This is a genomic window from Paraburkholderia sp. EG286A (genome assembly GCF_040965375.1).
Taxonomy (GTDB): domain Bacteria; phylum Pseudomonadota; class Gammaproteobacteria; order Burkholderiales; family Burkholderiaceae; genus Paraburkholderia.
On record NZ_JBFRCB010000003.1, the window covers coordinates 112539 to 227881 of the forward strand.

General features: G+C 65.9%; 97 protein-coding genes, 2 tRNA genes and 2 pseudogenes (2 of these 101 cut by a window edge). 45 read left to right on the plus strand and 56 right to left on the minus strand.

What is annotated here, in order from left to right; translation table 11 throughout:
- The 17 genes from AB4Y35_RS13260 to AB4Y35_RS13340 form a co-directional block, all read left to right on the plus strand.
- Window positions 1-767, plus strand: the 3' end of a protein-coding gene (locus AB4Y35_RS13260) for a sugar ABC transporter ATP-binding protein (protein ID WP_368704728.1). 946 nt of this gene lie to the left of the window's left edge; the window shows 767 of its 1713 coding nt (coding positions 947-1713); its start codon lies beyond the left edge, outside the window; it ends in the stop codon at window positions 765-767.
- On the plus strand, window positions 764-1846 hold the full coding sequence (locus tag AB4Y35_RS13265) for an ABC transporter permease (protein ID WP_324154185.1): 1083 nt from the start codon (window positions 764-766) through the stop codon (window positions 1844-1846). The genes AB4Y35_RS13260 and AB4Y35_RS13265 overlap by 4 nt, the downstream gene beginning before the upstream one ends.
- Window positions 1847-1984: 138 nt before the next feature.
- Entirely contained in the window at window positions 1985-3022 is a 1038-nt protein-coding gene (locus tag AB4Y35_RS13270; RefSeq protein ID WP_368704729.1) for a LacI family DNA-binding transcriptional regulator, read from the plus strand.
- Between the two features lie 44 nt (window positions 3023-3066).
- Complete coding sequence (rbsK, locus tag AB4Y35_RS13275) at window positions 3067-4008, plus strand: ribokinase (protein ID WP_368704730.1); 942 nt, start codon at window positions 3067-3069, stop codon at window positions 4006-4008.
- Window positions 4009-4209: 201 nt separating this feature from the next.
- The gene (locus AB4Y35_RS13280) at window positions 4210-5994 is read left to right on the plus strand and encodes a methyl-accepting chemotaxis protein (protein ID WP_368704731.1); all 1785 of its coding nucleotides are present in this window, start codon (window positions 4210-4212) and stop codon (window positions 5992-5994) included.
- Window positions 5995-6375: 381 nt separating this feature from the next.
- Window positions 6376-7137: a 2-keto-4-pentenoate hydratase gene (locus tag AB4Y35_RS13285; RefSeq protein WP_368686053.1), complete on the plus strand. Its 762-nt coding sequence runs from the start codon at window positions 6376-6378 to the stop codon at window positions 7135-7137.
- Window positions 7138-7910: 773 nt separating this feature from the next.
- Window positions 7911-9833 (plus strand): PrkA family serine protein kinase, encoded by a 1923-nt coding sequence (locus tag AB4Y35_RS13290; RefSeq protein ID WP_069265701.1) that lies wholly within the window; start codon window positions 7911-7913, stop codon window positions 9831-9833.
- 175 nt (window positions 9834-10008) lie between these two features.
- Window positions 10009-11277, plus strand: coding sequence for a YeaH/YhbH family protein (locus tag AB4Y35_RS13295; RefSeq protein ID WP_342921284.1), 1269 nt, complete (start codon window positions 10009-10011; stop codon window positions 11275-11277).
- Entirely contained in the window at window positions 11274-12998 is a 1725-nt protein-coding gene (locus tag AB4Y35_RS13300) for a SpoVR family protein (RefSeq protein ID WP_368704732.1), read from the plus strand. Before AB4Y35_RS13295 ends, AB4Y35_RS13300 begins: the two co-directional genes overlap by 4 nt.
- A 196-nt stretch (window positions 12999-13194) precedes the next feature.
- Window positions 13195-14871 carry a SulP family inorganic anion transporter gene (locus AB4Y35_RS13305; protein ID WP_368704733.1) on the plus strand — a complete coding sequence of 559 codons (1677 nt, stop codon included), beginning with the start codon at window positions 13195-13197 and terminating at the stop codon, window positions 14869-14871.
- 202 nt (window positions 14872-15073) lie between these two features.
- Window positions 15074-16477, plus strand: a complete 1404-nt coding sequence (locus AB4Y35_RS13310) for a GH1 family beta-glucosidase (RefSeq protein ID WP_368704734.1) — start codon at window positions 15074-15076, stop codon at window positions 16475-16477.
- A 244-nt stretch (window positions 16478-16721) separates the two neighbouring features.
- Window positions 16722-17960 (plus strand): ABC transporter substrate-binding protein, encoded by a 1239-nt coding sequence (locus tag AB4Y35_RS13315; protein WP_368704735.1) that lies wholly within the window; start codon window positions 16722-16724, stop codon window positions 17958-17960.
- Window positions 17961-17968: 8 nt separating this feature from the next.
- Window positions 17969-18913 (plus strand): carbohydrate ABC transporter permease, encoded by a 945-nt coding sequence (locus AB4Y35_RS13320; protein WP_368704736.1) that lies wholly within the window; start codon window positions 17969-17971, stop codon window positions 18911-18913.
- Window positions 18910-19839, plus strand: coding sequence for a carbohydrate ABC transporter permease (locus tag AB4Y35_RS13325; protein ID WP_368704737.1), 930 nt, complete (start codon window positions 18910-18912; stop codon window positions 19837-19839). Before AB4Y35_RS13320 ends, AB4Y35_RS13325 begins: the two co-directional genes overlap by 4 nt.
- A 9-nt stretch (window positions 19840-19848) precedes the next feature.
- A complete protein-coding gene (locus AB4Y35_RS13330; protein WP_368704738.1) occupies window positions 19849-20946 on the plus strand; it encodes an ABC transporter ATP-binding protein in 1098 nt (365 codons plus the stop codon).
- Between the two features lie 35 nt (window positions 20947-20981).
- Entirely contained in the window at window positions 20982-21989 is a 1008-nt protein-coding gene (locus AB4Y35_RS13335) for a substrate-binding domain-containing protein (protein WP_368686046.1), read from the plus strand.
- A 121-nt stretch (window positions 21990-22110) separates the two neighbouring features.
- Complete coding sequence (locus AB4Y35_RS13340) at window positions 22111-22881, plus strand: IclR family transcriptional regulator (protein ID WP_368686045.1); 771 nt, start codon at window positions 22111-22113, stop codon at window positions 22879-22881.
- 74 nt (window positions 22882-22955) lie between these two features.
- On the opposite strand, the gene AB4Y35_RS13345 is transcribed toward AB4Y35_RS13340, so the two are convergent.
- From AB4Y35_RS13345 to AB4Y35_RS13355, 3 genes are read right to left on the minus strand one after another with little or no spacing between them, the layout of a single operon-like run.
- On the minus strand, window positions 22956-23798 hold the full coding sequence (locus AB4Y35_RS13345; RefSeq protein WP_368704739.1) for a citryl-CoA lyase: 843 nt from the start codon (window positions 23796-23798) through the stop codon (window positions 22956-22958).
- Window positions 23799-23800: 2 nt separating this feature from the next.
- Window positions 23801-24997 (minus strand): CaiB/BaiF CoA transferase family protein, encoded by a 1197-nt coding sequence (locus AB4Y35_RS13350; protein WP_368704740.1) that lies wholly within the window; start codon window positions 24995-24997, stop codon window positions 23801-23803.
- A gap of 24 nt (window positions 24998-25021) precedes the next feature.
- The gene (locus AB4Y35_RS13355; protein ID WP_368704741.1) at window positions 25022-26461 is read right to left on the minus strand and encodes an MFS transporter; all 1440 of its coding nucleotides are present in this window, start codon (window positions 26459-26461) and stop codon (window positions 25022-25024) included.
- 214 nt (window positions 26462-26675) lie between these two features.
- Here AB4Y35_RS13355 and AB4Y35_RS13360 point away from each other — a divergent pair, with 214 nt between their 5' ends.
- Window positions 26676-27554, plus strand: a complete 879-nt coding sequence (locus AB4Y35_RS13360) for a DUF2092 domain-containing protein (protein WP_368704742.1) — start codon at window positions 26676-26678, stop codon at window positions 27552-27554.
- Window positions 27555-27719: 165 nt separating this feature from the next.
- Here AB4Y35_RS13360 and AB4Y35_RS13365 read toward each other — a convergent pair whose 3' ends face one another.
- The 7 genes from AB4Y35_RS13365 to AB4Y35_RS13395 form a co-directional block, all read right to left on the minus strand.
- Window positions 27720-28757, minus strand: a complete 1038-nt coding sequence (locus tag AB4Y35_RS13365; RefSeq protein ID WP_368704743.1) for a zinc-dependent alcohol dehydrogenase family protein — start codon at window positions 28755-28757, stop codon at window positions 27720-27722.
- Between the two features lie 252 nt (window positions 28758-29009).
- Window positions 29010-30101, minus strand: coding sequence for a porin (locus AB4Y35_RS13370; RefSeq protein WP_368705398.1), 1092 nt, complete (start codon window positions 30099-30101; stop codon window positions 29010-29012).
- Window positions 30102-30189: 88 nt separating this feature from the next.
- Entirely contained in the window at window positions 30190-30732 is a 543-nt protein-coding gene (locus AB4Y35_RS13375) for a hypothetical protein (RefSeq protein ID WP_368686039.1), read from the minus strand.
- A gap of 306 nt (window positions 30733-31038) precedes the next feature.
- Complete coding sequence (locus AB4Y35_RS13380) at window positions 31039-34092, minus strand: efflux RND transporter permease subunit (protein ID WP_368704744.1); 3054 nt, start codon at window positions 34090-34092, stop codon at window positions 31039-31041.
- Entirely contained in the window at window positions 34089-35228 is a 1140-nt protein-coding gene (locus AB4Y35_RS13385; RefSeq protein WP_368704745.1) for an efflux RND transporter periplasmic adaptor subunit, read from the minus strand. Before AB4Y35_RS13385 ends, AB4Y35_RS13380 begins: the two co-directional genes overlap by 4 nt.
- Window positions 35229-35233: 5 nt before the next feature.
- On the minus strand, window positions 35234-36706 hold the full coding sequence (locus AB4Y35_RS13390; RefSeq protein WP_368704746.1) for a TolC family protein: 1473 nt from the start codon (window positions 36704-36706) through the stop codon (window positions 35234-35236).
- 153 nt (window positions 36707-36859) lie between these two features.
- Complete coding sequence (locus AB4Y35_RS13395; RefSeq protein WP_368704747.1) at window positions 36860-37777, minus strand: class I SAM-dependent methyltransferase; 918 nt, start codon at window positions 37775-37777, stop codon at window positions 36860-36862.
- Window positions 37778-38180: 403 nt separating this feature from the next.
- Here AB4Y35_RS13395 and AB4Y35_RS13400 point away from each other — a divergent pair, with 403 nt between their 5' ends.
- Window positions 38181-38480 (plus strand): hypothetical protein, encoded by a 300-nt coding sequence (locus AB4Y35_RS13400; RefSeq protein WP_368704748.1) that lies wholly within the window; start codon window positions 38181-38183, stop codon window positions 38478-38480.
- Window positions 38481-38890: 410 nt separating this feature from the next.
- Window positions 38891-39523, plus strand: a complete 633-nt coding sequence (locus AB4Y35_RS13405; protein ID WP_368704749.1) for a class I SAM-dependent methyltransferase — start codon at window positions 38891-38893, stop codon at window positions 39521-39523.
- 27 nt (window positions 39524-39550) lie between these two features.
- Here AB4Y35_RS13405 and AB4Y35_RS13410 read toward each other — a convergent pair whose 3' ends face one another.
- Complete coding sequence (locus tag AB4Y35_RS13410) at window positions 39551-39775, minus strand: hypothetical protein (protein WP_069265725.1); 225 nt, start codon at window positions 39773-39775, stop codon at window positions 39551-39553.
- Window positions 39776-40106: 331 nt separating this feature from the next.
- Here AB4Y35_RS13410 and AB4Y35_RS13415 point away from each other — a divergent pair, with 331 nt between their 5' ends.
- The gene (locus tag AB4Y35_RS13415) at window positions 40107-41210 is read left to right on the plus strand and encodes an MBL fold metallo-hydrolase (protein WP_368704750.1); all 1104 of its coding nucleotides are present in this window, start codon (window positions 40107-40109) and stop codon (window positions 41208-41210) included.
- A 90-nt stretch (window positions 41211-41300) separates the two neighbouring features.
- Here AB4Y35_RS13415 and AB4Y35_RS13420 read toward each other — a convergent pair whose 3' ends face one another.
- The 4 genes from AB4Y35_RS13420 to AB4Y35_RS13435 form a co-directional block, all read right to left on the minus strand.
- Window positions 41301-42974: an electron transfer flavoprotein-ubiquinone oxidoreductase gene (locus AB4Y35_RS13420; RefSeq protein WP_368704751.1), complete on the minus strand. Its 1674-nt coding sequence runs from the start codon at window positions 42972-42974 to the stop codon at window positions 41301-41303.
- A 43-nt stretch (window positions 42975-43017) separates the two neighbouring features.
- Window positions 43018-44808 carry an acyl-CoA dehydrogenase gene (locus tag AB4Y35_RS13425; protein ID WP_368704752.1) on the minus strand — a complete coding sequence of 597 codons (1791 nt, stop codon included), beginning with the start codon at window positions 44806-44808 and terminating at the stop codon, window positions 43018-43020.
- A 262-nt stretch (window positions 44809-45070) separates the two neighbouring features.
- Window positions 45071-46075 (minus strand): AraC family transcriptional regulator, encoded by a 1005-nt coding sequence (locus AB4Y35_RS13430; protein ID WP_368686029.1) that lies wholly within the window; start codon window positions 46073-46075, stop codon window positions 45071-45073.
- A gap of 79 nt (window positions 46076-46154) precedes the next feature.
- Window positions 46155-48149, minus strand: coding sequence for an acetoacetate--CoA ligase (locus tag AB4Y35_RS13435; RefSeq protein WP_368704753.1), 1995 nt, complete (start codon window positions 48147-48149; stop codon window positions 46155-46157).
- A gap of 717 nt (window positions 48150-48866) precedes the next feature.
- On the opposite strand from AB4Y35_RS13435, the gene arcD reads away from it, so the two are divergent.
- From arcD to arcC, 4 genes are all read left to right on the plus strand, one after another.
- Window positions 48867-50234 (plus strand): arginine-ornithine antiporter, encoded by a 1368-nt coding sequence (arcD, locus tag AB4Y35_RS13440; protein WP_368686336.1) that lies wholly within the window; start codon window positions 48867-48869, stop codon window positions 50232-50234.
- 16 nt (window positions 50235-50250) lie between these two features.
- Window positions 50251-51507 carry an arginine deiminase gene (arcA, locus tag AB4Y35_RS13445; protein WP_342923959.1) on the plus strand — a complete coding sequence of 419 codons (1257 nt, stop codon included), beginning with the start codon at window positions 50251-50253 and terminating at the stop codon, window positions 51505-51507.
- A 50-nt stretch (window positions 51508-51557) separates the two neighbouring features.
- Window positions 51558-52568: an ornithine carbamoyltransferase gene (locus tag AB4Y35_RS13450; RefSeq protein WP_368704754.1), complete on the plus strand. Its 1011-nt coding sequence runs from the start codon at window positions 51558-51560 to the stop codon at window positions 52566-52568.
- Between the two features lie 106 nt (window positions 52569-52674).
- The gene (gene arcC, locus AB4Y35_RS13455; protein WP_368704755.1) at window positions 52675-53604 is read left to right on the plus strand and encodes a carbamate kinase; all 930 of its coding nucleotides are present in this window, start codon (window positions 52675-52677) and stop codon (window positions 53602-53604) included.
- A 114-nt stretch (window positions 53605-53718) separates the two neighbouring features.
- On the opposite strand, the gene AB4Y35_RS13460 is transcribed toward arcC, so the two are convergent.
- From AB4Y35_RS13460 to AB4Y35_RS13485, 6 genes are all read right to left on the minus strand, one after another.
- Complete coding sequence (locus tag AB4Y35_RS13460) at window positions 53719-53973, minus strand: RNA-binding protein (RefSeq protein WP_254313976.1); 255 nt, start codon at window positions 53971-53973, stop codon at window positions 53719-53721.
- Window positions 53974-54063: 90 nt separating this feature from the next.
- Window positions 54064-54885: a polyphosphate kinase 2 gene (ppk2, locus tag AB4Y35_RS13465; protein ID WP_368704756.1), complete on the minus strand. Its 822-nt coding sequence runs from the start codon at window positions 54883-54885 to the stop codon at window positions 54064-54066.
- Between the two features lie 137 nt (window positions 54886-55022).
- Window positions 55023-55478: a PRC-barrel domain-containing protein gene (locus AB4Y35_RS13470; protein WP_368704757.1), complete on the minus strand. Its 456-nt coding sequence runs from the start codon at window positions 55476-55478 to the stop codon at window positions 55023-55025.
- A 73-nt stretch (window positions 55479-55551) separates the two neighbouring features.
- Window positions 55552-56124, minus strand: a complete 573-nt coding sequence (locus tag AB4Y35_RS13475; protein WP_368686023.1) for a cupin — start codon at window positions 56122-56124, stop codon at window positions 55552-55554.
- A gap of 4 nt (window positions 56125-56128) precedes the next feature.
- Window positions 56129-56491 carry a hypothetical protein gene (locus AB4Y35_RS13480; RefSeq protein WP_368704758.1) on the minus strand — a complete coding sequence of 121 codons (363 nt, stop codon included), beginning with the start codon at window positions 56489-56491 and terminating at the stop codon, window positions 56129-56131.
- A gap of 442 nt (window positions 56492-56933) precedes the next feature.
- Window positions 56934-57566, minus strand: a complete 633-nt coding sequence (locus AB4Y35_RS13485; RefSeq protein WP_368705399.1) for a GNAT family N-acetyltransferase — start codon at window positions 57564-57566, stop codon at window positions 56934-56936.
- Window positions 57567-57762: 196 nt separating this feature from the next.
- On the opposite strand from AB4Y35_RS13485, the gene AB4Y35_RS13490 reads away from it, so the two are divergent.
- Window positions 57763-58206 (plus strand): thioesterase family protein, encoded by a 444-nt coding sequence (locus AB4Y35_RS13490; protein ID WP_368704759.1) that lies wholly within the window; start codon window positions 57763-57765, stop codon window positions 58204-58206.
- Window positions 58207-58218: 12 nt separating this feature from the next.
- Here AB4Y35_RS13490 and AB4Y35_RS13495 read toward each other — a convergent pair whose 3' ends face one another.
- From AB4Y35_RS13495 to AB4Y35_RS13505, 3 genes are all read right to left on the minus strand, one after another.
- Window positions 58219-58536, minus strand: a complete 318-nt coding sequence (locus tag AB4Y35_RS13495) for a YnfA family protein (RefSeq protein ID WP_368686019.1) — start codon at window positions 58534-58536, stop codon at window positions 58219-58221.
- Between the two features lie 107 nt (window positions 58537-58643).
- Window positions 58644-59447, minus strand: coding sequence for a phosphonoacetaldehyde hydrolase (phnX, locus tag AB4Y35_RS13500; protein WP_368686018.1), 804 nt, complete (start codon window positions 59445-59447; stop codon window positions 58644-58646).
- A gap of 54 nt (window positions 59448-59501) precedes the next feature.
- On the minus strand, window positions 59502-60662 hold the full coding sequence (locus tag AB4Y35_RS13505; protein ID WP_368704760.1) for a 2-aminoethylphosphonate--pyruvate transaminase: 1161 nt from the start codon (window positions 60660-60662) through the stop codon (window positions 59502-59504).
- A 138-nt stretch (window positions 60663-60800) separates the two neighbouring features.
- Between AB4Y35_RS13505 and AB4Y35_RS13510 the strand changes: the two genes are divergently transcribed.
- The gene (locus tag AB4Y35_RS13510; RefSeq protein ID WP_133186071.1) at window positions 60801-61658 is read left to right on the plus strand and encodes a LysR substrate-binding domain-containing protein; all 858 of its coding nucleotides are present in this window, start codon (window positions 60801-60803) and stop codon (window positions 61656-61658) included.
- A gap of 15 nt (window positions 61659-61673) precedes the next feature.
- Here AB4Y35_RS13510 and AB4Y35_RS13515 read toward each other — a convergent pair whose 3' ends face one another.
- Window positions 61674-61895 (minus strand): hypothetical protein, encoded by a 222-nt coding sequence (locus AB4Y35_RS13515; protein WP_069268061.1) that lies wholly within the window; start codon window positions 61893-61895, stop codon window positions 61674-61676.
- Window positions 61896-62156: 261 nt separating this feature from the next.
- On the opposite strand from AB4Y35_RS13515, the gene AB4Y35_RS13520 reads away from it, so the two are divergent.
- Window positions 62157-62828: a phosphoribosyltransferase gene (locus tag AB4Y35_RS13520; RefSeq protein WP_368704761.1), complete on the plus strand. Its 672-nt coding sequence runs from the start codon at window positions 62157-62159 to the stop codon at window positions 62826-62828.
- 46 nt (window positions 62829-62874) lie between these two features.
- Here AB4Y35_RS13520 and AB4Y35_RS13525 read toward each other — a convergent pair whose 3' ends face one another.
- Window positions 62875-63171: a YciI-like protein gene (locus tag AB4Y35_RS13525; protein WP_342923936.1), complete on the minus strand. Its 297-nt coding sequence runs from the start codon at window positions 63169-63171 to the stop codon at window positions 62875-62877.
- Between the two features lie 205 nt (window positions 63172-63376).
- Between AB4Y35_RS13525 and AB4Y35_RS13530 the strand changes: the two genes are divergently transcribed.
- From AB4Y35_RS13530 to AB4Y35_RS13545, 4 genes are all read left to right on the plus strand, one after another.
- On the plus strand, window positions 63377-63697 hold the full coding sequence (locus AB4Y35_RS13530) for a PsiF family protein (RefSeq protein WP_342923935.1): 321 nt from the start codon (window positions 63377-63379) through the stop codon (window positions 63695-63697).
- A 33-nt stretch (window positions 63698-63730) separates the two neighbouring features.
- A complete protein-coding gene (locus tag AB4Y35_RS13535; RefSeq protein ID WP_368704762.1) occupies window positions 63731-63994 on the plus strand; it encodes a hypothetical protein in 264 nt (87 codons plus the stop codon).
- A gap of 33 nt (window positions 63995-64027) precedes the next feature.
- Window positions 64028-64471, plus strand: coding sequence for a hypothetical protein (locus AB4Y35_RS13540; protein ID WP_368693439.1), 444 nt, complete (start codon window positions 64028-64030; stop codon window positions 64469-64471).
- Between the two features lie 128 nt (window positions 64472-64599).
- Window positions 64600-65187 (plus strand): YSC84-related protein, encoded by a 588-nt coding sequence (locus AB4Y35_RS13545; RefSeq protein ID WP_368704763.1) that lies wholly within the window; start codon window positions 64600-64602, stop codon window positions 65185-65187.
- Between the two features lie 23 nt (window positions 65188-65210).
- Here AB4Y35_RS13545 and AB4Y35_RS13550 read toward each other — a convergent pair whose 3' ends face one another.
- The 10 genes and pseudogenes from AB4Y35_RS13550 to mltG all read right to left on the minus strand — a co-directional run bounded on the left by AB4Y35_RS13550 (window position 65211) and on the right by mltG (window position 75564).
- Window positions 65211-66278: a glycosyltransferase family 4 protein gene (locus tag AB4Y35_RS13550; RefSeq protein WP_342923932.1), complete on the minus strand. Its 1068-nt coding sequence runs from the start codon at window positions 66276-66278 to the stop codon at window positions 65211-65213.
- A 189-nt stretch (window positions 66279-66467) separates the two neighbouring features.
- On the minus strand, window positions 66468-67634 hold the full coding sequence (locus tag AB4Y35_RS13555; RefSeq protein ID WP_368704764.1) for an AAA family ATPase: 1167 nt from the start codon (window positions 67632-67634) through the stop codon (window positions 66468-66470).
- A gap of 103 nt (window positions 67635-67737) precedes the next feature.
- The gene (gene otsA, locus AB4Y35_RS13560; RefSeq protein WP_368704765.1) at window positions 67738-69144 is read right to left on the minus strand and encodes an alpha,alpha-trehalose-phosphate synthase (UDP-forming); all 1407 of its coding nucleotides are present in this window, start codon (window positions 69142-69144) and stop codon (window positions 67738-67740) included.
- Between the two features lie 210 nt (window positions 69145-69354).
- Window positions 69355-70518: pseudogene (locus AB4Y35_RS13565) on the minus strand (mechanosensitive ion channel family protein); the annotation flags it as partial.
- A gap of 205 nt (window positions 70519-70723) precedes the next feature.
- Complete coding sequence (locus AB4Y35_RS13570) at window positions 70724-71086, minus strand: Rap1a/Tai family immunity protein (protein WP_028207010.1); 363 nt, start codon at window positions 71084-71086, stop codon at window positions 70724-70726.
- Window positions 71087-71171: 85 nt separating this feature from the next.
- Window positions 71172-71897 carry an ankyrin repeat domain-containing protein gene (locus tag AB4Y35_RS13575; protein WP_368686007.1) on the minus strand — a complete coding sequence of 242 codons (726 nt, stop codon included), beginning with the start codon at window positions 71895-71897 and terminating at the stop codon, window positions 71172-71174.
- A 67-nt stretch (window positions 71898-71964) separates the two neighbouring features.
- Complete coding sequence (locus AB4Y35_RS13580) at window positions 71965-72750, minus strand: TatD family hydrolase (protein ID WP_368686006.1); 786 nt, start codon at window positions 72748-72750, stop codon at window positions 71965-71967.
- A gap of 51 nt (window positions 72751-72801) precedes the next feature.
- Window positions 72802-73845 carry a DNA polymerase III subunit delta' gene (locus AB4Y35_RS13585; RefSeq protein WP_368704766.1) on the minus strand — a complete coding sequence of 348 codons (1044 nt, stop codon included), beginning with the start codon at window positions 73843-73845 and terminating at the stop codon, window positions 72802-72804.
- 87 nt (window positions 73846-73932) lie between these two features.
- Window positions 73933-74553, minus strand: coding sequence for a dTMP kinase (tmk, locus tag AB4Y35_RS13590; RefSeq protein ID WP_028207007.1), 621 nt, complete (start codon window positions 74551-74553; stop codon window positions 73933-73935).
- Window positions 74554-75564, minus strand: a complete 1011-nt coding sequence (gene mltG, locus AB4Y35_RS13595; RefSeq protein ID WP_368704767.1) for an endolytic transglycosylase MltG — start codon at window positions 75562-75564, stop codon at window positions 74554-74556. It abuts the gene before it with no gap.
- 77 nt (window positions 75565-75641) lie between these two features.
- Here mltG and AB4Y35_RS13600 point away from each other — a divergent pair, with 77 nt between their 5' ends.
- Window positions 75642-76661 carry a folate-binding protein YgfZ gene (locus AB4Y35_RS13600; protein WP_368704768.1) on the plus strand — a complete coding sequence of 340 codons (1020 nt, stop codon included), beginning with the start codon at window positions 75642-75644 and terminating at the stop codon, window positions 76659-76661.
- Window positions 76662-76752: 91 nt separating this feature from the next.
- Window positions 76753-77607 (plus strand): NRDE family protein, encoded by an 855-nt coding sequence (locus AB4Y35_RS13605; protein ID WP_368704769.1) that lies wholly within the window; start codon window positions 76753-76755, stop codon window positions 77605-77607.
- 7 nt (window positions 77608-77614) lie between these two features.
- On the opposite strand, the gene AB4Y35_RS13610 is transcribed toward AB4Y35_RS13605, so the two are convergent.
- From AB4Y35_RS13610 to AB4Y35_RS13650, 9 genes are all read right to left on the minus strand, one after another.
- Window positions 77615-78577, minus strand: a complete 963-nt coding sequence (locus AB4Y35_RS13610; RefSeq protein ID WP_368704770.1) for an alpha/beta hydrolase fold domain-containing protein — start codon at window positions 78575-78577, stop codon at window positions 77615-77617.
- Between the two features lie 23 nt (window positions 78578-78600).
- Window positions 78601-79482 carry an SDR family oxidoreductase gene (locus AB4Y35_RS13615; RefSeq protein ID WP_368704771.1) on the minus strand — a complete coding sequence of 294 codons (882 nt, stop codon included), beginning with the start codon at window positions 79480-79482 and terminating at the stop codon, window positions 78601-78603.
- Between the two features lie 87 nt (window positions 79483-79569).
- Window positions 79570-80568, minus strand: coding sequence for an NADP-dependent oxidoreductase (locus tag AB4Y35_RS13620; RefSeq protein ID WP_368704772.1), 999 nt, complete (start codon window positions 80566-80568; stop codon window positions 79570-79572).
- A gap of 110 nt (window positions 80569-80678) precedes the next feature.
- On the minus strand, window positions 80679-81125 hold the full coding sequence (locus AB4Y35_RS13625) for a PaaI family thioesterase (protein ID WP_028207000.1): 447 nt from the start codon (window positions 81123-81125) through the stop codon (window positions 80679-80681).
- 89 nt (window positions 81126-81214) lie between these two features.
- Window positions 81215-81517, minus strand: coding sequence for a Dabb family protein (locus AB4Y35_RS13630; RefSeq protein WP_133186141.1), 303 nt, complete (start codon window positions 81515-81517; stop codon window positions 81215-81217).
- 174 nt (window positions 81518-81691) lie between these two features.
- Complete coding sequence (locus tag AB4Y35_RS13635; protein ID WP_342945731.1) at window positions 81692-82870, minus strand: acetyl-CoA C-acyltransferase; 1179 nt, start codon at window positions 82868-82870, stop codon at window positions 81692-81694.
- Between the two features lie 53 nt (window positions 82871-82923).
- Window positions 82924-83559 carry a bifunctional nicotinamidase/pyrazinamidase gene (gene pncA / locus AB4Y35_RS13640; protein ID WP_368704773.1) on the minus strand — a complete coding sequence of 212 codons (636 nt, stop codon included), beginning with the start codon at window positions 83557-83559 and terminating at the stop codon, window positions 82924-82926.
- Window positions 83560-83605: 46 nt separating this feature from the next.
- On the minus strand, window positions 83606-85687 hold the full coding sequence (locus tag AB4Y35_RS13645; RefSeq protein WP_368704774.1) for a 3-hydroxyacyl-CoA dehydrogenase NAD-binding domain-containing protein: 2082 nt from the start codon (window positions 85685-85687) through the stop codon (window positions 83606-83608).
- Window positions 85688-85932: 245 nt separating this feature from the next.
- Window positions 85933-87621: a 3-(methylthio)propionyl-CoA ligase gene (locus AB4Y35_RS13650; protein ID WP_368704775.1), complete on the minus strand. Its 1689-nt coding sequence runs from the start codon at window positions 87619-87621 to the stop codon at window positions 85933-85935.
- 223 nt (window positions 87622-87844) lie between these two features.
- Between AB4Y35_RS13650 and AB4Y35_RS13655 the strand changes: the two genes are divergently transcribed.
- From AB4Y35_RS13655 to AB4Y35_RS13675, 5 genes are all read left to right on the plus strand, one after another.
- Complete coding sequence (locus AB4Y35_RS13655; RefSeq protein ID WP_368705400.1) at window positions 87845-89389, plus strand: YdiU family protein; 1545 nt, start codon at window positions 87845-87847, stop codon at window positions 89387-89389.
- Window positions 89390-89439: 50 nt separating this feature from the next.
- Window positions 89440-89859 carry a peptide-methionine (R)-S-oxide reductase MsrB gene (gene msrB, locus AB4Y35_RS13660; protein ID WP_042269481.1) on the plus strand — a complete coding sequence of 140 codons (420 nt, stop codon included), beginning with the start codon at window positions 89440-89442 and terminating at the stop codon, window positions 89857-89859.
- A 112-nt stretch (window positions 89860-89971) separates the two neighbouring features.
- A complete protein-coding gene (locus AB4Y35_RS13665) occupies window positions 89972-90505 on the plus strand; it encodes a septation protein A (RefSeq protein ID WP_042269484.1) in 534 nt (177 codons plus the stop codon).
- Complete coding sequence (locus tag AB4Y35_RS13670; protein ID WP_368685992.1) at window positions 90502-90810, plus strand: BolA family protein; 309 nt, start codon at window positions 90502-90504, stop codon at window positions 90808-90810. Before AB4Y35_RS13665 ends, AB4Y35_RS13670 begins: the two co-directional genes overlap by 4 nt.
- A gap of 59 nt (window positions 90811-90869) precedes the next feature.
- Complete coding sequence (locus tag AB4Y35_RS13675; RefSeq protein WP_028206990.1) at window positions 90870-91649, plus strand: peptidylprolyl isomerase; 780 nt, start codon at window positions 90870-90872, stop codon at window positions 91647-91649.
- Between the two features lie 81 nt (window positions 91650-91730).
- Here AB4Y35_RS13675 and AB4Y35_RS13680 read toward each other — a convergent pair whose 3' ends face one another.
- Window positions 91731-92846: a Fic family protein gene (locus AB4Y35_RS13680; RefSeq protein WP_368704776.1), complete on the minus strand. Its 1116-nt coding sequence runs from the start codon at window positions 92844-92846 to the stop codon at window positions 91731-91733.
- Window positions 92847-93060: 214 nt separating this feature from the next.
- On the minus strand, window positions 93061-97137 hold the full coding sequence (gene purL, locus AB4Y35_RS13685) for a phosphoribosylformylglycinamidine synthase (protein ID WP_368704777.1): 4077 nt from the start codon (window positions 97135-97137) through the stop codon (window positions 93061-93063).
- 342 nt (window positions 97138-97479) lie between these two features.
- Here purL and AB4Y35_RS13690 point away from each other — a divergent pair, with 342 nt between their 5' ends.
- The 3 genes from AB4Y35_RS13690 (at window position 97480) to pgi (ending at window position 102355) form a co-directional block, all read left to right on the plus strand.
- A complete protein-coding gene (locus AB4Y35_RS13690) occupies window positions 97480-98775 on the plus strand; it encodes an FAD-dependent oxidoreductase (RefSeq protein ID WP_368704778.1) in 1296 nt (431 codons plus the stop codon).
- Window positions 98776-98890: 115 nt separating this feature from the next.
- Window positions 98891-100483, plus strand: a complete 1593-nt coding sequence (locus AB4Y35_RS13695) for an NAD(P)H-hydrate dehydratase (RefSeq protein ID WP_368704779.1) — start codon at window positions 98891-98893, stop codon at window positions 100481-100483.
- A gap of 252 nt (window positions 100484-100735) precedes the next feature.
- Window positions 100736-102355: a glucose-6-phosphate isomerase gene (gene pgi, locus AB4Y35_RS13700; RefSeq protein WP_368704780.1), complete on the plus strand. Its 1620-nt coding sequence runs from the start codon at window positions 100736-100738 to the stop codon at window positions 102353-102355.
- A 54-nt stretch (window positions 102356-102409) separates the two neighbouring features.
- Here pgi and AB4Y35_RS13705 read toward each other — a convergent pair whose 3' ends face one another.
- Entirely contained in the window at window positions 102410-103156 is a 747-nt protein-coding gene (locus AB4Y35_RS13705; protein ID WP_368685986.1) for an ABC transporter ATP-binding protein, read from the minus strand.
- 21 nt (window positions 103157-103177) lie between these two features.
- On the opposite strand from AB4Y35_RS13705, the gene AB4Y35_RS13710 reads away from it, so the two are divergent.
- Together AB4Y35_RS13710 and AB4Y35_RS13715 are read left to right on the plus strand one after the other, a co-directional pair.
- A complete protein-coding gene (locus AB4Y35_RS13710; protein ID WP_368704781.1) occupies window positions 103178-103930 on the plus strand; it encodes an arylesterase in 753 nt (250 codons plus the stop codon).
- A gap of 206 nt (window positions 103931-104136) precedes the next feature.
- Window positions 104137-104484 carry a hypothetical protein gene (locus AB4Y35_RS13715; RefSeq protein ID WP_368685984.1) on the plus strand — a complete coding sequence of 116 codons (348 nt, stop codon included), beginning with the start codon at window positions 104137-104139 and terminating at the stop codon, window positions 104482-104484.
- A 93-nt stretch (window positions 104485-104577) separates the two neighbouring features.
- On the opposite strand, the gene AB4Y35_RS13720 is transcribed toward AB4Y35_RS13715, so the two are convergent.
- The 8 genes and pseudogenes from AB4Y35_RS13720 to tig form a co-directional block, all read right to left on the minus strand.
- Window positions 104578-106524, minus strand: coding sequence for a SurA N-terminal domain-containing protein (locus tag AB4Y35_RS13720; protein ID WP_368704782.1), 1947 nt, complete (start codon window positions 106522-106524; stop codon window positions 104578-104580).
- A 103-nt stretch (window positions 106525-106627) separates the two neighbouring features.
- Window positions 106628-106704, minus strand: a tRNA-Asp gene (locus AB4Y35_RS13725).
- Window positions 106705-106736: 32 nt separating this feature from the next.
- Window positions 106737-106812, minus strand: a tRNA-Val gene (locus tag AB4Y35_RS13730).
- A gap of 71 nt (window positions 106813-106883) precedes the next feature.
- Window positions 106884-107174 (minus strand): annotated as a pseudogene (locus AB4Y35_RS13735) (HU family DNA-binding protein); the annotation flags it as partial.
- A 316-nt stretch (window positions 107175-107490) separates the two neighbouring features.
- Window positions 107491-109917 (minus strand): endopeptidase La, encoded by a 2427-nt coding sequence (lon, locus tag AB4Y35_RS13740; RefSeq protein WP_368704783.1) that lies wholly within the window; start codon window positions 109915-109917, stop codon window positions 107491-107493.
- A gap of 191 nt (window positions 109918-110108) precedes the next feature.
- Window positions 110109-111380, minus strand: coding sequence for an ATP-dependent Clp protease ATP-binding subunit ClpX (clpX, locus tag AB4Y35_RS13745; protein ID WP_028216418.1), 1272 nt, complete (start codon window positions 111378-111380; stop codon window positions 110109-110111).
- A gap of 253 nt (window positions 111381-111633) precedes the next feature.
- On the minus strand, window positions 111634-112287 hold the full coding sequence (gene clpP, locus AB4Y35_RS13750; protein ID WP_042269587.1) for an ATP-dependent Clp endopeptidase proteolytic subunit ClpP: 654 nt from the start codon (window positions 112285-112287) through the stop codon (window positions 111634-111636).
- 159 nt (window positions 112288-112446) lie between these two features.
- Window positions 112447-113793 carry a trigger factor gene (gene tig, locus AB4Y35_RS13755; RefSeq protein WP_368704784.1) on the minus strand — a complete coding sequence of 449 codons (1347 nt, stop codon included), beginning with the start codon at window positions 113791-113793 and terminating at the stop codon, window positions 112447-112449.
- A 417-nt stretch (window positions 113794-114210) separates the two neighbouring features.
- Here tig and AB4Y35_RS13760 point away from each other — a divergent pair, with 417 nt between their 5' ends.
- Window positions 114211-115343 carry the 5' portion of a glycerate kinase gene (locus AB4Y35_RS13760; protein WP_368704785.1) on the plus strand. Its footprint extends 25 nt past the window's final position, so 1133 of the gene's 1158 nt are visible here — the first part of the coding sequence; its start codon is at window positions 114211-114213; the stop codon falls past the right edge of the window.

Below are 115343 nucleotides of genomic sequence, written 5' to 3' on the forward strand. Positions count from 1 at the left end.
GCAGGACGGAGCTGATGCGGCTCATCTACGGCGCCGACCGCATGGAGCGCGGCACGGTGGCGCTGGCGCCCACGCCGGGCGCGGCGCCGCAGCCGGTGCAGGTCGGCTCGCCCGCCGACGCGGTTCGGCTTGGCATCGCGCTCATCACCGAGGACCGCAAGGGCGAAGGGCTGCTGCTGCCACAGCCGCTCGCCGCGAACGTGACGCTCGGCAACGTGGGCGCGGTATCGCGCTACGGCGTGGTGGACGCGGCGCGCGAGACCACGCTGGCGCGCACGCAGATCGACGCGCTGCGAATCCGCGCGTCCGGACCCGCGCAGCCGGTGGGCGAGCTGTCGGGCGGCAACCAGCAGAAGGTGGTGATCGGCCGCTGGCTCGCGCGCGACATCACGCAGCCGATGCGTGTCGTGCTGTTCGACGAGCCCACGCGCGGCATCGACGTCGGCGCGAAGTTCGACATCTACGCGCTGATGGGCGCGCTCGCGCGCGAAGGCCGGGCGCTCGTGGTGGTGTCGAGCGACCTGCGCGAGCTGATGCTGATCTGCGACCGCATCGGCGTGATGTCGGCGGGCAAGATGACGGCCATCTACGGTCGCGACGAGTGGAGCCAGGACAAGCTGCTGGCCGCCGCGTTCGCGGGGCTGCGCGCCGAGGATGCGCTGGTCGCGAACGCGTGCGATCTGCCGGAGATGGGCGATGTGCCGCCACCCGTAGACACGCGCAAGCCGCAGGAACGAAACGACGACCGACGAGGGAGCGCCTCATGACGAACGACCCGTTGCGCGGGCAACCGTCGCCGCAGGGCGACGAAAGCGGTGGGCGTACCGGTTCGGCCAAAATCGCGCCGGCGGCTGCGTCGGCGCCGCATGCGATGCAGGCGAGCGGCAAACCCGTGGGGACGCGCTTTGGCTTTTCGAACTACCTGGGCCTCGCACTCGCGCTGATCGCGATGATCGTGTTGTTCTCGCTGCTGAGTTCGCACTTCCTCACGTACGATACGTTCAGCACGATCGCGAACCAGATTCCCGATCTCGTGGTGATGGCCGTGGGCATGACCTTCGTGCTGATCATCGCGGGTATCGATCTTTCGGTGGGCTCGGTACTCGCGCTCGGTGCTTCGGTGGTGAGCGTGGCGTCGCTCAAGTGGGGCTGGGGCGCGCTGCCGGCGGCGCTGCTCGGCCTCGTCGCCGCGGCGGCCACCGGCACGCTCACGGGCGCGGTGACGGTGGGCTGGCGCATCCCGTCGTTCATCGTCTCGCTCGGCGTGCTCGAAGCGGCGCGTGGGCTGGCGTACCAGATGACGAATTCGCGCACGGCGTATATCGGCGACGCGTTCGACTTTCTCTCGAACCCGATCGCATTCGGCATCTCACCGGCGTTCCTGATCGCGGTGGCAGTGATGGTGATCGCGCAGCTCACGCTGACGCGCACGGTGTTCGGACGGTATCTGATTGGTATCGGTACCAACGAGGAAGCGGTGCGCCTGGCGGGCGTCGATCCGCGGCCGTACAAGGTGATCGTGTTCGCGCTGATGGGCGCGTTTTCGGGGCTCGCGGCGCTGTTCCAGATTTCGCGCCTCGAAGCCGCCGATCCGAACGCCGGCGTGGGGCTGGAATTGCAGGTGATCGCGGCCGTGGTGATCGGTGGCACGAGCCTGATGGGCGGGCGCGGCTCGGTCATCAGCACGTTCTTCGGCGTGCTGATCATCTCGGTGCTGGCCGCGGGGCTCGCGCAGATCGGCGCGAACGAGCCCACCAAACGCATCATCACCGGCGCGGTGATCGTCGTGGCGGTCGTGCTCGACACGTACCGCAGCAGGCGAAGTCGTAGAGGCAGCAGGGCATAACAATTTTTCGAGGGCGCGGTCCGCAATGCAGCGCGGGCCGGCGGAAATGACCGGGGAAGCGACGCCAGACCAAACCAACAACGGGCGCGCAGAGAGCCGGCAGCAACAGGGCAGCAAAAAAGCAGGAGCAACATAAATATGGCGACGATCAAGGATGTGGCCGCCGTGGCGGGGGTATCTTTCACGACGGTGTCGCATGTGGTGAACAATTCGCGTCCGGTGTCGGCGGACGTGCGGGCCAAGGTCGAACGTGCGATCCGCGACCTGAACTACGTGCCGTCGGCGGTAGCGCGCTCGCTCAAGGCGCGTGCGACGGCGACCGTGGGTCTGCTCGTGCCGAACGGCACCAACCCGTATTTCGCGGAGCTTGCGCGCGGGGTCGAGGACGCCTGCGCGCGCAAGGGCTACTGCGTGTTCTTCTGCAACTCCGACGACGACCCGGCCAAGCAGCGCAGCTACCTGCGCGTGCTGCAGGAAAAGCGCATCGACGGCCTCATCGTCGCCTCGGCCGGCGACGACGCCGTGCTGGCCTCGACGCTTGCCGATACGCGCGAGCCGATCGTCGTCATCGACCGCAACATCGAGGGGCTCGACGCCGATCTCGTGCAGATCGACCACGAGCGCGGCGCCTGGCTCGCCACGCGGCATCTGCTCGAACTCGGGCACTCGCGCATTGGCTGCATCACCGGGCCGGTCACGACCGCGGTGAGCGCGATGCGCATGCACGGCTTCCTGCGCGCCATGTCCGAGCGGGGCGTGGAGATCGCGCCGGGGGCGATCGTCGAAAGCGACTTTTCCGGGGCGGGCGGTTATCGCGCCGCGGCGCAACTGTTCGACAGCGTGCGGCCGACCGCAATCTTCGCCGGCAACGACATGATGGGCATCGGCGCCTTGCGCGCGGCCGCCGAGCGCGGCTTGCGCGTGCCGGGCGACTGCTCGATCATCGGCTTCGACGATATCGAGCTGGGCAACTTCACCTGGCCCGCGCTCTCGACGGTCGGCCAGCCGGCGCGTGCGCTCGGCGACATGGCGGCGCTCACGCTGATCGAGCGCATCGCGAACGCGCGCGAGGAAGGCGCGAGGGCGCGGCGCCGCGTCATGCCGCCTACGCTGTTCGCGCGCGAATCGACGGGGCCCTGGATCGGTGCCGAGGAATACGCGCCGCTCGCGGCCTGAGGCAGGGTGGCCGTAGCGAAGGCGCAAGCCATCGAGGAGGCATCGTGACGACTGACGCAGCCAGGCCGACCGACGCACGCGCTCGCGTGGCCGTGGTCGGCAGTCTGAACATGGATCTCGTCGCGCGTGCGCCGCGCTTGCCGGCGCCCGGCGAGACGCTCGCGGGACATGCGTTTGCGCAGGTGGCCGGCGGCAAGGGCGGCAACCAGGCGGTGGCCGCGGCGCGCCTGGGCGCCCAGGTGGCGATGGTCGGCCGGGTCGGCGCCGACAGCAACGGCGAGGTATTGCGCGCGGGGCTCGTGGCAGAAGGTATCGACTGCGGCGCGCTCGAAACGTCGCCCGCGGCGCCGACGGGTGTGGCACTGATCATCGTCGACGATGCGAGCCAGAATGCCATCGTCATCGTGGCCGGCAGCAACGGCGAACTCACGCCCGAAACGATCGCGCGCCATGAAGCCGTGCTCGCGCAGGCCGACGTCGTGGTCTGCCAGCTCGAGACGCCCACCGACGCCGTAGCGGCCGCGCTCGCCGCTGCACGGCGCCTGGGCAAGATCACCATCCTCAATCCAGCACCCGCCACGGGGCCGCTGCCCGCGCCCTGGCTCCCGCTGATCGACTATCTCGTACCGAACGAACTGGAGGCCGCCGCGCTCACCGGCTTGCCCGCGAGTACGCCCGAGGAGGCGGCGCGCGCGGCGTCGGCGCTGCGCGAAGCGGGCGCACGCAACGTGCTGGTGACGCTCGGGTCGCAGGGCGTATGTGCGCTGCTCGACGGCGCCGCGGCCGTCCATCTGCCCGCGCCACGCGTCAATGCGGTGGACACGACGGCGGCCGGCGACACCTTCATCGGCGGACTGGCCGCGCGCCTGGCCGCCGGCGCGCCCGCGCTCGAAGCCATCGCCTTCGCATTGCGCGCGGCGTCGGTTTCCGTCACGCGCGCGGGTGCTCAACCTTCGATTCCCACCCTCGTCGAACTCGCGGGCTGAGCGTATCCGCACGTCTTGCCGCCATATAAACCATGGCCGGCCGCGGCGCGGCTTATTCGCGCCGCGCATGAATGTATTTCGCTAATACTTCATACCATATACACATTTCAAGACCATGAAAACCTGTGCCGTAAACGCCTGTTAGAGCGACAACTCGACGTCGGGCGCTGGGCCCGACCACACACAAGCGTTGGGGGAGTCATGGGCAAGGGCATCAGTATCAAGGCGCGCATCGGCATCACAATGGGCTTTCTGGCGGCGTTGATCGTCGCGATCAGTGCGGTCGGGCTGCTGGGCCTCACGCGTTCGAACGACGCGTATCGCGAGACCTTCACCGACCAGATGCCGAGTTCGCACGCGGTCAACCTGGCCGAGATCTACGCGGCGCGCGAGCGTCTCGCGCTCGACCGGGCCGCCTTCGAACTGGGTACGTCCGACGCTGCCGCGACGATCGACCGTGCACATATGTTGCGTGGCGTGTCGGACGACTTCTGGAAAAAGTACATGGCCTTGCCGCATGGCGGCGAGGAGGCGCGACTTGCTCAGGACGTCGCGGCCCGGCGCGATACCCTGCACCAGATCGCGGACCAGTTCATGACGACCGTCCAGTCGGGCGACCAGGCGAAGGTCGTGGCGGGCGCCAAGGCGCTCAAGGAGGCCTACGACGGGCTCTCGAAGGCCGATGCCGTGCTCGACAAATTCCAGATGACGCAAGCGCAGCAGGGCTTCGACGACGCCCAGGCCGCGTTCTCGCAACTGCGCATCGCGTGCATCGCGGCGCTGCTCGTGGGCATCGGCGCGGCCGCCTATTCGTTCTTCTCGCTGCGCCGCGCCATTGCGGAGCCGCTCGGCGAAGCGCTCGGCGCTTTCCATGCGATCGCCGCCGGCGATCTGCGCCGCCCGGTGGTCGTGCGCCGCAACGACGAGATGGGCGAACTGCTGGGCGGCGTCGCGCAGATGCAGCGCAGCCTCACCGAAACGGTGCGCTCGGTGCGCTCGGGCACCGAATCGATCGCCACGGCCACGCGCGAGATCGCCGCGGGCAACCTCGACCTCTCGTCGCGCACCGAAGAACAGGCTTCGGCGCTCCAGCAGACCGCCTCGAGCATGGAACAGCTCACCGGCACCGTGAAGCAGAACGCCGACAACGCGCGCCAGGCCAGCGCGCTCGCCGCCAACGCCTCGGAAATCGCCAACAAGGGCAGCTCGGTCGTCAGTCAGGTGGTCGGCACGATGGGCGACATCAACGACAGCTCCGCGAAGATCGCCGACATCATCACGATCATCGAGGGCATCGCGTTCCAGACCAACATCCTCGCGCTCAATGCGGCCGTCGAAGCGGCGCGCGCGGGCGAGGAAGGGCGCGGCTTCGCCGTGGTGGCGGGCGAGGTGCGCAGCCTCGCGCAGCGCTCATCGGCGGCCGCCAAGGAGATCAAGGGGCTCATCGACACCTCGGTCGAGCGCGTGCAGGCGGGTTCGGCGCTGGTCGACGAGGCGGGCCGCACGATGACCGAGATCATCGCCGCGGTGCAGCGCGTGACCGACATCATGGGCGAGATCGCGGCGGCTTCGCAGGAGCAGTCGGGCGGCATCGACCAGGTCGCGCGCGCGGTCACGCAGATGGATGAGGTGACCCAGCAGAACGCGGCGCTCGTCGAGGAGGCCGCCGCTGCAGCGCAATCGCTCGAAGACCAGGCGGGGCGCCTGCGCGAGGCCGTCGCGGTGTTCAACCTGGATGACGCGGCGGGACGGGCGGCACCGGTGCCGCCCGTGCGGGCAGCTGCCAGGACGGCTGCCGTCCCGCGGGCTGTCACGCGCCCGGCAGCGGCCACCGGGGCTGCTGCGCCCGCGGCCAGGCGCGCGCCGCGCAGCACTCCGGCTCCCGCCTCCGCCCAGCCGGCCGCACGGCCCGCCGCGGCCCCGAGCGTGCCGGTGAGCGCGGTGGCGTCGGGCGCCGGTTCGAGCGGCGACTGGGAAACCTTCTGAGACTCCTCTGACCCGCCGCGCGGACCGTCCGCGCGCGAGTGCCAGCCGCTGCGCCGCAGCGGCTTTTTTTACGCCTTTGACCCCGTTGTGCGGCCCCGCCGTGCGCCATACGAGCGCCGTTACGGTACATTGTCAGCCGTGTCATCTGCGCGGCCCGGTCGGCGCGCTACACTGCGGCGCCCAGCGGTGCCCGCGAGCGGCATGGCGTCGTGCTGGACGGTTCAGCCCGCGCCGATGCCGGAGCGCGGCCCGTACGGGGTGGCGCCGCAAGGGGCAGGACCCGCGCCGCAGGGGCAAGGGAGGGCGCACCGCGCCAGGCAGGACGGATTGCGCCGGCATCGAGCGCCGGCGCCGCATGACAGCACAAACAAGGAACCCGACATGACGCATGACGATCTCACGCAACGCCTCGTGAATGCGCGCCGGCATCATCATCTGATCGAAACGCTGGAACCCGAACGCGTGCCGCCGGACGCGGCCACGGCTTACGCGATCCAGCAGGCGGTGCTCGCCGGGCTCGAAACGACCACGGGCGGCTGGAAGGTGGGCGCGCGCGCCCCGGGCGGCCCCGCCTCGGGTGCGCCGATCCCGGCGCCGCTCGTGCACGCCTCGCCGGCGCGCTTCGAGCGCCGCCAGTTCTTCCGCGTGCTCGTGGAGCTGGAGATCGCCTTTCGTTTTTCGGAACCGATCGTCCCGCGCGCCGAAGCCTATGCGCGCGACGAGGTGCTCGCGCGCGTCGGCCAGATCCTGCCGGCCATCGAGATCGTCGATAGCCGTTTCGCGCAATGGCCCAACGTCGCGCCGCTCGCCCAGCTCGCCGACGCACAGAACAATGGCGCACTCGTGACCGGTCATGCGCTGCCGTACCCGGCGCTTGCCCGCGTGCTCGATTTCGTCGCGCCGGAGCTCGAACTGACGTTCGACGGCGCCTCGCTCGTGCCGGAGGCGCCGGGCAACCCCGCTGGCGATCCGCGCGAACTGCTGGTCTGGTTCGTCAATCATTGCGCCGCAATGGGCATCACGATCGAACCCGAATGGACCATTACGACCGGCACCTATGTCGGTGCGCACCGCATCGATACACCGGGCCTCCTGCACGGCCACATCGACGGGCTAGGGGAAGTCGAAGTCGAGTTCGTCTAGGTCGCCCAGGGGCGCATCACGCATCATGTAACTGTCGCACCTGTCATATTTGCTCTCACGAACGGCCGCCGCGCGCATTGCGCGGCGGCTTTATTTTTTTGTGCGCGCTGTGTGGCTCATGGGTGTAAACCTGGCAACCTGTCACGGGTGTCATCTCCATCGCGCGTCGTTTGATCGGAGCGGGAAAACCACTACTGCCGACAGGGCCTGGCAGCGTTGGTCGGCATCCGCGCAGGAATGCGCGGCAGGTCACCGACGATGGCGAAATCGACGCGTAAAACGGGAAAAAAATCGCATTGACGCGTGCTCACAACATTGGCGTGGCAGTGCGCAATGCGAGCGCGCTCTGCGGGCTCGCGAACAAATCGTAACGAATGGGTGTGCACCGGCGCTGCACTGGTGCGTTGGATGAAGAGGCGCTGCGTATGCCGTAGCGCCGGACAGGCCGGATGACAAGGCGAAAAGCCGGTCGAACACCAGGTAAAAAGCGGCTTGCTGCGAATGCCCGGCCCGACGTAATTGGCCAACACGCAGGCACAGCATTTGGGAAGGAGCGTGACCCCGGTCTGAAATTTGCACCAGTGGGGAAGATCATTGTAAGTCGTTGTCTGGCACCCTCCAAGCGCTCAATAATGCTTAGCTTTAGAGGGCACATCAGGCGCGATTTAACGGTGCGAAAAATTTCAAAAGGGTTTAGGATGAATTTGAGCGATGTCGTTTCCGAATAGCGCGCCGCGCACGACATCGGTCGCAGATCTCGGCGAGGAGGTAGCATGGATATCTACAGCAGCTTCGCGACCCGCTTCGAAAAAACGCGAGAGGAGGAGTTCTCGCTCGAGGAGTATCTCGCGCTCTGCAAGGAAGATCCCAATGCGTACGCCACGGCTGGCGAACGCATGCTGACGGCAATCGGCGAACCCGAACAGATCGACACCCGCAACGATCCGCGTCTGTCGCGCATCTTTGCGAACAAGGTCATCAAGGTGTATCCCGCATTCCGCGAGTTCTATGGCATGGAAGACGTGATCGAGCAGGTCGTCGCGTATTTCCGCCATGCGGCGCAAGGACTCGAAGAGAAGAAGCAGATTCTCTATCTGCTCGGTCCGGTGGGCGGCGGCAAGTCTTCCATCGCCGAGCGTCTGAAGCAGCTCATGGAGCGCGTGCCGTTCTACTCGATCAAGGGCTCGCCCGTGAACGAGTCTCCGCTCGGGCTGTTCGACTACGACGAAGACGGTCCGATACTCGAAGAGCAATACGGCATCCCGCGCCGTTACCTGCGCAGCATCCTGAGCCCGTGGGCGGTGAAGCGCCTGCACGAGTACAACGGCGACATCCGCAAGTTCCGCGTGGTGCGCCGCTTCCCCTCCATCCTGCGCCAGATCGGCATCGCGAAGACCGAGCCTGGCGACGAGAACAATCAGGACATCTCGTCGCTCGTCGGCAAGGTGGACATCCGCAAGCTCGAGCAATACGCCCAGGACGACGCCGACGCATACAGCTACTCGGGCGGCCTGTGTCTCGCGAATCAGGGCCTGCTCGAATTCGTCGAAATGTTCAAGGCGCCGATCAAGGTGCTGCACCCGCTGCTCACGGCCACCCAGGAAGGCAACTTCAAGGGCACCGAAGGATTCGGGGCGATTCCGTTCAACGGCATCATCCTCGCGCACTCGAACGAGTCGGAGTGGAAGGCGTTCCGCAACAACCGCAACAACGAGGCACTGCTCGATCGTATCTTCGTGGTGAAGGTGCCGTACTGCCTGCGCTACTCGGAAGAGATGAAGATCTACGAGAAGCTGTTGCGCAATTCGTCGCTGGCCGAGGCCGTGTGCGCCCCGGGCACGCTGAAGATGATGGCGCAGATGTCGGTGCTCACGCGCCTGCAGGAGCCGGAGAACTCCAGCCTCTTCTCGAAGATGCAGGTGTACGACGGCGAAAACCTCAAGGACACCGATCCAAAAGCGAAGTCGTACCAGGAGTATCGCGACTTCGCGGGCGTGGACGAAGGGATGAACGGGGTCTCGACGCGCTTCGCGTTCAAGATTCTCTCGCGCGTGTTCAACTTCGATTCGACCGAAGTGGCCGCGAATCCGGTGCATCTCATGTATGTGCTCGAACAGCAGATCGAGCGCGAGCAGTTCCCGCCGGAAACCGAGCAGAAGTATCTGTCGTTCGTGAAGGACGTGCTGGCCTCGCGTTACGCGGAGTTCATCGGCAAGGAGATCCAGACCGCTTACCTCGAGTCGTATTCCGAATACGGGCAGAACATCTTCGACCGCTATGTCACCTACGCCGACTTCTGGATTCAGGACCAGGAGTTCCGCGATCACGATACGGGCGAAAGCTTCGATCGCGCGGCGTTGAATGCCGAGCTCGAGAAGATCGAGAAGCCCGCGGGCATCAGCAATCCGAAGGACTTCCGCAACGAGATCGTGAACTTCGTGCTGCGCGCGCGTGCGGCCAACGCCGGCAAAAATCCGGCCTGGATCAGCTACGAGAAGCTGCGCGTGGTGATCGAAAAGAAAATGTTTTCGAACACGGAAGAACTTTTGCCGGTCATCTCGTTCAATGCGAAAGGATCGGCGGAAGAGCAGCGCAAGCACGAAGACTTCGTCAACCGCATGGTGGCGAAGGGCTATACGCCGAAGCAGGTCCGGTTGCTCTGCGACTGGTATCTGCGGGTGCGCAAGTCGTCGTGAACGTAGAGGCTTTATCGTCCGGTCGCGCTGCCGCAGCTTTGCGGCGGCGCAAGCGGACCCCCGGCGGGGCGCAGGCGGCGTGGCCATGAGCGGGTGAACGCGGCACGCACGATGGCAGACGCGGCAATGAACACTGCGCACCTCGCCCATTCGAAACTGGAGCGGGAGACTGGATGTGCTTCATCAAATCATCGACCGCAGGCTAGCCGGAAAGAACAAGAGCATTGCTAACCGCGAGCGCTTTTTGCGCCGCGTGAAGAACTATATTCGTCACGCCGTTTCGGAAGCGGTGCGTGACCGCAGCATCAGGGACATACAGAGCAACCAGAGCATCACCATTCCGCGCAAGGACATCGCGGAGCCGTCGTTCCGGCACGGCCCCGGCGGCAAGCGCGAAATGGTTCACCCAGGCAACGAGGACTACATTCGCGGCGACCGCATTCCGCGCCCACAGGGCGGCGGGGGCGGTGGCGGCAGCCAGGCGAGCAACGAGGGCGAAGGTCAGGACGACTTCGTGTTCGAACTCTCCCGCGAAGAATTCATGCAGTACTTCTTCGACGACCTCGAACTGCCGCGCCTCGTCAAAACCCATCTCATGGCCGTCCCTACGTGGAAGAGCATCCGCGCGGGCTGGGCGGCCGAAGGCACGCCGAACAACATCGACGTCGTGAGATCGCTGCGCAGCGCGCTCGGCCGTCGCATCGCGCTCGGTGCGCCGCTCGTCAACGAACTGCACGAACTCGAGGAGCAGCTCGAAGCGCTCAAGGCCGACCCGGCCGACCGGCGCGAAGAGATCGCGCTGCTCGAAGAGCAGATTCATCACCTGCGCGGGCGCATCTGGCGCATCCCGTTCATCGACCCGTTCGATCTGCGTTACGTGAATCGCGTAAAGCAGCCGCAACCGTCGAGCCAGGCCGTGATGTTCTGCCTGATGGACGTGTCGGGTTCGATGGACGAGCAGCGCAAGGACTTGTCCAAGCGCTTCTTCATCCTGCTGTACCTGTTCCTCAAGCGCAATTACGAAAAGATCGAGGTGGTCTTCATTCGCCACCACACGCGCGCCGAGGAAGTGGACGAGGACACCTTCTTTCATTCCACCGAAAGCGGCGGCACGGTCGTGTCGAGCGCGCTGGAGCTGATGAAAAAAGTGATCGAGGACCGTTATTCGCCAAGCGACTGGAACATCTACGGCGCACAGGCTTCGGACGGCGACAATTGGACTGACGATTCGCCCAAATGCCGCAAGATTCTCGCGGATGACATACTGCCGCAGGTGCGCTATTTTGCGTATATTCAGGTGACGCCGGAGGAGCAGAACCTCTGGCTCGAATACGCGCAGCTCGCACTCACCGAACCGCATCTGGCGATGAAGAAAGTCGACACCGCGGCGGACATCTACCCGGTGTTCCGGGAGCTTTTCGAAAAGCAGGTGGAGCACTCATGACGACACGCCACCTGCACAATGAGGCGCGCGGCTACCAGCCGGAGCGCCGGAAGACGAGCGGCCACGAAAAAGGGCATCATGGCGAACACGGTGACGAGCGCAAGCCCGGCCACCACGAAGACGCCGAAGCGCCCGGACATGCCGCCGGGGCTGCTCGCCACAAGGAGCATGGGCTCGCCCAGCAAAGGGAAGTGCAAATGAACGTAGCCGACAAACGGCCGTTGCCGTGCCCCTCCGACTGGACCTTCGAACTCATCGAGGAGTACGACACACATATCTCGCATGTTGCAGAGCAATACGAACTGGATGTTTATCCGATCCAGCTCGAACTGATCAGCGCCGAGCAAATGATGGACGCCTATGCGTCCGTTGGCATGCCGGTGAACTATCGCCACTGGTCGTTCGGCAAGCACTTTCTCTCCACCGAAAAGAGCTATCGCCGCGGCCAGATGGGCCTCGCCTACGAGATCGTCATCAACTCCAACCCCTGCATCGCGTATCTCATGGAAGAGAACACCATGACGATGCAGGCGCTCGTGATCGCGCATGCCGCGTACGGGCACAACTCGTTCTTCAAGGGCAACTATCTGTTCCGTCTCTGGACGGACGCGCACGCCATCATCGACTACCTCGTGTATGCGAAGAATTACATCGCCGAATGCGAGGAGCGTTATGGTCTCGACCGCGTGGAAGAGTTGCTCGACTCGTGCCACGCGCTCATGAATTACGGCGTGGACCGCTACAAACGCCCGCAAAAGCTCTCGCTCGAACGCGAGGCCGCATTGCGCCGGGAACGCGAGGCTTATCTGCAGTCCCAGGTCAATGAGCTGTGGCGCACGCTGCCCAAACAGCAAATGCCCGTTGCCGAGGAGATCGACGAGCGCTTTCCGCCGGAGCCGCAGGAAAACCTGCTGTATTTCGCCGAAAAGAACTCGCCGCTGCTCGAGCCGTGGGAGCGCGAAGTCATCCGTATCGTGCGCAAGATCGGGCAATACTTCTACCCGCAGCGGCAAACCCAGGTCATGAACGAAGGCTGGGCCACGTTCTGGCATTACACGCTGCTCAACACGCTTTATACGCAGGGCAAGCTCGAAGACGGCTTCATGATGGAGTTCCTGCATTCGCACAGCAACGTGATCTATCAGCCGCCGGTGACGAAGCCGTATTACAGCGGCATCAATCCGTATGCGCTCGGCTTTTCGATGATGAGCGACATTCGCCGCATCTGCGAAAACCCCACGGAGGAGGACCGCAAGTGGTTCCCCGAGCTGGCCGGCAGTCCGTGGCTCAAGGCGTTGCACTACGCCATGCGCAACTTCAAGGATGAGAGCTTCGTGGCGCAATACCTGTCGCCGCATCTGATCCGCGAAATGCGGCTCTTCTCGGTGCTCGACGACGACATGCGCGACGCCCTCGAAGTCTCGGCCATCCACGACGAAAGCGGCTACCAGTACGTGCGCCAGGCGCTCTCGCGTCAGTACGACATGCACCACCGCGAGCCGAATATCCAGGTGTGGTCGGTGAACACGCGCGGCGATCGCAGTCTCACGCTGCGTCACTTCATGAGCGACAATCGTCACCTTTCGGGCGATACCGACGAAGTGCTGCGCCACATGGCGCGCCTCTGGCAATTCGACGTGTTCCTCGAAAGCGTGGACGAGAACGGCACGGTCCGAAAACGCTACGAATGCCGTTATGTGCCGCCGCCGATTCGCGTATAGCCATCGCGCTTCGAAACGCGGTTGAGCGTATCCGTCATGAGGCCAGCCCGCGGGCTGGCCTCTTTCATTGATGCCTGTGCAACGACGCTGCAATCGAACACGTACCGGAACGCCCATGCGCGCTAACATACTGCGCCAGTGAACCTGCAGCTAAAAAAACACCGCCCGCAGAGGCGGATTTCGAAAGGATGGCGTAATGGCGTTTGAACTGTTTCGCGGCGTGCGGCCGCTGTCTCGCGCGTCTGCCTTGCGCGATGCGCTCGCCGGTGTGCAGCTTGCCTCGATGAACGTGCCGCAACTGCTCGGCTACGCGCGCATCGCGGGCATGCCTGCCGTAACCGGTCTGTACACGGGCTTTCTGCCGCTCGTTGCGTTCGCACTCTTTGGCGCGTCGCGTCATCTCGTGGTTGCCGCCGATTCCGCCACGGCCACCATTTTCGCGAGCCGTCTCACGACCATGGCGGCGCCCTCGAGTGCCGAATATGTCGCGCTCGCGGGCATGACCGCCTTGCTCACGGCCGTGATGTTGTTGATCGCGCGCCTGTTTCGTCTCGGCTTTCTCGCGGATTTTCTCTCGCGCACCGTCCTCGCAGGTTTTCTCACGGGCGTGGGCGTGCAGGTGGGCGTGGCGATGCTCGGCGACATGCTTGGCATTGCTGTCAATTCGCGCCGCACGGTCCTGCAGATCAAGCAGATCGTCACCCAACTGGGCGCGATTCACTGGCCGACGCTTGCCATCGCTGTCGTCGTCGTGGCCGCGATCCTGCTCTTCAAGAAGTTGCGGCCGCGCTGGCCGGTGCCGCTCGTCGCCGTGGCGGGGAGCATCGCCGCGAGCGCCATGCTGAACTTCGCGGGCCACGGCATTTCGGTGATCGGCCCGGTGCAGGGCGGCTTGCCGCGCCTGAGCTTTCCCGCGGTGGGCTGGTTCCAGATGATCGATCTGCTGCAGGTGGCGGCGTCGTGCTTCGTCATCATCGTCGCGCAGAGCGCGGCCACGAGCCGCGCGTTCGCCGAGCGCTACGGCGAGCGCACCGACGAGGACACCAATCTCCTCGGCCTCGCGGCAGCCAACGCGGCGGCTTCGATGAGCGGCGCGTTCGTTGTGAACGGCAGCCTCACGCAGACCGCCATGGCCGATCAGGCCGGCGCGCGCAGCCAGTTCGCGCAGCTCGTGTTCGCGGGCGTCGTGCTCGTGGTGCTGCTGTTCTTCAGCCGCCTGCTGCAATACCTGCCGCATTGCGTGCTGGCCGCAATCGTCTTCACGATTGCCGTGGGGCTCGTCAACATTCGCCAGCTGATCGACATTCGCCGCGAAAGTCCCGGTGAATTCCGGCTCGCGGTGACGACGGCGCTCGCCGTCGTCGTGATCGGCGTGGAGAACGGTATCCTCATCGCAATCGGCCTGTCGTTGCTGCGACACGTGCGCCACAGCTACCGGCCGCACACCATGGTGCTCGTGCCGAACGAGGAGGGGCACTGGCTGCCCGAACCCGCGCAAGCGGGCCAGCTCACGGCGCCGGGGCTGATCGTCTATCGGTTCGGTGCGGACCTGTTCTATGCGAACGACCACCTGTTCGTCGACGAACTGCGCATGTTGATCGATCGGGCGCCGTCGCCCGTGCACTGCGTGGTCGTGGATGCGGGGGCGATTACCGATCTCGATTATTCCGCGGGGCGCGCCGTGATCGACCTCTGTGCGGAACTCGCGGAGCGCGGCGTGAAGGTGATTTTCGGGCGCGTGAACCGCTATCTGCTTGCGGACATGGATCGGCACGGCATCACGGCCGTGGTGGGCCGTGCGAATATCTTCCCGACGCTGCACGAAGCGCTCGCGGCGGTGCGTCCCGAGCTGGAGTCGCGCTCGGATGCGTGACGCCCGTGTAGCCATGCTACAAGCCAAAGGGCCATGTAGTGCGAAAAACGTGTGAAGCAGCTACATAAAAACGTCCAGAAAAACCCCGATTGCCTGCTGGAATTCGCCGCTGCTATTGTGCGCCTCAAGCGCTGTGGAAGCGCTTCCACTTCAATCCGATCCGGCTACCCAGAACGCCGGTGACTTCCGCGCAGGAGGCTTCGTGACTCAGGACACCGCATTGCCGCATTCCGCCGCCGCAGTTGCCGACGATCCGTTCACTCCGCCCGCCAGCTCCGCACTGTGGCGCAGCGACTTCCTCCTTGGCGCGGCCACGGCTTCGTATCAGATCGAAGGCGCGATTCACGAGGACGGCCGCCTGCCGTCGATCTGGGACACCTTCAGCGCCACGCCGGGCAAGGTGCTCGCGGGCGACACGGGCGCCGTGGCCTGCGACCACTATCACCGTTGGGAGGCCGATCTCGACCTGCTCGAGAGCCTGAACTTCGAGGCCTATCGCTTTTCGATCGCCTGGCCGCGCGTGATGGACGAGAAGGGCCGGCCCAATGCCCAAGGCATCGCCTTCTACAAGCGCTTGCTGGAGCGCCTGCGGGAGAAGGGCGTACGCACCTTCGCCACGCTCTACCACTGGGATCTGCCGCAGCATCTCGAAGATCGCGGCGGCTGGCTCAATCGCGACACCGCTTATCGCTTCGCCGACTACGCGGACCTCATGAGCCGCGAACTGTCCGGCCTCGTCGACGCATGGATGACGCTCAACGAGCCGTGGTGCTCGGCGTACCTCGGCTACGGCAACGGCCATCACGCGCCGGGCCTCGCAAACGGCCGCTACGCCACCCAGGCCATGCATCATCTGCTGCTCGGGCACGGCCTCGCCACCGGCGTGCTGCGTGCGAACGATCCGGGCTCGACCAAGGGCATCGTCGCCAACGTGGGGCGCGGCACGCCCGATTCCTCGTCGCCGGAAGATGTGCGCGCCGCGCGCCGCTTCGAAGTGCAGCACAACGCGTGGATTCTCGATCCGCTGCTCAAGGGCGCGTATCCCGCGGAACTCTTCGAGCTGTGGCCGGGCACCGAGCCGCTCGTGCTCGAAGGCGACATGAAGACGATCTCGGCGCCGCTCGATTTTCTCGGCATCAACTACTATTTCCGCACCAACGTGAAGAGCGACGGTGCGCACGGCTTCGTCGAAGTGCCGCTGAAGGACGTCGAGCGCACGCAGATGGGGTGGGAGGTTCACCCCGACGGTCTGCGCGACCTGCTGATCGGTTTTGGCCGCACCTACGAGAACCTGCCGCCGATCTATATCACCGAGAACGGCATGGCTTCGGACGACCGCGTGAGCGACGGCGAGGTCAACGACACGCAGCGCATCTCGTTCCTCAAGCGCCATCTCGCCGCGGTGGACGCCGCGATCAAGGCTGGCGTGGATGTACGCGGCTATTTCGTCTGGTCGCTGCTCGACAACTTCGAATGGGCGTTCGGCTATGAGCGGCGCTTTGGCGTCGTGCATGTCGATTACGACACGCAGGTTCGCACGCCCAAGCGCAGCGCGGAACTCATCGCGCATTTCATCGCGCAGCGGCGCGCGCTCGACGGCGCTTGATGGCTCATCGAGGGCGTTTGACAGGGTTACCGAGCAAGGGCAACAACTAGCGTGACAACCACGGCAGGGCATGCGACGCTCGGGCATGCCGTACGACGCGCCGTGGCCGACGAAACTTCCAACCCAAAAGCTTTTGCAGACCAACCCGGAGCAACCGGAGCCCTGCATGGGCCCGACGCCGGTGCCGAACGCACTGACGCCAGGCGACAGCTGAAGCGCCAACTCCGGATCGACAGGAGACGCAATGAAGCACAACGCACCCGTTCTGCGCGGCATCGTCGCCGCTCTCGCGCTGGCCGGCGCGCTCGCGGCGCACGCCGCGGAGCCGCTCAAGGCCAACGTGATTCACTGGTGGACGTCGGGCGGCGAGTCGGCCGCGATCAAGCAGTTCGCGCTTGCCTACGATCAGGCGGGTGGCAAATGGGTGGACAACGCGATCGCCGGTGGGGACCAGGCGCGCGCGACGGCAATCAACCGCATCGTGGGCGGCGATCCGCCCACCGCTGCGCAGTTCAATACGTCCAAGCAGTTTCACGATCTCATCGACCAGGGACTCCTGAACAATGTCGATGCGGTCGCAACGAAAGAGAACTGGAGCGCCATCTTCCCTGAATCGATTCTCACGGCGATCAAGGTCAAAGGGCATTACTATGCCGCGCCCGTGAACATCCACATGCAGGACTGGTTCTTCTATTCGAAGCCCGCGTTCGCCAAGGCCGGGATCACGAGCGAACCGCAGAATTTCGACCAACTCTTCGCCGATCTCGACAAGCTCAAGTCGGCCGGGCTGATTCCGCTCGCGCTGGGTGGCCAGGCATGGCAGGAGAAGATCACCTTCGACGCCATCTTCGCCGACATGGACCGCGATCTCTACATGAAGGTGTACCGCGACCGCGACGCGAACGCCGTGAATTCGCCCGCGTTCCGCAACGTGCTCACGACCTTCAAGCGGCTGCATAATTACGTGGATCCGGGTTCGCCGGGCCGCAACTGGAACGACGCCACGGCGCTCGTGATTTCCGGCAAGGCGGGCATGCAGATCATGGGTGACTGGGCCAAGGGCGAGTTTTCGGCCGCGAACCAGGTGGCGGGCAAGGACTTCGGATGCTTCCCCGGTTTCCCGAAGTCGCCGTACATGATCGCCGGCGACGTGTTCGTGTTCCCGAAGACCGACAACCCCGAGCAGGTCAAGGCGCAGCAGCTGCTCGCCACGGTGATGACGTCGCCCGCCGCGCAGGTCTCGTTCAACCAGAAGAAGGGCTCGATTCCGATTCGCCCCGACGTGGACACCTCGGGCTTCGACATCTGCGCGAAGGAGGGCATGACGATCATGAAGGACAAGTCGCGGCAACTGCCGAATCCGGAAATGCTGATTCCGCCTGATGTCCAGGGCGCGCTCCAGGACGTCATCACGAACTTCTGGAACAAGAACCAGTCGGCCGAGGACGCGCAGAAGGCCTTCGCCACGGCAATCCAGAGCTGAGCGCGACCATGTACGCCGCCAAGCTGCACCCGGCCAAACGCCAAGCGGGGCAAGTGCGCAGCGCGCGCCCCGCGCGGCGGCGGCTCTCGCTCGCCGCCTGGATCGCGCTCGCGCCGATGGCGGCGACGGTCCTGTTCGCGTATCTCGGCACCATGTTGTGGACGGCGCGCGTCTCGCTCAGCCTCTCGCGCTCGCTGCCCACCAACACCTTCGCGGGCGTGACGCAGTACGTGCGGCTCTTCCAGAACGACCGCTGGATCCTGTCGCTGCAGAATCTCGTGATCTACGGCGTGTGCTTCATCGCGGCATGCCTCGTGATCGGGCTGCTGCTCGCGATCTTCATCGACCAGCGCGTCGTGGCGGAAGGCGCGCTGCGCACGGTGTTTCTCTATCCCTATGCGATGTCGTTCGTCGCAACGGGCCTCGTCTGGCAGTGGATCCTCAACCCCGAACTCGGCGTGCAGGCCGTGCTGCGGCACTTGGGCTTCGAGCACGCGCGCTTTGACTGGATCGTCACGCAGCGCTTCGCGATCTACACGCTCGTGATCGCCACGGTGTGGCAGGCCTCGGGCCTCGTGATGGCGCTGATGCTCGCGGGCCTGCGCGGCATCGACGACGAGATATGGAAGGCCGCGCGCCTCGACGGCATTCCGCGCTGGCGCGTGTACGCGAGCATCGTCGTGCCGATGCTCAAGACCTCGCTTTCCACGGCATTCGTGCTGCTCTTCGTGATGGTCGTGAAGCTCTACGACGCCGTGGTCGCGATGACCCAGGGCGGCCCCGGCACCGCGAGCGAGGTACCCGCGAAATTCATCATGGATTACCTGTTCAATCGCGCGAACATCGGGCTCGCTTCGGCCGCGTCGATCGTGCTGCTCGCTACCGTCCTCGCGATTCTTGCGCCATTCTTCTACGCGCGCAGCCGCGCGGCGCTCAAAGGAGACCGGGCATGAGCACGCCTTTGGCCGATTCGCTGCGTCCCGCGCCCGCTTCCGCACGTGCGGCGCAAAAGCGACGCAAGCCGCGCAGCCGCTTCACGCCCGCACGGGTTGGCGTGTATGCGTTTCTGTTCACGGCGGCGCTGTTCTTCCTGCTGCCGCTCTATGTGATGCTGGTGACTTCGGTCAAGCCGATGACCGAGATCCGCCTCGGTCATCTGCTCGCGCTGCCGGTGCATTTCACGCTCGCGCCGTGGCGCGACGCGTGGTCCTCCGCGTGCACGGGACTCGACTGCGGCGGCATTCGCGTGGGCTTCTGGAATTCGGTGCGCATCGTCGTGCCGAGCACGGTTATCTCCATTGCCGTAGGCGCCGTGAATGGCTACGCGCTGTCGTTCTGGCGGCCGCGCGGCGCAGGCGTGCTGTTCGGCATTCTGCTCGCGGGCGCGTTCATTCCCGTGCAGGTGATGGTGTACCCGCTCGTGCGCGTGCTGGCCTTCGTGCATCTGTTCAGCTCGCTGCCGGGCATCGTCGTGATACACACGATCTTCGGCATGCCGGTCATGACACTCCTGTTCCGCAACTACTATGCGTCGTTGCCGCAGGAGCTGTTCAAGGCCGCGCGCATCGACGGCGGCGGGTTCTGGCGCATCTTCGTGCAGCTCATGCTGCCGATGTCGGTGCCGATCATCGTCGTGGCGATCATCATGCAGGTCACCGGCATCTGGAACGACTACGTTCTTGGCCTCGTGTTCGCGGGCACGAAAAACCTGCCGATGACGGTGCAGCTGAACAACATCATCAACACGACGACCGGCGAGCGTATCTACAACGTCAACATGGCCGCGACGATCCTCACGTCGGCCGTGCCGCTCGCGATCTACTTCATTTCGGGGCGCTGGTTCGTGCGCGGCATCGCCTCGGGCGCGGTGAAAGGCTAGGAGCAGGCCATGGGCAATCTCACGAACGTTTCCGTACGCAATCTGCGCATCGACCTCGGCGCGAACACGGTGATCGACGAACTCGATCTCGATGTGCGCGCAGGCGAGTTCGTCGTGCTGCTCGGGCCATCGGGCTGCGGCAAATCCACCTTGCTGCACAGCATCGCGGGCCTCGTCGACGTGACCGACGGCAGCATCGAGATCGGCGGCGAGGACATGACATGGGCCGACCCGAAGGATCGGGGCGTCGCGCTCGTGTTCCAGTCGTACGCGCTCTATCCGACCATGAACGTGGAGCGCAATCTCTCGTTCGCACTGCGGATCAATGGCACACCGAAGGCGGAAATCGACCGCCGCGTGAAGCGCGCCGCCGACATGCTGCAGCTCGGGCCGCTGCTTGCGCGCAAACCCGCGCAGCTCTCGGGCGGCCAGCGCCAGCGCGTGGCGATCGGGCGTGCACTCGTGCGCGAGGCGGACGTGTTCCTGTTCGACGAGCCGCTCTCCAACCTCGACGCCAAGCTGCGCACCGAATTGCGCCGCGAACTGAAGCAGCTGCACCAGCAACTCGGCGCGACGATGATCTACGTGACGCACGACCAGGTCGAGGCGATGACGCTCGCCACGCGCATGGCGGTGATGAAGGGCGGGGCGATCCAGCAGTTCGGCACGCCGGCCGAAGTCTACGCGCGCCCCGAAAACCTGTTCGTCGCGACCTTCCTCGGCGCGCCGCCGATGAACCTGCTGCGTGGCCGGCTCGAAGCCGACGAAGGCCGGCTGCGCTTTCGCGGGCCGAGCCTCGACGTGGATGTGTCGGCTTACGCGTTCAAGGGCACGCCGGATCCGACGCGCCCCTGCGTGCTCGGCGTGCGTCCGGAAGACGTGCGCGCAGGTGGCGCAGTGCGCCCGCACGAAGCGTCGTGGGAAGGCCGCTTGACGCTCGTGGAGCCCATGGGCAATCATCGTGTCCTGTGGATCGAGCATCAGGGAGGGCAGATCGCGTCGATCGATCAGGACAAGACGCCGCTGGCGAGTGGGGCGGCGGTGCCGTTCTCCATCGACGGTGCGCATGTTTCGCTGTTCGACGAAGAAACCGGCGCACGCATTTGATGCATACAACCGATAAAGACAGAGAGACCAGGAACGTGGCGACCCTGAAAGACGTGGCGGCGCTGGCCGGCGTGGGCCTTTCGACAGCTTCGCGGGCGATATCGGGCAACGGTCCGGTGTCGGCGGAGGCTGCCGCGCGTGTGCAGGCCGCGATCGAGCAGCTCAATTTCCGGCCTTCGTCCATCGGCCGCGCGATGGCCACGAAGTCGCTCGGCATCATCGGTATCTTCGTGCCGACGTTTTTCGGCTCGTACTACGGCACCATCCTGAAGGAAACCGATACGCAGCTGCGCGCCGTACGGCGCCATGTGGTGGTGGCCACCGGTTGCGGCGAAGCTTCGCCGCGCGAGCAGGCGATCGAGGCCGTGCGCTTCCTGATCGGCCGCGATTGCGACGGCGTGGTTGTCATCAGCCACGACCTCTACGACGACGACCTGCAGATGCTGCACGCCATGCACCCGCGCATGGCCTTCCTGAACCGCTCATTCGATCAGTTACCCGAAGCATCGTTTTGCGCCGATCACTTTCACGGCGGCGAGATGGCTGCCCGCACGCTCATTGAGCACGGCCATCGCGAGCTTGCGGTGATCGGCGGCCCGTCCACGTCGTCGGACAATGCGGCGCGTCTGCATGGATTTTTCGCCGAGCTGGCGCGTCACGGCATCGAGCGCCGGACCGTGCCGCATATCGTCTCAGACTTTTCGCCCGAAGGCGGCTATGTGGCGGCCGGGACGCTTCTCGAACGCAAACACCGCTTCACCGGGCTGTTCTGCGCGAACGATACGATGGCCATGAGTGCGCTCGCGCGCCTGCAGCAGGCAGGCTTGCGCGTGCCCCACGACGTTTCGGTGATCGGCTACGACGACGATTATTCGGCAGCCTACATGGCGCCCGCGCTGACCTCGGTGCACATTCCCACCGCGGAGCTCACGCGCAATGCGGTGCGCTGGCTCATCAACCAGTGCTACGGCACGCAGTGGCCGATCGAGCGCACGTTCCCCGTGAGCGTGACGATGCGCGATTCGGTGGTACGGGCGAAGTAAAGCGCGCGTCGCGTGCATCGAGCAATGGCGGTGGAGGCGAAGGTGAGGGTGGGGAGCCACACCCGTGAGGCGGCAAGTCGCGTAAAATCGAACGCATTCCCAATCCCCACGTTTTCCATTCATGCCCGCGCAAGACCCGGCTGGTACGGTCAAGAAAGAAGAAGGCGTCGCTGTCATCGACCGCGCGTGTGCCATCCTGTTCGCGTTTCGACCGGGAGACAGCGCGCTCACGCTCGCCGAACTCGCGGCGCGCACGGGGCTCTATAAAAGCACGTTGCTGCGGCTGGCCGGCGCTCTGATTCAGCATCGCCTGCTGCTGCGCCTCGACGACGGCCGCTACCAGCTCGGCCCCGCCACGTTCGCGCTGGGCGCGCTCTATCAGCGTAGCCTCAACATGGGCGACATTCTGCTGCCGCTCATGCGCGAACTGGCCGCTGCGAGCGGGGAGAGCGTTTCGTTCTACGTGCGCGACAACGCGGTGCGCGTGTGCCTGCATCGCGTCGATTCGCATCATGTGGTGCGCCATCATGTGCGCGAGGGCGACGTGCTGCCGCTCGAAAGCGGATCTGGCGGCCGCGCGCTGCTGGCATTCGGCGGCGAGCCGGGCGAGCCGTTCGAGACCATTCGCCACGACTTCTACTGCATCTCGATCGGCGAGCGCGACCGCGAAACCGCCGGCGTTTCCATGCCTGTGTTCGGCGTTCACGACACCTTGCGTGGCGTGCTCACGCTCGCCGGGCCGAGTTCGCGTATCGACGCGGCGTTCGTCGAGCGCCATCTCGACGCGCTGTTCGAATGCGCGATACGCGCTACCGACGCGCTCGGCGGCGACTCGCGCGCGCTGCGCGCCGCCCAGCGTGCGCACGCTGCACGCGCACGCCAGGACGCCTGAAGCCACGGGCGGCTAGCGCAAACACTGCGGACGCGAGACGCCGTTTGCACGCGCTCGCTTTCACGGCGCGTTGATCAGGACTGCTCCAGATGTCGCTCCGGCGCGCCGGTATAGGCAAACGGAATCTGGCGCGGCATGGGCCCTTTGTTACGCTCGCCGCGTCCGCGCTGCTCCCACGCATGCGCGAGGATGCCCACGGCGCGCGAGAGGCAGAACACGCCGCGCGCCAGTTCGGGCGCAAAGCCCAGTTCGGCGTAAATCACGGCGGTTACGCCGTCGATGTTCATCGGCACGGGCCGGTCCTTGCGCTTTTTCAGCAAGGCTTCGATGCCGCGCGCAATTGCGGCATAGCGGCCCTTGATGGTGCCCGACGCCACACGGGCATCGACGAGCGCGAGCAGCCGTCCGGCGCGCGGATCGACCGGATGAAAGCGATGGCCGAAGCCCGGCAGATACTTGCCGTGATGAGCGATGAACTCGTCTACGCCGGCTTCGACCGCCGCTTCGAATGGGGCGCCAGCCACGATGCGCGCGGCGATGTCGGCATAGAGTTCGACCGCCTGCTGGCCGGCGCCGCCGTGCACGTCGTCGAGTGCGTTGAGCGCCGAGGCCATTGCGCCGTTGATCGGCAAGCCGCAGCTCGTGGCCATGCGCGAGATCGCGATCGAAGGCGCGTGTGGCCCGTGATCGACCGAGGCCACGAGCGCCGCTTCGAGCAGCGTGGCCTCTTCGTCGCCGGGCAGTTCGCCGCGCAGCATCAGCCAGATCATCTGCGGGAAACTCACGTTGCCGATCAGCTCCTGGATCGGATAGCCGCGCACCTTGATGGAGCCCGGATGGATGTCGATGATCGAGGTGCTCCAGTAGTCGGCGCAAAGGGCGGCGAGATCGGGCGTGGTCGTGTTCGTGGTCGGCATGGTCAGATCACTCCGTCATGGTGGAGGGCGTCGATTTGGGCGGCTTCGTAGCCGAGTTGTGCGAGCGTTTCGCGCGTGTGGGCGCCGAGGGCCGGGGCGGGCGTGGCGGGCGCGGCGTCGGCATCGGCGAGCCGCAGGCCCGCGCGCGTCACGCGTTGCGCGGCTTCGCCCTGTGCCGGTTCGAACTCGCGGATGAAGCGCCGTTCGGCCAGATGCGGATGCGCGAGGATTTCGGGCACCGAGAGCACGCGGCCCACGGGCACGCCGCGCTCGAGCAGGCGCGTTTCCCAGTTCGCCGCGCTGTCCGCGGCGAGCGCGGCTTCGATCTCGGCCTTGAGCGCTTCGCGGTACTGCTTGCGCGAATGGCGCGCGGCAAAACGCTCGTCGCGCGGCAGGTCGGGGCGGCCGATCACCTCGCACAGGCTTTCGAACTGGCGCGTTTCGTTTGCCGCGATATTGAGCAGGCCCGCGCTGGTGCGGAAGGTGCCCGAGGGTGCGGCCGTGAAATTCTCGTTGCCCATCGGTGCGGGCTCGACCCCGGCGTTCAGGTAGTTCGACACGACCCAGCCCATGGTCGCGAGCGTGGCTTCGAGCATCGAAACGTCGAGACGCCGCCCGCGGCCGCTCGTGCGCGCGTCGACGAGCGCCGCGCAAATGCCGAACGCGGCGGTGAGGCCACCCACCGTATCGGAGACGGGATAGCCTACGCGCAGCGGCGCGCTGTGCGCGTCGCCCGTCACGCTCATCACGCCGGACATGCCCTGAATGATCTGGTCGTACGCCGGGCGGCGCGACAGCTCGCCTTCGTCGCCGAAACCGGAAATCGCACAGTAGACCAGCGCCGGATTCACTTTGGATAACTGATCGTAGCCGAGTTCGAGGCGGTCCATCACGCCGGGGCGGAAGTTTTCGACGAGGACGTCGGCGTGGCGTACCAGATCGAGCAAAATGGCCTTGCCGCGCGGGTCTTTCAGGTTCAGCGTGATCGAGCGCTTGCCCGCATTCACGGCCACGAACGACGCGCCCATATTGCGCGCCGCGGCGTCCTTGTCGGCCCCGAGGCGCCGAGCAAGATCGCCGCCTTCAGGATGCTCGACCTTGGTGACTTCGGCGCCGAAGAGCGCGAGTTGATAGGCGCAGAACGGACCCGCGAGCACATTCGACAGATCCAGGACGCGCACGCCGGCTAACGGGAGCATGGTGACAGCCTCGTATTGAATAAATTAGCGGGAGATGTCGTCGAGCGCGCGATTCTTCGTGCGCGGCCCGAAGATGCCGATGGCCGCCATCACCACGATCATCGCGCCCGTGATCAGCGCGAAAACGCCTGGCACACCGAAGTGGCGCAGGGCGAACGCGATCATGAAGCCAGAGAACATCGCGGAGAGGCGCGACATCGAGTAAACGAAGCCAACGGCGGTGGCGCGCATGCGCGTGGGGAACAGCTCGACCTGGTACGCGTGGTAGCCAACCGAGAGCAGCGTGCCGCCCAGCGTGATGAGCACGCCGAGGAACATGAGCATGCCGGCCGAGGTTTGCATGGCGAACAGCGTGCCGCAGACGGCGATGGCGAGCGCGGAGAGCACGACGAGCGTCTTGCGCTCGATGCGGTCGGCTATCGCCATGCCGAGCAGCGGGCCGAACGGATTCGACGCGGCGATCACGAACGAGTAGAGCAGGCTGTGCGTGACCGTGACGCCCTTGGAAACGAGCAGCGTCGGCACCCACGAGGCGAAGCCGTAGAAGCCAATGGCCTGAAACAGATTGAAGACGAGCAGGGTGATCGTGCGGCGGCGGTAAGGCGGCTGCCAGATCTCGGCGAAGCGCGCCTTGGCGAGCGTTTGCGTGCTGGCCGATTCGACGACAGGCGCGGGCAGCACGCGTCCGTGCTGCGCCTCGATCTTCGCTTCGAGCCTTGCGAGAATGCGCGCGGCTTCCTCGGTGCGGCCGCGCTGCGCGAGCCAGCGCGCGCTCTCGGGCACGCGGCGGCGGATCGCCCAGGCGATGAGCGCGCCGAACGCGCCGAACATGACGACCCAGCGCCAGCCGTCGAAGCCGAGCGGCGCGCGCGGCACGAACCACCATGCGAGCAACGCGACAGCCGGCACGGCCGTGTACTGCACCAGATGCACGAACGCGAATGCGCGGCCGCGCATGTGCTTGGGCACGAGTTCGCTCACGTAGGTGTCGATGGTGACGAGTTCGACGCCCACGCCAATGCCCGCGATGAGGCGCCACAGGTTGATGCCGGGCGCGCTCGTCTGCAGCGCCATGATGCAGGTCGCAACCGAATACCAGAGCAGGGAGGCGGTGAACAGCGTGCGGCGGCCATAGCGGTCGGCAAGCCTGGTCAGGCAGAACGTGCCGATGAAGAGCCCCGCGAACGACGCCGCCACGAAGGCGCCGAGACCCGAGAAGCCGAAGAACGAAGCCGTGGTGGTCGAGTAGAGGCCGCTTTTCACGAGGCCCGGCCCGACATAGGCCGTGAAAAACAGATCGTAGAACTCGAACCAGCCGCCCAGCGAAAGCAGGAGCACGAGCGTCCAGATGGTGCGCGTGGCCGGCAGACGGTCAATGCGCGCGTTGATCTCGGCCGCACTGACGGGCGCGGCGGCGTGGTCCCGGAGCGACGCGTGTGTCGCTCCGATTGGCAAGCTGGACATTGGAATCTCCTGAACGCTTCGTTTGCGTGTCTCTTCGTTCTATCTGATAGAACGTCGTTCTAAAAATATGGCTCGATGATACTGCGAGGCGGTGAGCCAACCGACCAGGGCTTTTACTGAGTGGGACGTGCAGGGTGCGCCTCACAGAGCGCCGCTGGGCATGCCGAGTGCTACAAGGCCGTCGTTTTATTCGGATGCTCAGTCAGGAGTCGTCTTGAAAAAGAAAGTCTTTTCCGGAGGCGTTCCTGCAACGCTCGCCTTGTCGCTCTGCGCCGCTATCGCGCTCTCCGGCTGTGCGCATCCGCAGAGCGAGGGGTACACGCAGGCGCAATCGAATGTGCCATCGCCGCTCACCGATCTCGACAACGGCGAGGGAACCGCCGCCGCGAACGCGCCGCAACCCGCCGTCGATCCGCAGGCGCTCGACGCGCTCAATGCCATGGGCGCTTATCTGCACACGATACGCCGGCTCGAGGTCAACGCGGACACGTCGACCGACGTCGTGCTCGACAACGGCCAGAACGCCGCGCTGCTGCGTCATACGGTGCTCAAGGTCAAGCGGCCCGACCGGCTACGCGCCGAGATCACGGGCAACGGCAACGTGCGTGGACTGGTCTATGACGGCCGCGAGTTCATGACCTTCAACGAAAAGAAGGGCTTTTACACGCGCAATGACGCGCCACCGACGCTCGATGGCCTCGTACGCGAACTCGCGAATAGCTGGCGTATCGAAGCGCCGCTCGCGGAGCTTTTCTATTGGGGCAACGGCAAGGACGACAACGCGGCAATTACGGCGGCGCAGGTGCTCGGCGTCGAGAAGGTCGATACGCGCTGGTGCACGCATTACGCGTTTCAGCAGCGTGGCGCCGACTGGGAGATGTGGATCGAACAGGGACGGCGGCCGCTGCCGTGCCATTTGGTCGTCACCGATACGACCCAGCCTTCGAGGCCGCGCCATGAAGTGACATACCACTGGAATCTGTCGCCATCGTTCGTCGCATCGACATTCGCGTTGCATCCGAAACCCGGTGCGAAGCGAATCGAACTGGAGCCGGCTGCTGTCGTGAGGCCTTCGTTCGAGGAGGTTCAGTGACCGGGCGGCGCTGGGAATCGGTCCCGATGATTGCGGGCTATCGGGACCGGGGTGCCGACGGGCGGGAAGACTTGCCAGGTGGCGCCGCCCGTGGATTTTTCTTATTTAACATAAGATAAATTATCGCAGTTTTTATGATGTTCGCAAACATCCGTATCGACCGCATCACATCTCGACAATCACCTTCAGCGCCTGCGTGCTGGCCGCCTGCGAGAACGTCTCATACGCCTTGGGCATGTCTTCGAACGAAAACCGATGCGTGATCAGCCGGTTCGGATCGATCCGTCCGGCGCGCACGGTCTTGAGCAGCATGGGCGTGCTCACTGTGTCGACAAGACGCGTCGTGATCGCCACGTTGCGATCCCACAGCTTGTCGAGGAAAAGCGAAGCCGGCACGCCGTGCACACCGATGTTCGCAATCACGCCGCCCGGCGCCACGATCTGCTGGCACAGTTCGAACGTCGCAGGCACGCCAACGGCCTCCATCGCGCAATCGACGCCCACGCCATCCGTGAGCTTCATCACCGCATCGACGGCGTCGCCTGCGCGCGGATCGATGCACGCCGTCGCGCCGAATTTCTTCGCGCATTCCAGACGGTTGGGGTCCATATCGATCATGATGATCTGCGCGGGCGAATAAAACTGCGCAGTCAGGAGCGCGGCCAGCCCGATTGGCCCGGAGCCGACGATGGCCACCGTGCTGCCGGGTTCGACCTTGCCGTTGAGCACGCCGCATTCGAAGCCCGTCGGCAGGATGTCCGAGAGCATCACGAGCGCGGCCTCGTCGAGGCCGTCGGGAATCCGGTACAGACTCGTTTGCGCGTGCGGCGTACGCACGTATTCGGCCTGCGTGCCGTCGATGCGATTGCCGAGTATCCAGCCGCCCGTCTTGCAGTGCGAATACATGCCTCGCCGGCAGTACTCGCACTGTCCGCAGCTCGAGATGCACGAGACGAGCACGTGATCTCCGACTTTCAGCGTCGAGACGCCGCTGCCGATCTCGTGGACGACGCCCACGCCTTCGTGGCCGAGAATGCGGCCCGGCTCGCAACTCGGCACGTCGCCCTTGAGAATGTGGAGATCGGTGCCGCAGATCGTCGTCTTCGAGATCTTGACGACGGCGTCGCCGGGTTCCTGCAAGGCGGGCATTGGCCGCGTTTCGAGTGCGAACTTGCCCGGACCGTTGTAAACCAGTGCTTTCATGGTTCCTCCATCGACAACCGGAAATACGCCGGCTCGCCGGGCGCCCTCCTTTCGGTCAGCGGGCGCGCGGCGAGTCCGTCTTCCCCTGCAAGGTTTGCTTATTTCGATACGCGGTGAGCCGCCGAGAACGGATCCGAAATAGCGACGACTTCGCCCTTGCATTCATGATCGTAGTCCAAGGTCCGACGGCTACGAAGTGATGGCGTGGAGGTTCATGCGTTAAGCATGAGATTTCTTGTGCTCGCTCAAATACTAGAACAGATGGCGGATGCCGACCTGCACGCCGAATTCGCTCTGACCGGGTCCCGGCGTCAGGAACGAACCCGTCGTAATGCTGGCGCCCGCCATCTTGAACTGCGCGGTGCCGTAGTTCTTCAATTCGGAAATCGTGCCGTATAGCCGCGTCCCTTTCGAAAGATCGTAGTTGACGATCGCCCCATATTGCAGGGCGTCGTTGCCGAGATGCGTGCTGTCCTTGGTGTAGGCGGCGCCGGCGCCCACGCTGAAGAACGGCGTGAAGCGGTAGTCGGCCGAAAGCGAATACGTGCTGTGCCAGTCGCCTGCTGTATTGCCAACCGGCCCGACTGTCGGGTCGTATTTGCCGGCCGGGTTGCTGAGCGCATTGCCGGTGGTCGCGGAAATGACGTCGTTGGCGCGGAAATAGCCGACGTAGATGCGCCCCCACCCGTAGTCGAGATTGCCGCCCGCCATGAATTCCTGCACACGGTTGGAGGCTGTCGCATTCGCCGCGTTCAAATAGGCAAGCGCGAGATAAACCGGGCCCTGGGTGGTCTGCACGCCGGCCTGATACACGGCATTGCCCGCGAGCGTGCCCGGCTGGCCGCCCACCGAATAATGCAGTTCGACCTGGGTCCCCACGAACTTCGGCGAAATCCACGCAATGTCGTTGTCGACGCGCGCCAGCCAGTTCGCAAAGTTGTTGTAGCCCGAGGCGTAGGTCGCCGCGCTGAAGGCGTCCATATTGCCGCTCCAGGCGAACATCGGCGTGTTCTGGCGGCCGAAGCGCACCTCGCCGAAGCCGCCGCCCACACCGACCCACGCCTGGCGATCGAAGAACCGGTAGCTGTTCTGCAGCTTGCCCGTACCCGGATCGAAGCCGCTCTCCAGCGCGAAGTTCACGCGGTATCCGCCGCCTATGTCCTCCGTGCCGCGCAAGCCCCACCGGCTCGTCATCAAGCCGTTATTGCCGAGCACGGCGAGCGACGTGGTCTTGCCGTCGACTTTCGTGTTCTGGTAGCCGGCGAACACGTCGAGCACGCCATAGAGCGTCACCGACGATTGCGCCATTGCCGGCGTGCTGGCGATGACTGCCGCAGCAATCACCGACAAGCTAAGGAATCCTCTATTTAACGACATCGTCACTTTCCCCTGTTGTTGACTTCTTGATAGATTGGTGCTGACGCTGAAGGCGTCAGCTTGTGCGGTCGGTCGCGAGCATGCGCTTCACCACGAGGGCGAGCGGCACAGTGAAGCAAAAGTGCGACATGAAACCGCCGATGATGACGACCGGGTCGTAGTAATTGGGATGGTTGTCTGACGCGATGCTGATCGCCACATGCATGACGATCCAGGCCAGGATCGCGTAAAAGAGCGCGACGAACGTGGCCTCGTAGCCGCGGCGGCGGAAATACGGCCAGATCGCGGCGAACAGTACGCCCCACGCAATGGCGAAGAAGAAATGGATGGCAGTGCCGAGGAAATACGCCCAGATGCCGAGCGAGTCCTGTACGCCCTTGCCGAACACGAGGCCGGTCGCGTTGCGGGGAATGCCCGCAAGCGGCATGAGATGCTGGGCGCCGACCCAGATGAGCGCCTCGTAAATCCAGATGATCACCGCGCCCGTCAAGCCGCCGGCTATGCCGGCGCGCAAGATTGCGCCGAGCGTCGGCTTGCCGTCGATTGCCGCTCTCGTCCCTTGATACCCACCCTCACCTACGCTTGCATTGCCGCTCATCGCCGTCTCCTCCTGTCGTACTGCACGAAATGTTTTTCGCCAAGATAGAAACGGGGCTTACGGAAAACTACATCGGGTTAACGGCAGGCAAGAGGCGCTCCGCGGACAAGAAAGCGCGCGCAACGCAAGACCGTGACTCGCGGTGAGCCGCGCAGCGCCAAGCGGGACAAGGCTTGGCGCGATTCATCGTTGCACGGCGGGAGGCCGGCAGACCGGCTTGCAGACCCGGTCGCCGATAAGAGAAATCGATACGGCGGAAACGACTTCGCAAAGCCAGGTCTGCAAACGCAATGCAACTGCCGCCACTCACCTCCCCCCTTTTACTCGAAGCAGGAGGCGCAGCAGCACGGGCAGCACCAGCAGCACGAGCGGCATCTGCACGATCAAGCCCGAGATGATCGCGACGGCGAGCGGTTGCTGCATCGCGGAACCCTGGCCGAGCGCGAAGGCGAGCGGCAGCAGCGCGAGAATGGCTGCGATGGTCGTCATCGCGATCGGCCGCAGGCGATTGCGGCCCGCGGCCTGCAACGCCTCATCGAGCGGCACGCCTTCGTCGCGTACGAGCCCCTGGAACTCGGAAACGTAGAAGATCGCGACCTCCGTCACGATGCCGACGATCATCGTCATGCCCATCATCGCGGAGATGTTGAGTTCGATGCCCGTCGCCCACAGCCCGATGAAAACGGCGCCGGTGGCGAGCAGCGGCATCGCCATCACCGCGAGCGCTACACGAAAGCGCTCATAGAGGAACAGCAGCAAGCCGAACACCAGCGCCACGGCCGCGCCGAACACCGCGAGCAGCCCCTTGAAGGCGATCTGCTGTTGCTGGTACAAGCCGCCCAGTTCGTAATAGACGCCCGTTGGCAGGAGCGCGGGATCGGCAAGCGCGCGCTGCACGTCGGCAATGGTCGAGCCGAGGTCGCGCCCGTCGATGCGTGCCGTCACCGCCACCATGCGCTTGAGGTTGTCGCGACTGATCTCGGGTTGCCCGCTTACGTGCACCGGGTCGGCAACGCGTGCGAGCGCGAACACGTGTCCGTCCGGCGCACGCAACGGCAGGCGCGCGAGTTCGGTGTCCGTCATTTGCAGCGCGCCTTGCGCACGCACGCGCACGCCGACCGTCTTCGGGCCGTTCTGGAACTGCGTGGCCACGTTGCCGTCCAGCAGGTCCGAGACCTGCTGCGCGACTGCCTGCGGGTCCATGCCTTCGGCAGCCGCGGCGTCGGGCCGGATGCGCAGATCGATGGCGTCGCCGGCAGGATTGATGCCGTCGTTCACGTCGACGATACCGGCAATCTTGCCGATGCGTGCGGCCACACGTTGGGCGGTCGTATCGAGCACATGAGCGTCGTCCGAGTAGATCTTGATCTGCACGGGCTGCGGCACCGCCGTGAGGTCGCCGATCAGGTCCTCCATCAACTGCGCAAGCTCGACGCTCACACCGGGCACGTTTGTTTCGATCTGCGAACGGATCTCCTCCATCACCGTGTCGATGGGTTCGCGGCTGCCCGACTTCAGGCGCACGAAGAAGTCCCCCTTGTTCGGCTCGTTCAGGTCGCCGCCAAGTCCGGCGCCGGTACGGCGTGAATACGTCGCCACATTCGGGTTCGCGCGAATGATCGCTTCGATTTGTTGCATCAGGCGATCGGTTTCCGTGATCGACGTGCCCGCCTGCGTGTGATAGTCGAGCACGAAACCGCCCTCGTCCATCGACGGCATGAAGCCGCTGCCGACCCGCGTGAACGCGAGCGCCGAAAGCAGCGCCAGCGGAACGACGAGCGCGAGCACCCACAGGGGCCGCGCGCTCACGCGCGAGACGAGCCGCGCGTAGGCACGGTTCAGCCATGCAGCGAAACGCGTTTCGCGATGCTCCTCGGCATCCTTCGCCGTGAGCCAGCGATCGCAGAGAATCGGGATGGCGAGCCACGTGACGAGGAACGAAATAAAGAGCGCGCTCGCCATCGTCACCGAAAGCGCCTTGAAGAACGCGCCGGTTACGCCCGAGAGAAACGCCAGCGGCACGAAGATGATGAGCGTTGCCGCCGAAGAGCCGGCGAGCGGCCGTGTAAATTCGAGCGCCGCGCTCATCACGCGGCCATGAAACGCATGCGCGCCCGCTTCGCGCATCCGCCGCGCGATGTGCTCGATCATCACGATGGCATCGTCGATCACGAGGCCCACCGCCGCCGCCATCCCGCCGAGCGTCATGATGTTGAAGCCCATGCCGAACACGTCGAGCAGCAGAATGGTCGCCGCCATCACGATAGGCACGAGCGCCACGGCGATGAGCGTGATCTTCGTGTTGCGCAGAAATACGAAGAGCGTGAGCGCCGCGAGCACCACGCCAATCATGATGGCATCGCGTACGCTGGTGGCCGAGGCGATCACGAGTTCGCTCTGGTCGTACCAGTTCGAGAGCGTCACGCCGTGCGGCATCTGCGGGCCGAAGCCCTTCAGGCGCGCGCGAATCGCCTGCGCCATCGCCACGCTGTTCGCGCCGGGCTGCTGGTAGACGTTGATCAGCACCGCGTCCTGACCGTCGGCGGTCACGCGGATCCATTGCGGCACGGTCCCCTCGGTGACGGTGGCCACATCGCGCAGGCGGATCTGCGTGGCGCCCGCGGACGACACGACCACGTTTTTCAGTGTCTCGAGCCCGCTGAAAGCCGAATTCGCCACGACGAGAAAGAGCTTGTCGTGGTCCTCGATGCGCCCGGTGGCCATCAGCACGTTGCCCGCGCCGATCGCACGCGAGATATCGGCGACTGAAAGCTTGTACGCCGCGAGCCGCGCGGGATCGACGGCCACTTCGAGCTCGTCGCGCGCCCCACCCGTCACGTCCACGCGCGCCACGCCCTCAACCGAGGAAAGCAGCGGACGCAACTGGAACTGGGCGAGGTCGTAGAGCTGCGAGAGCGACAGGCGCGACGACGTCAGGCTGTACGCGAGCACCGGAAACACCGTGGGGTCCATCCGGCGCACCTGCATGCTGGTGCCGGGCGGCAGCGTCGCGAGAATCTCGGCAATGGCCGACTGCGCCTGCAACGTGGCTTGCGCCATGTCCGTACCCCAGTCGAAATTCAGCGAGATTTCCGCTGAGCCCCGACTCGTGCGGGATTCCACGTCGCGCACGTTCGGCACGCGCCGCAACGCTTCCTCCACCGGCATGGTGACGAGCGTCGCCATCTGTTCGGCCGGACGGTCGCCCGCGTCGAGCGAAATCACGGCGCGCGGAAAGGACACGTTCGGAAAGAGCGAGATCGGCAGGCGCAACGCGGTGAGCGCTCCGGCAAGCGCGGCAAGCGCAATCACGAACAGCAGCGAACGACGGTGGCGCTGCATCCACTGGCTGAACGTCATCGCGCGCCGCCTTGCGCCACGCGCACGGCCATGCCGTCTTCGAGTTCGTAGTTGCCGACGACGACGAGCGGCCGCGAGGCGTCGAGCGCGCCATCCACGCCGTACGTATCGCCATGCTCGACTTTCACCTGCACATCGACGCGGTGCGCCTTGTTGGTCGGCGCGACCTGAAACACATAGCTGCCCTTCGCGTCCCGCAGCACCGCGGCGCGCGGCACGTTCCACCACGTGCCGGTCTGCGTATCGATGTCGGCCCGCACGCGCGTTCCCGGCAGGAACGCGGCGCTCGCGAGCGGCACGTTCGCACTCACGTTCACGAGCTGGCTCTGCGCGTCGATGGCTGCGCCGACGAGCACGATGCGCCCTTGCGCACGCTGCGACCCGAGCGAGGCGGACAGCGGGCGCAGCACGATACGATCGCCGGCGCGCAGCGTGAGCGCGTCGGCGGGTTCGACGCCCAGCGAAATGTTCGCGGCATTGCCCGCGGCGCCATTGGATGCAACGAGCTGGGCGAGCGCTGTGCCCGCCTGGATCCGGTCGCCCGGCGCCGCGGCAAGCTGCGCGATGACGCCGGCCGCTGGCGCCGCGATCGTTTTCGAACCCGGCGCAATACCCGTCGCTTGTTGCGCGGCGAGCGCCTGCTGTGCGTCATCCAGCGCCTTTTGCGCCGCGGCGAGCTGCGATTGCGTGGCGAGACCGTCGTGAAAGAGCGAGCCGGTGCGAGCGAGTTCGCCACGTGCGAGCGTCGCTGCGCTTTGTGCCTGCGTATAGGCGATCACAGCGTTTGGATCGGCTTGCACCACGAAAAGCGCTGCGCCCTGCGCGACGGTCTGGCCGGGCTGCACGAGCACGCGCGTCACGCGTGCGAGATACGGAAGGCTGATGGTCGTGGCGTTGGAGGCCGCAGACGCGACGGCGCCATACGCGACGACAGTTTGGGCAACCGGCTGGCGCATCACCTGCACGACCTGCACGGCGGCGGATGGCGCAGGCGGGCTGCCCGACGCGCCGGCGTCATCTGCGCGCGCTGCATGCGGTGCGAAAAGCGCTGCGCCAGCGGCGAGCGCGGCCGCCGCGCCAAGTGCGCAGACGGCGACACGCGAACGCGTGCCGGAAAGAAAGCGGTGCTCAGTCATGGAGATCAACGTGCAACGATGGTATTGGTGGGCGCGCTTTCAGCAGTGGCGCCTCGGGCGGACGGAGTCTGATCAGGATCGGGGATCGCGCTGCCGAGCAGCGCCTGGAGGCCAACGCGTTGCTCCGCTAGCGCTTCGCGCGCAGTGGCGGCATCGATGCGACGCGCGAGCGCCGCGATTTGCGCATCGACGTACTGGCCGAGCACGATGTTGCGCGCCGCGTAGGCGTCGCGCGCCTGCACGGCGGCACGCTCGAGCCCCGGTAGCGCAGCGTCATCCTGATCGAGTTGATGCGCAGCGATCGCGCTGTCGGCACGCAGGTGGGCGATATCGGCGTAAGCCGCGTTCAGGCGTGTCTGGTATTCGTCTGCGAGACGCTGCCGCGTGGCCTGCTCGATGGCGATATTGCCGCGATTGCGGTTGAAGACCGGCAGCGTGAGGTTGATCGCGAAGCCGCTCGTGTAGATCTCCGAAGTGTCGCGCTGGCGCGTAAAGCCCACCGAAAGACTGGGGAACTGGTTGAGGATTGCGGCGCGGTACTTCTGCTCCTGCGCCTCGTAGCCGGCCTGCAGCGCGATCAGATCGGGACGGCGCTGCGCCAGCTTCGCAACGGCAGCGTCGAGCGTGCCATCGGGCATCGGCGTGACTGCCGTGTCACCAGTGAGCGCAAGCGTCGTGTCGGGCGCGAGGCCGAGCAGCGCATTGAGGTCATGGTGCGTCTGCTCGCGCGCATGCTGCATGTCCGTGTATGGCTTGCGGGCGTCTTCGTAGGCGGTGAGCGACGCGGCGACGCTGTCAGCCGTCACGTTGTGCTCGCTTGCCGCGTGCGCGGTACGTTCGTAACGCGTGCGGGCGAGCGCCGTCTGCTGCTCGAGCAGCGGCAACACCTCATCCTGAAAGCGCGCTCTCACGTATAGCTGCTTCGCCTGCGCCACGACCTGCCACTCCTGCCAGAGCAGACCCAGATCGGTCTTGCGAACCGTGGCGTTGGCGGACTTCGTGTTCGCGCCACGCGTGACAATCGCCATCACGTCCATGCTCAGGCCGTAGCTGAACGCGCGCGACAACCCAGCGGCGCCGGGATAGTCGCTGGAGATGCTCACCTGTGGATCCGGCAGGAGTCCTGCTGAAAACGCCTGCGCTTGCGCAATGCCGAGATCGTCACGCGCAAGTTTCAGGTCGGGATTGTTGGCGACGGCCAGCATCGCGACGTCTTCGATGTCGAAGCCGTTCGACGGATCGAAGCGATGCGCCGCAAGCTCGGGCAGCGGCATTTTCGCAGGATCGATCTGCACCCGTGCGAGCGCATCCTGCGTGGTCAACGAAGGTCCGGTAACCAATGGCTGCGCCTTGTAGCTTGCGCAACCGGCAAGCAGTGCGGTGCCCGATGCGAAGGCGACGAGCGTGGCGCGCGCGCGACTTGGGATGTTGAAGTGAAAGACGCGCGGAACCATCGCGCGAGACTGCGGGCTGGACAATATGGACTCCTCAAGCCAATCCCGCGCAGCATGAATGCGCGAGCATGGGCCTGAACGCAAACACCACGCGTTGGTGGCGTTGCGGCAGGCATGCTGCGCATTCTGCAGGGTTAACGCTTATGCAATCCTTAAGCAGGCGTTTGCATCCGGTCTCTACGGCCGCTTTGCCGTCAGATAGGCGATGCGCTCAGCGCCGAGTTGCGCTCCGCTTTCGAAAATCGCCCGCATTCTGACCTCCAGATACGCGCGCTCATCGCGGGTAAGTTCCTTTTCGAAGACCTCTTCCAGGCTGGGCGCCAACGGGTGGGGCGAGGTACGAAGAAACGTTTCCCAAGGCAGGCTGTCCTCTGTTCGCACTTCGATGTGCAATTCCAGATGAATGTCGGTGAAGCCCGCATCGATCGCGAAGCGCACGAGGTCCCGTTCGCCATAGTTCGTGATGGGCAGCGAGCGCGCCTTCTCCTCCGTGTCGGGGAACTGCGCTGCCCGGCACCGGAGCAGCAAGGGAAAGAAGGGATCATCCGTGTTGAACGCACGGGAATCGACGAGTTGCTTGAGCAGGCAAACCTCGAGCGCTTCGTCACGCAAAATCGGCTCGGCGATGGCGAAGCGGCCACCCGGTTTGAGGATGCGGTAAATCTCTCGCATTGCCGCGGGCTTGTCTGCCACATACGCCAGCACCGCGCGCATCGTGGCGGCATCGACTGCTTCGTTCGCGATGCCTTCCAGATTCTCGGCGCTGCCGTGTATGAATGCGCACTGCCCGCTCACACCCAGGCTTCGGGCCCGCTCTTCCGTGTGCCGCAGCAGCGGCGCCGAAATATCGGTCATGAGCACCCGGAGCGCGGCGCCGGCCCGTTCAATCGCGCGAAACCCGACGAGACCATCACCCGTCCCGATATCGGCCAATGTCATGCCGGGGCGCAGGCGAACGGAATCCAGCACACGGTCCGCGTACCTTGTGATCTCGGCACGGACCTTGTGCTCATGGGCGCGATCATCGCCATGACGCTGCCGGATGATCCACGAGGACCAGTTGTCGTGAGTGACGTCGTTCGCGAGCGGCAACACAATGGAATTCCAGGGGAAACTTGAAAGATTCGCGGGATGGTAGCGTTGAATTCTGATGAACTCCTTATCTAAACGATATTCCCGACGTGGAGCCTTATTTTCGCGGTGCCAAAGGTACGCCTTTTAAGCTGAATAAAAGTTGCTTTCATTCCAGAACATGTTTTCAACGAGATCCAAGGGCGGAAGCGCCACGGCACGGGGCATCAAGGAAACCCGGACCTGATCAGCTTTTAAACCAGTCGTCGGGCGATTATGAATGGCGCTGGCAGAAATCGAACCGCAGCTTATGCGAGCCTTAAGTTGATTTGCTTTCCGAAAATAAATACTTCTTAAGTATCTGGAAGGTGCTCCGATAAATCGGGCGCAGTTCCCGGTTTTTTCTCTCTTTATTGGAGACCTTCTGATGACAATCCAGGCAGTTTCTAGCCAACCCGCCGCTACGACAGCAGCGAATACCGGCGCGCAGAACCAGCAGGCGACTGCCGCTACGCAACCTGCCAGCAAGACGCAGGCGCAGTCCACTACGACGACGACACAGGCTTCGACGCCGTCGGCTTCGTATGCCGTCACGATCAGCAACGCCGCACGCGCTGCATTGGCCGAAGCCACCGAAACGTCGGTGCAGACCTCGCAGGAAGCCAACCGCGGAGACCGACAGGCTCAACGCCTGCTTGCGAAGGAACAGGCCAACAAACTGGGGTAAAGCGCAACGCGTGCGACAAGCGTGGTCCGACGCCGGTTTCGCACGCCCTACCCTTTGGTTCCGCTTGCACGTTGCGCGAAAACCGCGACGTGCAAGCTAACAGCTTTCCGCAAGACGGCCGACGTGCTCCAGGTGCGCCATCAAACCGGACAGATAAGATAACTTTTCTTATCGTAATAGAGTGTTTTTAATAACAAACTCTCCACTCGAAAAACGCGCCGCAGGCGGCCATCACGTCGGCTCGGGTCTGCCCTCACATCCACCGCGCGACTTGCGCGCCGTGTCCCGAACGCCACTGAGACCCATCTTCAGCGACAATATGTGGGAGCGTCCTCGCGCGCTGCTCAAGGAAACGAGCGCGCAGACGCTTTCGGACATCGAACTTTGCGAGTAACGAGGCAGGAGGTTTTATGCAGTCGCGGGATCACTGGAATCGCGTCTACACGACAAAGACGCCGACCCACGTAAGCTGGTTTCAGGAGCATGCGCTCCAGTCGGTGGCGCTCATTCGTCAGGCGGGTCTGTCGAAGGATGCGGCCATCATCGACGTGGGCGGCGGCGCGTCGACGCTGGTCGACGACCTCGTGGCGGACGACTATCGCAACGTCACGGTGCTGGACCTTTCCGACGCCGCGCTCGACGCCGCTCGCATGCGCCTCGCAACGCGAGTGGGCGAACGCGCAAACCGCGTTTCGTGGATCGTGGGCGACATCACGCAAATCGAATTGCCGGTGCAGGCTTACGACGTCTGGCACGACCGCGCCGTGTTTCATTTCCTGACGAGCCACGAAGACCGGGAAGCCTATGTGAACGCCGTGCTGCGTGCCGTAAAACCGGGCGGCATCGTGATCGTGGCGACCTTTGCCGAGGACGGCCCCGACCATTGCAGCGGGCTGCCCGTCATGCGCTATAGCGCCGATGCGTTACACGCCGAATTTGGCGCGCCCTTCACGCTGCTCAAACAGGAACGCGAGGAGCATCACACGCCGGGTGGCGCCACGCAGAAGTTCATCTACTGCATGTGCCGTAAAGAGACTTCGTGAACGGGTTTGTCGGTGATGCGCGCCGTTTCAGGGTGCGAACGCGAGTGCCGCGTCTTCCGGTAGATTTTCGAGCGCGCGGCTGCCATCGCGCAGCGCTTCGCTCTCGCCGTTGAAGGTCGTTTCGCTGTATGCGATGAGCTTGAAGCCGCTACCCGCGCTGCGAGGGATGGTGATACCCCAATGCCACCCTCCTTCCTGTTCGAAGACGTGCAGCTTCAGAGATGCATGCAAAGTGTTTGATCGATTCGTCATGTCACGCCCTCCTTTGCGAAAGCGTCGAGGCAGCCGGCAGACACTGGTCAGTGTAGGCATCATTTTGTTGCGGCGCAATAAATATCGACGTTGAGGTGCGATGCTACGCGATCGGGCGTCGTCATCGGGCAACAAAGGGAAACAGGCGGCAACGAGAAGCAACAAGCGGAAACAAAAGTAAACAGGCGTGCGGCAGCGCAGCGTCGTGCAGCAGTGATGCGCGTCACTTGCTCAGCCCCCAAATGGACGTGGGCGGGCGGGCTGCATTCACGCTATCCTGCGCGCGATGCACGAAAGTTTGCGCTCCCCATTTCCCTTTGCGCCCCGAAGCATGACCGACCGCACCGAAGCCTTCCCCGACAGCACGCCCGAGGCCGCATCCAATAGCGCCCGATCAGCGCTGTGCTATCCCTACCCGGAACCGCCCGCGTCCGGCTTGACCCTCGAGATCGCGGCGGGCGTGCGCTGGCTGCGTATGCCGCTGCCCTGGGCGCTCGATCACATCAACGTATGGCTCATCGACGACGCCGAAGGTTGCGCCGTTGTCGATACGGGCGCCCGCACCGATGCGGCCACGGCTGTGTGGCGCGCGATCTTCCCGCAGGGCGGCGAGGCACGCACGGCGCCCCGCGTGACACGCGTGCTGGTCACGCACATGCACCCCGATCATGTGGGCATGGCCGGCTGGCTCACGCGCGCATTCGACTGCCGGCTCTGGATGACGCGCGCCGAGTACTTCAACTGCCGCGTGGCCGCCGCCGACACCGGCCGCGAAGCGCCCGCCGACGCGCTCGACTTCTATCGCCGCGCGGGCTGGAGCGAGTCCGCCATCGATGTCTATCGCGCGCGCTTCGGCCGCTTCGGCCAGCATATCCACGCGCTGCCGGAAAGCTTCCGGCGCCTGCAGGACGGCGAGGTCGTGCGTATCGGCGCGCACGACTGGCGCGTGATCGTCGGCATGGGGCATTCGCCGGAACATGCGTGCTTTTACTGCCCGGCGCTGAAGCTGTTCATTTCGGGCGACCAGGTGCTGCCACGCATCTCGTCGAACGTTTCGGTCTATCCGATCGAGCCCGACGCGGACCCGATGGCGCAGTGGTACGCCTCGTTCGACAAGCTGCAACGCGAAGTGCCCGACGACGTGCTCGTGCTTCCCTCGCATAACGACTGCTTTTACGGGCTGCACGCGCGCATCGAGCGTTTGCGCCAGGGGCAGGACAAAAGCCTCGCGCGCCTGCGCGCCACGCTCGCCGAACCGCGCCGCGCCGTGGATGTGTTCGGTGCGCTGTTCGCGCGGCGCATCGGCGAAGACGATCTCGGGCAGATGAGTCTCGCAACCGGCGAGAGCCTCGCGTGCCTGAACTACCTGATGTATCGCGGCGAAGTGAAACGCGAGCTGCGCGACGACGGCCTGTACTGGTATTCGCGGACGTAAAAAATGGCAGGGAGGGCGCACCACGCCCCGCCTGCCACAAGCCGCATCGACGGCATGCACCGGAAAACCCGGAATGTCGTCGCCCGCTGCTTACATGTTCGGGTAGTTCGGCCCGCCGCCGCCTTCCGGCGTGACCCACACGATGTTCTGCGTCGGGTCCTTGATATCGCAGGTCTTGCAGTGTACGCAGTTCTGCGCGTTGATCTGCAGACGATGGGCGTCCTGCTCGTCCTTCACGAACTCGTAGACGCCTGCGGGACAGAAGCGCGCCTCGGGGCCTGCATACGTCGCGAGGTTGATGCCGACCGGCACCGTCATGTCCTTGAGCGTGAGGTGCGCCGGCTGGTTCTCTTCGTGGTTCGTGTTCGAGATGAACACCGACGAGAGCCGGTCGAACGTGAGCTTGCCGTCAGGTTTCGGATACTCGATCGGCTTGCACTGCGAAGCGGGCTTGAGCATCTCGTGATCGCGATGCTGGTGATGCAGCGTCCACGGCACCTTGCCGCCCAGCAGCTTCTGCTCGATGCCCACCATCAGCGTGCCCAGGTACAGGCCCTTGCTCATCCACTGCTTGAAGTTGCGCGCCTTGTACAGCTCCGTGTGGAGCCACGACTGCTTGAACGCTTCCGGGTAGGCCGCGAGTTCGTCGCTCTGGCGGCCCGCCTGCACGGCTTCGAACGCCGCATCGGCTGCCAGCATGCCGGTCTTGATCGCCGCGTGGCTGCCCTTGATGCGCGAAGCATTGAGGAAGCCCGCATCGTCGCCCACGAGCGCGCCGCCCGGGAACACGAGCTTGGGCAGCGACATCAGGCCGCCGGCCGTGATCGCGCGCGCGCCATACGACACGCGCTTGCCGCCTTCGAGGTACTTGCGGATTTCCGGATGCGTCTTGTAGCGCTGGAATTCCTCGAACGGCGAGAGATATGGGTTCTGGTACGCGAGCCCCACGACAAAGCCCACCATCACCTGGTTGTTGTCGGTGTGGTACAGGAACGAGCCGCCGTAGGTGTCGCTTTCCAGCGGCCAGCCGGCGGTATGGATCACGAGACCGGGCTGGTGCTTCGAGGGATCGATCTCCCACAGTTCCTTGATGCCGATGCCGTAGACCTGCGGATCCGAATCCTTGCCGAGCTTGAACTTCTCGTTCAGTTGACGGCCCAGATGCCCGCGGCAGCCTTCGCAGAACAGCGTGTACTTCGCGTGCAGCTCCATGCCGAGCTGGAAGTTCTCGGTGGGCTCGCCGTCCTTGCCGACACCCATGTTGCCGGTGGCGACGCCCTTGACCGACCCGTCGTCGTTGTAGAGCACTTCGGCAGCGGGGAAGCCCGGGAAGATTTCGACGCCCAGCGCCTCGGCCTGCTGGCCCAGCCAGCGCGTGACGTTCGCGAGGCTGATGACGTAGTTGCCGTGGTTCTTGAAGTTGTCGGGCAGTGCCCAGTTCGGCACGCCCTTCGCGCCGGTTTCCGTGAGGAACAGGAACTTGTCCTCGGTCACCGGCACGTTCAGCGGTGCGCCTTGCTCTTTCCAGTCCGGGATCAGCTCGTTCAGGGCACGCGGATCCATGACCGCGCCCGAGAGGATATGCGCCCCGATTTCCGAGCCTTTCTCCAGCACGCAGACACCGATTTCAGTGCCTTTTTCCGCGGCCAGCTGCTTCAGGCGGATCGCGGCAGACAGCCCGGCGGGGCCGCCACCGACGATCACCACGTCGTATTCCATCGACTCGCGTGGGCCGTACTGTGCAATCAGATCAATCGACGACATATCCTCTTCCTTCTTTGCTAACTGGGCGTTCCGGGTCGCCCGATCAAAACTGCACTTCGCTCAGCGCGAGCACGCCCGCGTCGCCCTTTGCGGCCAGGATCGACGTCTCGAGGCCGCCTGCCTGCGCGAGAATGTGCTCGGCGTAGAACTGCGCGATCGCGATCTTCGCGCCGTAAAACTCGGCATCGTTCGCGTGTTCGCGTTGCGCGACGAGCAGCGCGCGCGCCATTTGCCAGCCGCACAGCACGATGCCCGCGAGCTTCAGATACGGCACGCTGCCCGCGAACACCGCGTTCGGGTCGCGCTTGACGTTCGCAACCACGTAGTCGACGACATTCGCCAGTGCACGCGCGCCCTTCTCCAGCTGCTCGCGCATCGATGCCGCCGCCGCGCCGCCCGCCTGGCCGAGTTCCTCGGCAGTCCGGGCGATCTCGCCGAGCAGGGCCTTCGCCACCGCGCCGCCGTCGCGCACCGTCTTGCGGCCCACCAGGTCGTTCGCCTGGATCGCCGTGGTGCCTTCGTAGATGGCGAGAATGCGCGCGTCGCGGTAGTACTGGGCCGCGCCCGTTTCCTCGATGAAGCCCATGCCGCCATGCACCTGGACGCCGAGGCTCGTCACGTCGTTGACCATTTCGGTGCTCCAGCCCTTCACGATCGGCACGAGGAATTCGTAGATCGCGAGATTACGCGCGCGCACTTCCGGGGCGGCGTGGTAGTGAGCATGGTCGCTATAGGCGGCGGCGACATAGGCGAGCGCTCGTGCGCCCTCGGTCATCGCACGCATCGAGGCGAGCATGCGGCGCACGTCCGGATGATGGATGATGGTCGCCGACTGCTTGAGCGAGCCGTCCACGGGGCGGCTCTGCACACGCTCCTTCGCGTACGCCACGGCCTTCTGGTACGCGCTCTCGGCCACGCCCACGCCCTGCATGCCCACACCGAAGCGCGCGGCGTTCATCATGATGAACATGTATTCGAGGCCGCGATTCTCCTCGCCCACGAGGTAGCCGATCGCGCCGCCGTGATCGCCGTACTGGAGCACGGCCGTCGGGCTCGCCTTGATGCCGAGCTTGTGTTCGATCGAGACGCAATGCACGTCGTTGCGCGCGCCGAGCGAGCCGTCTTCGTTGACGAGGAACTTCGGCACGACGAACAACGAAATGCCTTTCACGCCTTCGGGCGCGTTGGGCGTGCGCGCCAGCACGAGGTGAACGATGTTCTCCGCCATGTCGTGCTCACCCCACGTGATGAAGATCTTCGTACCGAAGACCTTGTACGTGCCGTCGCCCTGCGGTTCGGCGCGCGAGCGCACCAGTGCGAGGTCGGAGCCGGCCTGCGGCTCGGTCAGGTTCATCGTGCCGGTCCAGTCGCCGGAGATGAGCTTCGGCACGTAGCGCGCCTTCAGCTCGTCGCTGCCCGCGGTGAGCAGCGCCTCGATCGCGCCGTCGGTGAGCAGCGGGCACAGCGCGAACGAGAGGTTCGCCGCGTTGAGCATTTCGATGCAAGGCGTCGCAATCAGCTTGGGCAGCGCCTGGCCGCCGAATTCGGACGGATGCTGCAGACCCTGCCAGCCGCCCTCGACGTACTGGCGGAACGCCCCGGCGAAGCCAGGCGTCGCCGTGACCTCGCCGTCGCGCCAGCTGCTGGGCGCGCGGTCGCCTTCCACGTTCAGCGGCGCGATGACTTCGCCGGAGAGCTTCGCGCACTCGTCGAGCACGGCCTGCGCAGTGTCGAAACCGGCGTCTTCGAAACCCGGCAGGGTTGCGACGGCGTCGATGCCGGCCAGCTCTTTCAGCACGAACAGCATGTCCTTGACGGGGGCGTTGTAGCTCATGATCGGTCCTTCCAGTACTCAGGGGTCAAAATGGATGCGCCGCCGGGCCAGGGTTACCTGGATGGCCACCTTGCGGCAGTACAGGACGGATCGTAGCGTCAATGGGTCGCGAAACCACTGTCCAAACCGGACCACATGGTGACAATTCTGGCCACGCTGTCGGCGGCCGCGCCCACCCGTCGTGGGTGGACATCGCCACTTTGTGCCGGGCTGCGCTCAGCCGGGCTGCGCTCAGCCGGGCGACGCTCAGGCGCCCAGCCGCTCAGCCGCGGCGACGGTAGGTGCCGGGCGTGCTGCCCGTCCAGTGGCGAAAGGCACGGTGAAAGGCGCTGGGGTCGTCGAAACCCAGATCGCCGCCAATGGCCGCGATCGTGTCCTGGGTGTCGGTGAGGCGCTGGATCGCCACGTCGCGGCGCAGTTCGTCCTTGAGTGCCTGGAAGGTGGTCTCCTCGGCGGCGAGGCGCCGGCACAGCGTGCGCACCGAGCAGTGCAGGCTGTCGGCCGCCGCTTCGATGGTCGGCAGATCGGGCAGTTGCGCGGCCAGGTACTGGCGCACGTTGTGGCTCACGAGCTGCTCGCTGAAGGTCTCGAAGATCCAGTCGCCGGGCGAGCGCGCGAGAAACGCGCGCAGGTTGCGCTTGCTCTGCCGGATCGGCATGTCGAGATAGGCCGCGCTGAAGCGCATCAGCGTGGCCTCGCAGCCAAAGCGCACGGGCCCCGAGAAGAAGTAACGATGATCGAGCGCGTGCGGCGGCTGCGCGCAGGCGAAATCGACTTGCAGGAGCGGAATGCGCTGGCCGATCAGCCAGGAGCACACGCCATGCGCGAGCTTGAGCGTCAGCTCCTGGCCGAGCGGCCCGATCGCGCCATACGCCGGATTGGCGCGTAATGCCACCTGGGCCACGAGCCCCTGGCGGCGCGACTCGAGCCGGAAATCGTCGAGCACGATGTGGAAGAACTGGTCGAAGCGATGCAGGGCCGTTTCGAGGTTGCGCGCATCGAGCAGGCTCAGGCAGAGAAACTTGAGCGTGCCGCTGCGCAGCGGCCGGCTGAAGATGCCGGGCATCTCGTCGTCGAGTTCGATGGCGAGCGTCTGGTAGAGCGTGGAGAACTGCTCTTCCGTCACGCGGCCACCCGGCTTGGCGAGCAGTTCCAGCGCGATGCCCGCCTCGTTGAGATAGCGGCGGATCACGGCGGGCTCGGCGCCCGCGCCGGCCAGAAAGCCGTTGACGAGCGAGATGGGAACGGTGGCGCTAGGCGATGGCATGCGTTGACGATGGAAGGCCGGGTTAACGGACAGACATCGGCGTCGGTCCGCGCGCCATTTTAAATCGGCACGGCGAGAATCACGTTGCCCCGCCCCTCGTCCGCGCAAACGCCGCAAACCACGCGAGGCTTTCCGGGTTGGCCATGGTGTCCGGATTGGCCACCTTCTCGAGCGGTTGGCCCAGCAGAAGCCGCTTGATCGGCACCTCCATCTTCTTGCCCGAGAGCGTGCGCGGAACGGCCTGAACCTGATGGATCTCGTCGGGCACATGGCGTGCCGAGAGCGCCTCGCGCACGCGCGCGCGAATGCGCTGCGCGAGCGCGTCGCTCAGATCGACACCGGGGCGCAGCACCACGAAGAGCGGCATCGACGAGTTGCGCCCCAGGTACTCCAGATCGACCACGAGGCTGTCGAGCACCTCGGGCACCGACTCCACCGCGCGATACAGCTCGCTCGTGCCCATGCGGATGCCGTGGCGGTTGATGGTGGCGTCCGAGCGCCCGTAGATAACCGCGCCGCCGCGCGGCGTGATGCGCAGCCAGTCGCCGTGGCGCCAGATGCCAGGAAACATGTCGAAGTAGCTTTCGCGGTAGCGCCGGTGCGCTTCGTCGCGCCAGAAGTAAAGCGGCATCGAGGGCATGGGCGCGGTGCACACGAGTTCGCCGACTTCGTCGATGCGCGCGTGCCCGGCTTCGTCGAATGCCTCAACGCGCGCGCCGAGGCACCGGCACTGCATTTCGCCGAGATAGACCGGCAAGGTCGGCACACCGGCGAGGAAGCAGCCCGCGAAGTCGGTGCCGCCCGAAATCGCGTCGATCCAGACGGGCCCCACCTGCTCGAGTATCCACGCATACGCTTCGGGCGGCAGCGGCGAGCCGGTCGAGCCGACTGCGCGCAGGCGCGAGAGATCGGCGGCCGCACGCGGCTCGACCCCGGCCTTCAGGCACCCCTGGAAATACGCCGCCCCCGCGCCGAAGAACGTCACCCCCGTGTCGCCCACGAAGCGCCACAGCGCCTGCGCGTCGGGATAGGTCGGGTTGCCGTCGTAGAGGCAGAGCGTCGCGCCCGCGAGCAGGCCGCCTACCTGGCAGTTCCACATGATCCAGTTCGTGCTGGCGTACCAGTGGAACCGGTCACCAGGGTTCAGGTCGAGATGCAGCGCGGTGAGCTTCACGTGCTCCACCACGATGCCGCCGTGCGAATGCACGATGGCCTTGGGCATGCCCGTCGTGCCCGACGAATAGACGATCCACAACGGATGATCGAACGGCACGGGTTCGATCTGCAGCGGGACGTTGCCAGCGATGGCGTCGCGCCATGCCGTGGCCTGCGGGTACGCCTTGGCGTCGGCGTCCGGGTCGAGTTGCGGGACGAACACAAGATGCGCCACGCCCGGCAGTTCGCGCAGCAGATGGTGAATCAGCTCGCGCCGGTCGTGCGGCTTGCCGCCGTAGCGATAGCCGTCCACGGCGAACAGCACCTTCGGTTCGATCTGCCGGAAGCGGTCGAGCACCGCGAGCGGCCCCATGTCCGGCGAGCATACCGACCAGATCGCGCCCACGCTCGCCGTGGCGAGAAATGCCACGACGGTTTCGGGCGTGTTCGGCATGAAGGCCGCCACGCGGTCGCCACTCGCAACGCCCATGCGCCGCAGCGTGGCCGCGCAAGCCGCGACCTGGCGGCGCAGCTCCGCCCAGCTCAATTCGCGCGTGCGCCCCGCCATGGGACCGCTCTCGCTGCGCGAAACGATCGCGGGCCGCGCGTCGCTCGCGAGCTGGAAGGCCCGCTCGACGTAGTTCAATTCGACACCCGGAAACCAGCGTGCACCGGGCATTGCCGCATCGGCGAGCGCCACGCCGCGCGCCTCGCGCGACGGAATCTGCGCCCAGTCCCACAGCGCGCACCAGAAAGCGTCGACGTCCTCGACGGACCAGCGCCATAGCGCGTCGTAGTCGTCGAACGCGAGACCGCGCGTCTCGCCGAGCCACGTCACGAACCGGGTGATGCGCGCTGATTCGACCTGCTGCGGTGCCGGCGTCCAGGCCGGAGTGGATACGGGAGCGGTTTCGTTCATCGGGTTGCGTGGGCTCGTGCGTGTTCGTCTGAGCTAATGGTGCCGGAGCCGGTGCGCCTCGAACAATTCAGGGAAACCAGTGGAAGGTTTTCAACCGCATTAGCTGACGACGATGTCCGTTAACGTCGTGCGCAATAACATGTCACGCCGTGATTATTTCCAGTATTTCGAATAAAAGTGGTAATTGAACAGTTACGCGCGATCAATATTTTGCTTTCCGATTTAATCTAAGATAAATCGAAATTCACATGCCGGGTTGTCCTGCACAAATAGATCGAACCGCTAATTTACCTTGCGCTGCGCAACGCCTTTTTTACCGGGAAAGTCCGGCATACGGCCTGTTCCGTACGCAATTGGCATAAGGCCCGTCATAAAACTGCAATCCACTGGCGCCTTTAATTTGGCTAATTCCCGCCGGTTCGCCTCTCCCTATCGGACCAAGGTCTTATTGTCATTTTGCGCGCCCCCTATCAGATTGAGCGCGTAGCGGCACGGGTTCCGCTCTCGCGGCATGCGATCCGCGCGGCAGATTCAGGCACAAGCATGTTGATGGGCTCGCGCGCAGCGCGAGATCTGCAACCCAGCCGGCTCAGGAGATCGCGCATGTCCGAATCGACGTCTTCGTCTCACCCCGCTGCCAAGCCCGATAGCGCCGCCACCCCGGCCTCTGCCAACAAGCTGCGCCTCGGCGCGCTCACCGCCCTCGTCGTGGGCTCGATGGTGGGCGGCGGTATCTTCTCCCTGCCGCAAAACATGGCGGCCAGCGCCGACGCCGGCGCGGTGCTGATCGGCTGGGCGATCACCGCGGTCGGCATGCTCATGCTGGCGTTCGTGTTCCAGTCGCTGGCCATCCGCAAGCCCGAACTCGACGGCGGGGTCTACGCCTTCGCGAAAGCCGGCTTCGGCGACTACATGGGCTTCGGCTCGGCCTGGGGCTACTGGATCAGCGCGTGGCTCGGCAACGTCGGCTACTTCGTTCTCCTGTTCAGTACGCTCGGCTACTTCTTCCCGGTGTTCGGCGAGGGCAACACGCCGATCTCCATCATCTGCGCCTCGGTGCTGCTCTGGGCACTGCACTTTCTCGTGCTGCGGGGCATCAAGGAAGCCGCAATCGTCAACCAGATCACCACGGTCGCGAAGCTGGTGCCGCTGTGCCTCTTTATCATCATCTGCGCGTTTGCGTTCCGCTCCAGCATCTTCACGGCCGATTTCTGGGGACAAATGAATCCCAAGCTCGGCAGCGTGACGAACCAGGTGCGCGGCATGATGCTCGTGACCGTGTGGGTGTTCATCGGCATCGAAGGCGCGAGCATTTTCTCCGCGCGCGCGGAAAAGCGCAGCGATGTCGGCAAGGCCACGGTCATCGGTTTCGTCGGCGTGCTGCTCCTGCTCGTGCTCGTCAACGTGCTGTCGCTCGGCGTGCTCACGCAGCCCAGGCTCGCGGCCCTGCAGAACCCCTCGATGGCGGGCGTGCTCGAAAACGTGGTCGGCCACTGGGGCGCGATTCTGATCAGCGTGGGGCTCGTCGTGTCGCTCGCGGGCGCACTGCTCTCGTGGGTGCTGCTGTGCGCCGAAATCATCTTTTCGGCCGCGCGCGACCACACGATGCCAAACTTCCTGCGCAAGGAAAACGCGAAACACGTGCCGGCCAACGCGCTGTGGCTCACGAACGGCATGGTGCAGATCTTCCTCGTCATCACGCTGTTCTCGAAGGGCACCTATCTCTCGCTCATCTATCTCGCGACCTCGATGATCCTGCTGCCCTACTTCTGGTCGGCAGCCTACGCATTCCTGCTCGCGCTGCGCGGCGAAACGTATGAGGCCGACAGCGGCGAGCGCAACAAGGATCTCGTCATCGCGGGCATCGCCGTGATCTATGCGGTCTGGCTCATTTATGCCGGAGGCCTCAAATACGTGCTGCTGTCCGCGTTGCTCTACGCGCCGGGCATCGTGCTGTTCGCACGCGCAAAACGCGAGGTCGGCCAGCCCGTGTTCACCAACATCGAGAAGTTCGTTTTCGCCGCTGTGCTGATTGGCGCATTGCTGGCGGCTTTCGGCCTGTACAAGGGCTTTCTCACCCTCTGATTCGAGGAGTCTCATGATGAGTACGGACACTGTCGCCTTCGGCGTCAATTCCGAGGCAGGCAAGCTGCGCAAGGTCATGGTATGCGCGCCGGGTCTCGCGCATCAACGCCTCACCCCCAGCAACTGCGACGAGCTGCTTTACGACGACGTGATCTGGGTCAGCCAGGCAAAGCGCGACCACTTCGACTTCGTGACGAAGATGCGCGAGCGCGGCGTGGACGTCCTCGAAATGCACAATCTGCTCACGGAAACGGTGCAACACCCCGAAGCGCTCAAGTACATCCTCGACCGCAAGGTTCGCCCCGAGACCGTGGGCGTGTCGCTGGCCGGCGAGGTGCGCAGCTGGCTCGAAGGGCTCGAGCCGCGCAAGACCGCGGAATTCCTCATTGGCGGTGTGGTTGCCGAAGATATTCCGGATACCGAACAAAGCAAGATCCTCAAGGAATTTCGCCGCTATCTGGGCTATTCGAGCTTCGTGCTCGCGCCGCTGCCCAACAGCACCTTCACGCGCGACACGACCTGCTGGATCTACGGCGGCGTAACGCTGAACCCGATGTACTGGCCCGCGCGCAGGCAGGAAACGCTGCTCACCACGGCCATCTACCGCTATCACCCCGAGTTCGCGGGCAAGGACTTCCAGGTGTGGTACGGCGACCCCGACGAGGACCATGGCGCGGCCACGCTCGAAGGCGGCGACGTGATGCCGATCGGCAACGGCGTCGTGCTGATCGGCATGGGCGAGCGCACGAGCCGCCAGGCGATCGGCCGTCTCGCGCAGAACATCTTCGCCAAGGGCGGTGCCAAGCGCATCGTCGTGGCGGGCCTGCCCAAATCGCGCGCGGCCATGCACCTCGACACGGTGTTCAGCTTCTGCGACCGCGACCTCGTGACGATCTTCCCCGAAGTGGTCAACGAGATCGTGCCGTTCTCGGTTCGCCCCGACGACAAGAGCCCGTCGAAGCTCGACCTGCGCCGCGAGGAAAAGCCCTTCGTGGACGTCGTGGCCGAAGCGATGGGCTTGAAGAGCCTGCGCATCGTCGAGACCGGCGGCAACGCGTTCGCGGCCGAGCGCGAGCAATGGGACGACGGCAACAACGTGGTGTGTGTCGAGCCCGGCGTCGTGATCGGCTACGACCGCAACACCTATACGAATACGCTGCTGCGCAAGGCCGGCGTGGAAGTCATCACGATCACGGCGAGCGAACTGGGCCGCGGGCGCGGCGGCGGCCACTGCATGACTTGCCCGATCGTGCGCGACGCCGTCGAACTCTGAGCGTCGCCCGCTTAACCGCATTCCCACTGCATTCGCAACGGAGAAATGACATGGCTTTCAACCTGCGCAACCGCAGCCTGCTTAGTCTGATGCACCACAGCACCCGCGAGCTGCGTTACCTGCTCGACCTCTCGCGCGACCTCAAGCGCGCCAAGTACACGGGGACCGAGCAACAGCACCTCAAGGGCGTCAACATTGCGCTGATCTTCGAAAAGACCTCCACGCGCACGCGCTGCGCGTTCGAAGTCGCGGCCTATGACCAGGGCGCGAACGTCACCTACATCGACCCGACCTCCTCGCAGATCGGCCACAAGGAAAGCATGAAGGACACGGCGCGCGTGCTGGGCCGCATGTACGACGCGATCGAGTACCGCGGCTTCAAGCAGGATATCGTCGAGGAACTGGCGAAGTTCGCCGGCGTGCCGGTGTTCAATGGCCTCACCGACGAATACCACCCCACGCAGATGCTCGCCGACGTGCTCACCATGCGCGAGCATTCGGACAAGCCGCTCACGCAGATCAGCTACGCGTATCTGGGCGACGCCCGCAACAACATGGGCAATTCGCTGCTGCTGATTGGCGCGAAGCTCGGCATGGACGTGCGCATCGCGGCGCCGAAGTCGCTCTGGCCGCACGACGATCTCGTGGCGGATTGCAAGAAGTTCGCCGAGGAAAGCGGCGCGCGTATGCTGCTCACCGAAGACCCCAAGGAAGCCGTCAAGGGCGTGGATTTCGTGCACACCGACGTGTGGGTCTCGATGGGCGAGCCCATGGAAGCCTGGGGCGAACGTATCAAGGTGTTGCTGCCCTACCAGGTGAACATGGCGCTCATGAAGGCGAGCGGCACGCCGCATACGCGCTTCATGCACTGCCTGCCCGCCTTCCACAACAGCGAGACAGTGATCGGCAAGCAGATCGCCGACAAGTATCCGGAGCTCAAGGGCGGCGTCGAAGTGACGGAGGAAGTGTTCGAGTCGCCGCTGAATCTGGCCTTCGAGCAGGCGGAAAACCGCATGCACACGATCAAGGCGATTCTCGTTTCGACGCTCGCCGACATTTGAGCCCGACGGCTCGACGGCGCGCGTGTGCCGCGCGGCCGGGTTGCAAACCCGGCAACGCGGCGCCTGCGCGCCGCTTCACCGACACGCATCACCTTGGGAGTCAGACATGCGAATCGTGATTGCGCTTGGCGGCAACGCGCTGCTGCGTCGCGGCGAGCCGATGACGGCGGAGAACCAGCGCGAGAACGTGCGCCTCGCGGCCACCCAGATCGCGCAGATCGCACAGGGCAACGAACTGGTGATCGCCCACGGCAACGGGCCGCAGGTCGGCCTGCTCGCGCTGCAGGGCGAGGCCTACAAGGACGTGCCCGGCTACCCGCTCGACGTGCTCGGCGCGCAGACCGAGGGCATGATCGGCTACATGATCGAGCAGGAACTCGGCAATCTCCTGCCGTACGAGGTGCCGTTCGCGACCATCCTCACCCAGGTCGAAGTGGACGCGAACGATCCGGCGTTCCAGCATCCGAGCAAGCCGATCGGCCCGGTCTACACGAAGGAACAGGCGGAGACGCTCGCCGCCGAGCGCGGCTGGACCATCGCCCCGGACGGCGACAAGTTCCGCCGTGTCGTGGCGAGCCCGCGGCCGAAGCACATCTTCGAGATCCGCCCCGTGAAATGGCTGCTCGAGCGCGGCACGATCGTGATTTGCGCGGGCGGCGGCGGCATTCCGACGCTCTACGGCGAAGGCCACAAGCTGGGCGGCGTGGAGGCCGTGATCGACAAGGATCTGTGCTCCGCCCTGCTCGCGCAGGAGCTGGAGGCCGACATGCTCATCATCGCCACCGACGTGAACGCCGCGTACGTCGACTGGAGCAAGCCGTCGCAAAAGGCGATCGCGAGCGCTCATCCCGAGGAGCTGGAGAAGATGGGGTTCGCGGCCGGGTCGATGGGACCGAAGGTCATGGCGGCCGCGGAGTTCGCGCGCAACACCGGCAAGGATGCGGTAATCGGCGCGCTGGCCGATATCGTGGCGATCACCCAGGGCAAGGCGGGTACGCGCGTGAGCACGCAGCGGCCGGGCCTGATCTTCTATTGAGGCCGGCCTGTTCGGCCTGAGAACGGCCGCCTCGAAACGGCGCCTGAAAATGCAGGGCGCGCACCGCAGCTGGCGTAGCCGCGGTACGCGCCCTGTTGTGTCTTTGCGCGGCGCCTATTCCTCGCGTGCCGGCGGCATGACCTGGGCGCTGATGGTGTGCTCGCGCCAGAACAGGTTGTTAATGCGGCCCTGCAGCCTGCGCAGCCCCTCCTCGCTCGCGGCGTGGAAGGTGAGCAGCGCGCCGGGACGGCCCGCGCCCTCGATGCGCTGAATCGCGTCGTACGGCGGAAAACCGTAGCGCTCCAGAAACTCGTTGATTTCGGCGTCCGTGACGTGTTCGTCGATATTACCCAGCAGCAGCTCGGCCATGGTCTAACCCCTCTTGAGCGTTCAATCGTGATGATAGTGTGGTTTGATCCGGCGCGACGACAAGCTGCGCCGGATCGGACGCGATGCCGCTCAGTACTTCTCCTGCACGTAGCGGTAAGGATAGTCCGGGTCGCGGTAGCCTTGTGGCTTCTGGCGCTCGGGCAGCGTGACCTTTTCGCGCGGCAGCGTTTTATACGGAATGGCGTTCAGAATATGGCTGATGACGTTCAGGCGCGCGCGTTTCTTGTCATCGGATCGGACAACGAACCATGGGGATTCCGGCGTATCCGTCATGTCGAACATCTCGTCGCGCGCGCGTGAATAGTCGTACCAGCGGCTATACGACAGGAGGTCCATGGGCGAAAGCTTCCAGATCTTGCGCGGATCGTTGATGCGCCCTTCGAGGCGCCGGGTCTGCTCTTTCGGGCTCACTTCGAGCCAGAACTTGATGAGGATCGTGCCCGAGTCGATGATGGCGCGCTCGATGAGCGGCACGCCGCGCAGGAATTCCGTGGCCTGTTCCGGCGTGCAGAAGCCCATCACGCGCTCGACGCCCGCACGGTTGTACCAGCTGCGGTCGAACACCACGATTTCGCCCGCGGCGGGCAGCAGCGGCAGGTAGCGCTGGAAGTACATTTGCGACTTCTCGCGCTCCGTGGGCGCGGGCAGCGCGAATACGCGAAACACGCGCGGGCTCACGCGTTCGGTGAGCGCCTTGATCGTGCCGCCCTTGCCCGCGCCGTCGCGGCCTTCGAACAAGATGCATACCCTGAGGCGCTTCTGGACGACCCACTCCTGCAAGCGAACGAGTTCACCATGCAGGCGCTCGAGTTCCTTTTGATAGGCCTTTTCGCTGAGTTTTTCTGCCGGCTCGGCTGCGCTCGCGGCCTTGACTTCCTCTTTCTTCGCCATTGAATCGCTCCCCGCTTCAGACGCCTCACACGAGGCATTCATCCACTATGGGGCGCGGACGAGGGGCGCGCAATAAGACTTTAGACTCAGGCACTGACCGTCTTGACCTCCGGCAATCACACTTGCGTACGAGCGCGTCATTCGTGCGCGTAGTTGAACTCGGGCATGGCCTTCAGCTGGTCCTTGTCGGCCGGCAGCACGATCTGTTTGCGGTCGATGCGCAGGTCGTTGAACGGCACGGCCACGAGATGCTTGCCCAGACCGAGGAAGCCGCCCACGGAGAGAATCGCGAAGGCACCCTGGTTAGGCGACTCGAGCACGATGTCGTCGATCGAGCCGATCTTGCTGCCGCTATTGTCGTAGACGTCGGAGCCCACGAGCTTCGAGGCGCGAAAGCCGGTGCCCGACTGCACCGTCGCCATGCGCTGCACGGCGATCGATTGCGGCGCGCCCTGGGCGAGCACGGCAGACGGCACGCCCAGCGCACAGCCGAACGTGCACCCGAACGCGACGACGAGCGCAGAGGCGCGACGGCAAACCAGCTCGCGCAGTTTCAGCGGCAAATTCAGCGGGCGATTCGATGGTGTCGTCATGGTATCCCCCTCTCCCTTGTGCGAATGCACGGCGAATACCGCGTGAATGCAAGCGCTGTGCCCGGCGCGTCGCTCACGCCTGCGCGAGCCAGTGCTCGATCAGCGGCCCACGTTCGCCGTAGAGGGGATCGCTCGCGGGATACGGCAGCGCCTGCATCGCGCGCAACTCCGCCGACGTGAGCGCGTCGCGGCGGATGTCCCACTGCTGCCCGCGCGGATAGCCGCCCGCCACGCGGAAGCCGCCGGCCAGCGATAGCAGGCAATGACCGGTGCCGGCCGGCAGCAGCAGCGCGTCGCCGGCATGCACGCGCAGCACGCGCCCGCCCGGGCCGCCGAGAATCAGCTCGGCCGTGCCGGCGAACACGCCGAGCACCTCGTGCGCCGTGGAGTGGAAATGGTGATAGTCGAAGACGCCGTCGAGCCATTGCACCGGCCAGCCGTTCGCCTCGAAGCGTTCGTTGAACGCGCGTGCCAGGTCCTGTGCACCCGGCGCCAGCGCGCGCCGATAGACGATGACGGGAAGCCGGGCGTTGTTCGGCACCCAGCCGTGCGCGGCCAGGCGGAAAGTTTCGACGCCGCTAGCGCGTTGGGCCGGGCGGCTTTCGCGCAGATGGCGCGGCAAATGAAAAGCGCGATTTTCGTGCATCGTCTTACTCCCTCGCATCGCTGCCGCCCGCCGCGGCCGACGCGCTCGCCGCGCGGTTTGTCGTTGCTTTTGCCGCGCCCTTTACCGGTTGGTTCGCGTGATGCGGTTTGTGTTTCGAGGAATGCGTCGTTCGCGTGGCCTGTGCGCCTTTGCTGGCGGGCACGCCCTGTTCGACGCCCTGGGTGGGCGCCGGATACACGCCATTGGCCTTCGCCCCGCTCGACTCCGTGGCGGGCGCCGTGGTCGGCCGATCCGCGCCGGTGTTGTCCTGCGCGAGCGCGCCGCCCGCCGCTGCTCCTTCCAGGACGAGTGCCAGCGCGAGCGCGCCGGCCATGAAACCCTTCGTCGATGGGGCGTGCCTGCTCATCGGTCCTCCTTCGGTACGTTGCGAGCCCGGATGCCAGGACCTCGCAGCGTCGAAGCGAGTTGACCGCGCAGGTCCCTGCTTGACAAGCAGCAACCCGCGTACCGGCCCGGGCAGCCTCGCGGGGCACGGCGTTTGCGCCCAGCCGGGCAAATCGATTCGCGCGAAAGCGAGGCCGAGGTGCTGCGGCGCCCCATCTGGCGCACGCTTCGCGTATCCCGGAGAGGTCTATGCGTTCGAATTTCCTGCCCGCCGCTCGTGTTCGCCGCGGTCCCGAGGCTCATCTGCCGACCGAGGAGCCCGACAATCCACATCGTCCGCCGCCTCCTCCGGTGCCGGACACCGAGCCGCCGCCCGTGCCGGAAGGCGATCCGCCGCCTGAATCGCCACCGGAGCGCCTGGGCTAGCGCCAGCGCTCTCGCGCCGCCATGGATGCGGCAACGCTTCAGCCGGCCGCCTGCAAGCGGCGCAACAGGCCCGCCTTCACTTCGGGCCATTCGTCCTCGATGATGCTAAAGCGCACGGAGTCGCGCTTGCGGCCGTCCGGCATGATGCGTTCGCGTCGCACCACCCCCTCTTCCTTTGCGCCGAGGCGCAGGATCGCGGCGCGCGACTTCGCGTTGAGTACGTCGGTCGTGAACTGCACGCGCACGCAGCCGAGCGTTTCGAAGGCGTAGCTCAGCATCAGAAACTTCGCCTCCGTGTTCACGATGCTGCGCTGCGCCGAGGCCGCGAGCCACGTGGAGCCGATCTCCAGCTTGCGGTTGTCCCGGTCGACCTTCCAGAAGCGCGTGCTGCCCACCACGCGATCGCTCTCGCGCAGGCGGATCGTGAACGGGATCACGGTGCCGGCGCGCACGCCGTCGAGCGCCCTCGCGATCCAGGCGTCGACGGTCGCGGGCTCGGGCACCACCGTCACCTTGAGGTTCCAGAGTTCGCCGTCCGCCGCCGCGGCGACGAGGCGCGGCGCGTCCTCCGCGCGCAACGGGTGCAGCGCGACCGTGCTGCCGTTCAGCGTGGGCAGGTCGTGCGGCGCGGGGATGGCATCGGCGGCGGTTCGGGATGCGGGGCCGGGCATGTCGGTCATGGCGGGAATCGATGGAATGTGGCAGTGCGTGGAGGCAACGCGCCGGGCCGCTTTGGGGGCAAAACGCTCACGCATTCTAGCGCCGGGCTGGCGCCGGCGGCGGCGCGCCTGCCGTTACAATCGGGCCCGGCGCCCACGCCGTGCAAGCCCGATGGCGCCGCCCGTCCCCAATTTTTCGCATCGCATCATGGCCCGCATCGAGCTCCACTTTCCCGAAGACCAGTTCTACTACTCGACGCACCTCACGGTGCGCGTCACCGACATCAATTCGGCCAATCACCTCGCCAACGATTCGATGATCTCGATGATTTCCGAGGCGCGCGCGCGTTTTCTGTTCGACGCGGGCATCGAGGACATGAAGGACGCGCACACGAGCATCATCGTCACCGACCTCGCCACGACCTATCGCGCCGAAGCCTACGCGCGCGACGCGCTGTGCTTCGAGGTGGGCATCATGGATTTCAACAAGTACGGCGGCGACATCATCTTCCGCATCTCGCGGCCTGCCGATGGCGCGCTCATCGCCATGGCGAAATCGGGCTTCGTGTTCTTCGACTACGAAGCGAAAAAGGTCGTGCCGATGCCGCAGGCCTTCCGCGACAAGTTTCCGCAGGTCAATACGCTCGCCTGAGTCCGGGTGCGCTCAGCGCGGCTGGAACATGATGAGCGCCATGCCGGCCAGCGTGAAGCCGATGCCGGCCCAGTCCCAGGGGCTCGGCCGGATCGCCTCGACGGCCCAGAGCCAGAGAATCGCCACGCAGACATAGACGCCGCCGTAGGCCGCATAGGTGCGTCCGGCGGCCGTGGGGTGCAGCGTGAGCAGCCACGCGAAGAGCGCGAGCGAGGCCGCGGCGGGCACGAGGAGCCACGCGCTCGCGCCTTCGCGCAGCCAGCGGTAAGGCAGATAGCAGCCGATGATCTCGGCGAGCGCGGTCACGACGAAAAGCACAAACGTCTTCATGGGCGGCGGCGGGTGGCTGGGGCGCCCATGGTAACGCAAGCGGCGAGGCCGCCTGCGTGTTGTTCGCAACCTGCCCCTCAGTTGCCCTCAGTTGCCTTGAGGTAGTCTCAGGGCCGCTCGCCGCGGGCCAGCCGCGCTTCGATCTCGTTCACCACGGGCAGCAGATCGGCGACGCTGTCGATCACGTAGTGCGCGCCCGCCGCGCGCAGGCGTTCCGCGGCCGCGGCACGGCGGCGCGCGAATTCTTCGGGCGCGAGCGCGCGGACTTCTTCTTCGGTCAGGCCGAACGCGTTGCCGCTCACCGCGACGCCCACCGCCCACGTCCCGCCGTTGATGCCCTCTTCGATGCCGACTTCGGTATCGTCCACCTTGATCGCGTCGCGCGCGAGCCACACGCCGAGCTGCGGCAGCGTGCGGTAGATCATGTACGGCGACGGCCGGCCCTCGGGCGTGTCGCCCGTGCAAACGATGCTGTCCGGATCGAAACCCTGAGCCTTCGCGCCCGGCACGATCTGGTCGATGATTTCGCGCGTGTAGCCCGTGGTCGAGCCGATCCGTACGCCGTCGGCGCGCAGCGCGGCGGTCACGGCGGCGACGCCCGGAATCACGTCGCTGTACTGCGCGGCCACGGCGACGTTCTTCGGCACGAAGACGTCATACACGGCGTCGATATCGGCTTCGCCCGGCGCGTGGCCGTAGCGCGTTTCCCATGCCGCCGCGACGCGCGGCAGCGCCATCAGCGCCGCGATGTGCGGACGCTTGGCCATGCCCATCGGCCCGCGCGCCTCGTCGATCGTGATCGGCACGCCGAATTGCTCGAAGGTCTCGACGAAGGCGCCCATTGGCGCGCGCGAGCCGTAGTCGACCACGGTGCCGGCCCAGTCGAAAATTACTGCCTTGACGTGTTTCATTGCATGCGTCCTGCTAAAAAATCGATGATGTGGAGTCTTGACGGTATGCGCGCATCAAGCGGCGAGCGCTTCGCGTGCGCCGAGGTCGACCGGCGCAGGCGCGGCACTTGTCACGCCGAGCGTGCGCAGCGCTTCGCCGCACGCGGCCACGACGCGGCGCATGACGGTCTCGTCGAGCGCGCCGATGCAGCCGACGCGGAAGCTCTCCACGCTCGTCAGCTTGCCCGGATAGATGATGAAACCCTGCGACTTCATCAGTTCGTAGTAGCGCGTGAAGTCGAATGCGGGATCGGCCGGCGAAAAGAACGTGACGATGATGGGCGAGCGCCAGGCTTCGGTCAGCAGCGGCTCGAAACCGAGTTCGCGCATGCCCTCGACGAGCACGTCGCGGTTGCGCGCATAGCGCGCGAGCCGCCCTGGCTGGCCCCCTTCGAGCCCGTGCAGGCGCAGCGCCTCGATGAACGCGGCCACCGCGTGCGTGGGCGGCGTGAAGCGCCACTGGCCGGTGCGGTTCATGACGTCCCACTGGTCGTGGATATCGAGCGCGAGCGAGTGGCTCACGCCCTTTGCGTTGTTCAGGACTTCTTTTTTCGCGATCACGAAGCCGAAGCCCGGCACGCCCTCGATGCACTTGTTGGCCGAGGAGACGAACGCGTCGCAGGGCAGCGTGCGCACGTCGAGCGGCACCGCGCCGAACGCGCTCATCGAGTCGACCAGCAGGCGCCGCCCCTGGCGGGCCGTCAAGGCCGCGATCGCTTCGATCGGGTTCAGAATGCCCGAGCTGGTCTCGCAATGGACGACGACGACATGCGTGATGTCCGGGTTCGCGATCAGCAGCTGTTCGACGTCTTCTGCGCGCGGCGGCAGGTAGTCGCCGGTGTCGTGCACGGTGTGCTGGCGGCCCAGGTAGCGCAGCGTCGTGGCGATGCGCTTGCCATACGCGCCGTTGGCGAGCACGAGCACATGGCCGTCGCGCGGCACGAAGCTGCCGAGCATCGCCTCGACGCAATAGCTGCCGCTGCCCTGCAACGGCACGCAGTCGTATTCACCCTGTTCGTCACCCGCGATCTGAAGCAGCGCGGCGCGCAATTGCGCGGTCATGGCACGGAAGTCGGCGTCCCACGAGCCCCAGTCGCGCTGCATCGCGGCCTTGGTCGAGGCCGCGGTAGTCAGCGGTCCGGGGGTCAGGAGATACGGCTCGGCGGGGGTGGTCATGCGGGCTCCAGTGGGCGTCGGGACTGTCAATCCCGACACGTTAACGCAGTGCTCGCCATCGGTAAAATCGATATAATCGATGTCGATATAAGCTGAACTTATCCCCTGTTTTATCCCCTGTCGCCGGAGCGCTTCGACATGCAATACGCGCAGTTGCGGGCTTTTCACGCGGTCGCCGAACACGGCGGGTTCTCACGCGCCGCGCAGGCGCTCTCCCTCACGCAGCCGGCCGTGTCGGACCATGTGCGGCGGCTCGAACAGGATTTCGGGGTCAAACTCTTCGAGCGCGGGCCTCGCGGTGTGGAACTCACCGAACTCGGGCGACGACTCTTCGCGGTGACGCGACAGATGGTAGGGTGTGAGCGCGACGCGCGGCGGCTGCTCGAAGCGGCAGGCGCGCTCGAATCGGGCGAACTCGCGCTCGCCGCCGACGCGCCCGACCTCGCCATCAAGCTGATCGGCGCGTTCAGGCGGCGCTATCCGGGGGTGGTGATCAAGCTGTCGATCGCGAACGCGACCGAATGCATGCGCCGCGTCCTCGCGAGCGAAGCCGACGCCGCCATCACGGCCGCGCGTCAGGTGCACAGCCGGCTGCAGGCCCGCGTGCTGCGCGAGGAACCGCTGGTCGCGGTCGTGCCCGCCGAGAGCCCCGCCGCGAAAAAGCGCCGCATGACTTACGAGGAGCTCGTGCGCGAGCCCATGGTGTTTCGCGAAACGCATTCGGTCACGCAGCAGTTGCTTGAAGCCGAACTCGTGCGTAAAGGACTGCAGGTCCAGCCCGTGCTCTACGTGGATGGCCGTGAGGCCTTGCAAACGGCGATTGCGCAGGGCGTGGGCGTGGGCGTGATCGCGCATGCGGAATTCGGCGAGTCGCGGCGCATTCGCATGCTGCCGCTCGTGGACTGCCAGGTGCGCATGGTCGAATCGCTCACGCGCCTCGCCGACACGTCCTCGTCGAATCTGCTCGACGCGCTCTTCGCCACTCCGCTCGATTGAGCGGCGGGACGGCCGTCAGGACACCACGATGGCGGTGCCGACGGCATGGAGCAGATCGCGCAGCGTTTCGGCCTGCTCCATGCGCGCGCCGTGACGCAGGTGAATGCGCAACGCCCGGCCCGCGATGCCGTCGACCGGGCGCGCGAGCCACAGTTCGACGGCGAGGCCGAGGCCGTCGGGCGCATCGGGCACGACCGGTTCGACGACGCGCGGCTTGAAGGAGGCGGATTCGGACATGGCGAGACCTCGTCGGTGGCGGGATCGACTTCATCGTAGCGACACGACACGCGCGCGCCAAACGAGAAATCCGCGTATGCAAATGAGCGCCGCGCCGCATTGGATCGCGCGGGCAGTGGCATGCATCCTCGCTCGCGCCGCGCGCCGCTTCGTGGGGGCCTGCGGGGGTGGCTCTTTTACCAGCAGCGTGTGGCCGCGAGTGGCAAACTGAACGCATCGTTGCGCGGCCATTTGCCGGCAACGAGATGGGAGGACCTCTTCATGGAACGCCCCTTTACCGATCGCCGCGAGGCGGGCCGTTTGCTCGCCGGCCCGCTCACGGCCTATGCGGGCAGACGCGACGTCATCGTGCTCGCGCTCCCGCGCGGCGGCGTGCCGGTAGCCTACGAAGTCGCGAAGGCGCTGCAGGTGCCGCTCGATGTCCTGCCCGTTTGCAAGCTCGGCCTGCCCTGGCAGCCGGAACTCGCCATGGGCGCGCTGTCGTCGAACGGCGCGCAGTACGTGGACAGCGCGCTCGTGCGCAGCGCCGGCGTGAGCGAGGCCCAGTTGCAGAGCGCCATGGCGCTTGCACGCATCGAGCTTGGCCGGCGCGAGGCGCGCTATCGCGGCGAGCGTGCGCCGCTCGCGGTGGCGGGCCGTGTGGCGGTCATCGTCGACGACGGCATGGCCACGGGCGCGTCGCTCAAGGCAGCGGCGCTCGCGCTCGCCACGCTCGGCCCCGCGCGCATCGTCGCGGCGCTGCCGGTCGCGCCCGCGGGCTCGCAGGACCGGCTCGGCGGGACCGTGGACGAATTCGTCTGTGCGCGCCTGCCCGAGGCGTTCTACAGCGTCGGCCAGTTCTATCTCGACTTCGATCAGGTCAGCGACGACACCGTGCGCGAGCTGCTGGCTCAAGCGGCGGCTGACGACGCGAACGGCGAGGCACCGGTCTAGGCCGCGCCGGTCGTGCCGCCGCTGTCACAACGGCCGCCCTCGCGCCCTATCGCACCGGATTCGATGCCGCTTCGCCCACCACCGTTTGCCAGGGCCGCACGCGCCAATGCTTCACGAGCCCCGAGAGCACATACGGGTCGGCGCGCGCGAACGCCTCGGCCGCGGCCGGACTGTCGCCCTGGAAGAGCAGCAGCGCGTTATCGACGGGATCGGCTATCGCCCCCGCTAGCAGCAACTCGCCGCGCTCGACGGCGGCCCATGCCAGCTGCAGATGCGCGCTGCGGTGCTCGGGACGACGTTCGAGGTAGTCGTCTGCGAGTTCGTACATCAAGAGGTAATGCATGCGCGTTCTCCGTGTCGTTGCGGCCGCGCCGGACGGGGTCGACGGCCGATAGCGAACATTGTGCAGCAGCGCGCGCGTCAACCGAACACATCGCTGCGTCGTTTTAATGGCGGCTTTGCCATAATGGCGGCGCGCGCAAGGCGCACCAACTATGCACGGCGGGCCGCACGTCAACTGAGAACGTCCAAAGTCAAGGGAGTGAACGATGAAGATGCAATCCGTCATTGCTGCAATCGTGCTGGGCGGCGTGCTGGCCGCGCCGGCGTTCGCACAGACCGCCGCACCCGCTTCCGCACCGGCGGCGAACAGCCAGCAGAACAAGATGAAGGCCTGCAACGCCCAGGCCGGCGACAAGAAAGGCGACGACCGCAAGGCATTCATGAAGCAGTGCCTTTCGGCTGCCGGCGCCCCCGCTCCGACCATGACCCAGCAAGAGCGCATGAAGGCGTGCAACACCCAGGCCGGCGACAAGAAGGGCGACGACCGCAAGGCATTCATGAAGACCTGCCTCTCGACGAAGAGCTGAGCGAAGCGGGTCCGGGCAGCCTCCCGCACCCTTTTGCAGCCGCAAGATCCGCGCGCCGCAGCCAACGCTGCGGCGCGTTTTTTTGTGCGCCGGTTTTGTGCGCTGCAGCGGTTCCTCGATCTGCGCGCGCCCGTGTCGTCGGTTGTGCGAATCATCGTCGACGCAGGCGAAATCGTGCCGGTTTGCGCGGATTTGCGTCATCGCCCGCATTCGGCCGCGCCGTTTTTCTCCTATGATGGCTGCAGCGGCGGCCCCTCCCCGCGCAATCACCCATTAGCCATCGGGCTGCCGCGTTGACGTTGATGCCAATGGCATCGAACGGAGGCGCAGATGGCATGGAGACACAAGAACCGCTGGTTTCGCCGCTGGCTCATGGTGATCACCTTCTGGCTCGTGCCGGTGATGATCGTCGTGGTGCGCGAGGTTCAGGACGAGATGGCGTATAACCGCGCGGATCTGCAGCGCGCGCTGACCTCCTGGACCTTCACCGACGCCGAGCGCGACGCCGGCGCCCCGCTGCGCTGCCACGGCACGCCCGAATCCGCGCGTGCGGCCGGCTGCCCCGCCGGGGTGCTCGCGGCGAACGCGCAGCGCCACCAGGAAGCGCGCGACGAATACGCCGTGCGGCGCACGACGCTCGCGGGCTACCTGTGGCACGCGTTCGTCGGTTACTGGGTCGTGCCCGCTGCGGTGCTGCTCGCGCTCGGCGTGCTGATCGGCGGCGTGAAGCGCGCCCTGCGGCGGCCCACGGCCAAGCCCGTGCCGGAGCGCTAGCGCGTTTCGTGCATGGCCCAGCGCGCAGCGTTTGTGCTGCGCAGCCTCAAAGAGCGAGTCGGGACGTTCGGGTATAACGACGGGACGCCGTGACATCGCGGCGCCCGGCAACTAGAACGGAGAACAAGATGAATGCATCTCGCATGCTTTTGAAGGCTTCTGTCGCAATCGCCGTCGGCGTCGCGGCACTCTCGGGCTGCACCACCACCGGCAGCCAGGCACCCAGCGCCGCGACTAACGCGTCGCGCGCCGACTCGATCAACTCCGACGTCGACGCCACCCTGTCGCGCCTCTATCAGACCGTACCGGGCTCGCGCGAGCTGGTCGGCAAGGCCCGCGGCATTCTCGTGTTTCCGCGTGTGATCCAGGCCGGCATCGGCGTCGGCGGCGAACACGGCGACGGCGCACTGCGCGTGGGCGGCAGCACGGTCGGCTTCTACAGCACGTCGTCGGCTTCGGTCGGTGCAACGCTCGGCGTGCAGTCGAAGTCCGTCATCTATCTCTTCATGACCGAAGACGCGCTGGCGAAATTCCGCAATTCGAGCGGCTGGTCGGCAGGCGGCGACGCATCGGTCGCGCTCGTGAAGGTCGGCGCGAACGGCTCGATCGACACCACCACGGCCACCAAGCCCGTGCAGGTCTTCGTGCTCACCAACAGCGGGCTGATCGGCGACCTCTCGCTCGGCGGCACGAAGATCACGAAACTCGACCTCTAGGCGCACCGCGAACGTCCGCGTGCTCAGCTCGCGGACGTATCGATCACCTTGAAGCGCGAGCGCTTGTTCGCGCGAATCACCGCCTCGTACGCCTGCACGTACTCCTGCGCCATGCGGTGCGAGGTGAAACGCTCTTCGAAGCGGCGCCGCACGCCGGCGCGCGGAACGCGCGCGATGCGATTGACCGCCGCCACGGCGCCGATCTCGTCCTCGACGATAAAGCCCGTCACGCCCTCTTCCACCACCTCCGGCACCGCGCCGCGATTGAACGCGATCACGGGCGTGCCGCACGCCATCGCCTCGATCATCACGAGGCCGAACGGCTCCGGCCAGTCGATCGGGAACAGCAGCGCATGGGCGCCGGAGAGGAATTCGGCCTTCTGGCCGTCGTTGATCTCGCCCACGTACTCGACGTGCGGCAGCGCGAGCAACGGCTTGATGTCGCGCTCGAAATACTCGCGGTCGGCTTCGTCGACCTTCGCGGCGATCCGGATGGGCAGCCCGCAGCGCCCGGCTATGCGTATCGCCGTGTCGACGCGTTTTTCCGGCGAAATACGGCCGAGAAACGCCAGATAACGCTGCTCCACGGGCTGCGGGGTGTAGAGCGTCTCGGGCAAGCCGTGGTAGACGGTGCGAAGCCAGCGCGCCTGCGGCATCGGCTGGCGCTGTGCGTTCGAGATCGAGATCACGGGCGCGGTGTTGAACGTATCGAAGACCGGCTGCTGCTCGGGCAGGTCGAGACGGCCGTGCAGCGTCGTCACGAACGGCGTTTCCTGGCGCTTGAACACCGAAAACGAGTAGTAGTCCATATGGAAATGCAACACGTCGAACTGGTCGGCCTGGCGGCGCACCATTTCCATCAGCAGCATGTGCGGTGCGATGCGGTCGCGGATGCCGGGGTCGAGCCGCAGCGCACGTGGCCACACGGGCTCGAGCTTCGCGCTCGTGAGCGAATCGCCGCTCGCGAACAGCGTGACGTCGTGCCCGAGTTCGACCAGCGCTTCGGTGATATACGACACGGCGCGCTCGGTGCCGCCATAGAGCTTCGGCGGGACCGATTCGGTCAGCGGGGCGATCTGCGCAATTCTCATCGTGTGTCTCCAGGAAACGGGGCCACGTTGCCCGTTCTTGCGGTGCCGGTCATTCTAAGCCAGGTCCGGGCGGCATCGGCGACGCAGCAGTTGTCCCATTATTCGGCAAGCCGGGCGCGCGCGCCGCCAGTCTTTCAATTTCTATACGGTGTTACACGCCGAAACAACCCCTGCGTTTGCCCTACCGGTCTACCTCGCGGGCCATTTCCAGGCCGGCACGTCGAGCGCGTCGGGATCGGCGAACCCGGTTGCGCCGAGGCGCCGTTCGAGCACGACCGACTGGCTGCCGGCCTCGCGCTCCAGCGCCGCCACGAGCCGCGCCGCGTGCGAGACGACGATGACCTGCGAGTGCCGAGACGCCCGTGCGATGAGCCGCGCGAGCGACGGCAGCAGGTCCGGATGCAGGCTCGTCTCGGGCTCGTCGAGCACCAGCAGGCCGGGCGGCCGCGGGCTCAGCAGCGCGGCCGCGAGCAGCAGGTAGCGCAAGGTGCCGTCCGAGAGTTCCGCGCCGCGCAGCGGCCGCAATAGCCCCTCCTGGCGCAGCGCCACCTCGAAGCGCCCTTCGTGATTCGCGATTTCGACGCGCGCGCCCGGAAAGGCGTCGCCGATGGCGGTATCGAGCGCCTCGCCGTCGCCGATCTCGCGGATCGTCTGCAGCGCGGCGGCGAGGTTGGCGCCGTCGTCGGCGAGCACCGGCGAATGCGTGCCGATCTGCACCTGGCGCGCGCTCGCGTGCTCGTCGGTGCGGAAGTGGTCGTAGAAACGCCACGAGCGAATCTGCTCGCGCACGGCGATCATTTCGGGCGCGCTGCGCGGGTCGGCGTACTCCGTCATCATGCTGTCGAAGCTCGCCACGGGCTGCGCGAGCGTCGTCCACTCGCCCGCGGCGTCGCGGATGCGGATCATCGGCCCCTGGCGGTCCACGAGCAACGCCGAGGGCCGCAGGATCGGCCCGCTCCAGATGCACTCGCGCTTGATCACCGGGTCGAGCGAAAACTGCGAAGTGGAAGAAGGCAGCGGCAACCCCAGATCGATCGCGTAGCCGAAGGCATCGCCCGCGAAGCCGAGCCGCAGGCTCACCGCATCCTTGCGCACCGTGCCCTGCACCGCGTATTCCCCCGCGGCGACAGCGCGCGAGAAGCGCTCCGGGCCTGCCCATAGCGTGGACTGCAGGCCGCCCTCGCGCGCCAGCGACGGAATCACACCGCCGCGCGCGGTGAGCGCGAGCAGACGCAATGCGCGATAGAGATTCGACTTGCCACTGCCGTTCGGACCGGTCACGACGTTGAGCGCACCGAGCGGCACGATGAGCTCGCGCAGCGAGCGGTAGTTGGCGATGGCGAGCGTAGTCAGCATGGAAGTGCGCGGGGTTGCGCGGCAGTTGCGTGGCGGGTGCCTCGATCAGCCACGCATCATACGCAATCGTGCCGGTGCGCGAACCGCGTGTGCCCCGTATCGGTCAGCGCGGCTGGGGCACCGCCGCGAGGTCGCGCAGGAAGGTGTCTCGCCACACGCCGAGATCGTTGCGTCTGAGCGCCTCCATGTTGGTCTGGTAGCGCGCCTGACGCTCTTCGAGCGGCATCGAGAGCGCGCGTTCCAGCGCTTCCGACATGCCGGTCGCATCGTGAGGATTCACGAGCAATGCGCCCGTGAGTTCGGCCGCCGCGCCCGCGAAGATCGACAGCACGAGCACGCCCGGATCGTTGGGATTCTGCGCGGCCACATACTCCTTGGCGACGAGATTCATGCCGTCGTGCAGCGGCGTCACATAGCCGATCTGCGACTCGCGAAACAGCGACATCAGCTTCCAGCGGTCGTACTGCTGGCTCAGATAGCGGATCGGCGTGTAATCGAGCCCCGAGTAGCGGCCGTTGATGCGCCCGGCTTCGCGCTCCAGCTCCTCGCGTATGACCTTGTAGCTCGCGACATCCGAGCGTGTCGGCGGCGCGATCTGCACGAGCGTGACCTTGCCGCGCCATTCGGGCGACGTTTCCAGCAACTGCTCGAACGCATGGAAACGCTCGACGAGACCCTTCGAATAGTCGAGCCGGTCCACGCTCATGATGAGCTTGCGCCCTTCCAGACTCTGCTTGAGGTCGAGCACGTGCTGGCGGCTTTCGTAGCGCGCGGCCTGCTCGGCGATCTCGTCCGGAAACACGCCGATGCGGTAGACCCCCGTGCGCAGCTTGCGGCCATACGCCTCGACCTCGCCGTGCTCCGGATTCTCTGCGCGCTCGCGGATCTTGCCGCGCGCCTCGCGCGCGATGTAGTCGTGAAACGCCTGCTGGTCGTTCTGCGTCTGGAAGCCCAGCAGGTCGTAACAGCACAGCGACCTGACGAGTTCGTCGTGCGGCGGAATGGTCTGCAGCACCTGCGGCGAAGGAAACGGAATATGCAGGAAGAAGCCGATGCGGTTGCGCACGCCTTCCGAGCGCAGCGCCTCGGCGAACGGAATCAGGTGGTAGTCGTGGACCCAGATGTTGTCGTCCGGGTGGATCAGCTTCATGAGCTTGTGCGCGAGCCATGCGTTCACGCGGCGATAGCCCGCGTATTCGTCGCGCTCGTAGCGCGCGAGGTCGTTGCGGTAGTGGAAGACCGGCCAGAGTGTGGCGTTCGAGAATCCGCGGTAGTACTGATCGTAGTCCTTGCGCGTGAGGCCGACGGTCGCAAAGGTGACGTGGCCTTCTTCGACGAGCGTCGGCCCCGCGTTCGCCACCGTCTCGCTCACCACGTCGCCGCTCCAGCCGAACCACACGCCGCCCGCGTCCTTCAGCGCACCGAATACGCCGACCGCGAGGCCGCCTGCCGAGCCCTTGGTCTCCGTCGGCGTCGCCACGCGGTTCGAGACGACTATCAGTCTGCCCATCTTGCTGTTCCTCCTCCTTTCTCTTTCGACCGCTAGCAGCGGCTATCAACCATTGTCGCGGCGGCTTTCAGTCTCAGGCTCGCGGGCGCCGGTGGCTCCCGCGGTCTCCGCTCCTTTCGCCGCTTCGACCGCTTTGGCGTCCGTCGCCGCGTCCGGGCGCGCCGGGCGGTGCGTCTCCAGCTCCTCGCCGTGCCCCGGCACGCGCGTGCCCGTCACGGGATCCGCCTCAGTATGGGCCGCCGTGCTCGCCGCCGCCTGCGGCGCCGGGCGGCGCACGAAGGACGGCAGTTCCCCGGTGCTGCTTTCGAGCTCCGCCGACACCTCGGCGCGCGCGCGCGGCAGGAACTGCGGATAGTGCTCGTTGACGAAATCGAGCAGCCCTTCGCGCACGCGGCAACGCAAATCGAAGTTCAGGCCGGAGTCGCGCGAACTCACCAGCACGCGCACCTGCATCGCTCGCTCGTTGGCGTCGGTGACCTGTAAAACCTGCACACGGCGGTCCCATTCGGGCGCACCGTCGACGATACGCGCGAGCGCCTCGCGCAGCGGCGCGAGCGGCATGCGGTAGTCGAGCCACAGGAACACCGTGCCGATGATCTGCGAGCTGCTGCGCGTCCAGTTCGCGAACGGATTCTCGATGAACCACTGCAACGGCACGATGAGCCGCCGCTGGTCCCAGATCCGCACCGAAACATAGGTGCCGGTAATTTCCTCGATGCGCCCCCACTCGCCCTGGATCACGACCACGTCGTCGAGCCGGATCGGCTGCGAGAGCGCGATCTGCAAACCGGCAATCAGATTCCCTAGCACGGGGCGTGCCGCGATACCGGCAACGAGACCGGCAACCCCGGCCGAAGCCAGCAGGCTCGCGCCGATCTGCCTCACGTTCGGGAAGGTCATGAGCGCCGCGCCCACGCCCACGATGATGATGAGCACCATCACCGTGCGCGCGAGCACGCGGGCCTGGGTGTGGATGCGGCGGGCCTGGAGGTTGTCGGCGATGTCGAGCGGATGGGCGGCGATGATGGCTTCGCCGATCGCCGCCGCGCAGCGCACCGAGAGCCAGGTGATCGCGGCGATCAGCGCGAACGCGCACAGCTCGCGCAGGCCGCTGATGTGCCGGAGCGTATCGGGCGCCTGCCACCAGACGAATTCGATCGCGAGGATCGCGAGCACGGCGAGCGCCGGCTTGCGGATATAGCGCAGAAACACGCTGACCCGCGGATACGGGCGCGCAATGCGCAGCAGGACGCGGCCGCCGACCCAGTGCAGGCCGAACGCGAAAACGAGCGCGAGCGCGCTCATGAGCAACGTGCCGAGCCAGTCGTGCAGCGGCGCGTCGGTGAAACGGGAGAGATCGTCGAGTGTCGGCATCTGCGGCCAGTTCCTCCTGAGCATCCTGAGCAAAGGGCGACTCTTGGAAACGGCACGGGCGCAGGCCCGCGGACGGCCACGGCGATGTTGACAGCTGGCCTCGCTGCGGCCTCGATGATGATCGGCGCGGCGGTGATCGGTGCCGCGCCGTGTTCCTGGCTACATCTATCTACGCGCTACGGGTTACGACTCGAACCCGCCGGCTTCAACTGCCGTTGCCGGTCTTGCAGGGAAACGCCTTGCCGAGCCCGAGCGAAATCGCGGTACTGGCGTTGTAGCCGGCCACGTTCGGGTTGTCGGCGATGTACTTGCGCACCGCGTCGGTGAGTTGCGCCGAGCGCGCATCGGGCGGCAGGCAGAAGTATTGACCCACGCGCGGCCCGGTAGTGCCGCCGATGGCGTCGATGGTGTTGAAGATGCCGTCCGCGGCACCTTCGATATAGGCAGCGCACGCGCTGCGCGAAGCCACATCGGTCTTCGTGCAGAGCCGGTTGAGGTCGCTTGCCGTGAATGCGAAAGCGGAGAGCGGCAACGCCATCGCGCCCGCACAGATCAGAACCCGCAGCATGGTTCTCCTTGAGTTGTCGTGGGGAGCGGCGCATCGAGCGCCGCCGGGCGGCCGCGTTGGTCCAGTGCGGCCGTCTTTATCCCCATTATTTTGCACTGTTTTGCGGCGCTGCCGGGCTCGCCGTGGAGAGGCCAGCCTGGGTCATGCGCGCCGTGAGGTCCTTGATCGCGTCCGGCGCCTTGTACTGGCGCGCGAAATCGAGCGCCGTCATGCCGATCTGGTTCTTCGCGCCAAGCGTCGCGCCGTGCTCGAGCAGCATCTGGAGCGTCGTGAGATGGTCGCCGCGCGCGGCCATCATGAGCGGCGTCGTGCCGTTCGGCGACAGCGCGTTGACGTCGGCCGAATAGCCGATCAGCAGCTTCGCGACATCGTCGTTGCCGTTCGCGGCGGCGTAGTGCAGCGGCGTCCAGCCCTTCTTGTTGACCTCGGCGCCCTTGGTGATGAGCAGCTTCACGAAGTCCACGTCGCCGTTGAGCGAGGCGAGCATCAGTGCGTTTTCGCCTGCGCGGTCTTCGGCGGCGATGTTCGTCTTCGGGTTGTCGAGCAACAGCGCCCCGACCTTGTCGGACTTCTCGCGCGCGGCCAGCACGAGGAGCGGCATGCCCTGGTCGTCGGTGGCGTTCGGGTCCATGCCTTGAGCGAGCGCCTTTTGCACGCCCTTGTCGTCGTCGAACTTGACGCTCTTGATGAGCGAGTCGATCGGAGCGGCATGCGCCGCGGCGCCGAACAGCGTAGCGGCGACGCCGAGCACGAGCGCGGCGGCGGTACGGCGAACAGGGTTGGCGGCGTGCGAAAGCGGTTTCGAGTTCATGTCAAGCCTTAACGTTATCTGCTATCTCGTTGATATTTAACACCATTGACAGCATGCGGTTCGCGATTCAGGCCTGCGGCTGGATCTTGAAGAGCCGGAAAAAATTCTGCGTGGTGACAGCGCCAAGTTCGGCGTCCGGCAATCCGCGTTGCTGCGCAATGAATCTTCCGACATGGCTCACGTACGCAGGTTCATTGGGTTTGCCACGAAATGGCACGGGCGCGAGGTACGGCGAATCGGTTTCGATCAAAAGGCGCTCGATCGGCACGCGGCGCGACACTTCCTGCACATCGGTCGCACTCTTGAACGTCACGATGCCCGAAAGCGAGATGTAAAAATTCTGCGCGAGCGCGCGCTCGGCAATCGCCCACGGCTCCGTGAAGCAATGCATCACGCCGCCCGGTTCGCCCGCGCGCTCTTCTTCCATGATGCGCAGGGTGTCGTCCGAAGCGGCTCGCGTATGGACGATGAGCGGCTTGCCCGTGGCGTGCGCCGCGCGAATGTGCGTGCGAAAGCGCTCGCGCTGCCATTCCATGTCGGCGATCGTGCGCTCGCCCAGGCGAAAGTAATCGAGCCCCGTTTCACCGATCGCCACCACCTTCGGGTGCCCGGCCAGCTCGACCAGCTCGGCCACCGTCGGCTCGCGCATGTGCTCGTGGTCGGGATGCACACCGACCGACGCGTAGACGTTCTCGTAACGGCTCGCGATGTCGAGCACCGAAGGCAGCGTCTCGAGGTCCACCGACACGCACAGCGCGTGCGTGACGGCGTTCGCGCGCATGTTCTCGAGCACCTGCGGGAGGCGGTCGCCGAGGCCCTCGAAGTTGATGTGGCAATGCGAATCGACAAACATGGATGGTCCTGCGATGGAAGATTCGGGCCTGATCGGGTACGTCAGCGCCCGTCAGGCGAACAGTTCACGATAGCCGAGAAAGAGTTCCTCGAACACGAGGCGCGCATTCAGCGGATGGTTTTCCACGGCGCGCTGGCGCGTGACCGTCTTCAGGTAGCGCGCCAACGCCGCGGCGTCGAGCTTCGCGGCGCAGCGCGCGAGGCCGCCGGCGGCCTGCGGAAAGTAGCGCGGGCGGCCCGCCGTACGTTCGGCGAGCAGATCGTAGACCCAGCGCTGCAGCCAGCCGAGCACGAGCGGCACCGGCAGCTTCTGCAGCGTCTCGCCGCACGCAAAGGCGTCGCAGGCGGGGCCCGCCGCGAGCTGGGCGAGAGTCCAGTCGCGCAGCGTGCGGTTTTCGTCGTGCGCGAGCGCGAGCGCCGCGAGGGGCGCACCGCCGGCTTCGGCGAGCAGCGCCGGCGCGTCGGCCACGCCCTGCTGCGCGAGCCAGGCCGCGGCGGCTGCGGGCGCGGGCGTGCCCATGGGCCACTGGCGGCAACGGCTGATGATGGTCGGCAGCAGGCGGTCGATGCGCGCCGACACCACGAGGAACACCACGCCCGCGGGCGGCTCTTCGAGCGTCTTCAGCAGCGCGTTCGCAGCCGCGACGTTGAGCGCCTCGGCCGGATACAGCACGACCACGCGCAGGCCACCGCGATGCGAGCCCACGCCCGTGAAGTCGAGCAGCGCCCGCACCTGCTCGATGCGAATTTCCTTGCTGGGCGCGCGGCCCTTCTTGCCCTCTTCGCCGTCGGCCTTGTCAGCCTTTTCGGCTTTGCCGTCATCGTCGCCGGCCGGGCCGATTTCGCCCGCCAATGCCTCAGGCACGACGATACGGTAATCCGGATGATTGCCCTGGACGAACCAGTTGCACGCCGCACAGGTGCCGCACGGCTCGCCGTTGGCCAGAGGCGCTTCGCAGAGCAGCCCCTTCGCCAGATGCTGCGCGAACTGGAGCTTGCCGATGCCCGCCTGGCCATGCAGCAGGAGCGCATGCGGCCAGTGGCTGCGCAGTTGCTGCAGGCGTTGCCAGTCGTCGGTTTGCCAAGGATAGATCATCTTCGGAATCAATCGGTTAAGCGATCTTCAGTGGAATTCACATGAAGATCGCGCAGCCCTATAAGAACGCCAGATATCGGCTTGAAATCAAAGCGCTGCGATCACATGCTCGAGTTTTTTGCGAATCGCGTCGATGCCCTGCGACGAATCGACGATCGCGAAACGATACGGCGCCTCTTCCGCGCGGCGCAGGTACTCGGTGCGCGTGCGCTTGAAGAACGCGTCGGATTCGCTTTCGAAGCGATCGGGTTCGCGCGCCGCGCCACGCCGCTCGCTCGCGGTGTCGGGCGGCAGGTCGAACAGCACCGTCAGATCCGGCTGGAAACCGCCCTGCACCCAGCGCTCCAGCGTTTCGAGCTTGTCGCGCGGCAGCCCGCGGCCGCCGCCCTGGTAGGCGAAGGTGGCGTCGCTGAAGCGGTCGGACAGCACCCAGTCGCCGCGCGCGAGCGCGGGTTCGATCACCTTGGCGAGGTGCTCGCGGCGCGCCGCGAACATCAGGAGCGCCTCGGTTTCGAGGTCCATCGGCTGATGCAGCACGAGTTCCCGGATCGACTCGCCAAGCGGCGTGCCGCCGGGTTCGCGCGTCATGACGACCGTACGGCCCGTCGGCGCGAGTTTCTGGGCGAGCTGATCGCAAAACCAGGCGAGATGCGTGGTCTTGCCCGCGCCGTCGATGCCCTCGAACGTGATGAATCGGCCCCGCGCCATTTAATTTCCCCGGATGTATTTGTCGACGGCCTTGTTGTGGTCGACAAGATTGTCAGAAAAGACGCTGCTGCCGTCGCCGCGCGCCACGAAGTACAGCGCAGCCGTCGATGCCGGATTGAGCGCCGCCTGGATCGCCGCGACGCCGGGCAGCGCGATGGGCGTTGGCGGCAACCCGAGGCGCAGATAGGTATTGTAAAGAGTGTCCGACTGCAGATCGCGCTTGCGCAGATGGCCCGCGTAGGTGTCGCCCAGACCGTAGATCACGGCCGGATCGGTCTGCAGCGGCATGCCCACTTTCAGGCGGTTCGAGAACACGGCCGCCACGAGCGAGCGGTCGGCGGCGCGGCCCGTCTCCTTTTCGACGAGCGACGCGAGCGTCAGCGCCTCGTAGGGCGACTTCAGCGGCAAGCCGGGCGCGCGTGCGGTCCATGCTTCGTTCAGACGCGTCTGCATCAGGTGGTACGCGCGTCGATAGACGTCGAGATCGCTCGAGCCTTTGTCGAACAGATAGGTGTCGGGGAAAAACAACCCCTCGCCGCTGCCGTTCGGCGCGGGCGGTGCGCCGATCGCGGCGAGCAGCTCGGCGTCGCTCATGCCGGCCGTGTCGTGGCGCAGCGCGGGGTTCGCGTCGAGTTCGGCGCGCATGTGCTTGAAGGTCCAGCCTTCGATGATGGTGGCGACGGACTCGTTCACGTCTCCGAGCGCCATCTTCTGCAGCACCTCATAGGGCGTGATGCCCGCCTTGAATTCGTAATTGCCCGATTTGAGCTGGCTCTGCAAGCCGAGCACGCGCGTCATGAGCACAAAAAGTTGTGTCTGCACGGGCACGCCGCCGCGCCGCAATTGCAGCGTGACGCTGCGCACGGTGCTGTGCGGCTTGATGGTGACGTCGAGCTGTGGGGCGGCCAGTTCGAGCGGCGTGGTGGCCCAGCGCCATACGCCGCCTGCCGCGGCGGCGCCAATCACGACTAGCGCGGCGCCGGCAACAAGGCATTTCTTCAGAAGGGACATGGAAACACGACTCAGGGGGACCTCATATAATAACTGCTTGCCCTCGCTAAAGTCAGGATTGACTGTTCCCCGAATCCATGAACTCACCGCTCGATCCCGCTTCCACGCTTGCCGTTCCTGAATCCACGGCCGACTTCGACGCCGTTCTGAAAGGCGGCGCCTACGCGATCCTGCCGCAGTTCGGCGTGATCGACGCCAATGGCGACGACGCCGCGACCTTCCTGCACAGCCAGCTCACTAACGACGTCCAGCATCTCGACGTGGCCGGCGCGCGCCTCGCAGGCTACTGCTCGCCCAAGGGCCGTCTGCTCGCCTCGTTCCTGACCTGGAAGACCGGCGACACGATCCGTCTCCTGATCTCGAAGGACGTGCAGGCGCCGGTGCAAAAACGCCTGTCGATGTTCGTGTTGCGCGCCAAGGCCAAGCTCACCGACGACAGCGACAAGCTGCTCGTGGTGGGGCTCGCCGGCGACGTGCGTGGGGCGCTCGCGAGCGTGTTCGACGCGCTGCCCGACGGCGTCCACGTGAAAGTGGACGACCCCGCAGGCACGCTGATCCGTGTGCCCGACGCGGCCGGGGTGCTGCGTTATCTGTGGGTCGGCCCGAAAGAAGCGGTGCAGGAGCGCCTCGCGAAGCTCGACGGTCTGGTCAAGCGCGTGTCGCCGGCGGTCTGGGACTGGCTCGATATTCGCGCGGGCGAGCCGCGCATCACCCAGGCCGTGAGCGAGCAGTTCGTGCCGCAGATGGTCAATTACGACGTGCTGGGCGGCGTGAACTTCCGCAAGGGCTGCTACCCTGGCCAGGAAATCGTCGCGCGCAGCCAGTATCGCGGCACGATCAAGCGCCGCACCGCGCTCGCCAATGTAGCCGCGAGTCTGGATGCCGCGCATGCGGGCGCCGAACTGTTTCATTCCGACGACCCGAGCCAGCCGTGCGGCATGGTCGTGAACGCCGCCGCCGCGCCCGAGGGCGGCGTCGATCTGCTCGCCGAGATCAAGCTCGCCGCGCTCGAAACGGGCAGCGTGCATCTCGGCGCCGCGGACGGCCCCGCGCTGCGCGTGATGCCGCTGCCGTACGCATTGCCGGCCGAAATTTGACGCTGCGCACCGCGTCCATCGCACGTGAGGCGCCTGGCGCCTCGCGTTGCGTGGGCGCGGCCCCCGACCCGACCCTGCAAGGGCCAGCTCCATGTGCCTGATCGTGTTCGACTGGCGTCCACGCGCGAGCGCCGGCACACTTTTCACGCTCGCAGCCAACCGCGACGAGTTCCTGCGCCGCACCGCCGACCCGCTGCACTGGTGGAACGCCTCGGACGACGTCACGTCGCCGGGCAGTACGGCCACGGGTGTGCTGGCGGGCCGCGATCTCGTCGGCGGCGGCACGTGGCTCGGCATGACGCGCAGCGGCCGCTTCGCCGCGCTCACGAACTATCGCGCGCCGAACGACATGCGCCCCGACGCGCCCACGCGCGGCACGCTCGTCTCGCGCTGGCTCACCGGCGCGCAAGGCCTGCCCGATACGGCGCTCGGCTATCTCGACGAGATCGCGCGCTCGGGCGATCTCTACAACGGCTTCAATCTGATCGTCGGCGACTGGACGCGGCGCGAGCTGGCGTGGTACTGCAATCGAGCGGACCGCGCGCCTGCCTTGCTGCCCGAAGGCACGCACGGCATTTCGAATGCCGTGCTCGACACGCCGTGGCCCAAGCTCGTGCGCAAGCGTGCGGAACTCGCGCAGCTCGCGACGGGCGACGCGCAAGTGCCCCTCGCGCGGCTCGTGGACATGATGCGCGACCCGCAGGTTGCGCCCGACCGCGAGTTGCCCGCCACGGGCATTTCGCTCGAACGCGAACGCGCGCTTTCCGCGGCATTCATCGAAACGCCCGACTACGGGACGCGCGGCACCACGGCACTGCGCGTCACGCTGCGCGGCACCCTGCTGGATGTGGAAGCGCTGGAGCGCAGCGACGACGACGGCGCGCATCGCGTCGTCCGCCCGGGCGCCTTCGAGCGCCACGAGACCTACAGCGTCGAAAGAGGCTGAGCGCGTTTCAGTCGCCGGTGCCGAACGCCACGCGCAGCGCGTGGGCGGCCTGCTGCTGCGCGCGCCGCGCCTCGTCGATGAACGCACCCATCTTGATGAACTCGTGGATCATGCCGTCGTAACGCACGAGCGTGACCTCGTTGCCGGCTTCGCGCAGCTTTTGCGCATAGGCCTCGCCTTCGTCCACGAGCGGATCGAATTCGGCCACGCCGAGCCACGCGGGCGCGACGCCGCGAAAATCGGGCTCGCCGTGCGTGCCGTCTAGCGGCGCGAAGCGCCAGTCTTCGCGATCCGAGTCGTTACGCACGTAGTGATCGAAGAACCACTGGATCGTCGGCGCGGTCAGCAAGTGGCCATCGGCAAGACGCTGGTGCGATTCGCTCTGCTGATGCGCGCTCACCGCCGGATAGAACAGCAGCTGCAGCACCGGCGCGATACCCGCGTCGCGCGCGAGCACCGCGCAGACCGTGGCGAGCGTGCCGCCCGCACTGTCGCCGCCCACGGCGAAGCGCGAGGCGTCGAGCGCGTATTCGGCCGCATGGGCTTGGAGCCACGCGTAGGCGTCGAAGGCGTCATGGACCGCGGTCGGGAAACGATGTTCGGGCGCGAGCCGGTAATCGACGGAAAAGACGGCGCAGCGCGCGTCGCGGGCGAACATGCGGCACAGGGCGTCGTGCGTGTCGACGCTGCCGATCGTGAAGCCGCCGCCGTGATAGTAGACCAGCACGGGCAGCGGTTCGGCCCAGTGCGGCTCGACCGGCAGATAAAGGCGCGCGCGGATCGTCGCGCCGTCACGCATCGGCACCTGCAGGTCTTCCACGGCATGCATCGGCGCAGACGGGATTTCGAGCACCGATGCGCTCTTTTCATACTCTGCGCGCGCCTCCTGCGCCGTCTGCTCGTGGTAAGGCGCGCGGCCCGTGCGGGCCACCATGTCGAGCACGAGTGCGATCTTCGCGGTGAGTGGCATGGCACGGACCCCGTGCGCCGCGTTTATTGCGGCGCTTTCTTGACTTCAGGTTTGAGCGAGAGCGGATCGGTCGGGTTGCGCAATGTTTCGATATCCTCATGACGCAGTTTCACCGAGGGGAGAATCTGCGGATGCGTGAGGATATAGAAGCGCCCTTCCCGCACGGCGTCGAACGTCGCCTTCGCGACGTCGTCTGGCGTGAGCTTGCCGGAACGCACCGCGCGCTGCAACTGCAGATCGGCGGCTTGCTGCGAGCGTGTGGGCGGCACTTCATTGCGCAGATCGTCGGGGCGGCTGCGCTCGGCGTTGGCAATGCCGGTCGACACGAAGGCCGGACACAGCAGCGAGCAGCTCACCTTGTCGGTCACGTTCTTCAGGTCGTGATAAAGCGTTTCGGTGAGCGAGACCACGGCATGCTTGGACGCGTTGTACACACCCATCGCGGGCGGCGAAAGCAGCCCCGCCACCGAAGCCGTGTTGACGATATGCGCGCGCTCGCCCTGCGCGAGCATCGCAGGCGTGAAGCTGCGCACGCCGTTGGCCACGCCCATCACGTTCACGCCGAACACCCAGTCCCAGTCCTTCGCGCTGCTTTCCCACACGAAGCCGCCGGTGCCGACGCCCGCGTTGTTGAAGAGCAGATGGACTTTGCCATAGGTGTCGAGCGCGGCCTTCGCGAGTGCGTCGACCTGCGCGGCATCGCGCACGTCGGTGCGCACGCCGATGGCCTGCGCGCCGCCTTCGCGCAACGCATTGACGGTTTCGTCGAGCAGCGTCTGATCGACGTCGGCGAGCACGAGCTTCATGCCGAGCGCTGCGGCCTGCTGCGCGAACGCGCGGCCAAAGCCGCTTGCCGCGCCCGTGATGACGGCCACGCGGCCGTCGAACTCAAACGGTTCGGACATTGCGAATCCTGCGGTAAAGGTTGCGATGAGTACTGCGCACGGAAAAGCGAAGCGCCCTTTCCGGGCGCTTCGCTGACGTTGAGTCAGTTAGATCAGCTTGACGAGCTGCTTGCCGAAGTTCTGGCCTTTGAGCATGCCGAGGAACGCACTCGGCGCGTTCTCGAGCCCGTCGGCCACGGTCTCGCGATACGCGAGCTGCTGCTTCGCGACCAGCGTACCCAGTTCCGTGAGCGCCTGCGGCCACACTTCCATGTGCTCGCTCACGATGAAGCCCTGCACGAGCAGGCGCTGCGTGAGCAGCAGTTGCGGATACTTGAGCGGCATCGGCTCGCCGTCGTAACCGGCGATCATGCCGCACAGCGCGATGCGGCCGAACGCGTTCATGCGCGCGAGCGTAGCGTCGAGCACCGCGCCGCCGACGTTCTCGAAGTAGCCGTCCACGCCGTCCGGCGTCGCGGCCTTGAGGTCCTGATAGAGATTGCCGGCCTTGTAGTCCACGCATGCGTCGAAGCCGAGCGTCTCCACGACATAGCGGCATTTGTCCGCGCCGCCCGCAATACCCACCGCACGGCAACCTGCGCGCTTTGCAAGCTGGCCGACCACGCTGCCCACCGCGCCGCTCGCCGCGCTCACGACGACGGTTTGCCCCGCCTTCGGCGCGATGATGCGATTCAGGCCGTACCACGCGGTGACGCCCGGCATGCCGACCGGCCCGAGATACGCGGAAAGCGGCACATGCATCGTATCGACGACATGCAGGTCGCTGCCGTTCGAGGTGCCGAACTCCTGCCAGCCGAACATGCCCACGACCTTGTCGCCGACCTTGAACTTCGGGTTGCGCGACTCGACCACTTCGCCCACCGTGCCGCCGATCATCACCGAGTCGAGCGCCTGCGGTGCCGCGTACGACTTGCTGTCGTTCATGCGCCCGCGCATGTACGGATCGAGCGAGAGATAGTGGTTGCGCACGCGCAGCTGGCCCTCTTCGAGTGGTGCGAGCGGCGTTTTGACGAGGCGAAAGTTATCGACGCTCGCGGCGCCTTCCGGGCGCGAAGCGAGCAGGATCTGGCGATTGGTCTGGGTCATGGCGTCCGTGTTGCTTCGTTGGGCGCGGCGAGGCGTTGCACGCCTGCCGCGCGAGAGAACAGCAACCGGGTGCGCACGAGCAAAGCCCTCGCACGCGCCCGATTGCGCGTTTAACCGTCGCTCGGGCCCGGCCGCGCGCTGGGGTCGCTGCGCAGACGCTGACGCGTCACGTCGCGGCCCACCGCAAGCCGGCGCATGTACTTGAAGGTGCCGAGCGCCTTGGCGACGAAATGGCCTTCGCTGTCGCGAATCTCGCCTTCGCAATAGGCCATCGTGGTGGAACGGTGCAGCACGCGGCCCGTGGCGCGCAGTTCGCCGCGCCCCGGCTGCATGAAGTTCACTTTCATTTCGACGGTGACGACGCCCACGCCGTCGGCGGCGACGCTGCGCGCGGCCATGGCGAGCGCGATGTCGGCGAGCGTCATCGTGACGCCGCCGTGCGCGACGTCCCACGTATTCAGATGCCGCTCGGCGAGCGGCAGCACGACTTCGCTCGCGCCGTCACGCGCGCTCACGAGTTGCGCGCCGAGATGCTCGACGAAGGGACTCTCGATGATCGTGAGCGACGGTTGCGGTGGTTGTGCGTCTGCGCCTTTTGGCGCGCCGCCACCCTGCGATTGATCTGCGGTACCGGTCATGATGCGCTTCAGACCACGTAATCCACGCACTGGCGCGACTCGACCACGAGCTTCGCGAACTGCTTCACGACGAGATGCTCGGGGTGGTCCTGATAGCCGTCGAGCGCGGCCTGATCGGCGAAGTCGGAGACGAGCACGAGGTCGAATGTGGAAGCGAGGCCCGGCGCGGCCACACCGACTTCGAGGTGCAGCGTGCCCGGCACGAGATCGCGGCAGCCTTCGAGCAGCGCCTTGAACTTCACGACGTTCTCGGCACGCGTCGCGCCTTCGGCCGACTCCTTGAGCTTCCACATCACGATATGACGAATCACGAACTCACCTCTTTCAATCTGCATGGGAACAGGCGCCGCACCGTGCGCGCGCCGACAGCCGTCATGATACCCGCAGCGGCTCGGGCGCGAGGGCGGCCCGGCGCGCGTAGAGCCGCGGGAAAGCGATGAAAACGTGAGTGCGGCAGCAGGCATGTCCACTGCCGCGCCCTGGCGTCAGACGACTTCGAAGAGGCCGGCAGCGCCCTGCCCGCCGCCGATGCACATCGTCACCACGACGAACTTCGCGCCGCGGCGCTTGCCTTCGATGAGCGCGTGGCCCGTGAGGCGCGCGCCCGACACGCCATACGGGTGACCGACGGCGATCGCGCCGCCGTTCACGTTCAGGCGGTCGGCGGGAATGCCGAGCTTGTCGCGGCAATACAGCACCTGCACCGCGAACGCTTCGTTCAGCTCCCACAGGCCGATGTCCTCGACCTTCAGGCCCGTCTGCTTGAGCAGCTTGGGCACGGCGAACACGGGGCCGATGCCCATCTCGTCCGGCTCGCAGCCCGCCACGGCGAAGCCGCGGAAGATGCCGAGCGGCTGCAGGCCTTCGCGCTCCGCGACTTTCGCATTCATCACGACGCAGGCGCTCGCACCGTCCGAGAACTGGCTCGCGTTGCCGGCCGTGATGACGCCGCCCGGCATCGCCGTGCGGATCTTCGCAACGCCTTCGAGCGTGGTGTCGGCGCGAATGCCTTCGTCGGCGGCGATCGTCACTTCCTTCGTGACGAGTTGCCCCGTGGCCTTGTCGGCCACCCCGGCGAGCACCGTCATCGGCACGATTTCGTCGTTGAAGAGACCCGCTGCCTGCGCGGCCGCCGCGCGCAGCTGCGACTGCACGCCGTATTCGTCCTGGCGATCCTTCGAGATCTCATAGCGCTTCGCGACGTTCTCGGCCGTTTGCAGCATGCTCCAGTAGATTTCGGGCTTGTGCTGGTTGAGCCAGCCTTCGGCCACCATGTGGCGGTTCATCTCGTTCTGCACGCACGAGATCGATTCCACCCCGCCCGCGACGAACACGTCGCCTTCGCCCGCGATCACGCGTTGCGCGGCAAGCGCGATCGTCTGGAGTCCGGACGAACAGAAGCGGTTCACCGTCATGCCCGGCACGCTCACGGGCAGGCCCGCGCGCAGCGCGATCTGGCGCGCGATATTCGCGCCCGTTGCGCCTTCGGGGTTCGCGCAGCCCATGATCACGTCTTCCACGCGCGCGGGGTCGATCTTCGCGCGCTCGACGGCGGCTTGCGTCACGTGCCCGCCGAGCGTGGCGCCGTGCGTCATGTTGAAGGCGCCCTTCCAGGATTTGGCGAGGCCCGTGCGGGCGGTCGATACGATTACGGCGTCAGTCATGCGATGTCTCCCACTACGAATATTGAATCCAGAGGATGTCTTTGATTGGACGTTCAGGCGGACAGTGCCAGCACCTCGGCCGATTGCGCGCGCTTCACACCGGCGACGAGCAGCTGCTGCCACGCGGCGGCCAGCGAGCCGTTCAGGTCGATGGCGCGCGAGGCGTCTTCGATCAGCACGGTTTCGAAGCCCGCGGCGCGCGCGTCGAGCGCGGACCACGCCACGCAATAGTCGGTCGCGAGGCCGCAGCAGTACACGCGCTTCACGCCTACGTCGCGCAGATAGCCCGCGAGGCCGGTGGGCGTCTTGCGGTCGGCTTCGAGAAACGCGGAGTAGCTGTCCACGTCGGCGTGATGGCCCTTGCGGATCACCGCGCGCGCATGCGGCACGTCCAGGTCGCGATGCAGCGCCGCGCCGTCGGTGCCCTGCACGCAGTGCACGGGCCACAGCACCTGCTCGCCGTAGGGCAGCGCCGTCGTCTCGAACGGCGCGCGTCCCGCATGATTGGCCGCAAACGAAACGTGCTGCGCCGGGTGCCAGTCCTGCGTGAGCACCACGTGGCTGAAGCCCTGCGCGAGCCGGTTCGCGACCGGCACGACTTCATCGCCACGCGCGACGGCAAGCGCGCCGCCCGGCATGAAGTCGTATTGCAGGTCGATCAGCAGGAGCACGTCGTCTGCGCTTCTCATGATGTTCGTCCGCCTGTTCGTCCGCTTTTGCGTCCGTGAGTGATGCTTAGTTGAACGTACCGCCACTGGCTGCCAGCTCGCCGATCGAAGGCGCGACTTCCCACGCCTCGCCATTGCGCTGCTGCGCATAGCGGCGAATCGCGCGCTCGACGTTGTAGAGGCCGACCGTGTCGGCGTACAGCATCGGGCCGCCGCGCCACAGCGGGAAGCCGTAGCCCGTGAGATAGACCATGTCGATGTCCGACGCCTTCGAAGCGATGCCCTCTTCGAGAATCTTCGCGCCTTCGTTGACGAGCGAGAACACGAGACGCTCGACGATTTCCTCGTCGTTGATCTTGCGACGCTCCACACCCGCTTCCTTCGAGTACGCCACGATCATCTCGTCGACGAGTTTCGACGGCAGCGCGTTGCGCTCGCCCGCCTTGTAGTCGTACCAGCCTGCGCCGGTCTTCTGCCCGAAGCGGCCGGTCTCGCACAGACGGTCGGCGATCTTCGAGTACTTCATGTCCGGGTGTTCCTGATAACGGCGCTTGCGAATGGCCCAGCCGATATCGTTGCCGGCCAGGTCGCTCATGCGGAACGGGCCCATCGCGAAGCCGAACTTCTCGATCGCCCGGTCCACCTGCGCGGGCAGCGCGCCTTCTTCGAGCATGTAGAGCGCCTGACGCACGTACTGCTCGATCATGCGGTTGCCGATGAAGCCGTCGCACACGCCCGAAACCACGGCCGTCTTGCGGATCTTCTTCGCGACCTGCATGACAGTGGCGAGCACGTCCTTGGCCGTTTCCTTGCCGCGTACGACTTCAAGCAGCTTCATCACGTTGGCAGGACTAAAGAAGTGCAGACCCACCACGTCCTGCGGACGTTTCGTGAACGCCGCGATCTTGTCGACGTCGAGCGTCGAGGTGTTCGAGGCGAGGATCGCGCCCGCCTTGGCGACTTCGTCGAGGCGCTTGAACACCTGCTCCTTCACGCCGAGTTCTTCGAACACCGCTTCGATGATGAGATCGGCTTGCTTGAGGTCGTCGTAGGAGAGCGTCGGACTGATGAGCGCCATGCGCGCTTCCAGCTTCTCCTGCGTGAGCTTGCCCTTCTTGACCTGCGCTTCGTAGTTCTTGCGGATCGTGGCGAGGCCGCGGTCGAGCGCTTCCTGCTTCGTTTCCAGCAGCGTGACCGGCACGCCCGCGTTGAGGAAGTTCATCGTGATGCCACCGCCCATCGTGCCCGCGCCGATCACGGCCACCTTCTGGATGTCGCGCGTGGGCGTGCTCGACGGCACATCGGGAATCTTGCTCGCAGCGCGCTCGCCGAAGAACGCGTGGCGCAGCGCGCGGCTTTCCGGCGTCTGCACGAGTTCGAGGAAGCATTCGCGCTCGAACACGAGGCCCTTGTCGAAGCCCTGCTTCACCCCCGCCGCGATGGCGTCGACGCACTTGACCGGCGCGGGATAGTTCTTCGCCATCGCGCCAACGGTGTTGCGCGAGAACTGCAGGAAACCTTCGGCGTTCGCGTGTTCGATCTTGCGGTTGCGCACGAGCGGATGCGGGCCCGGCTTGTCGGCGGCCTTGCGCGCGAAGGCGATCGCCTCTTCGAGCAGATCGCCTTGTGCCATGGCGTCGAAGAGCCCCGATGTCGCGAGCTTTTCGCTCATCACCGGCGCGCCCGTGACGATCATGTTGAGCGCGGCTTCGAGGCCGATCGCGCGCGGCAGACGCTGCGTGCCGCCCGCCCCCGGCAGAATGCCGAGCTTCACTTCGGGCAGCGCGATCTGCGCGCCGGCAGCGGCGATCCGGTAGTGCGCGCCGAGCGCGAGTTCGAGACCGCCGCCCATGGCCACGCTGTGAATCGCGGCCACGACCGGCTTCGCGCTCTTTTCGACTTCCTTGATGACGGTGTGGAGCGTGGGCTCCTGCATCGCCTTGGGCGTGTTGAATTCGGTGATGTCCGCGCCACCCGAGAACGCCTTGCCGGCGCCCGTGATCACGACGGCCGCAACGGCCGGATCGCTCGCGGCGCGCGCGAGACCCTCGACAATGCCTGCGCGGGTCGAATGCCCGAGGCCGTTGACGGGCGGATTATTGAGCGTGATGACGGCGACGCCGTCGCGAGTCGTGTAGTCCACTGCCATTTGCCTGCCTCCATGCTTGCGGGCCGCGATGTGCGTCGTCGGTTTCATTGTCCGACATTCCCGGTCAGCAGGCAGAATACCCAAAAAAGAACGTTCGTTCAATTTTTTGCTGCGCTGCGGACGCCAGGGTTTGTACTGAACGCACGAATCCGGCGGGTCGGCGGGCAAAAGTCGGAAGAAAAAAAACGCAGCCAGATGGCTGCGCCGGAGAACCTTGTGCAGCTGCGCGGGCGGCTCGGGGTGGCTTATCCGCGCTTCGCGGCGTCTTGCACCGGATCGAGCGGACAGCCCTCCACGGCAAGCGCGGTCGGCAGCACGTAGGCGCGGAACTGCTCGCGCAGCTTGAGCTTTTGCAGTTTGCCCGTCGCCGTATGGGGCAATTCGTCGACGAACACGGCGTCGTCGGGCAGCCACCATTTCGCGACCTTGCCTTCGAAGTACGCGAGCAGTTCTTCACGCGTCACCGCGGCGCCGGGTTTCTTCACCGCGACGATGAGCGGCCGCTCGGTCCAGCGCGGGTGCGCGCAGGCAATGCAAGCGGCCTCCGCGATGGCCGGATGCGCCACGGCGATGTTTTCCAGGTCGATCGAGCTGATCCACTCGCCGCCCGACTTGATCACATCCTTGCTGCGGTCGGTGATGTGCAGAAAGCCGTCGGGGTCGATCGTGGCGACGTCGCCCGTGGGGAACCAGCCGTCCACGAGCGGCGAGCCGCTTTCCTGGCGGAAATAACGGTCGATCACCCATGGCCCGCGCACGTGCAGGTCGCCGAACGTCACGCCATCCCACGGCAGTTCCCGCCCGTCTTCGCCCACGATCTTCATGTCCACGCCGAAAATCACGCGCCCCTGCTTCTCGAGGAGTGCCTGCTGCACTTCGCGCGGACGTTCCGACTGCTCCCAGTTGAGCCTCGAGAGCGTGCCGAGCGGCGACATCTCCGTCATGCCCCACGCGTGGATGGTCTGGACGCCGTAGTCGTCCTCGAAGGCGCGCTGGATCGCCGGCGGACAGGCCGAGCCGCCCACCACCGTGCGCTGCAGCGTGGTAAAACGCACGCCCGCGCTGCGCACATACGCCAGCAAGCCGAGCCAGACCGTGGGCACGCCGGCCGAGGCGGTGACGCCTTCCGTTTCCATGAGTTCGTAGAGCGACTTGCCGTCGAGATCCTTGCCGGGCATCACGAGCTTTGCGCCCGTGAGCGGCGCCGCATGCGGAATGCCCCATGCGTTCACATGGAACATCGGCACGACCGGCAAGATCGCATCGCGTGCGGAAAGCCCCATGGCGTCGGGCAGCGACGCGCCATACGCGTGCAGCACCGACGAGCGGTGCGTGTAGAGCGCCCCTTTCGGGTTGCCCGTGGTGCCGGACGTGTAGCAAAGGTTCGAGGCGCTGCGCTCGTCGAGTTCAGGCCACGCGTAGCTGCCGTCCTGCGCGGCGAGCAGCGTTTCGTAGCCGAGCACTTCCGTGCGCATGGCCGGCCGGTGCGACTCGTCGCACAGCGCGATCCAGCCGCGCACGTTCGGGCATTGCGGCGCGAGCGTGTCGACGAGCGCGGCGAACGTGATGTCGAACAGCACGTAGCGGTCGTCGGCGTGATTGACGATCCAGGCGATCTGCTCGGGAAAGAGCCGCGGATTGATGGTGTGGCACACGGCGCCGAAGCCGGTCACGCCGAAATAGGCTTCGAGGTGGCGGTAGCCGTTCCAGGCCAGCGTGCCGACGCGCTCGCCGGGCGCCACGCCCAGCGCCATGAGCGCCTGGGCAAGCTGCTTCGAGCGCGTCTCGCACTCGCGGTACGTGTAACGATGAATATCGCCCTCGACGCGGCGCGAGACGATCTGCGCGCTGCCATGATGGCGCGCCGCATGCGCAATCAACGACGGGAGCGTGAGCGGCACATCCATCATCTGTCCCAGCAGCGGCGCACTCATCGGTGGCGGTCTCCTCGCGTTGGATCGGCGTTCGGTGTCGTTGTCTTTCGCGTTTTGCTTTCGCGTTTTGCCTTCGCATCTCTGGCTGGCGCGCCGGCAAGCTTCGAACGTGTCCCAGCACGCCGGCGGGTGCGGACTTACAATATCGACTATTCAACAGGCCCTCAATATGTCGTTTTCACCAGGCACTCCCGAACCCCAAGGCGGCTCGTCCGCTCCGCTCATGCCCGCCACCGGTCCGCTCGCCGACTTCGAACGCGCATTGATCGCGCCGCGCGACGATGCCTTTGCCACGCTCGGCGCCCGCTTTTATACGCGGCTGCCCGGCGCGCCGCTGCCTGCGCCTTATGTCGTTGGCTTCTCGCAGGCCATGGCCGCGCAACTCGGGCTCGATGCGTCCGCCGTTGCCGATCCCGCGTTCGCCGCGTTTTTCAGCGGGAATTTCACGCGCGAGCGCTCGCCATCGGCCATGTCGTACGCAACGGTCTACTCCGGCCACCAGTTCGGCGTATGGGCGGGCCAGCTCGGCGACGGCCGCGCGCTCACGCTCGGCGAGGTCGAGCACGAGGGCAGGCGCAACGAGATCCAGCTCAAAGGCGCGGGCCGCACGCCCTACTCGCGCATGGGCGACGGCCGCGCGGTGCTGCGCTCGTCGATCCGCGAATTCCTGTGCTCGGAAGCCATGCATCATCTCGGCATTCCAACCACGCGCGCCCTCACGGTGACCGGCTCCGGCCAGCCCGTGCGCCGCGAAGAGATGGAAACGGCGGCGGTCGTCACGCGCGTGTCGCCGAGCTTCGTACGCTTCGGCCACTTCGAGCATTTCTATTCTCACGACGACGTGGACGCGCTGCGCGCGCTCGCCGACCACGTGATCGCGCGCTTCTATCCGCAACTGCGCGAAGCCGACGACCCGTACCTCGCCCTGCTCGACGAAGCGGTGCGCAGCACGGCGGCGCTGATGGTCGAGTGGCAGGCCGTGGGCTTCTGCCACGGCGTGATGAATACCGACAACATGTCGATCCTCGGCCTCACGATCGATTACGGTCCGTTCGGCTTCATGGACGGCTTCGACGCCAACCACATCTGCAATCACTCGGATTCGCAGGGCCGCTACGCGTACCGCATGCAGCCGCAGATCGGGTACTGGAATCTCTTTTGCCTCGCGCAGGCGCTCGTACCGCTGTTCGGCGCGCACTACGACATCGCCGACGACAAGAAGCGCGGCGAGCGCGTGGTGGCCGACGCGCAAGGCGTGCTCGAACGCTTCAAGGGGCACTTCGCGCCCGCGCTCGAAGCGCGCATGCGCGCGAAGCTCGGTCTCGAACACGCGCGCGAAGGCGACGACGCACTCGCGAACAAGCTGTTCGAAATCATGCATGCCAATCGTGCCGATTTCACGCTCACGTATCGCCATCTCGCACGCGTTTCGAAGCACGACGCGAGCGGCGACACGTCGGTGCGCGATCTCTTTCTCGATCGCGCCGCCTTCGACGCGTGGGCAGCCGACTACCGCGCGCGCCTTGCGCACGAAACACGCGACGACGCCGCGCGTGCGGAAGCAATGAACCGCACCAATCCGAAATACGTGCTGCGCAATCACCTCGCGCAAACGGCGATCGAGCGCGCCGCGCAAAAGGACTTCAGCGAAGTCGAGCGGCTTGCCAAGGTGCTGGAGCGGCCATTCGACGAGCAGCCCGAGAACGCGTCGTACGCGGGGCTGCCGCCCGACTGGGCGAGTTCGCTCGAAGTCAGTTGCTCTTCGTGAGCGCGCCCCCATCTACGTGATCTTTGTTTCCCACCCGACAGGAACCCGACATGAGCCAGGACGACCACAACTCCCCCTCCTACCCCGGCTACAAGTCCGACGAGCAATGGCGCGAACAGCTCGACGAAGGCCAGTATCAGGTCACGCGCCATGCCGCCACCGAGCGCGCCTTCACCGGCAAATACTGGGATCATTTCGATCGCGGCGTGTATGACTGCGTGTGTTGCGGCACGCCGCTCTTCGAGTCCGACACGAAATTCGACGCCGGTTGCGGCTGGCCGAGCTACTTCCGTCCGATCAACGGCGAGGTGATCGAAGAGAAAACCGACCGCACGCACGGCATGCTGCGCATCGAGGTGCGCTGCAAGAACTGCGGCGCGCATCTCGGCCACGTGTTCGAAGATGGTCCGGCCCCGACGGGCCTTCGGTATTGCATCAATTCGGCTGCGCTACAATTCGAGCCCAAGTGAACGCTGGCAAGGCAGCGCCGCGCCCCGCGCGGGGCGCCGCTGGGTAAAACCGGGCCTTGACAGCGTCGTGCCCTCTTTTGCCGGGCTCAATTCGTCAACTCTCAGGCCGATAATGAAATTCCTGTTTGATCTGTTCCCGATCATCCTCTTTTTCGTCGCCTTCAAGCTGTGGGGCATCTTTACGGCTACGGCCGTGGCGATTGGAGCTACGCTCGTGCAGATCGCGTGGGTCGCATTCCGTCACCGCAAGGTCGACCCGATGCTGTGGCTTTCGCTGGGCATCGTCGTCGTGTTCGGCGGCGCCACGCTGATGCTGCACGACGAAACCTTCATCAAGTGGAAACCCACCGTGCTCTACTGGGCGTTCTCGGTCGTGCTGCTCGTCTCGCAGGTGGCATTCGGCAAGAACCTCATCGAAGCGATGATGGGCAAGCAGATCACCCTGCCGCCGCGCATCTGGACGCAACTGAACTTCGTCTGGTCGATCTTCTTCGCGCTGCTCGGCATTCTCAATCTCTTCGTGGCGTTCCACTTCTCCACCGACGCGTGGGTCGACTTCAAGCTGTTCGGCGCGACCGGCATCCTCGTGGTGTTCATCGTCGGCCAGAGCCTGTGGCTTTCGCGTTACATGAAGGAAGAAGAATGAGCGACGTCTTTCTCAACGCCAGCCCCGCCGAGCGCATGACGCTGATCGAAACGCGCCTCACCGCGGCGCTCGCCCCCGTTTCCATCGAGGTGCGCGACGACAGCGCGCAGCACGCCGGACACGCCGGCGCCGCTGCCGGCGGTCACTATCATGTCACGATCGTTGCGGGCGCATTCGCGGGGAAAGCCCGCGTGGCAAGGCATCGCATGGTGTATGATGCGCTGGCCGAGGCCATGCAGCGCGGCATCCATGCCCTCGCGATCACGGCGCTCACGCCCGAAGAAGCCGCGGCGCTGCCCCGCTAGCCCACGTTAGATTTCGTTTTTTTGTTCGCCATTTTGGTTCGCCCCGTTAGGACTTTCCGATGACCTTGAAGAAGACCCATCTCTGGGTGTTGCTGGCTGCGTGCGCGGCGGCTCCCGCCTTTGCGCAGAACATCGCCGTCGTGAACGGCACGCCGATTCCCAAAGCGCGCGCCGATGCGCTGGTCCAGCAGCTTGTCCAACAAGGCCAGCAGGATTCGCCGCAACTGCAAATGGCGGTGCGCGAGGAACTCGTGAACCGCGAAATCCTCATGCAGGAAGCCATTCGCGAGGGCATTCCGAACAACCCGGACGTGAAGGCGCAAATCGCCGTGGCCCAGCAGACCGTCGTGCTGCGCGCGCTGATTCAGAACTTCGTGAAGAACAACCAGCCGAGCGACGCCGAAGTCAAGGCGCGCTACGACCAGTTGACCAAGGATGCGGGCGGCAGCGAATACCACCTGCACCACATCCTCGTGGACAACGAGCAGCAGGCCAAGGACCTGATCGCGAAGATCAAGGCCGGCGCCAGCTTCGAAGACCTCGCGAAGCAGTACTCGAAGGACCCGGGTTCGGCCAAGAACGGCGGCGACCTCGACTGGTCCGATCCGAAGGCCTACGTGCCGGAGTTCGCGACGGCGGCCACGCATCTGCAGAAAGGCCAGATGACCGATACGCCGGTGCACACGCAGTTCGGCTGGCACATCATCCGCGTGGACGACATCCGCCCGGTCACGCCGCCGCCGCTCGAACAGGTGCGCCCGCAGATCGTCCAGCAGATCCAGCAGGAAAAGCTGCAGGCGTTCGAAGAGAATCTGCGCAAGCAAGCGAAGATTCAGTAAGGCTGCATGGCGGCGCATTTGCCGCTTTAGGTACTGCAAAAAACCCCGCGACCTGCAAAGGCGCGGGGTTTTTGTTTGCGGCTATGCGTTGAGCTCGTAACTCGTGCTGCGCCCGCCCCCCTCCGCCTTGCGCAGCACGCCGCGCGTCAGCAGGTCGTTGATGTCGCGTAACGCCGTATCGGACGAGCATTTGGCAATCGCCGCCCACTTGCCGCTCGTGAGCTTGCCGTCGAAGCCGTCGAGCAGGCGGTTCAGGAGCTTGACCTGGCGCTCGTTGAACGGCGTCGTGGCCCACTCGCGCCAGAAGCGCGCCTTGGCGAGCACGGCATCCAGCGTGATTTGCGCCTGATCGACCGCGCGATGCAGCGCGTCGAAGAACCAGGCGAGCCACAGCGTGACGTCCAGCGAGCCGCGCTGCGTGCGCTCCAGAATGTCGTAATAGCCCTTGCGCTCCCGCTGAATCTGCGCGGAGAGGCTGTAAAAGCGCTGCGCGCTGCCGTCCGCACGCGCGAGCAGCAGGTCGCCGATGGCTCTCGCCACGCGGCCGTTGCCGTCGTCGAACGGGTGCAGCGTGACGAACCACAGGTGACCGAGGGCCGCCTTGATCAGCGGCGGCTCGTGCGCCGGACCGTTGAGCCAGTCGAGAAAGCGCCGCGTTTGGGCTTCCAGCCGGCTCGCGGGCGGCGCCTCGAAATGCACGCGTTGACGGCCGATCGGCCCCGAGATCACCTGCATGGGCCCGCTCGCATCGTCGCGCCATGCCCCGACGTTGATCCGCGACAGGCCCGCGTAGCCCGTAGGAAACAGCGCGGCGTGCCAGCCGAACAGGCGCTCGCGCGTGACCGGCGCGCGGCTGTTGGTGGTCGCGTCGAGCACCATCTCCACCACGCCTTCCACGTGGCGGTCCACCGGCGCGAGCGCCCCGATGTCCACGCCCATGCGACGCGCGATAGACGAACGCACGGAGGCGACGTCGAGCTGCTCGCCCTCGATCTCGCTGGTCTTGAGCACGTCCTCCGTCAGGGCCGCGAGGCTCGCCTGATCCCGCAGCGCGAGGCCGACATCGGCCAGCCTGCCCACCAGCAGGCCCTGGGCGCGGCTGACCTCGGCCATGGGCTCGGCCAGCGCCGCCAGATCGAAGCGCCACTGAGGCCAGTCGCCGGCTTGCCAGATGTAGGTGTATTCGCCGCTATTCATGCGGCGATTATGAGCCGTATTCGCCGCATGCGCAAATTAATCACCGCACAATATGCGGCGATTAACGCCGATATTCGCCGCAAGGCCGCGCCGGTCGGCGCCCAAAAGGCAAAAACCCCGGTCCGCACTCGCAATCGAGGCAGGACCGGGGTTTTTCCGCCGGGGCGAGTTGCCCTGCCCTGGCGTCAACCGTCCGCGAAGTTCGCGAGGCGCGTTAGCCCACCCACTTGCGCGCGTTCTGGAACGCACGCATCCACGGGCTCGCCTCGCCCCAGGCTTCAGGGTGCCAGCTCATCGTCACCGTGCGCTGCACGCGCTCGGTGTGCGGCATCAGCACGGTGAAGCGGCCATCGGGCGTCGTGACCGAGGTGATGCCTTGCGGCGAGCCGTTCGGATTGAACGGGTAGGCCTCGGTTGCCTGGGCGCGATGGTCGACGTAGCGCATCGCCACCGCGACCTTCGAGATGTCGCCCTGCTGCGAGAAGTCCGCGAAACCTTCGCCGTGCGCGACCGCCACCGGAATGCGCGAGCCTTCCATGCCGTCGAAGAAGAGCGACGGCGAGCCCTGCACTTCCACCAGCGAGAAGCGCGCTTCGAACTGCTCCGACTTGTTGCGCGTGAACTTCGGCCAGGCTTCGGCGCCCGGGATCATCGAGGCGAGGCTCGACATCATCTGGCAGCCGTTGCAGATACCGAGCGCAAACGTGTCCTGACGCGCGAAGAACGCCGCGAACATGTCCGCGAGCTTCGCGTTGAAGCGGATCGTCTTGGCCCAGCCTTCGCCCGCGCCCAGCACGTCGCCGTACGAGAAGCCGCCGCAGGCCACCGCACCCGCGAAGTCGGCGAGCGTGGCGCGGCCTTCGAGCAGGTCGCTCATGTGCACGTCGTGCGCGTCGAAGCCGGCGCGGTCGAACGCGTACGCGGTTTCGAGGTGCGAATTCACGCCCTGTTCGCGCAGGATCGCCACACGCGGACGGGCACCCTTGCCGATGAACGGCGCGGCGATGTCCTCGGCCGGATCGAACGTGAGATGCGGCTGCATGCCCGGATCGGCGGCGTCGAGCAGCGCGTCGTATTCGGAATCGGCGCACGCGGGGTTGTCGCGCAGACGCGCAATGCGCCAGCTCACTTCGCTCCACACGCGTTGCAGCTCCGCACGCGGCGCTTCGTAGATACGCTTCGCGTCACGGTAGATTTCGATCGAGTCGCGATTGTTCAGCGTGCCGATCACGTGCGAGCACACCGAGAGGCCATGCTGACGCAGCACGCCCATCACGACGTCGCGCTGCTGTGCCGGCACCTGGATCACGGCGCCGAGTTCTTCGGAGAAGAGCGCGCGCAGCGTGCGGTCTTCGCGGCGGCCGCTCGTCTGCTTCGCCCAGTCCTTGGCATCGCCGTAATCGGACTCGTGCTCGCTGTCGAGCGCGAGCATGTCGACGTTCAGCGACACGCCCGTGTGACCCGCGAAGGCCATTTCGCAGACGGTCGCCCACAGGCCGCCGTCCGAGCGGTCGTGGTACGCGAGCAGTTGCTCGTTCGCGTTCAGTTGCTGGATGGCCGTGAAGAACTGCTTGAGGTCTTCGGCGCTGTCCACGTCGGGCACCGCATCGCCGACCTGCTGCGTGACCTGCGCGAAGATGCTGCCGCCCATGCGGTTCTTGCCGCGGCCCAGATCGATCGCGATCAGCACCGACTCGCCCGCCTCGTCGACGCGGCGCAGTTGCGGCGTGAGGTGGCGGCGCACGTCGTCGACCGGCGCGAACGCCGAGATGATCAGCGAAACCGGCGCGACCACTTCCTTCGCCACGCCTTCCTCGTTCCACTTCGTGCGCATGGAGAGCGAATCCTTGCCCACCGGAATGCCGATGCCCAGCGCCGGGCACAGCTCCATGCCGATCGCCTTCACGGTGTCGTACAGCGCGGCGTCCTCGCCCGGTGCGCCGCACGCGGCCATCCAGTTCGCGGAGAGCTTGAGCTTGTCGAGCGACAGAATCGGCGCGCTGGCGATGTTGGTGATCGCCTCGCCCACGGCCATGCGGCCCGATGCGGGCGCATCGATCACGGCGAGCGGCGTGCGCTCGGCCATCGTCATCGCTTCGCCCTTGTAGCCCGCGTAGTCGAGCGCGGTGATCGCGCAATCGGCCACCGGCACCTGCCACGGGCCGACCATCTGGTCGCGCACCGTCGTGCCGCCCACCGAGCGGTCGCCGATGGTGATGAGGAACGACTTGCTGCCCACGGTCGGGTGGCGCAGCACGCTCTTCGCGACTTCGTCGAGCGAGACGCCCGTGACTTCGACCGGCGCGAGCGGCACGCTCGCGTGCTCGACGTCGCGGTGCATGCGCGGCGGCTTGCCGAGCAGGATGTCCATCGGCATGTCGACGGGCTGGTGGCCGCCGTTGGCCGCGAGCGCCTGCTCGTCGGTGTCGATGAGCTTCAGGTCGCGCGCGTCGGTCGCGACGCCCACGACGGCGAACGGGCAGCGCTCACGCTCGCAGATCGCCTGGAACTCTGCCAGATCGGCGGGCGCGATCGCGAGAACGTAGCGTTCCTGCGACTCGTTCGACCAGATTTCGCGCGGCGAGAGGCCCGACTCTTCGAGCTGCACCTTGCGCAGTTCGAAGCGCGCGCCCTTGTCGGCGCCGTCGACGAGTTCCGGGAAGGCGTTCGAAAGGCCGCCCGCGCCCACGTCGTGAATGCTCAGGATCGGGTTGCGCTCGCCCAGCTGCCAGCACGAATTGATGACTTCCTGCGCGCGACGTTCGATTTCCGGGTTGCCGCGCTGAACCGAGTCGAAGTCGAGTTCGGCGGTGTTGGTGCCGGTGGCCATCGAGCTGGCCGCGCCGCCGCCCATGCCGATGCGCATGCCCGGGCCGCCGATCTGGATCAGTAGCGTGCCGGCCGGCAGGTCGTGCTTGTGCGTGTGCTGCGCGCTGATGTTGCCGAGGCCGCCCGCGATCATGATCGGCTTGTGATAGCCGCGCACGGTGCCCGCCACGTTCTGCTCGTAGGTGCGGAAATAGCCGCCGAGGTTCGGGCGGCCGAATTCGTTGTTGAACGCGGCGCCGCCGAGCGGGCCGTCGATCATGATCTGCAGCGGCGAAGCGATGCGGTCCGGGCGGCCGTAGGCGCCCTGCGTGTCGGCGGGGTTGCGCAGCGCGAGCGGCACGGCCGCGTCGCGGGCGTCTTCCCATGCTTCGCGCGCGTCGGGCAGGTCGAGGTTCGAAACCGTGAAGCCCGTGAGGCCGGCCTTCGGACGCGCGCCGCGGCCCGTTGCACCTTCGTCGCGGATTTCGCCGCCCGAGCCCGTGGCCGCGCCCGCGAACGGCGAGATCGCCGTGGGGTGGTTGTGCGTCTCCACCTTCATCAGCGTATGCGTGAGTTCGGTGTGGCGACCGTACTGTTCGCCGGGCGTGCCGTCGGCGTGGTTCTTGCGCGGGAACCAGCGCTCCGCGACCGCGCCTTCCATGATCGACGAGTTGTCCGAGTACGCAACGATCGTGCCCTGCGGGCTGATCTTCTCGGTGTTGCGGATCATCGCGAAGAGCGACATATCCTGATCCTGGCCGTCGATCGTCCAGCTCGCGTTGAAGATCTTGTGGCGGCAGTGCTCGCTGTTGGCCTGCGCGAACATCATCAGCTCGACGTCGGTCGGGTTGCGCTCGAGCTTCTTGAAGTTTTCGACGAGGTAGTCGATTTCATCGTCGGCGAGCGCGAGGCCCAGTTCGCCGTTGGCCGTCTCCAGCGCCGCACGGCCGTGGCCGAGCACGTCGACGGTCTGCATCGGACGGGCCGGCAGTTCGTCGAACAGATGCAGCGCCGCGTCGCGCGAAGCTGCCACGCTTTCCGTCATGCGGTCGTGCAGCGCCGCGGCGACAGCGGCGTGCGCCTCTTCCGCGAGCGTCTTCTTGCCGCCGAGCAGGCCCGACTTGAGCACCACGGTGTATTCGACGCCGCGCTCGATGCGGCGCACCTGCTCGAGGCCGCAATGGTGCGCGATGTCCGTGGCCTTGCTCGCCCACGGCGACACCGTGCCGAAGCGCGGCACGACGAGGAACGTGAGCGCGCTGCCGCGCTCCTGCGGGGCCGCGAACGGCGCACCGTAGTGCATCAGCGCTTCGATCTTCGCGCTGTCGTCGGCGGAGAGCTGCGCCGCCGAATTGACGAAGTGCAGATACTGGCCGTACACGCCGACGATGTTGGCGTCGATACGCTGAAGCGTCTCGAGCAGGCGGGTCTGACGGAAGTCGGAAAGGGCCGAAGCGCCGGGGAAACACGAGAAGTGGGCCATGGACTGGGGCGTTGCGTCGAGGTTGCGTCAGAGTTGCGTCGCGGCTTCGCCTCGCGCGAAACACGTCGCAAGGTGGCGATGCGTCGCGCGGGGGATGGCGACGGTCAGGCGAAGGGAGACCGCGATTATAACCCGGAAGGCCTGTCCTGACCGCCCCGGCGGCCACGCGCAACGCGTGTGGCACGCCGGCCTCGCGCATGGCGATGCTCACGCTTTCGCTGCTATGATTGCGCGTTTCGTCTGATCGGCGCACCCGGGCATGGCTTCGGCGCGCCGCACGCCCCACCTTCGGCAGGACGCCCTCACCCGAGCGAGCGCCACCTGCCTGCAGATCGTATCGTCATGGATGTCATCGTCATCGGCGGCGGAATCGCCGGCATCGCTACCGCCTGGCAGCTGCGCGCGGCCGGGCATCGCGTCTGCGTAATCGAACGCCACGCCACCGTTGCGCAAGGCGCAACCTACGGGCATAGCGGCATTGCGCTGCCCACGCCGCTCGACGTCTGGTTCGGCCCCACCTTCCTGCGCAATGGCCGTCAATCGTCCGGCGGCGTGATCAGCAAGACGGGCTGGCGCGGCCACGCGCACGGTTTCGTCAAGCGCCTCGCCACGCTGCACGGCTCCGAGGCGTTCGCCGGGCGCTATGCGCTGCTGCGCCCGCTCATTGACTCGGCGCAAGCGGCGCTCGCCGACATCGACGCGCGCTTCCAGCTCGACTACGAGCAGCGCGACGGCCTGCTCTACCTCGTGCGCGGCAACGACGAATGGTCGCTCACGCAACCGGCCCTCGAGCTGCTGCGCCGCTTCGAGACGCCCCACCACGCGCTGTCGCCCGCGGAATGCGTGGCATTCGACCATGCCATTCCCGCCGATCCGCCGTTTGCAGGCGGCGTGCATTTCGAAACCGGCCGGGTGGCCAACTGCCCGCTCTTCGTGAAGCTGCTCAAGCAGGTGCTCGACGCCCAGGGCGGCGTGCAGTTCGAGATGAGCCGCGAGGTCAATGCGATCCGCCTGGAAGACCGGCGCGCGGCCGTGGAGCTGGCGCCGCCTGCGCACGAAGCGGGCCGCTCGCGCGACGTCGAAGTGATCTCGGGCGATGCCGTCGTGGTCGCCGCCGGCGCGCAAACGCCACGCCTCCTCGCGCCGCTCGGCCTCAAGATGCCGTTCTATCCGCTGCGCATGCACACGCTCAATTCGCCGGTGGCACACGAGGAATGCGTGCCGCAGACCACAATCGTCGACGCCGGCAAGCGCATCGCCATCGCGCGCATGAATCACCGGCTGCGCATATCGGGCGCCGCCGTGCTGCTGCGCGCGCAGGAAGTCGACGACGCGCTGCCCGAGGCGCTCACCGAAGACGCCCTCGCGCTGCTCGGCGAGGCGTCGCGCGACTGGGCGCCGGGCGCCGCGCGCATTTCGGCCGCGCTTGCCTGGGAGGGCATGAAGCTGCTGTCCGCCGACGGCCTGCCCGCGGTCGGCAACGTGAACCATCCGCGCCTGTACGTCAACGCGGGCCACGGGCCGGCAGGCTGGGCACTTTCGCTCGGCTCGGCGCGGCTCATCGCCCAGCAGATCTCGAACGCGGCGCCTGACCTGCCGGCCGATACCATCAAGGCGCTCTCGCCGGGCCGCGATTGAGCGGTGGGCGGGCGGCGTTGCCGCGCCGCCGTGCCGGTCACCGCGCTTCTCGGGCGTGCCGTCCGAGGGCGTGCTCGGGTATCGTTGCGATGTCGCCTCTGAGGACCGCATCGTCATGTCGCACGCTCCCCACTCCTCTGGCGCCGGGCAACCGGTGCTCGTCTACCCGCACGATCGTGCGGTCCCGCTGCTTGCCGTCGAACAGCTGCGCAAGGCCGAAGTCGCCGCGCAGTCGGCCCTGCCTGCCCACACGCTGATGGCGCGCGCGGGCGCCGCTGCCGCGCATTTCCTGAGCGAGCAGCTCGCGCATGCGCCCTCGTCGGCGAGCGACAAGCCGGTCTGGTTCGCCGCCGGGCCCGGCAACAACGGCGGCGACGCCCTCGTCGTCGCTACGGAGTTGCATCGCGCAGGCCTCGCCGTGGAAGTCTGCATGCCCGTCGAGGTCAAGCCCGACGACGCACGCTGGGCGCTCGCCGAGGCGCGTGCGGCGGGCGTGCCCATCGCCGCGTCGGCGCCCGCATCGTTCGACGCCTACGGCTGGCTCGTCGACGGGATGTTCGGCATCGGTCTCGCGCGCGGGCTCGAGGGCATGTTCGCCGAGCTCGCGGAAACGCTCTCGGCACGCGCGCGCAGCCACGGCCACGTGCTCGCGCTCGACGTGCCGAGCGGCCTCGACAGCGACACCGGCAACGTGGTCGGCAGCGGCCCGGCGGTGCACGCGACCCATACCGTGACGTTCATCGCCGCCAAGCCCGGCCTGTACACGGGCGTCGGGCGCGACCACGCAGGCGCCGTCGCGGTCGCGCCTATCGGCATCGACACCGAAGACACGCCGGGCGCCGTGCGCCTGAACGCGCCGGCGCTCTTCGCCGCCGCCCTGCCCGCTCGCGACTTCGCCACCCACAAGGGCACGTTCGGCACGCTCGCCGTCGTGGGCGGCGACACGGGCATGTGCGGCGCGCCGATTCTCGCGGCGCGCGCGGCACTCCTCACCGGCGCGGGCAAGGTTCACGTGGGCTTTCTCGGCAGCGACGCGCCGCCCTACGACGCGCCGCACCCCGAACTCATGCTGCACGCGGCGGCCAGGCTCGCGCTCGACGCGATGGACGCCGTCGCGGCGGGCTGCGGCATGGGCGGCAGCGCGTCGGCGCGCCAGCTCGTGGACACCATCCTGCGCCTTTCCGCCCCGGTGCTCCTCGATGCCGATGCACTCAATCTCGTCGCGCGCGACGAGGCGCTAGCGGCGCACGTCGCGCAGTCGGCGGCCGCGCGCGGCGCGCCTTGTGTGCTCACGCCGCATCCGCTCGAAGCAGCGCGCCTGCTCGGCTGCGACACCGCCGCGGTGCAGCGCGACCGCCTCGCCGCGGCGCGGGCACTAGCCGACCGCTACGCGGCGGTTGCCGTGCTCAAGGGCAGCGGCACCGTGGTCGCCGCGCCAGACGGACGCGTCGCCGTCAATCCCACCGGCAACGCGGGCCTCGCCACGGGCGGCACCGGCGACGTGCTCGGCGGCATGATCGGCGCGCTGCTCGCCCAGCGCGTGCCGCCCTACGAGGCCGCGCTCGCGGGCGTCTACCTGCACGGCCTCGCCGCCGACACGCTGTGCGCACAAGGCGACGGCCCCGCGGGCCTCACGGCGGGCGAACTCGCGCCAGCGGTGCGCAAGCTCATGAACCGGCTCTTTTACGCGCCGTCTTATGCCGCCTGAAGCCGCATCCCGCGCATCCGTTCGCGCGGCACGCGGCTTGCTTCACGACGACGCTCGCGCCGCCTCCCGCGCCCGGCACAGCCGCAGGCATCACAACGCTGCGCAGTGTCGCGCGAGGCCGCTATACTGATCCTCCGCACGCCGCCTTGCACCCAAGGCGGCCCGTGCTTCCCCGCGGCGCGCGAAGCGCGTTCGGCCTGACCGGCGAACCGCACCTGCCGCCCTCCATTCGTGATCCCTCGCTAGACGAACATGACGAATCCGCTCCCCGCCTGGTCCGCGCTACAGACGCATTACGAACAGATCCGCGACGAAAAGCTGCGCGACTGGTTCGCCCCCGCCAACGACCCTGCGCCGACGCGCGCCGAACGCTTCACGTTCGCAGGCGCCGGTCTCGGCGCCGACTTCTCGAAGAACCGCATCACCGACGCCACGCTCAAGCTGCTCGTGCAGCTCGCTCGCGAGGCCGGTGTGGAAGCGCGCCGCGATGCGATGTTCAAGGGCGAAGTCGTCAATCCGACGGAAGGCCGCGCGGCGCTGCACACCGCCTTGCGCGCCACCGAAGCCGACGCCCCGTTCCACGCGCAGATCGCCGCCGAGCGCGCGAAGATGGCGAAGTTCGCCGACGCCGTGCGCAGCGGCGCATGGACCGGGTACACGGGCAAGCGCATCCGCCATGTCGTGAATATCGGCATCGGCGGCTCGGACCTCGGGCCGAAGATGGTCGTGCACGCGCTCGAGCATCTCGAGCTGCCCGAGATCACCTCGCACTTCGTCTCGAACGTCGACGGCGCCGACCTGTGGCGCACGATCGAAAACATCGATCCGGAAGAAACGCTGGCGATCATCGTGTCGAAGACGTTCACGACGCTCGAAACCATGACCAACGCGCTGTCGATGCGCGACTGGTTCGTCAAGCACGGCTGTCCGCAAGGCGAACTCGCGAAGCACTTCGTGGGCGTCTCGGCGAATCCGGCCGAAGTCGTGAAGTTCGGCATCGCCAAAGAGAACGTGTTCGAGATGTGGGACTGGGTGGGCGGCCGCTATTCGTTGTGGTCGGCGGTGGGCCTCTCGATCATGATCGCCATCGGACCGCAGCAGTTCGACGAACTGCTCGCCGGCGCGCACGACATGGACAAGCACTTCCGCGAAGCGCCGCTGGAGAAGAACCTGCCCGTGCTGCTCGGCATGATCGGCATCTGGTATCGCAACTTCTTCGGCTCGCAGAGCTATCTCGTTGCGCCGTACTCCGAAGCGCTGCACTTCCTGCCTTCGTATCTCCAGCAGCTCGAAATGGAGAGCAACGGCAAGTCGGCGCGCCTCGACGGCAAGTTCGTCGATTACGCGACTTCGGCGATCACCTGGGGCGAGCCCGGCACGAATGGCCAGCACGCGTTCTTCCAGATGCTGCACCAGGGCACGACGATCGTGCCGATCGACTTCATCGCCGTGCTCACGCCCGAGCATCCGCTGGCCGACCATCATCCGAAACTGCTCGCGAACTGCTTTGCGCAGAGCGAGGCGATGATGCTTGGCCGCACCGAGGAAGAAGCGAAGAAGATTGCCGGCGCGGACAAGCCCGAACTCGTGCCGCACATCATGTTCCCCGGCAACCGCCCGACCACCACGTTGTTCGTCGACGCGCTCACGGCCCGCTCGCTCGGCGCGCTCATCGCGCTCTACGAGCACAAGGTGCTGGTGCAGGCTTCCGTGTGGGACATCAATCCGTTCGACCAGTGGGGCGTGGAACTCGGCAAGATCCTCGGCAAGGTGGTCGAAGCCGACCTGAACGCCGCAAGCGCCGATGTGAAGCCGCACGATTCGTCCACGGCCGCGCTGATCGCTCGCGCCCGTGCGGCGCTCAAGCGCTAACTCGCGGGGAACCGGCGTGCGCATGCACTGCGCACGCCGTTCACCGGTCAGGCGCTAACGCCCGGCTTCGACATTGTTCGCGTTACGAGAGGATGCCGCGCCATGCGGCGCGTTGGGCACGCGGTGGCCCGCTTCGATCGTGATGATGGCGTCGCAACGCTGCGCGAGATCGACGTCGTGGGTGACGAGCACGAGCGTCGCCCCGTTCGCGCGATTGAGTTCGAACATCAGGTCGATGACGGCGTGGCCCGTGGCGGCGTCGAGGCTGCCGGTGGGCTCGTCGGCGAACAGCACGGCCGGGCGCGTCACGAACGCGCGCGCGAGCGCCACGCGCTGCTGCTCGCCGCCCGAGAGCAGCTTCGGGTAGTGGCCCGTGCGCTCGGCAAGACCCACGCGCTCGAGCAGCGTGCGCGCGCGGGCGAAAGCATCACGCGTCGACATGCCACCCTGCAGTTCGAGCGGCAGCGCGACGTTCTCCAATGCGGTGAGATGCGGCATCAACTGGAACGACTGGAACACGAAGCCCACCGAGCCGTTGCGCAGCGCCGCGCGCTGATCTTCGGCCATCCCGGTAAGCTCATGGCCGAGCAGGCGCACCGAACCCGCGCTCGCGCTGTCGAGGCCGGCCAGCAGGCCGAGCAGCGTCGACTTGCCGGAACCGGAAGCGCCGACGATCGCCACGCTCCCGCCGGCCTGCACGGTGAGGTCGATGCCGTCGAGGATCGTCAGCTCGCCGGTGGCGTCGGTGACCCGCTTGCTCAAACCCCGTACTTCGATGACTGGATCGCTATTCATTCGCACATGATGACGCACAGGTTAGCCGTGAACCAGAAGCGCGCCGCGCGGCGCGCCACCCTTTCCCGCGCCCGGTCCCGCTCCAGCGCGTTTGCCGCTATCGCCGCCTTGACCGCTGCCGTCTTGTTCGGCGCCCTCTGTGGCACGACCGGCACCGCGCTCGCGGCCACGCCCGTCTCCACGGCCAACGCGGCGACGAACCCCGCCGCCAAGGCAAAACCGAACATCGTCGTGCTCGGCGACAGCCTTTCCGCCGAATATGGCCTGCCACGCGATACAGGCTGGGTGGCCCTGCTGCGCCAGCGGCTCACCAGCGAGCGGATCGATTATAACGTTGCGAATGCGAGCATCAGCGGGGACACGACCAGCGGCGGACTCACGCGCCTGCCGCTCGTCATGCAGCGCATCAAGCCCGCGATCGTGATCGTCGAACTGGGCGCCAACGATGCACTGCGCGGCGTACCGCTCACGACGACCGACAGCAATCTGCGCGCCATCGTCACGCAGATCCGCAAGGGCGGCGCGAAACCCGTGCTCATCGGCATGTACGTGCCGCCCAACTACGGGGTCGACTATACGCGTGACTTCCACGCCATCTACGAGCGGCTTGCGAAGGAACTGAACGTCCCGCTCGTGCCGTTTCTGCTAGCTGGCCTCGCCGACAAGCCCGAACTCTTCCAGGCCGACCAGATCCATCCCACCCAGCAGGCACAGCCTTTGCTGCTCGACAACGTGTGGCCAACGCTCAAGCCGCTGCTCGGCAGCGGCGTGCGGCGCTGAGGCGGCAGCTGGGCAAACGTGCGGGCGTCCTCACCGGGCGCCCTTTCTCAGGGCTCCAACCTTGGCGCGTTCAAGCCGCTCGAGCCTCTCAGCCAGCGTGGCGGCGGGCAACCGCGTCGCGCCATTGGCCACCGTTTGCGTCAGACACGCGAGCCCGCGAAGCTTCGCTGTCTGAATCCGACCGACCCTGACTGGAGGGAAGAAGCGTGAAATATTTACCTCTCATTGTCGTTACGGCAGCACTTGCTGCCTGCGCCAATCAGCCAATGCCGAGCGGAGCGCAGTCCGTCGGCACGAGCCAGCAACCGCCTGCAACGGTTGCGCAATGCATCGCACAAAAATGGTCCGACAAGTCGCAGCAGCAAGTCATCTCGCAGTCCGTGCTCGCCAACGGCCAGGCTGTCGACGTCTACGTCCCTGGCCAGCAGCCGCCTAACGGCGCAGCGGCAACGGTACGCCCGGCGTGGAGCGCCAGCGCGAAGACGTGGGTCGGCTTCCGCTCCGGCGGCGGCGCCGGTGGAGACGCCACCAGCGACATCAGCGCCTGCCTCTGATTTCGCGCTCGCCAGAACGCAAAAGCCCCGCAGTGTTTCGCGGGGCTTTTTTTGTGCCGGCTCTCGACGCCGGCAGGCTGATGCGGGTCGGGCTTACTGGGCGCCGTCGCCGTCGCCCGACTGGCTGGCCGAACTGAGCGAGCCGTAGAGCTTCACCTTCGCGCGCTCGCGCAGCGCGTCGAGGTACGACTGCACCTGCGACTGGCCGTCCACCTGGGCCAGCTGCTGCTGCGCGGCGGCCAGGCGCGGGCCTTCTGCGGCCGGACCGTTGGTCACGCTGTTCACGCGGTAGATCGCGTAGCCGTCGTTGCCGAGGTCCACGCCCACGTAAGCGGGCAGCTTCTGCGAATCGGCCTTGAAGACGGCGGACAGCGCGCTGGGCGGCAACCCCTGGGCGTCGTTGCGCGACACCTTGAGCGCCGACGAGAAACCGTCGGTCGACTTCGACTTCTGCAGCTCCGCGAGCTTCGCCTCGCCGTCCTTGTGCGCCATGTCGGCGGCCTGCTGCGCGATCACCTTCTGGCGCACCGCATCCTTGACCGCGGCGAACGCGGGCACGGCGGCCGGCTGGTAGTTCGTCACGTGAGCCGAAATCAGCGTGTTGTTGCCGACGTCGATCGCCTGGGTGTTGTTGTGCTGGTTCACCGAGTCGCTCGCGAATACGGCGGCGAGAAACTTCTGGTTGTTCAGCGGGCTATCCGGCGGCAGCGCGGCATTCGGCTTCGGCGTGACCGTGGCCGTCTGGATCGTCAGCTTGTACTTGTCCGCGGCCGGCTGCAGGCTCTTGGCCTGCTCGTAGACCACCGACGTGAAACCATCGCTCGCGTCGGCGAGCAGCTTCGCGGCTTGCTGCGCCTTCACGTCGTTCGTGATCTGCGCCTTCACGTCGTCGAACGGCTTCGTGACCGCCGGCTTCAGGTCCGTGACCTTGACGATGTGATAGCCGAAGTCCGACTGGATCACGTCGCTGATCTCGTCCTTCTTGAGCTTGAAGACCGCGGCGTCGAACGCCTGGCCGCCCGCGATCATGCCGGGGCCGAAGTAGCCGAGGTCGCCGCCCTTCGAGGCCGAACCCGGGTCCTGCGACTCCTTCTGCGCGATCTGCGCGAACTGATCCGGATGCGCCTTCACTTCGGCGAGGATCGATTCGGCCTTCTGCTTCGCGGCGTTGCGCACGTCGGCGCTCGCGTCCTTCGGCACCGTGATCAGGATGTGGCTCGCGCGCACTTCTTCCTGCGTGCGATAGTGCGCGATGTTGTCGTCGTAGTACTTCTTGAGATCGGCGTCGCTCGGCTGCACGCCGGCGGCAACCGTCGCCGCCGAAAGCACGAGGTACTGGATCTGCGCCGTGGCCGGCGTGGCGAAAGCGTTCTTGTTCGCGTCGTAGTACGCCTGCAGTTGCGCGTCGGTCGGCTGCACCTTCGGCGCATAGTCGCTCGCGTGGAACGCGAGGCCCTGCACTTCGCGCTGCTGCTCCGAAAGGCCCGTGAGCTGCTGCGCGAGCGCCTTCGGCGTGAACGCGCTGCTGATGATCGACGCCGGCAGCTGCTGCATGGAGAGGCTATAGCGCACGCGCTCGTCGTACTGCTCGGGCGTCATGCCCTGCATGGCGAGCAGTTGCTTGTACTGGTCGAGATTGATCGAGCCGTCGGGATTCTTGAGCGACGAGATCACCGGGTCGGCGAGCAGCGCGCGACGCACGGCGTCGTCCGAGGCGGTGAGATGCAGGCGCTGCGTTTCGTCCACGAGCACGCGCTGCTGGATCAGACCGTCGAGGATGTCCTTGCGGTGCTGGGGCGTGTCGAACATGCTCGCGTCGAATTGGGCGCCGAGGACCTGGCGGGCCTGGTCGAGCTGCTGGCGCGCGGCGTTGTCATACTCGGCACGCGTGATCTTGTGCCCGTTGACGCTTGCGACGTTCGCGCTTTCATCGAAGAAGCCGCGGAAACCTTGAATACCGACGAAGCCCAGCCCTGGCAGGACGACCAGGAGCAGCATGAACATCATCAGGCGTTTGTGATTGCGGAAAAAGTCGAGCATGCGTGACCAGACGTTGAGGGCGCCAAAAAATGGAACGCCCGATATTACAACAGCGGCCAACAAAAAAGGCGAACCGGAGTTCGCCTTCTTGTCGAGATATCCTTGGCGGAGCGGACGGGACTCGAACCCGCGACCCCCGGCGTGACAGGCCGGTATTCTAACCAACTGAACTACCGCTCCGTGCGGTGCGCTACGTACCGGAACCGAAGCTGTGGTGGGTGCTGAGAGGCTCGAACTCCCGACCTACGCCTTGTAAGGGCGCCGCTCTACCAACTGAGCTAAGCACCCAGCTTCATGCTTTCCTGCGCTGCTTCCAGTGCTGCGACTTCTGCTGCGCTACCCATCAGGTAGCGAGCCCGCTAGTTTAGCGCATCCTTCAGCGCTTTGCCAGGCCTAAATTTGGGCACCTTCGCCGCCTTGATCTTGATCGCGTCGCCGGTCCGCGGATTGCGGCCCGTGCGCGCCGTGCGCTTGCCGACGGCGAACGTGCCGAAGCCGACGAGCGTAACCGAGCCGCCCTTCTTGAGCGTCCCTTTGACGCCGCCGATCACGGCGTCGAGTGCGCGTCCCGCAGCCGCCTTCGAAATGTCGGCTTGTTGCGCAATATGGTCAATCAGTTCCGTTTTATTCATTCCAGCCCCCGAGAATGTGTTTGGGTAAACGTAAGAAAGAAGGTCAACTTATTGGATAGACGTCCCCGCCATAGCGCGGGGCCCGCCCATTTAACGGGGCCGATAGTGCCGTGTCAAGCGGGGTTGAGCCTGATTCGGCGCGGGATTTGAGGGATTATTCGAAGGAGTATTCGAACAAGTGGGAAATGGCGGAAAAGACCACTGGTTGTCATCACAACGTCAAGAATCGTGACGCAAATAAAAAGCCCGCGGAGCATGCCGCGGGCTTTCTGGGGTCCAACGCGCCGCGCAGGAGCGCGGCCTGTTGAAGGGGTACTGAAGGGGTACCGAAGGCTTAGTGCTTGACGACTTCCGTCGCGGCGGCATCCTTCGATTCGGCCACGGGCGCCTTGGCGTCCTCGGCCTTCACTTCTTCTTCCGGCAGCGGCTGCGGCACACGTTCGAGCGCGAGTTCGAGCACCTTGTCGATCCAGCGGACCGGCACGATTTCGATCGAGTTCTTCACGTTGTCCGGAATCTCGGTGAGATCCTTGACGTTCTCTTCCGGGATCAGCACGAGCTTGATGCCGCCGCGATGCGCCGCGAGCAGCTTCTCCTTCAGCCCGCCGATCGGCAGCACTTCGCCGCGCAGCGTGATCTCGCCCGTCATCGCCACGTCGGCGCGCACCGGAATACCCGTGAGCACCGACACCAGCGCCGTCGTCATCGCACCGCCTGCGGACGGACCGTCCTTCGGCGTTGCGCCTTCCGGCACGTGGATGTGGATGTCCTGCTTCTCGAACGCTTCGTCCTTGATGCCGAGACGACGCGAACGCGAACGCACCACCGAGCGTGCCGCTTCGACCGATTCCTTCATGACGTCGCCGAGCGAACCCGTGCGGATCACGTTGCCCTTGCCGGGCATGACCGCCGCTTCGATCGTCAGCAGATCGCCGCCGACTTCCGTCCACGCGAGGCCCGTGACCTGGCCGATCTGGTTTTCCTTCGCGGCCAGACCGAAGTCGTACTTGCGCACACCGAGGAAGGTGTCGAGGTTGGCGCTGTCCACCGTGACGGCCTTGTCGGCCTTCTTCAGCAGCAGCATCTTCACGACCTTGCGGCAGATCTTCGACACTTCGCGCTCGAGCGAACGCACGCCCGCTTCACGCGTGTAGTAGCGAATGATGTCGCGGATCGCGCCTTCGGTCACCTCGATCTCGCCCGGCTTCAGCCCGTTGTTCTTCTTCTGCTTCGGCAGCAGATAACGCTGGGCGATGCTGACCTTCTCGTCTTCCGTGTAACCCGACAGGCGGATGACTTCCATCCGGTCGAGCAGCGGCGGCGGGATGTTCAGCGAGTTCGACGTGGCGACGAACATCACATCGGAGAGGTCGAAGTCGACTTCGATGTAGTGGTCGGCGAACGTGTGGTTCTGTTCCGGATCGAGTACTTCGAGCAGCGCCGACGACGGATCGCCGCGGAAATCCATGCCCATCTTGTCGACTTCGTCGAGCAGGAAGAGCGGATTGCGCACGCCGACCTTGGTCAGGCTCTGCAGGATCTTGCCCGGCATCGAACCGATGTACGTACGACGGTGGCCGCGGATCTCGGCTTCGTCACGCACGCCGCCCAGCGCCATGCGCACGAACTTGCGGTTCGTTGCGCGCGCAATCGACTGCCCGAGCGAGGTCTTGCCGACGCCCGGAGGCCCGACGAGGCACAGGATCGGCGCCTTGACCTTGTCCACGCGCTGTTGCACCGCGAGATACTCGAGAATGCGTTCCTTCACCTTCTCGAGACCGAAGTGGTCTTCGTCGAGCACGGCTTCGGCGTTCGAGAGGTCGTTGTTGACCTTGCTCTTCTTGCGCCACGGCAGGCCGATCAGCGTGTCGATATAGTTGCGCACCACGGTGGCTTCCGCCGACATCGGCGACATCAGCTTGAGCTTCTTGAGTTCGGCGTCGGCCTTCTTCTTGGCTTCCTTGGGCATGCGCGCAGCCGTGATGCGCTTCTCGAGTTCTTCGAGATCCGCACCCTCTTCGCCTTCGCCCAGTTCCTTCTGGATCGCCTTGACCTGCTCGTTCAGGTAGTACTCGCGCTGGCTCTTTTCCATCTGGCGCTTCACGCGGCCGCGAATGCGCTTCTCCACCTGGAGAATGTCGATTTCGGCTTCGAGTTGCGCGAGCAGGTGCTCCAGACGCTCCACGACCGGGAACATCTCGAGGATGTGCTGCTTCTGGTCGAGCTTGAGCGGCAGATGCGCGGCGATGGTGTCGGCAAGACGACCGGCCTCGTCGATGCCCGACAGCGACGTCAGGATCTCCGGCGGGATCTTCTTGTTGAGCTTCACGTACTGGTCGAACTGCGAGACGATCGCGCGGCGCAGCGCTTCGGTTTCTGCGCTGTCGGCGTGGTCCGGTTCGAGCGGCATCACTTCGCACGAGAACTGCGTTTCCTGCTCTTCGATGGAAAGCGTCTTCGCGCGCTGCAGGCCTTCCACGAGCACCTTCACGGTGCCGTCGGGCAGCTTGAGCATTTGCAGGATGTTGGCGACACACCCTACTTCATACATGTCTTTTTCGGTCGGCTCATCCTTCGCGGCGGTCTTCTGCGCGACGAGCATGATGTGCTTGCCGCCTTCCATAGCCGCTTCGAGGGCCTTGATCGATTTCGGTCGGCCCACGAAAAGGGGAATCACCATATGCGGGAAGACTACGACGTCTCGCAGCGGCAGCAGCGGGAGCGTGGTGCGTTCCGGCGGGAGGAGTTGGGTTCCTGACATTTCATTTCCCCATGAGTGGAATCAATTGTTCGGTAATTGAGGCCTGAGATACCGATTGCAAGCCTCGCGCGTGTGGGAAAAGTTCAGTGACTCCAAAATAGTGCGCCATCGACCACAAGATTAAACGAAAAAGCCGTTCATCCCATTGTATGAACGGCCCTTTTCCGGAACTCTTTAGCCGATCACCACCATCAGTTCGACCCTGCAACCTTCGGAGCGTCTTCGTAGATCAGCAGCGGTTTGCCGTCGCCGTCGATCACGTTGTCGTCGATGATGACCTTGCTCACGCCCTTCATGGCCGGCAGCTCGTACATCACGTCGAGCAATGCCTGTTCCAGGATCGAGCGCAGGCCACGAGCCCCCGTCTTGCGGCGAATCGCCTTGCGGGCGACGGCCTGCAGCGCAGCCGGGCGAATTTCCAGCTCCACGCGCTCCATGTTGAAGAGCTTGTGATACTGCTTGACGAGCGCGTTCTTCGGCTCGACCAGAATCTTCATGAGCGCGGCTTCGTCGAGCTTGCCGAGCGTGGCGACCACGGGCAGACGGCCGATCAGCTCGGGAATCAGGCCGAACTTGATCAGGTCTTCCGGTTCCGTTTCGCGCAGCACTTCGCCGGTATCGCGCTCCTGCTTGCTCTTCACGCTCGCGCCGAAGCCAATGCCGGTCTTTTCCGTACGGTCGGTGATGACCTTTTCCAGACCGTCGAACGCGCCGCCGCAAATGAACAGGATATTGGTCGTGTCGACCTGGATGAAATCCTGGTTCGGATGCTTGCGACCGCCCTGCGGCGGCACCGAAGCCATCGTGCCCTCGACGAGCTTGAGCAGCGCCTGCTGCACGCCCTCGCCTGAGACGTCGCGCGTGATCGACGGGTTGTCCGACTTGCGGCTGATCTTGTCGATTTCGTCGATATAGACGATGCCGCGCTGGGCCTTGTCGACCTCGTAATTGCAGTTCTGCAGCAGCTTCTGAATGATGTTCTCGACGTCTTCGCCCACGTAACCGGCTTCGGTCAGCGTGGTGGCGTCGGCGATCACGAACGGCACGTTCAGAAGGCGCGCGAGCGTCTGCGCGAGCAGCGTCTTGCCCGAGCCCGTGGGCCCGATCAGCAGGATGTTGCTCTTGGAGAGTTCGACGTCGTCCTTCTTGTCGAGGTGCTTCAGACGCTTGTAGTGGTTGTACACCGCCACTGCGAGAATCTTCTTCGCGCGTTCCTGCCCGATCACGTACTGGTCGAGGATGTCGCGGATCTCCTGCGGGCTCGGCAGGTCCGAGCGCGACAGCGCCGCGTCGACGCCCGCACCGGCGGCTTCGTCGCGAATGATCTCGTTGCACAAGTCGATGCATTCATCGCAGATGAATACCGACGGACCAGCGATGAGCTTTTTCACCTCATGCTGGCTCTTGCCGCAGAACGAGCAATACAACAGCTTCTCGCTGTTAGAACCTTTCTTGTCCGCCATGGATAAATGAGCCTCCGGACACTCTGTTACATGATACGCCGTTTCCCCCGGCGAGGCCGGAGGGTGCGTGAACCGCTTGCTGTGACGGCGTTGGGGGCCGCAGGCCGCGAAGCGCGTTTGCCGATTATTTCACAAGGTCTGCGCGGCGTCGGCTATCCCCTTTTGTACGGGGGCCGAGCTGTTCCTTTACGTTGCCTTTGTCACGGCCTGCGCGCCCTTCGCAGGGTCGGACGCGCAAAACCGCTCGCGCAGATCAAGGACGCTTGTGCAGGACCTGGTCGACGAGACCGTAGGCCTGGGCGTCGTCACCCGACATGAAGTTGTCGCGATCCGTGTCGCGCGCAATGCGCTCGACCGGCTGACCCGTATGGTGCGCGAGCAACTGGTTCAGGCGCTCCTTCAGGTACAGGATTTCGCGAGCCTGGATTTCGATGTCCGAAGCCTGGCCGCGCGCGCCGCCGAGCGGCTGGTGAATCATCACGCGCGAGTTCGGCAGCGCAAAACGCTTGCCCCTGGCGCCCGACGCCAGCAGGAACGCGCCCATGCTGGCCGCGAGGCCCATGCAAAGGGTCGAAACGTCCGGCTTGATGAACTGCATCGTGTCGTAAATCGCCATGCCGGCCGACACCGAGCCGCCCGGGCTGTTGATGTACAGGCTGATGTCCTTGTCCGGGTTTTCGCTTTCGAGGAACAGCAGCTGGGCGACCACGAGGTTGGCCGTCTGGTCGTTCACTTCGCCGACCAGGAACACCACGCGCTCCTTGAGCAGGCGCGAGTAAATGTCGTAGGAACGTTCGCCGCGGCCGCTCGTTTCGACGACGATCGGCACGAGGCCGAGCGCCTGCGGGTCGAAGTCCCGCGACGAGTGGGAGGTCAACGTATCCAGCGATTGAGCGCGAATGGTCATGCGGTGCATCCTTGTCTGGAAAAGTTCTTCTATATACCCGTATGGCGACGGACCCCGGTTAAATCAACCACACGGACAGCATGGCTAAAACCTGCGGATACAAAAACGGCGTGCTGGCCGTCGGTCGCTCCGACAGCCGGCACGCCGTAGCGGGCAGTTTTAAGCCTGCGCCGTCGCGCTTGCCAGTTCTTCGAAGCTAACCTGCTTGTCCGTCACCTTGGCCTTGCCGAGCACGAAGTCGACGACGTTCGATTCGACGACATAGGCTTCCATTTCGGCCAGACGCTGCTGGTTGGAATAATACCAGCGCACGACCTCCTTCGGGTCCTCATAGCTTTTCGCGAATTCGTCGACTTCAGCACGGATCTGCTCCGGCTTCGCCTCGAGGCTGTTGGCCTTCACGAGTTCGGCGAGCACGAGGCCGAGCTTGACGCGGCGCTCGGCTTGTTCCTTGAACATTTCGGCCGGGATCGGTGCGTCCTTGGCGTTGGGCACGCCACGCTGCGCGAGGTCGGCGCGCGCCATTTCGACGAGGCGTTCCTGATCCTGCTCGACGAGCGCGTTCGGCACGTCGAGTTCGGAGATCTTCAGGAGTGCGTCCATCACCTGGTTCTTGACGATCGACTGGGTGCGGCGCTTCGCTTCGCGTTCGAGGTTGTCCTTGATTTCGGCGCGCATCTTCACGAGGTCGCCGTCGGCGATGCCGAGCGACCTGGCGAATTCAGCGTCGATTTCCGGCAGGTGCGGCCACTCGATCTGCTGCATCGTGATCGTGAACTTAGCCGTCTTGCCGGCGACGTCCTTGCCGTGATAGTCCTCGGGGAACGCGAGGTCGAATTCGCGCGACTCGCCCTTCTTCAGGCCGATTGCCGCCTTTTCGAATTCCGGCAGCATGCGGCCTTCGCCCAGCACGAACGCGAAGCCTTCCGCGGTGCCGCCCTGGAACGCGACGTCGTCGATCTTGCCGACGAAGTCGACCGTCACGCGGTCGCCTTCCTTCGCTGCGGTGTCGGCGCCGCCGTCACCGTGCTCGCCGGCTTCGCCGCGAGCGTGGAAGTGCACGCGCTGCTTGCGCAGGATGTCGAGCGTGCGGTCGATTTCCGCTTCGGTGATGGTCGTGGTCGTGCGCTCGATTTCGGCCGTCGCAACGTCGCCGAGCTTCACTTCCGGGTAGACCTCGAAGGTCGCGTCGAACGCGTAGTCGCCTTCAGCGGCTTCCGACTTCGGCGCGAAGCTCGGCTGGCCGGCGACGCGCAGGTTCTCGGCGCGGCTGATGTCGAAGAATTCCTTGCCGACCTTGTCGCTCAGGACTTCGGCCTCGACCTGGCCCGAATACTGCTGCGTGACCATCTTGAGGGGCACCTTGCCCGGACGGAAGCCCGGCATGCGCACGTTCTTCGCGAGTTTGCGGATGCGCGAATCGATTTCTTTCTGCACGGCGTCCTTCGGCAGGGAAATCGTCACGCGGCGTTCGAGCTTGCCGAGGTTTTCAACAACGTTAGCCATGGCTTCAATCGTCCTAAAATTGTTCGAGCGAATCAGTAATCTGTGGTCTTTGCGAGCCGCGGTCCGCCTGGATCCGATGTGGTCCAGCAACCCGCTTTGGAGCTGAACGCAGGCGCCTCGTGCGCCGCTCAACAGCGCCGAAACGGGCGGCTTGCGGTGCGGTTCCGTCAAAAGAGCCAAGTATTTTAGCAAACTATTTCCCGGTCCCACTGGAATTGCCGTTTGAGTGTGCTATGTGGCTGTTGTTGACCCGGTTTTGGCCTGCTTTTGAGCCGCTGCGAGCCTGAAATGCGCTCCGATCCGCGCTATCGCAACGCCGTTATCCAGCCCGCGCAGCGAGGCTGTTAAGCTTACGCTCGCGCCGGACGCCCCGCCGGCCGCAGCCGCTCCCAACACAATTCTTCCAGCAGAGACACCATGCCGAATTCGTCGACTGACGCTCCCGTTATCGTCATTGCTCCTGATTCTTTCAAAGGCTCGCTCAGCGCGGACGGGGTCGCCGCCGCGATCGCCGAGGGCATCCGCCGCGTGCGCGCCGACGCCGACATCCGCATCCGCCCCATGGCCGACGGCGGCGAAGGCACGCTCGACGCGATGCTGTCGATGGGCGGCGAGCGCCGCGTGCTGACCGTGGAAGGCGCAGCGGGGCCGAAGCGCGACGCTGCCGTGGGCCTGCTGCACGACTGCAGCGCGATCGTCGAGACCGCCGAGATCGTCGGCATCACGGACCCCGTGGGCATGGGCGTGCCGGTCGACGCGCGCAGCACGCGCGGCATGGGCGAAGCGATCCGCGCGCTGCTCGACGAAGGCGTGCGGCGCTTTTACGTGGCGCTCGGCGGCAGCAGCACCAACGATGCCGGCGCGGGCCTGCTCGCGGGCCTCGGCCTGCAACTCTTCGACGCCGCCGGCAAACCCATCGAGCCCACGCCGCAAGCGCTCGCGCAAGTGGCGCGCGTGGACGTTGCCGGACTCGACGCGCGGCTTGGCGAGGCATCGTTCGTCGGCATGTCGGACGTGGACAATCCGCTCACGGGCGAGCATGGCGCAACCGCCGTGTTCGGCCCGCAAAAAGGCGTGACGCCCGAGCAGGTGGCGCCGCTCGACGCGGCGCTCGGCCGTTTCGCCGACCTGCTCGAAGCGGCGCTGGGCCGTCGCGTGCGCGACGAAGCCGGTTCCGGCGCGGCCGGCGGCCTGGGTTTCGCGCTGCGCATGCTCGGCGCGAGCTTCGAGCCCGGCGCCGAAGTCGTTGCGCGCACCATCGGTCTGGACGAAGCGCTCGATCGCGCGGACTGGCTCATCACCGGCGAAGGCCGCTCCGACGTCCAGACGCTGCACGGCAAGGCGCCGTTCATCGCCTGCCGCCACGCCGCGGCGCTGGGGGTGCCGGCCACGCTGCTCTCGGGCGCCGTGGACGCCGCCGCCCTGCCGCGGCTCGCGGCGCACTTCAGCGGCTGCTTCTCGCCCGCGCCGGGCCCCATCACGCTCGAAACCGCGATCCGCGACGCCGCACGCCTGCTCGCCAACGAAGCCGAGCAGCTCGCCCGCCTCAA

What these genes read in the sequence shown, in the direction of transcription:
- AB4Y35_RS13435 (WP_368704753.1), bottom strand. Translation starts at nt 48,149, where the DNA reads ATGAACGAAACCGCTCCCGTATCCACTCCGGCCTGGACGCCGGCACCG.
- AB4Y35_RS13635 (WP_342945731.1), bottom strand. Translation starts at nt 82,870, where the DNA reads ATGACTGACGCCGTAATCGTATCGACCGCCCGCACGGGCCTCGCCAAA.
- AB4Y35_RS13330 (WP_368704738.1), top strand. Translation starts at nt 19,849, where the DNA reads ATGGGCAATCTCACGAACGTTTCCGTACGCAATCTGCGCATCGACCTC.
- AB4Y35_RS13365 (WP_368704743.1), bottom strand. Translation starts at nt 28,757, where the DNA reads ATGAAAGCACTGGTTTACAACGGTCCGGGCAAGTTCGCACTCGAAACG.
- purL (WP_368704777.1), bottom strand. Translation starts at nt 97,137, where the DNA reads ATGGCCCACTTCTCGTGTTTCCCCGGCGCTTCGGCCCTTTCCGACTTC.
- AB4Y35_RS13585 (WP_368704766.1), bottom strand. Translation starts at nt 73,845, where the DNA reads ATGATCTATCCTTGGCAAACCGACGACTGGCAACGCCTGCAGCAACTG.
- AB4Y35_RS13425 (WP_368704752.1), bottom strand. Translation starts at nt 44,808, where the DNA reads ATGAGCTACAACGCCCCCGTCAAGGACATGCTGTTCGTGCTGAAAGAG.
- AB4Y35_RS13550 (WP_342923932.1), bottom strand. Translation starts at nt 66,278, where the DNA reads ATGAGAATTGCGCAGATCGCCCCGCTGACCGAATCGGTCCCGCCGAAG.
- arcC (WP_368704755.1), top strand. Translation starts at nt 52,675, where the DNA reads ATGCGAATCGTGATTGCGCTTGGCGGCAACGCGCTGCTGCGTCGCGGC.
- pncA (WP_368704773.1), bottom strand. Translation starts at nt 83,559, where the DNA reads ATGAGAAGCGCAGACGACGTGCTCCTGCTGATCGACCTGCAATACGAC.
- tmk (WP_028207007.1), bottom strand. Translation starts at nt 74,553, where the DNA reads ATGGCGCGGGGCCGATTCATCACGTTCGAGGGCATCGACGGCGCGGGC.
- AB4Y35_RS13495 (WP_368686019.1), bottom strand. Translation starts at nt 58,536, where the DNA reads ATGAAGACGTTTGTGCTTTTCGTCGTGACCGCGCTCGCCGAGATCATC.
- otsA (WP_368704765.1), bottom strand. Translation starts at nt 69,144, where the DNA reads ATGGGCAGACTGATAGTCGTCTCGAACCGCGTGGCGACGCCGACGGAG.
- AB4Y35_RS13670 (WP_368685992.1), top strand. Translation starts at nt 90,502, where the DNA reads ATGAGCGACGTCTTTCTCAACGCCAGCCCCGCCGAGCGCATGACGCTG.
- AB4Y35_RS13645 (WP_368704774.1), bottom strand. Translation starts at nt 85,687, where the DNA reads ATGGCAGTGGACTACACGACTCGCGACGGCGTCGCCGTCATCACGCTC.
- AB4Y35_RS13600 (WP_368704768.1), top strand. Translation starts at nt 75,642, where the DNA reads ATGAACTCACCGCTCGATCCCGCTTCCACGCTTGCCGTTCCTGAATCC.
- AB4Y35_RS13650 (WP_368704775.1), bottom strand. Translation starts at nt 87,621, where the DNA reads ATGAGTGCGCCGCTGCTGGGACAGATGATGGATGTGCCGCTCACGCTC.
- mltG (WP_368704767.1), bottom strand. Translation starts at nt 75,564, where the DNA reads ATGTCCCTTCTGAAGAAATGCCTTGTTGCCGGCGCCGCGCTAGTCGTG.
- AB4Y35_RS13270 (WP_368704729.1), top strand. Translation starts at nt 1,985, where the DNA reads ATGGCGACGATCAAGGATGTGGCCGCCGTGGCGGGGGTATCTTTCACG.
- msrB (WP_042269481.1), top strand. Translation starts at nt 89,440, where the DNA reads ATGAGCCAGGACGACCACAACTCCCCCTCCTACCCCGGCTACAAGTCC.
- AB4Y35_RS13420 (WP_368704751.1), bottom strand. Translation starts at nt 42,974, where the DNA reads ATGTCGTCGATTGATCTGATTGCACAGTACGGCCCACGCGAGTCGATG.
- arcA (WP_342923959.1), top strand. Translation starts at nt 50,251, where the DNA reads ATGAGTACGGACACTGTCGCCTTCGGCGTCAATTCCGAGGCAGGCAAG.
- ppk2 (WP_368704756.1), bottom strand. Translation starts at nt 54,885, where the DNA reads ATGGCGAAGAAAGAGGAAGTCAAGGCCGCGAGCGCAGCCGAGCCGGCA.
- AB4Y35_RS13620 (WP_368704772.1), bottom strand. Translation starts at nt 80,568, where the DNA reads ATGACCCAGACCAATCGCCAGATCCTGCTCGCTTCGCGCCCGGAAGGC.
- AB4Y35_RS13490 (WP_368704759.1), top strand. Translation starts at nt 57,763, where the DNA reads ATGGCCCGCATCGAGCTCCACTTTCCCGAAGACCAGTTCTACTACTCG.
- AB4Y35_RS13290 (WP_069265701.1), top strand. Translation starts at nt 7,911, where the DNA reads ATGGATATCTACAGCAGCTTCGCGACCCGCTTCGAAAAAACGCGAGAG.
- AB4Y35_RS13480 (WP_368704758.1), bottom strand. Translation starts at nt 56,491, where the DNA reads ATGAGCAGGCACGCCCCATCGACGAAGGGTTTCATGGCCGGCGCGCTC.
- AB4Y35_RS13510 (WP_133186071.1), top strand. Translation starts at nt 60,801, where the DNA reads ATGCAATACGCGCAGTTGCGGGCTTTTCACGCGGTCGCCGAACACGGC.
- AB4Y35_RS13575 (WP_368686007.1), bottom strand. Translation starts at nt 71,897, where the DNA reads ATGAACTCGAAACCGCTTTCGCACGCCGCCAACCCTGTTCGCCGTACC.
- AB4Y35_RS13540 (WP_368693439.1), top strand. Translation starts at nt 64,028, where the DNA reads ATGGCATGGAGACACAAGAACCGCTGGTTTCGCCGCTGGCTCATGGTG.
- AB4Y35_RS13675 (WP_028206990.1), top strand. Translation starts at nt 90,870, where the DNA reads ATGACCTTGAAGAAGACCCATCTCTGGGTGTTGCTGGCTGCGTGCGCG.
- AB4Y35_RS13695 (WP_368704779.1), top strand. Translation starts at nt 98,891, where the DNA reads ATGTCGCACGCTCCCCACTCCTCTGGCGCCGGGCAACCGGTGCTCGTC.
- AB4Y35_RS13690 (WP_368704778.1), top strand. Translation starts at nt 97,480, where the DNA reads ATGGATGTCATCGTCATCGGCGGCGGAATCGCCGGCATCGCTACCGCC.
- AB4Y35_RS13385 (WP_368704745.1), bottom strand. Translation starts at nt 35,228, where the DNA reads ATGACTGAGCACCGCTTTCTTTCCGGCACGCGTTCGCGTGTCGCCGTC.
- AB4Y35_RS13530 (WP_342923935.1), top strand. Translation starts at nt 63,377, where the DNA reads ATGAAGATGCAATCCGTCATTGCTGCAATCGTGCTGGGCGGCGTGCTG.
- AB4Y35_RS13580 (WP_368686006.1), bottom strand. Translation starts at nt 72,750, where the DNA reads ATGTTTGTCGATTCGCATTGCCACATCAACTTCGAGGGCCTCGGCGAC.
- AB4Y35_RS13555 (WP_368704764.1), bottom strand. Translation starts at nt 67,634, where the DNA reads ATGCTGACTACGCTCGCCATCGCCAACTACCGCTCGCTGCGCGAGCTC.
- AB4Y35_RS13345 (WP_368704739.1), bottom strand. Translation starts at nt 23,798, where the DNA reads ATGCCGACCACGAACACGACCACGCCCGATCTCGCCGCCCTTTGCGCC.
- AB4Y35_RS13680 (WP_368704776.1), bottom strand. Translation starts at nt 92,846, where the DNA reads ATGAATAGCGGCGAATACACCTACATCTGGCAAGCCGGCGACTGGCCT.
- AB4Y35_RS13485 (WP_368705399.1), bottom strand. Translation starts at nt 57,566, where the DNA reads ATGCCCGGCCCCGCATCCCGAACCGCCGCCGATGCCATCCCCGCGCCG.
- pgi (WP_368704780.1), top strand. Translation starts at nt 100,736, where the DNA reads ATGACGAATCCGCTCCCCGCCTGGTCCGCGCTACAGACGCATTACGAA.
- arcD (WP_368686336.1), top strand. Translation starts at nt 48,867, where the DNA reads ATGGTGGGCGGCGGTATCTTCTCCCTGCCGCAAAACATGGCGGCCAGC.
- tig (WP_368704784.1), bottom strand. Translation starts at nt 113,793, where the DNA reads ATGGCTAACGTTGTTGAAAACCTCGGCAAGCTCGAACGCCGCGTGACG.
- AB4Y35_RS13320 (WP_368704736.1), top strand. Translation starts at nt 17,969, where the DNA reads ATGTACGCCGCCAAGCTGCACCCGGCCAAACGCCAAGCGGGGCAAGTG.
- AB4Y35_RS13355 (WP_368704741.1), bottom strand. Translation starts at nt 26,461, where the DNA reads ATGTCCAGCTTGCCAATCGGAGCGACACACGCGTCGCTCCGGGACCAC.
- AB4Y35_RS13305 (WP_368704733.1), top strand. Translation starts at nt 13,195, where the DNA reads ATGGCGTTTGAACTGTTTCGCGGCGTGCGGCCGCTGTCTCGCGCGTCT.
- AB4Y35_RS13665 (WP_042269484.1), top strand. Translation starts at nt 89,972, where the DNA reads ATGAAATTCCTGTTTGATCTGTTCCCGATCATCCTCTTTTTCGTCGCC.
- AB4Y35_RS13520 (WP_368704761.1), top strand. Translation starts at nt 62,157, where the DNA reads ATGGAACGCCCCTTTACCGATCGCCGCGAGGCGGGCCGTTTGCTCGCC.
- clpX (WP_028216418.1), bottom strand. Translation starts at nt 111,380, where the DNA reads ATGGCGGACAAGAAAGGTTCTAACAGCGAGAAGCTGTTGTATTGCTCG.
- AB4Y35_RS13375 (WP_368686039.1), bottom strand. Translation starts at nt 30,732, where the DNA reads ATGAGCGGCAATGCAAGCGTAGGTGAGGGTGGGTATCAAGGGACGAGA.
- AB4Y35_RS13605 (WP_368704769.1), top strand. Translation starts at nt 76,753, where the DNA reads ATGTGCCTGATCGTGTTCGACTGGCGTCCACGCGCGAGCGCCGGCACA.
- AB4Y35_RS13450 (WP_368704754.1), top strand. Translation starts at nt 51,558, where the DNA reads ATGGCTTTCAACCTGCGCAACCGCAGCCTGCTTAGTCTGATGCACCAC.
- lon (WP_368704783.1), bottom strand. Translation starts at nt 109,917, where the DNA reads ATGTCAGGAACCCAACTCCTCCCGCCGGAACGCACCACGCTCCCGCTG.
- AB4Y35_RS13610 (WP_368704770.1), bottom strand. Translation starts at nt 78,577, where the DNA reads ATGCCACTCACCGCGAAGATCGCACTCGTGCTCGACATGGTGGCCCGC.
- AB4Y35_RS13415 (WP_368704750.1), top strand. Translation starts at nt 40,107, where the DNA reads ATGACCGACCGCACCGAAGCCTTCCCCGACAGCACGCCCGAGGCCGCA.
- AB4Y35_RS13470 (WP_368704757.1), bottom strand. Translation starts at nt 55,478, where the DNA reads ATGACGACACCATCGAATCGCCCGCTGAATTTGCCGCTGAAACTGCGC.
- AB4Y35_RS13525 (WP_342923936.1), bottom strand. Translation starts at nt 63,171, where the DNA reads ATGCATTACCTCTTGATGTACGAACTCGCAGACGACTACCTCGAACGT.
- AB4Y35_RS13300 (WP_368704732.1), top strand. Translation starts at nt 11,274, where the DNA reads ATGACGACACGCCACCTGCACAATGAGGCGCGCGGCTACCAGCCGGAG.
- AB4Y35_RS13720 (WP_368704782.1), bottom strand. Translation starts at nt 106,524, where the DNA reads ATGCTCGACTTTTTCCGCAATCACAAACGCCTGATGATGTTCATGCTG.
- clpP (WP_042269587.1), bottom strand. Translation starts at nt 112,287, where the DNA reads ATGACCATTCGCGCTCAATCGCTGGATACGTTGACCTCCCACTCGTCG.
- AB4Y35_RS13655 (WP_368705400.1), top strand. Translation starts at nt 87,845, where the DNA reads ATGCCCGCCACCGGTCCGCTCGCCGACTTCGAACGCGCATTGATCGCG.
- AB4Y35_RS13350 (WP_368704740.1), bottom strand. Translation starts at nt 24,997, where the DNA reads ATGCTCCCGTTAGCCGGCGTGCGCGTCCTGGATCTGTCGAATGTGCTC.
- AB4Y35_RS13515 (WP_069268061.1), bottom strand. Translation starts at nt 61,895, where the DNA reads ATGTCCGAATCCGCCTCCTTCAAGCCGCGCGTCGTCGAACCGGTCGTG.
- AB4Y35_RS13265 (WP_324154185.1), top strand. Translation starts at nt 764, where the DNA reads ATGACGAACGACCCGTTGCGCGGGCAACCGTCGCCGCAGGGCGACGAA.
- AB4Y35_RS13460 (WP_254313976.1), bottom strand. Translation starts at nt 53,973, where the DNA reads ATGGCCGAGCTGCTGCTGGGTAATATCGACGAACACGTCACGGACGCC.
- AB4Y35_RS13475 (WP_368686023.1), bottom strand. Translation starts at nt 56,124, where the DNA reads ATGCACGAAAATCGCGCTTTTCATTTGCCGCGCCATCTGCGCGAAAGC.
- AB4Y35_RS13545 (WP_368704763.1), top strand. Translation starts at nt 64,600, where the DNA reads ATGAATGCATCTCGCATGCTTTTGAAGGCTTCTGTCGCAATCGCCGTC.
- AB4Y35_RS13380 (WP_368704744.1), bottom strand. Translation starts at nt 34,092, where the DNA reads ATGACGTTCAGCCAGTGGATGCAGCGCCACCGTCGTTCGCTGCTGTTC.
- AB4Y35_RS13400 (WP_368704748.1), top strand. Translation starts at nt 38,181, where the DNA reads ATGACAATCCAGGCAGTTTCTAGCCAACCCGCCGCTACGACAGCAGCG.
- AB4Y35_RS13430 (WP_368686029.1), bottom strand. Translation starts at nt 46,075, where the DNA reads ATGCCATCGCCTAGCGCCACCGTTCCCATCTCGCTCGTCAACGGCTTT.
- AB4Y35_RS13405 (WP_368704749.1), top strand. Translation starts at nt 38,891, where the DNA reads ATGCAGTCGCGGGATCACTGGAATCGCGTCTACACGACAAAGACGCCG.
- AB4Y35_RS13505 (WP_368704760.1), bottom strand. Translation starts at nt 60,662, where the DNA reads ATGACCACCCCCGCCGAGCCGTATCTCCTGACCCCCGGACCGCTGACT.
- AB4Y35_RS13410 (WP_069265725.1), bottom strand. Translation starts at nt 39,775, where the DNA reads ATGACGAATCGATCAAACACTTTGCATGCATCTCTGAAGCTGCACGTC.
- AB4Y35_RS13285 (WP_368686053.1), top strand. Translation starts at nt 6,376, where the DNA reads ATGACGCATGACGATCTCACGCAACGCCTCGTGAATGCGCGCCGGCAT.
- phnX (WP_368686018.1), bottom strand. Translation starts at nt 59,447, where the DNA reads ATGAAACACGTCAAGGCAGTAATTTTCGACTGGGCCGGCACCGTGGTC.
- AB4Y35_RS13615 (WP_368704771.1), bottom strand. Translation starts at nt 79,482, where the DNA reads ATGTCCGAACCGTTTGAGTTCGACGGCCGCGTGGCCGTCATCACGGGC.
- AB4Y35_RS13340 (WP_368686045.1), top strand. Translation starts at nt 22,111, where the DNA reads ATGCCCGCGCAAGACCCGGCTGGTACGGTCAAGAAAGAAGAAGGCGTC.
- AB4Y35_RS13280 (WP_368704731.1), top strand. Translation starts at nt 4,210, where the DNA reads ATGGGCAAGGGCATCAGTATCAAGGCGCGCATCGGCATCACAATGGGC.
- AB4Y35_RS13315 (WP_368704735.1), top strand. Translation starts at nt 16,722, where the DNA reads ATGAAGCACAACGCACCCGTTCTGCGCGGCATCGTCGCCGCTCTCGCG.
- AB4Y35_RS13325 (WP_368704737.1), top strand. Translation starts at nt 18,910, where the DNA reads ATGAGCACGCCTTTGGCCGATTCGCTGCGTCCCGCGCCCGCTTCCGCA.
- AB4Y35_RS13570 (WP_028207010.1), bottom strand. Translation starts at nt 71,086, where the DNA reads ATGCTGCGGGTTCTGATCTGTGCGGGCGCGATGGCGTTGCCGCTCTCC.